Annotated in this window: 60 protein-coding genes and 1 tRNA gene (1 of these 61 cut by a window edge); 41 read left to right on the top strand and 20 right to left on the bottom strand. The window is 34.3% G+C overall.

The genetic code is table 11. The features are described 5' to 3' along the window. The 14 genes from B6A10_RS07035 to B6A10_RS06970 form a co-directional block, all read left to right on the top strand. On the top strand, positions 1-568 hold a 568-nt coding region (locus tag B6A10_RS07035; RefSeq protein WP_449404258.1), incomplete at its 5' end, for a sodium:solute symporter family transporter. Between the two features lie 169 nt (positions 569-737). Continuing rightward, entirely contained in the window at positions 738-4,790 is a 4,053-nt protein-coding gene (locus B6A10_RS07030) for a hybrid sensor histidine kinase/response regulator transcription factor (RefSeq protein ID WP_194431822.1), read from the top strand. A gap of 471 nt (positions 4,791-5,261) precedes the next feature. Further along, positions 5,262-6,659, top strand: coding sequence for a hypothetical protein (locus tag B6A10_RS07025; RefSeq protein WP_188220296.1), 1,398 nt, complete (start codon positions 5,262-5,264; stop codon positions 6,657-6,659). 43 nt (positions 6,660-6,702) lie between these two features. Then, positions 6,703-9,735, top strand: a complete 3,033-nt coding sequence (locus B6A10_RS07020) for a SusC/RagA family TonB-linked outer membrane protein (protein ID WP_188220295.1) — start codon at positions 6,703-6,705, stop codon at positions 9,733-9,735. Positions 9,736-9,745: 10 nt separating this feature from the next. Next, on the top strand, positions 9,746-11,350 hold the full coding sequence (locus B6A10_RS07015) for a RagB/SusD family nutrient uptake outer membrane protein (protein ID WP_188220294.1): 1,605 nt from the start codon (positions 9,746-9,748) through the stop codon (positions 11,348-11,350). Position 11,351: 1 nt separating this feature from the next. Continuing rightward, positions 11,352-12,992 carry a glycoside hydrolase gene (locus B6A10_RS07010; protein WP_188220293.1) on the top strand — a complete coding sequence of 547 codons (1,641 nt, stop codon included), beginning with the start codon at positions 11,352-11,354 and terminating at the stop codon, positions 12,990-12,992. Positions 12,993-13,166: 174 nt separating this feature from the next. After that, positions 13,167-15,602 (top strand): sugar-binding domain-containing protein, encoded by a 2,436-nt coding sequence (locus tag B6A10_RS07005; RefSeq protein WP_188220292.1) that lies wholly within the window; start codon positions 13,167-13,169, stop codon positions 15,600-15,602. A 140-nt stretch (positions 15,603-15,742) separates the two neighbouring features. Further along, the gene (locus tag B6A10_RS07000; protein ID WP_188220291.1) at positions 15,743-17,110 is read left to right on the top strand and encodes a glycoside hydrolase family 27 protein; all 1,368 of its coding nucleotides are present in this window, start codon (positions 15,743-15,745) and stop codon (positions 17,108-17,110) included. A 35-nt stretch (positions 17,111-17,145) separates the two neighbouring features. After that, positions 17,146-19,041 carry a family 43 glycosylhydrolase gene (locus tag B6A10_RS06995; RefSeq protein ID WP_188220298.1) on the top strand — a complete coding sequence of 632 codons (1,896 nt, stop codon included), beginning with the start codon at positions 17,146-17,148 and terminating at the stop codon, positions 19,039-19,041. Between the two features lie 155 nt (positions 19,042-19,196). Next, positions 19,197-20,759 carry a rhamnogalacturonidase gene (locus tag B6A10_RS06990; protein WP_188220290.1) on the top strand — a complete coding sequence of 521 codons (1,563 nt, stop codon included), beginning with the start codon at positions 19,197-19,199 and terminating at the stop codon, positions 20,757-20,759. 12 nt (positions 20,760-20,771) lie between these two features. Further along, a complete protein-coding gene (locus B6A10_RS06985; protein ID WP_188220289.1) occupies positions 20,772-22,148 on the top strand; it encodes a TolB-like translocation protein in 1,377 nt (458 codons plus the stop codon). Positions 22,149-22,257: 109 nt separating this feature from the next. After that, positions 22,258-23,289, top strand: coding sequence for a GntR family transcriptional regulator (locus B6A10_RS06980; protein WP_188220288.1), 1,032 nt, complete (start codon positions 22,258-22,260; stop codon positions 23,287-23,289). A gap of 110 nt (positions 23,290-23,399) precedes the next feature. Continuing rightward, on the top strand, positions 23,400-23,837 hold the full coding sequence (locus tag B6A10_RS06975; protein WP_055092588.1) for a CBS domain-containing protein: 438 nt from the start codon (positions 23,400-23,402) through the stop codon (positions 23,835-23,837). Between the two features lie 6 nt (positions 23,838-23,843). Beyond that, positions 23,844-24,029: a hypothetical protein gene (locus B6A10_RS06970; RefSeq protein WP_055092586.1), complete on the top strand. Its 186-nt coding sequence runs from the start codon at positions 23,844-23,846 to the stop codon at positions 24,027-24,029. Here the strand turns inward: B6A10_RS06970 and B6A10_RS06965 are convergent. Genes B6A10_RS06965 through B6A10_RS06935 form a run of 7 tightly spaced genes read right to left on the bottom strand, consistent with a single transcriptional unit; the run spans position 24,026 to position 30,978 of the window. After that, positions 24,026-25,027: an FAD:protein FMN transferase gene (locus B6A10_RS06965; protein ID WP_188220287.1), complete on the bottom strand. Its 1,002-nt coding sequence runs from the start codon at positions 25,025-25,027 to the stop codon at positions 24,026-24,028. The genes B6A10_RS06970 and B6A10_RS06965 overlap by 4 nt on opposite strands. 10 nt (positions 25,028-25,037) lie before the next feature. Beyond that, positions 25,038-26,303 (bottom strand): NADH:ubiquinone reductase (Na(+)-transporting) subunit F, encoded by a 1,266-nt coding sequence (gene nqrF, locus B6A10_RS06960; RefSeq protein ID WP_188220286.1) that lies wholly within the window; start codon positions 26,301-26,303, stop codon positions 25,038-25,040. An 11-nt stretch (positions 26,304-26,314) separates the two neighbouring features. Next, a complete protein-coding gene (gene nqrE / locus B6A10_RS06955) occupies positions 26,315-26,929 on the bottom strand; it encodes an NADH:ubiquinone reductase (Na(+)-transporting) subunit E (RefSeq protein WP_188220285.1) in 615 nt (204 codons plus the stop codon). Positions 26,930-26,962: 33 nt separating this feature from the next. Further along, positions 26,963-27,643, bottom strand: a complete 681-nt coding sequence (locus tag B6A10_RS06950; protein WP_188220284.1) for an NADH:ubiquinone reductase (Na(+)-transporting) subunit D — start codon at positions 27,641-27,643, stop codon at positions 26,963-26,965. A gap of 7 nt (positions 27,644-27,650) precedes the next feature. Further along, positions 27,651-28,388 carry an NADH:ubiquinone reductase (Na(+)-transporting) subunit C gene (gene nqrC, locus B6A10_RS06945; RefSeq protein WP_188220283.1) on the bottom strand — a complete coding sequence of 246 codons (738 nt, stop codon included), beginning with the start codon at positions 28,386-28,388 and terminating at the stop codon, positions 27,651-27,653. After that, positions 28,381-29,562, bottom strand: coding sequence for an NADH:ubiquinone reductase (Na(+)-transporting) subunit B (locus tag B6A10_RS06940; RefSeq protein WP_188220282.1), 1,182 nt, complete (start codon positions 29,560-29,562; stop codon positions 28,381-28,383). The genes nqrC and B6A10_RS06940 overlap by 8 nt, the downstream gene beginning before the upstream one ends. 60 nt (positions 29,563-29,622) lie before the next feature. Continuing rightward, positions 29,623-30,978: a Na(+)-translocating NADH-quinone reductase subunit A gene (locus B6A10_RS06935; protein ID WP_188220281.1), complete on the bottom strand. Its 1,356-nt coding sequence runs from the start codon at positions 30,976-30,978 to the stop codon at positions 29,623-29,625. A 475-nt stretch (positions 30,979-31,453) separates the two neighbouring features. On the opposite strand from B6A10_RS06935, the gene rhaT reads away from it, so the two are divergent. From rhaT to B6A10_RS06895, 8 genes are all read left to right on the top strand, one after another. Then, complete coding sequence (rhaT, locus tag B6A10_RS06930) at positions 31,454-32,503, top strand: L-rhamnose/proton symporter RhaT (RefSeq protein WP_188220280.1); 1,050 nt, start codon at positions 31,454-31,456, stop codon at positions 32,501-32,503. A 31-nt stretch (positions 32,504-32,534) separates the two neighbouring features. Further along, a complete protein-coding gene (locus B6A10_RS06925) occupies positions 32,535-34,670 on the top strand; it encodes a bifunctional aldolase/short-chain dehydrogenase (protein ID WP_188220279.1) in 2,136 nt (711 codons plus the stop codon). A 180-nt stretch (positions 34,671-34,850) separates the two neighbouring features. Next, complete coding sequence (gene rhaM / locus B6A10_RS06920; protein ID WP_055092569.1) at positions 34,851-35,165, top strand: L-rhamnose mutarotase; 315 nt, start codon at positions 34,851-34,853, stop codon at positions 35,163-35,165. A gap of 12 nt (positions 35,166-35,177) precedes the next feature. After that, the gene (locus tag B6A10_RS06915; protein ID WP_188220278.1) at positions 35,178-36,452 is read left to right on the top strand and encodes a TIM barrel protein; all 1,275 of its coding nucleotides are present in this window, start codon (positions 35,178-35,180) and stop codon (positions 36,450-36,452) included. Positions 36,453-36,465: 13 nt separating this feature from the next. Continuing rightward, positions 36,466-37,818: an FGGY-family carbohydrate kinase gene (locus tag B6A10_RS06910; RefSeq protein ID WP_188220277.1), complete on the top strand. Its 1,353-nt coding sequence runs from the start codon at positions 36,466-36,468 to the stop codon at positions 37,816-37,818. A 141-nt stretch (positions 37,819-37,959) separates the two neighbouring features. After that, entirely contained in the window at positions 37,960-38,694 is a 735-nt protein-coding gene (locus B6A10_RS06905; RefSeq protein WP_188220276.1) for a (Fe-S)-binding protein, read from the top strand. Beyond that, positions 38,691-40,082: a lactate utilization protein B gene (locus B6A10_RS06900; protein WP_188220275.1), complete on the top strand. Its 1,392-nt coding sequence runs from the start codon at positions 38,691-38,693 to the stop codon at positions 40,080-40,082. The genes B6A10_RS06905 and B6A10_RS06900 overlap by 4 nt, the downstream gene beginning before the upstream one ends. Next, positions 40,082-40,669: a LutC/YkgG family protein gene (locus B6A10_RS06895; RefSeq protein WP_188220274.1), complete on the top strand. Its 588-nt coding sequence runs from the start codon at positions 40,082-40,084 to the stop codon at positions 40,667-40,669. The genes B6A10_RS06900 and B6A10_RS06895 overlap by 1 nt, the downstream gene beginning before the upstream one ends. A 153-nt stretch (positions 40,670-40,822) precedes the next feature. Here B6A10_RS06895 and msrB read toward each other — a convergent pair whose 3' ends face one another. Both msrB and B6A10_RS06885 read right to left on the bottom strand, forming a co-directional pair. After that, a complete protein-coding gene (msrB, locus tag B6A10_RS06890; RefSeq protein WP_055092557.1) occupies positions 40,823-41,269 on the bottom strand; it encodes a peptide-methionine (R)-S-oxide reductase MsrB in 447 nt (148 codons plus the stop codon). Between the two features lie 6 nt (positions 41,270-41,275). Further along, a complete protein-coding gene (locus B6A10_RS06885) occupies positions 41,276-41,707 on the bottom strand; it encodes an META domain-containing protein (protein ID WP_188220273.1) in 432 nt (143 codons plus the stop codon). Positions 41,708-41,865: 158 nt separating this feature from the next. Between B6A10_RS06885 and B6A10_RS06880 the strand changes: the two genes are divergently transcribed. Continuing rightward, complete coding sequence (locus B6A10_RS06880) at positions 41,866-42,315, top strand: OsmC family protein (RefSeq protein ID WP_188220272.1); 450 nt, start codon at positions 41,866-41,868, stop codon at positions 42,313-42,315. A gap of 128 nt (positions 42,316-42,443) precedes the next feature. After that, entirely contained in the window at positions 42,444-44,735 is a 2,292-nt protein-coding gene (locus tag B6A10_RS06875; protein WP_188220271.1) for a type IA DNA topoisomerase, read from the top strand. Positions 44,736-44,813: 78 nt separating this feature from the next. On the opposite strand, the gene B6A10_RS06870 is transcribed toward B6A10_RS06875, so the two are convergent. From B6A10_RS06870 to B6A10_RS06845, 6 genes are all read right to left on the bottom strand, one after another. Next, positions 44,814-47,237 carry a TonB-dependent receptor gene (locus B6A10_RS06870; protein ID WP_188220270.1) on the bottom strand — a complete coding sequence of 808 codons (2,424 nt, stop codon included), beginning with the start codon at positions 47,235-47,237 and terminating at the stop codon, positions 44,814-44,816. A 965-nt stretch (positions 47,238-48,202) separates the two neighbouring features. Then, a complete protein-coding gene (locus B6A10_RS06865) occupies positions 48,203-49,006 on the bottom strand; it encodes an SDR family NAD(P)-dependent oxidoreductase (RefSeq protein WP_055092979.1) in 804 nt (267 codons plus the stop codon). Between the two features lie 35 nt (positions 49,007-49,041). After that, the gene (locus B6A10_RS06860; RefSeq protein WP_188220269.1) at positions 49,042-52,095 is read right to left on the bottom strand and encodes an efflux RND transporter permease subunit; all 3,054 of its coding nucleotides are present in this window, start codon (positions 52,093-52,095) and stop codon (positions 49,042-49,044) included. A gap of 7 nt (positions 52,096-52,102) precedes the next feature. After that, a complete protein-coding gene (locus B6A10_RS06855) occupies positions 52,103-53,146 on the bottom strand; it encodes an efflux RND transporter periplasmic adaptor subunit (RefSeq protein ID WP_188220268.1) in 1,044 nt (347 codons plus the stop codon). A gap of 12 nt (positions 53,147-53,158) precedes the next feature. Then, positions 53,159-54,499: a TolC family protein gene (locus B6A10_RS06850; RefSeq protein ID WP_188220267.1), complete on the bottom strand. Its 1,341-nt coding sequence runs from the start codon at positions 54,497-54,499 to the stop codon at positions 53,159-53,161. Between the two features lie 52 nt (positions 54,500-54,551). Beyond that, positions 54,552-55,169 carry a TetR/AcrR family transcriptional regulator gene (locus B6A10_RS06845; RefSeq protein WP_188220266.1) on the bottom strand — a complete coding sequence of 206 codons (618 nt, stop codon included), beginning with the start codon at positions 55,167-55,169 and terminating at the stop codon, positions 54,552-54,554. Between the two features lie 264 nt (positions 55,170-55,433). Here B6A10_RS06845 and B6A10_RS06840 point away from each other — a divergent pair, with 264 nt between their 5' ends. From B6A10_RS06840 to B6A10_RS06790, 11 genes are all read left to right on the top strand, one after another. Then, positions 55,434-56,189 (top strand): GDSL-type esterase/lipase family protein, encoded by a 756-nt coding sequence (locus B6A10_RS06840; protein WP_055092540.1) that lies wholly within the window; start codon positions 55,434-55,436, stop codon positions 56,187-56,189. A 288-nt stretch (positions 56,190-56,477) separates the two neighbouring features. After that, the gene (locus B6A10_RS06835; RefSeq protein ID WP_188220265.1) at positions 56,478-59,207 is read left to right on the top strand and encodes a substrate-binding domain-containing protein; all 2,730 of its coding nucleotides are present in this window, start codon (positions 56,478-56,480) and stop codon (positions 59,205-59,207) included. Between the two features lie 178 nt (positions 59,208-59,385). Next, positions 59,386-61,923: a GH32 C-terminal domain-containing protein gene (locus B6A10_RS06830; protein ID WP_188220264.1), complete on the top strand. Its 2,538-nt coding sequence runs from the start codon at positions 59,386-59,388 to the stop codon at positions 61,921-61,923. 532 nt (positions 61,924-62,455) lie between these two features. Continuing rightward, a complete protein-coding gene (locus B6A10_RS06825) occupies positions 62,456-63,775 on the top strand; it encodes a sugar porter family MFS transporter (RefSeq protein WP_188220263.1) in 1,320 nt (439 codons plus the stop codon). 49 nt (positions 63,776-63,824) lie between these two features. Next, positions 63,825-65,372: a glycoside hydrolase family 32 protein gene (locus B6A10_RS06820; RefSeq protein ID WP_238929369.1), complete on the top strand. Its 1,548-nt coding sequence runs from the start codon at positions 63,825-63,827 to the stop codon at positions 65,370-65,372. Positions 65,373-65,445: 73 nt separating this feature from the next. After that, entirely contained in the window at positions 65,446-68,541 is a 3,096-nt protein-coding gene (locus B6A10_RS06815; protein ID WP_188220261.1) for a SusC/RagA family TonB-linked outer membrane protein, read from the top strand. A 4-nt stretch (positions 68,542-68,545) separates the two neighbouring features. Then, the gene (locus B6A10_RS06810) at positions 68,546-70,246 is read left to right on the top strand and encodes a RagB/SusD family nutrient uptake outer membrane protein (protein WP_188220260.1); all 1,701 of its coding nucleotides are present in this window, start codon (positions 68,546-68,548) and stop codon (positions 70,244-70,246) included. A 46-nt stretch (positions 70,247-70,292) separates the two neighbouring features. Beyond that, positions 70,293-72,032 (top strand): DUF5018 domain-containing protein, encoded by a 1,740-nt coding sequence (locus B6A10_RS06805; RefSeq protein ID WP_188220259.1) that lies wholly within the window; start codon positions 70,293-70,295, stop codon positions 72,030-72,032. A gap of 10 nt (positions 72,033-72,042) precedes the next feature. Beyond that, positions 72,043-73,146, top strand: a complete 1,104-nt coding sequence (locus B6A10_RS06800) for a DUF4960 domain-containing protein (protein WP_188220258.1) — start codon at positions 72,043-72,045, stop codon at positions 73,144-73,146. Between the two features lie 59 nt (positions 73,147-73,205). Next, a complete protein-coding gene (locus tag B6A10_RS06795; protein ID WP_188220257.1) occupies positions 73,206-74,102 on the top strand; it encodes a carbohydrate kinase family protein in 897 nt (298 codons plus the stop codon). A gap of 31 nt (positions 74,103-74,133) precedes the next feature. Continuing rightward, on the top strand, positions 74,134-76,314 hold the full coding sequence (locus B6A10_RS06790; protein ID WP_188220256.1) for a GH32 C-terminal domain-containing protein: 2,181 nt from the start codon (positions 74,134-74,136) through the stop codon (positions 76,312-76,314). Positions 76,315-76,674: 360 nt separating this feature from the next. Here the strand turns inward: B6A10_RS06790 and B6A10_RS06785 are convergent. Continuing rightward, a tRNA-Arg gene (locus tag B6A10_RS06785) sits at positions 76,675-76,748 on the bottom strand. A 93-nt stretch (positions 76,749-76,841) separates the two neighbouring features. Between B6A10_RS06785 and B6A10_RS06780 the strand changes: the two genes are divergently transcribed. After that, positions 76,842-77,354 (top strand): adenine phosphoribosyltransferase, encoded by a 513-nt coding sequence (locus B6A10_RS06780; RefSeq protein ID WP_188220255.1) that lies wholly within the window; start codon positions 76,842-76,844, stop codon positions 77,352-77,354. On the opposite strand, the gene B6A10_RS06775 is transcribed toward B6A10_RS06780, so the two are convergent. The 3 genes from B6A10_RS06775 to B6A10_RS06765 form a co-directional block, all read right to left on the bottom strand. Beyond that, complete coding sequence (locus tag B6A10_RS06775) at positions 77,351-77,491, bottom strand: SsrA-binding protein (RefSeq protein ID WP_188220254.1); 141 nt, start codon at positions 77,489-77,491, stop codon at positions 77,351-77,353. The genes B6A10_RS06780 and B6A10_RS06775 overlap by 4 nt on opposite strands. Positions 77,492-77,562: 71 nt before the next feature. Continuing rightward, entirely contained in the window at positions 77,563-79,401 is a 1,839-nt protein-coding gene (locus B6A10_RS06770) for a M56 family metallopeptidase (protein WP_188220253.1), read from the bottom strand. 2 nt (positions 79,402-79,403) lie between these two features. After that, positions 79,404-79,763 carry a BlaI/MecI/CopY family transcriptional regulator gene (locus B6A10_RS06765; RefSeq protein WP_188220252.1) on the bottom strand — a complete coding sequence of 120 codons (360 nt, stop codon included), beginning with the start codon at positions 79,761-79,763 and terminating at the stop codon, positions 79,404-79,406. Between the two features lie 168 nt (positions 79,764-79,931). On the opposite strand from B6A10_RS06765, the gene B6A10_RS06760 reads away from it, so the two are divergent. The 5 genes from B6A10_RS06760 (at position 79,932) to B6A10_RS06740 (ending at position 83,599) form a co-directional block, all read left to right on the top strand. After that, on the top strand, positions 79,932-80,534 hold the full coding sequence (locus B6A10_RS06760; protein ID WP_188220251.1) for a DUF1684 domain-containing protein: 603 nt from the start codon (positions 79,932-79,934) through the stop codon (positions 80,532-80,534). Beyond that, positions 80,534-81,181, top strand: a complete 648-nt coding sequence (locus B6A10_RS06755) for a TatD family hydrolase (RefSeq protein WP_188220250.1) — start codon at positions 80,534-80,536, stop codon at positions 81,179-81,181. The genes B6A10_RS06760 and B6A10_RS06755 overlap by 1 nt, the downstream gene beginning before the upstream one ends. A gap of 42 nt (positions 81,182-81,223) precedes the next feature. Then, positions 81,224-81,943 carry a tRNA threonylcarbamoyladenosine dehydratase gene (locus B6A10_RS06750; RefSeq protein ID WP_055092489.1) on the top strand — a complete coding sequence of 240 codons (720 nt, stop codon included), beginning with the start codon at positions 81,224-81,226 and terminating at the stop codon, positions 81,941-81,943. An 85-nt stretch (positions 81,944-82,028) separates the two neighbouring features. Further along, positions 82,029-82,703: an HAD family hydrolase gene (locus tag B6A10_RS06745; RefSeq protein ID WP_055092487.1), complete on the top strand. Its 675-nt coding sequence runs from the start codon at positions 82,029-82,031 to the stop codon at positions 82,701-82,703. Between the two features lie 53 nt (positions 82,704-82,756). Further along, positions 82,757-83,599, top strand: a complete 843-nt coding sequence (locus tag B6A10_RS06740; protein ID WP_188220249.1) for a DUF2911 domain-containing protein — start codon at positions 82,757-82,759, stop codon at positions 83,597-83,599. A 60-nt stretch (positions 83,600-83,659) separates the two neighbouring features. Here B6A10_RS06740 and B6A10_RS06735 read toward each other — a convergent pair whose 3' ends face one another. Further along, positions 83,660-84,213, bottom strand: partial view of a sodium:solute symporter family transporter gene (locus B6A10_RS06735; RefSeq protein WP_188220248.1) — the 3' portion only. It continues 1,168 nt past the right edge of the window; the window shows 554 of its 1,722 coding nt (coding positions 1,169-1,722); its start codon lies beyond the right edge, outside the window; it ends in the stop codon at positions 83,660-83,662.

Here is an 84,213-nt window from a genome sequence, read left to right as displayed (position 1 = left end):
TTATACTTTAGATGTTCATAAAAAATACATTCAAAAAGGGGCTGGCGAAAGACAACAGGTAAACATTGGTCGTTTGGCTGTATTTGCTTCTATGGTTTTAGCGGTAATGTTTACTTGGAATGATGTTTTAGGAATTGGAGGAGTAGGAGGATTTACTTATATCCAAAAATATACCGGATTCATCAGCCCTGGAGTATTTGCGATGTTCTTCTTAGGTATGTTCTGGAAGAGAACTACAGGAACGGCTGCGATTGTGGGAGTATTAGCAGGATTCTTATTGTCAGTATTGTTTAATGAATATGCACCGGCAATGTTTGGAAACGAAACTTTATTATATACGGCTTATCCAAATGGAAAAGGGTTGTATGAAATTCCGTTCCACATTTGCATGGGATTGTCATTCTTCTTTACGATGTTATTGATGGTTGGAATCAGTTTTGCAGGACCAAAAGTAAATCCAAAAGCATTCGAATTGGATACTGAAATGTTCAAAGTGAAACCGCAAACTACCGTATTAATCATCATCACTTTATTGATTATTGCTGCTTTATACGTGAAGTTCTGGTAAAAATATTATAGAGAATAGAAATAAAAAAAGTGCGGAATCGATGATTTCGCACTTTTTTTATAGGTGATTATTTTGTCAAAAAAGCCGTGTTTTTTCTTGAAAAACAATGATTTTAATTATAAATTGGCAGGCTGTTTCGTTGCAGCAGCTTTAATCTAATCTTTAAATTTTGAAATATTTAGTCTTCTTATTACAGTTGTTTTTGTATCCGTTTGTTCTTTTTTCTCAGGAGCATTCGGTTAAATTTCTTGACGCATCGGATGGACTTTCTAATAATTCGATAACAACTATTTATCAGGACAAAGAAGGGTATATGTGGTTCGGGACTTATGATGGACTGAACCGATATGACGGCTATACTTTTAAGACTTTTAGAAATGAAATACGGAACCAAAATTCCTTATCGAATAATACGGTTTATTGTTTGGAAGGTGATGCAAATAGAAATATTTGGGTAGGAGGAAATAAAGGAGCAAGTGTTTATGATAAGTCGAAAGCTTTATTTTTTCAGGCAAAATTTCAAGAGAAGGAAAGTGTTGTTGTTTTAAAAAATGTTGTGCATCAGATAAAATCGGTTTCAAAAGGGCTGGTTTTATTGGCAACGCAAAATTCAGGTTTGCTTGCTTTTGAAGGAAATTCATTTGCCGGAAAAAAAGTGACAATTTCCAATTCCAAAAAGACAGTGGATTATGATGCTTTGGCAATAGAGAAAGATGCTAAGTCTAATCGGGTTTGGGTTTATGTTAGAAATTTGGGAATTTGCCAGTACCATTTTGATTCTAAAACATTGAAATTGATTGCGCCATTTCGTCTTGATTTGAAATGTATGGGAAGCGATGGGAAAGGGAATCTTTGGATTGGAACCGATGAAGGTTTGTTTTTATTTGATACGAAGACCAACTCGCTTTCAGATAATTATTTTTCTGCAAAATGTATTGTTACCGATATTTATCAGGATACGAATAGCCGATTATGGATTGCTACCGATGGCTGCGGACTTTATATTTTAGATAATCAAAGTCAAAAATTGATTCCGTATCAAAAAAATAATTCGCAATCAATAGTTAAAAGTAGTGCTGTTTGGAGTATTTATGAAGATCATTTAGGAAATCTTTGGTTTGGTACACTCCGCGGAGGAGTAAGTATGCTTAGTGCGGTTCCTAAGTATTTTGAAACGGTGAAGTATGTTTCAAAAGACAATAATCTGGCTCAAAATTTTATTTTATCGGCCTGTGAAGATGAAAATCGAAATTTATGGATTGGGACTGACGGAGCCGGATTGCGTTTTTGGAACCGAAAAAATAATACTTATCAGGTTTATACCAGCAATTCAGGTTCAGGCAATTATTTAACGAGTAATTTTATTACTTCTGTCATTCGCGATGTAAATAATGAAATTTGGGTATCAACCTGGTCGGGAGGTGTTAACCGAATTAATCCTAAAAATAATTCTATACAACATTTTTCCTGCTACAATCCTTACACCAAACAATTGGAAAAGAATATTTGGCTGGTGTATGAAGATTCCAAAAAGAATTTATGGGCGAGTGCGACGAATGAAGGTTGTTTGTATCTTTTTAACCGAAGTAAAAAAGCATTTGAACTTTACGATAAAAACATTTCTAATTTACAATGTTTAACCGAAACTGCCGATGGGAAACTTTGGGGCGGGAATTATACGGCTGTTTTTTGGATTGATAAAACGAGAAAAAAGTACGGAAAAATTACGGTTGGTTATCCAATACGCTTTATTCATGAGGATAAAAACAAACAGCTTTGGATAGCAACTCAGGAAGGAGGTTTGCTTTTGTTTAACAGAAAAAACAATACTTATAAGCGTTTTACCACAGCCGAAGGTTTGTCTTCTAATACGGTTTTGAGAATTCTGGAAGATAAAAACGGTAATTTGTGGATGAGTACTTATAATGGCTTGAGTTGTTTAAATACGAAGACGCAAACTTTTAGAAATTTTTCTAAAAATGACGGCTTACAAAGCAATCAGTTTAGTTTTAATGCGGCTTTAAAATTGGATTCGGGAGAATTTTTGTTTGGAGGAATAAACGGGTTTAATCTTTTCTATCCCGAAACGGTCAAAGAATTTGCTCCTAAAAGTAAAATTCTTCTTTCGGATTTAAGTGTCAACAACGAAGCTATTGAAACCAAACCCGAATTGATTTCGGAGCGGAATGAGGAACGTCAAATAAAAGAAATCCGATTACCTTATGATCAGACGACTTTATCTATCGAATTTGTTGCTTTAGATTATGCTAATGCCGATAAAGTTAATTATTCCTATTTTTTAGAAGGCTGGGATGACCAATGGAGTAATGTGGGGCAGCTTCGAAAAGCTAATTATCCGCATCTTTCGGAGGGAACTTATATTTTTAAAGTAAAAACATCCAATTTTCAGGATAAATCAGATGGTGCACAAAATCTGATTCGAATAATAGTTTTACCACCCTGGTACCGAAGCTGGTGGGCTTATCTTTTGTATTTGATAATTGGCGGAGCTATTATTTATAATTATATAAAGTACAGCAAATACAAGGAACGATTAAAATATAAAGTAAGAATTGCCGAATTAGAACGGGAAAAAGAAAAGGAAATAGCCGAGAAACAATCGTCGATGTTTACTTATATTTCTCATGAATTCAGAACGCCGCTTTCGCTTATTATTAATCCGTTAAAAAAAGAATTAAAAAAAGAATCTGCCGAAAATAATTCTAAAGCTGATTTACAGGTAGCTTATCGCAATGCCCGACGCTTGTTGAGTTTAGTTGATCAATTGTTATTGTTTAGAAAAGCCGAAAATGATGCTGATGTATTGCGTTTATCGGAAATAAACATGAACGATTTGTGCGAAGAAGTTTTTCAGTGTTTTGTAACTCAGGCTAAGGATAAGAAGATTTATTATTCGATTGAAAAACCGGAGTATCCTGTTTTTATTTTTGGAGATTATGAAAAAATTGAAATTTCATTGTTCAATTTGCTTTCTAACGCATTTAAATATACTCCGGAATCCGGGGCAATTAGTCTTAAGTTAACGGAAAGTGATAAAGAAGTTTTTGTAAAGATTTCCGATACAGGAACGGGAATAGCTTCTAAAAACCTTGAAACAATTTTTGAAAAATTCAAACAGTTAGAGGTTCGGGCTTCGGTAAGTACCGGTTTTGGAATCGGACTTTATATTGTAAAATATTTTGTGGATAAACACCAAGGAAGTGTTTCCTGCGAAAGTGAATTAGGAAAAGGAAGCCGTTTTACGGTACAATTTTTAAAAGGGCGGGAGCATTTTGAAGATTTACCTATTAGTTTGGTTGCACCTAAAATGAGTGAATTAGTCGAAGAACTTTTGGTGGATGAATTGGATAAAAAAGAGCAGCCGGCACTTGAAAATTTAGACAAAGAATTGAATAACGAAATATTGACTAGTAAAAAATCGGTTTTAATTATTGATGATAATGTTGAAATCCGGAACTATTTAGTGGCGTTATTTTCTGAATTTTATTTGGTTTATGAAGCCGAAAATGGTCAGGAAGGTTTGAAACTGACGAAAAAGTACATGCCGGATATTGTAATTTCGGATGTTGCGATGGAAATTATGGATGGTTTGGAATTATGTAAAAAGATAAAAGAAAACGAGCAGCTATCGCATATTCCGGTAATTCTGCTCACGGCTTCCAGCAATCCGGAAACCCATTTACAGGGAATTACCGATGGCGCTGATGATTATATTACTAAGCCATTTAATGATGAACTTCTGTTGGCACGGGTAAATACCTTATTGAAAAACAGAGGGAATTTAAGAAGTTATTTTCTGGATAGTATTACTTTGAAAGAAAACAGTCAAAAAGTACCGGTCGAATATCAGGAGTTTTTAAATAAATGTATTGCAATTATTGAGGCTAATATGGGAAACAAAGATTTTACAATTAAAACTTTTGCTTCCGAAATAGGAATGAGTCATAAGAGTTTGTATAGCAAAATTAAGATTATTTCAGGCGATACTTTGAATGCTTTTATTCGTTCTGTCCGATTGAGAAGAGCGGCTATGTTGCTACTTACAGAAAATATCAATATAACTCAGGTAGGAATTGAAGTAGGAATTGAAGATCAAAAATATTTCAGGCAACAATTTGTGAAACTCTTTGGAATGACTCCTTCGGCTTATGTCAAGAAATATAAAGATTCCTTTAATAAAGATTTGAATATTATAAAATAGTTATTCTTTAGTAAAAAATAAAGGAGTTAGTATTGTAATCCTAATCGTATTAATAATACGGTTAGGATTTTTTATATATAATTAAAAACAAATTGTTGTAAATTAAGTATAAAGTAAAAAAAGTAATGTTTTTTTGTTAAATAGTCTTTTTTGATGAATATATCCATGTGTTTTGCCAAATCCCCCTGTTTTTTATTCCATTTTACCCCCTTTAATTGGTGCCATTTAGTTATTTCTTTGCTAGGATGATAAATGAAATTTTAGAATTTAAGATTTCTGTTATGTTAAATTATCATAAAATAAAAACAAACTATAAGCACTAATTATTAACCAAAAACAAATCTGATTGCGTATGAAAAGTAAAGAAACTCCCTGAAATTTTGTACTACTTATTATAAAATGAAAGATGTAGAATTACTATTAAATCAAAAGGAAATTTCTCATTCGAAATTCCTCTAAAAACTAAAATATATGAATAAACTCTCGTATTTATTTTTGCTAACTTTTTTTGTTATGCTGTTCGCAGGATGTCAGGAAGATGAATCAAGTTATCCTTCGTCAGATGATCCTACGGTTGTGGTGGCGACTAATGAAATTTATGGAGCTCCCAACAGAAAATTTGAAATTAAAGCTGCTTTAGCAGATGATTTAGGGTTGAAAAATGTAAGAATTCAAATTCCTGAATTGGATTTGGATAAGATGATTAATTTTTCAACAGATCCTCTTTTAACCACTTATGATTTAAGTTACTTCTTTGAAGTTCCTTCAGACAGAGGTGTTTCGGAATCTTTTGTAATTAAATTAACCATCACTGATGTTTCCGGAAATAGCATTGAACAGGAAATTAATTTACGTTTGGATGGGGAGTTTAGTGCACCGGCAATTAGTATGATTACTCCTAAAGAAGGAGCTGTTATTTTGTTGTCATCCAGTAACCAATTACCGGTAAATTTTGTAGTGAATGATGATTCCGGAATTGATTATATACAGGTAAAATGTGAAGTTTTAGGCATTGATGAAATGGTTCAGTTAGAAGGCGCTCCTCAATCTTATACTTTTAATAAGACGTATACCTTGCCAATTACCGCTGCTGAGTACGTATTAACAATTACTGCAAAGGATAAATTTGCCATTCCAAATATGGGAACTTTAAACATTAATATTGTGGCTACTAATGAATATCCGGCCATTTATTTATGCGATCAGCCTAAGGGAACTAATTTAACAACGGATGCAGTAGGTGTTCCAATGTATTTCCATGAAAAATCAGGACAGGATTTTGAATTTAAATATTATGCTGATACCGACAACAAGGAAGTGTATTTCTTAGGTCAGGAAGCTGATTTTGCTCCACACTGTTTTGGATTAAATGCTTCAGGAGATTTAGTAGATGATGTGACTTCTTCACCGATTATTTTACCAACAAAAGGTTATTATAAAATAAAAGTAAACCCTAGTACTTTAGTTTATACGGTGACTAAATATACACCAACAAGCAAAGTTTGGGCAGATGTGGCAAATGGTTTATGGCATGATACAGAATCTTTGAGAAGACCTTTTGTGAGTGTTTGCGGAGGCGGAATTCAGGGAGCTACCTGGGATACTTGGGATGCGTGGGTTCAGACAAGCTTACATTTAGCAAATAATCCAAATAATCCATATCAATTAGTTGGAGAATATACATTGACAGGAACTATGGAAGCAACCTTTACTGGTCAATGGTGGAGTCCTTCCTGGAGATTAATTAAAAACGGAATCGCAACCATGTCGCCGGGAGAAAACGGAAATGCTAAATATCCGGCTGCCGCAGGAGTTTATAAAGTGATTTTGGATACTGAATTGGAAAGAGTGTTTATCACTAAAAAATAGTTTGTTATAAGCTAATAACAATTAATTAATAAAATATTTTAATATGAAATACAAATATATAGGCTTGTTAATAGCTGTGTTATGCAGTGTTACAACCTTTGCACAAATTACAGTAAAAGGAACTGTAAAAGACAAAGCAGCGGTTCCAATTCCGGGAGTAAATGTTTTTGTAAAAGGGACACAAACTTCTGCTTCAACGGATTTTGACGGTAAGTATTCGATAGTTGTACCTAATAAAGACGCACAAATTGAATTTTCTTTTATTGGATTTGCTTCGCAAACAATACCAGTAGGTCAAAAAACAACTATTGATGTTACTTTAAGTGAAGACAATCAAACCTTAGAAGAAGTGGTTGTGGTAGGTTATGCTACTGTAAAAAAGAAAGATGTTACCAGTTCGATTGCTTCTGTAAAAGGAAAAGAATTGCAAACGATGACAGTTGGTAACGTTACCGAATCATTACAGGGGAAAGTAGCAGGGGTTCAAATTACCGGAGCCGGAGGACCAGGAGCACAACCAAGAGTTTTGATTCGTGGAATTTCTACGGTTAACTTAAGTACTGATCCGCTTTATGTTGTTGACGGAATTCCGATGGGAACCAGTATTAATTTCCTAAGTAATAATGAAATTGAATCGATGGATGTACTTAAAGATGCTTCGGCGAGTGCTATTTATGGTTCTCGTGCGTCTAATGGGGTTATCCTGATTACTACTAAAAAAGGAAAAGCCGGTAAAACAAAATTTACGGTTGACATGAGTACGGGTTATCAAATTATGAATAAACCGTACAGTATGGCTAATGCTGAAAATTATGCCAATATTTTAAATACGGCTTATACTAATTCAGGTTATTCCGAGTATTTGCCTAATGCTGAACATTACAGAGGAAAAACTACTGATTGGTGGGGAGCAGGAATTGACAGAACTTCTTCGGTAACTAATGCTTCTATAGGTGTTTCAGGTGGTTCTGAAAAAAATACGTATGCTATAAGTTTGAACTATTATAATTCAGATTCTTTTTATGAAATTGGAGGATGGAAAAGATTGACTGCCAGAATTGCTAATGATTTTAAATTTACCGATAAATTCTCGGCAGGTGTAACCTTAAATCCACGTTATGAAACTTGGGGAGGACCAGGTAACTGGGCTGATTTTGTTAAGATTGACCCGATTACTCCAATTTATAAACCGGCTGATCAATTAAACGGAACTGAAAATGAATACAGTATTTACGCCCGTTCTCCTTCGTATGTATGGAATCCGGTTGCAGCTGTAAAAAGATATGATGATTATAGCGATTTGTACAATTTGAATTCGAATGCTTATTTGCAATACGAACCAGTAAAAGGATTAATTATCCGTACGCAGGGATCTATTGAGTTTGGAAATAAAATTCAAAATATATTCAGACCCGATTTTGTAATTGATGCGGCTCACGAAAAAGCTGAAATCAATAGTGTAGAAAGAAAAGCAACTACCAATGTGGATTGGACATGGCAATCTACTGCAACATATTCCAGAACATTTGCTGAAAAGCACAATGTAAGTTTGATGGGAGGTTTAACAATGGAAAATTATGACTCATCAGATGTTTGGGGTTATGGAGAAGGAGTGCCAAATAATTCTGATTTAATGAGAGAAGTAAGTGCTGCTACTAAAAATAGAAATAGCAGCGGAACATCTTGGTCTAGCTCTTTAATGTCATACATTTCACGTTTTTCGTATAATTATGATAGCAAATATTATTTAACAGCTTCCTTTAGACGTGACGGTTCTTCTAAGTTTATGGCTAATAATAAATGGGCTAATTTCCCGGCAGCGTCAGCATCTTGGAGAATTTCAAATGAAGATTTTATGGCTGATGCCAATTCAGTGGTAAATAATTTAACTTTCAGAGCGGGTTGGGGTAGAGTAGGGAATCAAAATTTACCAGCAGCAGTTTATCAGTCTAATATTGGACAAGGTTATTATGTTATCGATGGTAATGTGGTTGATACTTCTTATCCTTCCTCAATGGCTAATCAGGATATTCGTTGGGAAGTGGTAGAAGATGTAAACTTTGGTCTTGATTTTGGATTGTGGAAAAACAAAATTTCTGGTTCGTTAGAATATTACCAAAAAACGACAAAAGACATGTTGTTCTTAAAACAGTTTCCTACTTATAGTGGTTTCCCTGCTAATGCTACTATTTGGACAAATGTTGGTTCGATGCGTTCTAACGGAATCGATTTGCTTTTGTCATATAAAGATAAAAAAGGTGATTTCTCTTATGGTGCCGATTTAACGTTTACTACCGTAAATGTAAAAATGGTTTCTTTATCTACAGATGGAGAAAAACTTTACGGAGCCAGCAACAGAACTTTAACGGTTCAGGGAGAAGAGCCTGGTTATTTCTACGGATATGTAGCTGATGGTTTGTTCCAAAATCAAACGGAATTAAATGCTCATACGGATGAGCACGGGACTAAATTACAGCCTTATGCGCAATTGGGTGATATTCGTTTCAAAGATGTAAACGGTGATGGAAAATTAGATGATAAAGACCGTACAAAAATAGGGTCACCATGGGCGGATTATAATGTTGGTTTGAATTTGAATTTTGCTTACAAAAATTTTGATTTAGTGGCTAATTTCTATTCCAGTATTGGAAATGAATTGGTAAATCAAAATATTTCAGATCTATATAACGGAGCTAGTTTAACAAACAAAGTAAGCGGATTAGATCAAATGGCATGGCATGGAGAAGGAACTTCTAATTCTATTCCAAGACTTTCTAAAGATGATAATAATGAGAACTTTAGCAAATTCTCTTCTTTTTATGTAGAAGATGGTTCTTTCCTGCGCATGAAAAATCTTCAGCTAGGATATTCTCTGTATAACAAATTTGGATTTGATAAATTAAGAATTTCATTATCAGGTCAAAATTTATGGACATGGACCAAATATTCAGGTGTAGATCCGGAAGTTGGTGGAGGAGACACTAGTAAAGGTGATGGAGTAAAAGGATCCGGTTTTGGAGGATGGAATTATCCGGTACAACCTACTATCCTTATGGGACTTAATGTAGCATTTTAATTAAAGAATTATGAAAAAAATAATAGTATCAATACTAACTTTTGCTGCTGTTGCAGTTTCTTGTAGCGATTTTATTGAAAAAAACGAAAGAGGAAAACAAACCTTAGAGAATTATTTTCAAACGGCGCAGGAATGTGAAAATTACGTAAACGAATTAACACACCGATTGTTATTACCTAATGAATGGTGGGTATTAGTTGCACCCAGAATGACAAACGAAATGGCAACTGATGATGCCTGGATGGGAAATACAGGGCAAGACAACAGCTCTCACCGCCCAGCTTCTCAATATCTTATTACTCCCGATAATATGGGGAATTTAAACGGTATGTACACCGCTCATTATTACACGATTCAATCCTGTAATATTGGTTTGGCTAAAATGGAATTAGCTCCTATTAGTGAGTCTCAAAAAAATCAATATATAGGAGAATCTTTATTTGTTCGTGCCTATTGCTATTATGAGTTAGTTAATAATTACGGAGGTGTTCCATTGTATACTACGGTTCTGGGGACTAATGATTTAAAATTACCACGTAGTTCAGTTGCAGAAGTGTACGCTCAGGTTGAGGCAGATTTAAAAGCATCAGCTGAGAAATTAGAAACCATTGAAGTATTTAGAAATGGAAGAATTAATAAGTGGGCAGCTTATGCCTTACTGGCTCGTGTATCGTTGTTTCAGGAAAAATGGGCTGAAGCAAAACAATATGCTAACAAAGTAATCACTGAAGGACCCTATCAATTAGAACCAAATTTCTTAAACATTTGGGATGTTAACAACCATAATGGAGTGGAATCAATTCTAGAAGCCCAATCTTCAGGTGTTCAGGATAAAAATTTAGGAAGTATGATACCTACTTTTTCCGGAGCCAGAGGAGAGGATAAAAAGAATTTTCCAAGTAATGATGCTGCTGATGTTCTTGATGGTTGGGGATGGTGTATGCCAACGAGTGATTTAGAAAACGCTTATCTTTCAGAAGGAGATGTTATTCGTCGCAGAAGTACTATTACGAAATGGGGTGAAGCAGCTTACGGAGATGAGGTGTTGAATCCAACACATAAGTTCAGTTTGAATGATAATAAATCGGGACGTATCTGTCGTAAATATTATATTCCAATAGCTACACGTCGTTCTTTAGATAAGAAAGACGGACATTTACCATTAAACACCCCATTGATTCGTTTGGCCGAAATGTATTTGACAAGAGCCGAAGCAAATTATCATTTAAATGACGCTGATGGAGCAATGGCCGATATCAATGTGGTAAGAGCCCGAGTGGATTTAGATCCGGTAGAAGGAATGGCTGGGCCTAATCTTTTGAGAAAAATTTACAAAGAGCGTCGTTTAGAATTGGCTTTCGAAGGTTTGCGTTTGTTTGATATTCGAAGAGAAAAAGATCCGAGTACAGGAAAACCGGTTATCGAATCTTTGATGGGACCAAACGGAACTTTTGTACAATACAATTTGAATTCGACCGATCCTTATGAAACAACTAATACCAAAGAAGCTCAGGACAAAGGAATCAATTTTAATCCGGCCAAACACTTAGTATGGCCAATACCGCAATTAGAAGTCGATTTAAGCGGAGGAATAATTACCAATCCAAATTATTAATATGAATTTGATAAAAAAATATAAACTAAGCCTGTTGTTTTCAGGCTTATTTTCAATGAGTTCAGCATTCATTAGCTGTTCGTCGGATAACAATGAAACTTCAGAGCCAGTTGCTGAAACAATAAGAGAATTAAAAATTAATCTGGATGCAAATCTGCAAACAATGGAGAGTTTTGGAGCTTCTGATGCCTGGCAATGTAATAATATTGGGAAAAACTGGCCTTCGGATAAAAAGAACGCTATAGCCGATTTGTTGTTTAGCCAAGAAGTAGATGCCGATGGTAATCCTAAAGGAATTGGTTTGTCATTGTGGCGTTTTAACCTTGGTGCGGGAAGTACAGAACAAGGAGATGCCAGTGATATTACCGATGAGTGGAGACGTACAGAATGTTTTACTACTGATGGAGTAACTTACGATATGAGTAAGCAGGCAGGTCAGGTATGGTTTATGAAAGCTGCTAAAGAACGTGGCGTAGATAAATTATTGGCATTTACCAATAGTGCGCCGGTTTATTTAACTCAAAATGGAAAAGCGCATGCCAGCATTAACACTTTTTACAATCTAAAAGATGGTAAAATGCCTGAACTGGCTGATTTTTGGGTAAATGCAATTGATAAATTAAAATCAGTACATGATTTAACCATCGATTATGTGAGTCCGTTTAATGAGCCGCAATACGAATGGGATGGTTCAGGACAGGAAGGTTCTCCGGCATCAAATGCTAATATTTATAGTTTTGTAAATACCTTGGCTCCAAAATTACAAGCTAAAGGTTTGAGTTCACAAATTGTTGTGGGAGAAGCAGGTGCTTTCGAACCTTTGTATAAAACAGTAAGCGGAAAAGAAAATCGTTCGAATCAAATTGATTATTTTTTTGGAGTGAATTCGACTAAAAACATTGCAGGATTGACTAATGTTAAAAAGACAATTTCAGGGCACAGTTACTGGCAGGCATGGCCAATAAGTGAGTTGATTTCGTCAAGACAAGCTGTTGCAAATAGAGCCCAAAGCGTTCCAGGATTGAGTGTTTGGGCTTCTGAATATTCTATTCTTGAGAGTCCGGGGACAGCTGAATTACCAGGTGGAGCAGGACCGGGAAGGGATTTAGGAATGCAGACTGCTCTTTGGGTAGCCCGTATTATTAGTACCGATATTTCAATTGGAGGTGTAACTTCTTGGCAATGGTGGACAGCGGTAAGCCGTGGCGATTACAAAGACGGATTGGTTCATGTTGATGACGGAATCACAAAAGGAGCCGGAGATGCTAATTATTGCAAATATGATGGTTATGTTAGGGATTCTAAAATTCTTTGGGCTTTTGGAAATTTTTCTTTCTTTGTAAAACCGGGAATGCAAAGGGTTCAAATTCTAAATTTGGATAATTCGACAGCTATGACCGATGTTATGGTTACTGCTTATAAAGATGAAGCGACTAAAAAAATGGTAGTTGTTGCAGTTAATTTCGGAACTGCTGCAAGAACCTATAAGCTGAATCTTTCCGGCGGTACATTGGTAAATAATGCACTAACACCTTATGTTACTTCTGAATTGAAAAGTTTGGAAAAAGGAACAGATGTAGCTGCAGATAATTTTGAAATTCCGGCCAGAGCAGTAGTCACTTATGTAGGTGTTTATAAATAAGATTTGGTACTATAAAATTCAAAAAAGATAACTTTGGGTAATTTTATAGTACTTATTTTACCAATTTACCCCTCATAACTATTAAGGTTTAATCATTTCTTTGCTTTTTTAAGCTGTCTTTATAGAAATTCAGAATGATATAGGACCCTCTTACTTTATTAAAAAATATAATTTATGTTAACAACAAAAAAAATCTTTCTCTCATTTCTGGTTTGCTCTTGCACCTCTGCATTCAGTCAAATAGGATTTGGAGATTCTCAAAAAATTAATGATCAATGGAAATTTATTCTGCAAGACAATAAAGACTTTCAGGATAATTCTTTTAATGACAGCAAGTGGCAAACAGTTGCTGTTCCTCATGATTGGAGTATTAAAGGACAGTTGAGCCCAACTCTGGCAAGTGCAACAGGATTTTTACCGGGAGGCATTGCCTGGTACAGAAAAACTATGGTTGTGCCATCAGCTAAAAAAGGAGAGAAAGTGTTCTTGTATTTTGAAGGGGTGTACAATCGAAGTGAAGTTTTCGTTAACGGACATTCTTTAGGAAAACGTCCTAACGGATATATTTCTTTTGCTTATGACGCTACTCCTTATATTAAATATGGAGAAAAAAATACCATTGCTGTTCGTGTGGATCATAGTAAGAGTGCTGATTCCCGTTGGTACACTGGTTCCGGAATTTACAGAAATGTTTGGGTAGTGTATGCTAATCCGGTGCATATTGCACAATGGGGCGTGTATGCTTATCCGGAAGTGAATAAAAAAGGAGGAACTTTAAATGTTGAGGTTGAGGTTGAAAATGGTTCATCTGAAAAATCTAATTTGACCGTTGTTAACGAGTTAATTGCTAATGATGGAAAAACTGTAGCGAAAAGTTCTAATACTGTAGCAATTGCTGCTAATCAGTCAGGGAAAATTACTGCGAAAATAAAAGTGAATAATCCTAAGTTATGGGATTTGGAAAATCCTAATTTGTACCAATTGAAAACGACTGTTTTAAAAGACGGTAAAGTTATCGATCATTCTACAACTCAAACAGGTTTCCGTAATTTTACATTCGATGCTAATAAAGGATTTGCTTTAAATGGCAAATGGATGAAAATAAAAGGAGTTTGTTTGCACCACGATGCGGGAGTATTAGGTTCGGCAGTTCCACGCGAAGTTTTAGAAGGAAGATTGAAAACCTTAAAAGAAATTGGAGTAAATGCAGTGCGTACGAGTCATAATCCTCAGGCACCTGATTTTTATGAATTGTGTGACCAATTAGGATTGTTAGTTTTAAACGAAGCTTATGATGAATGGGAATTCCCAAAACGCAAATGGTTAGAAGGATGGAATCAGGGAACTCCTGGATTTGAAGGGTCGTTTGATATTTTTGCTGATTGGGCTGAGAAAGATTTGGAAGATTTTGTTCGTCGTGACCGAAATCACCTTTCTGTTTTTGCCTGGAGTATTGGTAACGAAGTAGATTATCCTAATGATCCGTATTCGCACCCTGTTTTAGCAGGAGGTGGAGATACAGGATTCTCGCAAGCGGCTTACGGAGGTTATAAAAAAGATGCTCCGGATGCGATGCGTTTGGGAGCTATCGCAAAACGTTTGGTTGCTGCGGTTAAAAAATACGACAAATCACGTCCTACAACGGCAGGTTTAGCCGGAGTGGCAATGTCTAATGAAACGGAATATCCGGGAGCTTTGGACATTACTGGATACAATTACACAGAAAGCAAATACCAATCGGATCACAAGAAATATCCTAAACGTGTCATTTTTGGAAGCGAAAACCGTCATGATTATGAGGCTTGGTTAGCGGTAAAAAATAACGAGCATATTTTTGGTCAATTCTTATGGACTGGTATCGATTATTTAGGAGAATCAGGAAGATGGCCGTCAAGAGGATTCTATTCAGGATTGGTTGATTTTGCCGGACAGATTAAGCCTAGAGGTTATTTCCGTCAGTCACTTTGGTCAGAGAAACCAATGATTTATATTGGAACTTATCTTTCTAATAACCCAAACAAAAAAGACCTTTCAATGGATGCATGGCCATTGTGGAATTACAACGAAGGTCAAAAAGTAAAAGTAGTTTGTTATACGAATGCTGCTAAAGCGCGTTTGGAATTAAACGGAAAAGTGGTTGGCGAAGTGAAAAACTATGATTCAGAAGTGGGAATTATTTCCTGGGATATTCCGTTTCAGTCCGGAAAACTGGAAGCAGTAGGATTGGATAAAAACAATAAAGAAGTGAGTCGTTATGCTATTACTTCTTCAAAACAACCTCAGGCTATTGTTGTAAAAACTGCCGATAAAGTGATTAATAAAGACAAAGGAGTTGCCGAAATCATGTTACAGTTAGTGGATGAGAACGGAGTTCCGGTAATGGTTTCTGATAACGAAATTACGTGTAAAATAATCAGTGGTACAGCAACTTTATTAGGATTGGAAGCCGGAAATAATTCGGATATGACCGATTATACCGATAATGCACAACGCGCTTTTAACGGACATATTTTAGCTTATATTCAGGCAAATGGAACAAATGAGCCTATCAAAGTTCAGTTTTCCAGTCCATGGCTAAAAACAGCGGAAGTTACAATCAACGTAAAATAAGTCGTCCGAAAAAGGATAAATAATTAGTGTTTCTTTATAAATTAAGCTGTTTGTTATTTTTTAGCAGACAGCTTAATTTTTATAATAAAAAAACTTCGTTATATTTGAAGTGTAATATTAACACATATAAAAACCAAAAAATGAAATTAAAGAATAAAATTGCTCTGACACTAGGAGTTGTTTTGGTATCGGTTGCTTCCAATGCCCAAAAAACAGCGTTCAAGAAGGACGAATTCAAACAATGGGCCCAAACTCCGCCAATGGGATGGAATAGCTGGGATTGTTACGGCTCAACGGTTGAAGAACATGAGGTGAAAGCCAATGCTGATTATATGGTCAAAAATTTAAAAAAATCAGGTTGGGAGTACATTGTGGTAGATATCAGATGGTTTGTGGAAAATGATAAGGCGGGAGGCTACAATCAGAAAGATCCACGTTATGTAATGGATCAATACGGGAGATATTTACCGGCATTGAACAGATTTCCTTCAGCAAAAGACGGACAGGGATTCAAGCCATTAGCGGATTATATTCATAGCAAAGGATTGAAATTTGGAATCCACATTATGCGCGGAATTCCTAAAAAAGCGGTGGAAGAAAAACTACCTATCAAAGGAGCAAACGGAATTACTGCCGATCAAATTTATACAACAGATTTGCAATGTACTTGGTTGAAAGACAATTATACTATTCTTGCCGATAAACCGGGAGCGCAGGAATATTATGATTCTTTATTCGAATTGTACGCACAATGGGGAATAGATTTTATCAAAATTGACGACTTATCGAGACCTTATCACGAAGCAGAAATCAATTTGATTAGAAAAGCAATCGACAAATGTGGTCGCAAAATAGTTTTGAGTACTTCACCTGGCGAAACGCCTATTTCGGCAGCTGCTCATGTAAGTTCTCATGCAAATATGTGGCGTATGGTTGACGACGTTTGGGATACCTGGCCACACATTACGCATTTAATGGATGTGGCTCAAAAATGGTATCCGTATATCGCTCCGGGAACTTGGCCTGATTGCGATATGATTCCGTTAGGAAGAATTTCGTTAAGAGGAGAACGTGGCGAAGACAGAATGTCTCGTTTAACAAAAGACGAGCAATATACTTTAATGACTTTCTTTACCATTTTCAAATCTCCGTTGTTTTTTGGTGGGGATATGCCAAGTAACGATGCTTTTACCTTATCGTTATTGACGAATGCTGAAGTTTTAAAAATGCACCGTGAAGGAACTAATGTAAAACAACTTTTTCAAAAAGACGGAAAAGTAGCTGTGACTTCTAAAAATCCAAAAGACGGAAGTATTTACTTAGCATTATTTAATATTTCAGACAATGCTTCAGAGAAAGTAGCAGTAAGTTTAGCTGATTTGGGGATTAAAAATGCTGAGGTTACAAATATGTGGACAGGCGAAAAATTAGGAGCGGTTAAAGGCGAAGTTGTTGTTAGCTTAAATGCACATGCTTCGGTTTTGTATAAATTAAAAAGTAAAAAATAGTGAAGAAAGTATGTTTTAGTCTCGCATTATTTTTAATGCTGTTTCAATTTTCGAAAGCTCAAAATAAAAGCGGAGTTCCGCCGGTACTTGCCGAAAAAGATTTGACAGCCTATTTGTTTGTGTATTTCACAGGGAATGCTGTCGAAGAAGAAGCAGTACGTTATGCCATAAGCGCCGATGGTTATCATTATTACCATTTGAATAATAACCAACCGGTAATTGAAAGTAAAATTATCAGTGAAACGGGTGGTGTTCGCGATCCGCATATTTTACGTGGCGCCGATGGCAAAACTTTTTACATGGTTTTGACCGATATGACTTCGTCAAAAGGATGGAGTAGTAACCGTGGTATGGTATTGTTAAAAAGTACCGATTTGGTAAATTGGCAAAGCAGTAAAATAAATTTTCAGAAAACATTTTCGGGAAATGAAAACTTGAAAAGAGTTTGGGCACCACAAACCATTTATGACGCCAAAGCGGGTAAATACATGATTTACTTTAGTTTGATGCATGAAGGTAGTCCGGACAAAATTTATTACGCTTACGCCAATAAAGATTTTACAGCTTTAGAAAGCGCTCCAAAATTATTGTTTGTTCCAAAATCAGGAAATGCCTGTATTGACGGAGATATTATCGAAAAAGACGGTGTTTACCATCTTTTTTATAAAACCGAAACCAATACACCGGGTATTAAAGTGGCAACAACTACCGATTTGACATCCGGAAACTGGACTGAAAACGATAATTATTTGCAAAAAACAAAAGAAGGAGTGGAAGGTTCCAGTGTTTTCAAACTGAATAATTCTGACGAGTACATTCTGATGTATGATGTTTATACTAAAGGAAAATATCAATTTACAAAAACCAAAGATTTAGAAAATTTCACCGTAATTGATAATGATATTTCAATGGATTTTCATCCGCGTCACGGAACGATTTTGCCAATTACCCGTACTGAATTAAAACGATTAATTGCTAAATGGGGCAAACCGGCAGCTTATCCTCAAATTAATAACAATCCGGTTTTAGAAGGTTATCATGCTGATCCTGAAGTTTTATATGCCGAAAAAACGGGGAAATATTATATTTATCCAACAACGGACGGATTTGATGGTTGGGGCGGTTATTATTTCAAAGCTTTTTCGTCTGATAATTTAGTCGATTGGAAAGCAGAAGGAACTATTTTAGATCTTAAGAAAGATGTCCCTTGGGCGGGAAGAAATGCCTGGGCGCCATGTATTGTGGAGAAAAAGATAAAAGGAAAGTACCAATATTTCTATTATTATACGGGAGCACAAAAAGTAGGAGTAGCAGTTTCGGATAATCCTACAGGTCCTTTTAAAGACAGTGGAAAACCAATTGTAGCCGGCAGACCGGAAGGCATAAAAGACGGTCAGGAAATTGATCCGGATGTTTTTACCGATCCTAAAACGGGTAAAAGTTATTTGTACTGGGGCAATATGTATATGGCTGTTGCCGAATTGAATCCGGACATGGTTTCGTTAAAACCTGGAACAACAAAAATTATCGAAGTAAATAATAGTTACCGAGAAGGAACTTATGTGATTTATAGAAACGGATTGTATTACTTTTTCTGGAGCGAAGATGATACCAGAAGTCCGAATTATAAAGTAAGATATGCCATTTCTAAATCGCCAGTTGGACCGCTTGAAATGCCAAAAGATAACATTGTTATTCAGGGAAATAAAGCAGAAGGAATTTATGCAACCGGACACAATTCGGTTATAAAAGTGCCTAAAAAAGACGAATGGTATATTGTGTATCATCGTTTTTCATACCCAACCGGAATCAATATGGGTGACGCAGCAGGTTTCCATCGTGAAGTTTGTATCGATAAACTGGAATTTAATGCTGACGGAACAATTAAACAAGTTGTTCCTACTCATGCAGGAATTAAAGCAGTTAAGTAATTTATTTAATTCATTTTAGTTAATGTTAAAACCGGTAAACAAAAGAGTTTACCGGTTTTTTTTATGTAAATAGTTTTTTAAACAGGATACTACAGGATGAAGTTTTTATTTTAAAATTGCAAATTGCTGCAACTGATTTAATAGATGTAAATAGTATGAAAAGAGACAGAGGCTTTGTTGGGTTTTATAATTATCACTTTTGTTGGTGTTTTTTATTGTTATTTTTAAACAGTCTTCAGGCGGCTCCGGATACGGTTTTTAATGTTAAAGTATTTGGGGCAAAAGGAGATAGTATAACTTTAGATACCGATGCTATTAATGCAACCATAAAAGCTGCCGTAAAAGCGGGTGGAGGTACTATTTATTTTCCTGCGGGAACCTACCTTAGTTATTCCATTCGGCTTCAAAGTCATATTGCAATTTATTTGGATCAGGGAGCTACTGTTTTAGCCGCAACGCCTTCTGAAAAAGTAGGTTATGATGCTCCGGAGGCTGCTAATAATGATACTTTTCAGGATTTTGGACACAGTCATTGGCACAACAGTTTGATTTGGGGAGAAAATCTGGAAGACATTTCTATTCTCGGTCCGGGAATAATTCATGGAAAAGGACTTTCGAGAGGAGGACCGTACCGGGCTCCGATTGGAAATAAAGCGATTGCTTTAAAGCTTTGTCGTAACGTAACCCTTAAAGATTTTACTATTTTATATGGCGGACATTTTGGAATATTGGCAACAGGAGTTGATAATTTGACAATTGATAATTTAAAAATTGATACAAATAGAGACGGAATTGATATTGATTGTTGTAAAAATGTTCGCGTATCCAATTGCAGTGTCAATTCGCCCTGGGATGATGGTATTTGTCTAAAAAGCTCCTTTGCTCTTGGCTATGCACGACCAACTGAAAATGTGACTATTACTAATTGTAGTGTAAGTGGTTTTGATCGCGGGACTTTTTATAATGGAACGTATCAGCGCAATGAAGCGAATTTGGTTCCCGATAAAGAAGGACCTACCGGTCGGATTAAATTTGGAACAGAATCAAACGGAGGTTTTAAAAATATTAGCATCAGCAATTGTGTTTTCGAATATTGCCGCGGATTAGCCCTTGAAACGGTTGATGGTGGTTTGTTAGAAGATGTAACTATTAGTAATATTACGATGCGTGATATTATAAATTCGCCAATTTTTTTACGTTTGGGAGGAAGAATGCGTGCTCCAGAAGGAACTCCGGTAGGCGTTTTGAGACGTATCAATATCAGTAATATTAATGTGTTTAATGCTGATTCCCGTTTTGCGACTTTAATTAGCGGTATTCCCGGACATGCGGTTGAAGATGTGCGTTTGAGTAATATCAGTATTTGGTATCGTCCGTTGGATGCTGAATCAAAAGAGAATATTCAACAAGAAGTTCCGGAATTCGAAAAAGAATATCCCGAACCACAAAAGTTTGGTGTGATTCCTGCTTATGGGGTTTTTATTCGTCATGCTAAAAGCATGGAATTGAATAATGTTAATCTTTATTTGTTAGGTAAAGAAACCCGTCCGGCATTAATTTTAGACGATGTAGAAGGAATAAAATTTAGAAATGTTACAGCAGCTAAAGGAAGCAATCCGACACTGATTGAGATGAAAAATGTGAGCAGGCTGTCAATAAAAGACAGTGAATCTTTAAAAGATATAGAGTTGAAACAGGTGAAAAATAAACAATTTTAAATAATTTAAAATATGAAACAGTTTGTTTTTGGTTTGGTTTTTAGTAGTTTTTTATTTTTTATTTCAAATGTAAATGCTCAGATTGGAAGGCGTTTTCCATCGGAAAAAAAAATAGTCAAAGATCCGGTAACTGGAACGATGCTCACGTTTCTTACCAGTACACCAATGGGCGATTCTAAGATTTATCAAACCCATAATCAATGGACTGCTGATGGAAAATGGCTTGTTTTTCGTTCTGACAGAGTAGCGCGTGAAGTGATGGCTGTTAATGAAAAAACGGGTGAAATAGTTCAGATTACCGAAGGAGGTTATGTAGGAATGCTAAATGTAGCCCGCAACAATATGAAACTGTTTTTTATGAGAAAAGCAGGGGATAGTATTTCAACAGAAATTAAGCAGGATAAATCCAGAAAATTTAAGTCATCATCCATGCAGATTGTAGAAGTTGATTTAGCCAAATTATTTGCAGATAGCGAGACCGGAAAACTTAAAAAAGCATCTTATTATCAACGTGTTTGCGGAACAACTAATTCCGAAATGGGTGCAGGTGGCGATTTAGCTTTGGATGGAGATGAAAACTGGGCTTATTTTAGAGTAGGAAAAGAATATGCAGCTAAATATTTGCCTTCAGGCACAAAATTGGAGGAGAATTTTGGTCCCAGAAGAATGGGAGCCGGACCTTCCGGTATTGCTGCGATGAATGTGCATACCGGAGAAGTGAAATATGTGGTTTCTGTACCGTTTCAGATAGGGCATATCCAAACGAATCCGTGGATGCCGGGCGAAATTATTTTTTGTTGGGAAACGGGAGGGAAATCTCCGCAACGTACCTGGACAGTTATGAGTGACGGAACGGGGCTTCGTCCCGTATATCCCGAATCAGATTACGAATGGGTAACGCATGAGGCCGTAATTAGTAAAGACGAAGTGGCTATGGCTATTATGGGACACCGAAAAATTCAGGGTTTTGATAGTACCGGTACAGCCGTAAGCGGAGCTAATCCGGGTCAGGAAACTGCCTGGGGACCTTCGGGCACCAGAGAAAAACCTACCGGATTAGCCATCGTTAATTTACGCACAAGAGAAATGAAAATTGCCGGTCAAACGGATTCCGGAAGTGGTTTATGGCATGTAAGTGGATCTCCTGACGGTCGCTGGGTAGTAGGTGATGATTTTTCGCGAAGTATTTATTTAATTGATAGGCATACAGATGAAATGAAATTACTTTCTACAGGACATAAAGCCACAGCCGCCGATCATCCGCATCCTACGATGAGTCCGGATGGCACTAAGATCGAAATTCAGTCGGCTATGTTAAGCGAAGATAATCGAAGTATGAATATCTGTATTATTCCTGTTCCGGAAGAATGGTTAAAAAGAAGCTATTGATAAATAAATTTACGGTATTTATGAGTTAAAGAACGTAATGACTAACTTTGTAAGTCGTTTTTTGTTTCGAAAGAAGCAGTGCAGATTTAATTCAAGTAGTTATTGATTCATGAAAAAACCTTCTAAAATAGCAAGTCTTACTATAGATGAATTTTCATCTACACCTAAATACCAACAGTTAGTAAACGCTATATTGAATGCCATTAAACAGGGAGTTTTGCAAAAAGGAGATGCGATGCCTTCTATTAACGAACTCAGTTTCCAATATGAAATTTCTAGAGTTACCATAGAAAAAGGTTATAATATTCTCCGTAAAATGGGAATTTTAGAAGCCTATCATGGTAAGGGGTATTTTATTGCTAATACCAATGTGTCTCAGGATATCAAAATATTTTTGATGTTTAATAAGCTCAGTGCGCACAAGAAATTAATTTATGATGCTTTTGTTGCAACTTTGGGAGATAAAGCTGCTATTGACTTTTATGTGTATAATAATGATTATGCTTTATTTAAAAAATTATTGCAGCAACAAAAAAACGAATACACCCATTATGTAATTATTCCTCACTTTATTGAAAAATCGGATGCTTACCGTAAATTAATAGACGAAATTCCTAAAGACAAACTAGTTTTGGTAGGAAAAAAACTCCGGGGGATTACAGGCGAATTTGCCGCAGTTTATGAAAATTTTGAACAGGATATTTACAATGCTTTGAGCGAAGCTCTGGAACCATTGAGTAAATACCATACCTTAAAACTTATTTTTCCGGTAAATAGTTATTTCCCAAAAGAAATTGTAAAAGGATTTGAGAATTTTTGCTACAACTATGCTTTCCATTTTAAGGTAATTAGTAACCTTGATGATGAGGTGGTAAAAGAAGGAGAGGTTTACATTAATTTGATGGAAGAGGATTTGGTAAAGGTTTTAGACAAAATTATCAGTCTGGATTTAACCGTAGGGAAGCAGGTAGGTTTGATTTCGTATAACGAAACGCCCTTAAAAAATTACATTATGAACGGACTTACCACCATTTCGACCGATTTTAAAATGATGGGAATGACAGCCGCTCATTTGGTTCTGGAAAATTCAAAAGCTCATATAGAAAACCCTTTTAAACTGATACTTAGAGGGTCTTTGTGAACTTTTTTTAAAATAGGTTCTATAAAACTATAATGGTATATAGTTCGTTATACTTTTTCTGATTTCGTTTTTTTTTGTTAAATTTATAAGATACTTAAAAAATATCTATCATGACAGTAAATCAAATATTAAAAGAGAAAGGAAGCGATGTTTATTCTATAGTTTCTACTATTACAGTATTTGAAGCTTTAAGAATAATGGGAGAGAAAAATGTAGGCGCTGTTTTAGTTATTGAAGATAATGTTCTAAAAGGAATTTTATCTGAAAGGGATTATGCCCGAAAAATTGCTCTGAAGAACAAATCTTCAAGAGATACCTTGGTGCATGAAATCATGGATGCCGATTTGATTACAGTAAAACCTACAGATAAATTAGATTATTGTATGGATTTGATTACCAATAAAAGAATTCGTCATTTGCCTGTTTTGGTGGATAATCAGGTAGTTGGAATCGTGTCAATCGGTGATGTGGTCAAAATGATTATGGAGAATCAAAAACATACTATTGATTATTTAGATTCCTATATCGCCGGAACAAAAGCTCAATAAATATTTATGATGACCATTGTAATATCAATTGTTGTTTTAGCCTTTGGAATTGCCGGAATTGCTATCAAATTGTTGGTTAAAAAAAACGGAAGTTTTTCAGGTACCTGCAGTAGTAATAATCCTTTAATTCAGGGAGAAGGTGGCGTATGCGGTATATGTGGCGCCAAACCAGAGGAAAAATGCAAATCTTAATGTATTTCCTGTAAAGATTTTTTTAATCCTTCTGAAATGTAGGTTTTCCAAATTCCTTTATCATTATAAATGAAGTACACTTCCAGTTTTAATTCTTTGTTTTTTTCTAAAAACACTTTTGATTGTTCTAATCCCATTACCATAAAAACAGTGGCATAAGCATCTGCAGTGATGCAGTCATTGGCTATTACTGTTGCACTCAGTAGATTTTGTCTGGCAGGATATCCTGTTTTAGGATTAATAATGTGAGAAAATTTTTGACCGTTTTCTTCATAAAATTTCCGATAATTTCCGGAAGTTGCCAATGCTTTATTATCTAGTATTATTATGGCTTTCAAAGGATTTTCAGCAGTAGGTTTTTCGTTGGGTGTATCAATACCTATTTTCCAGTTTTCATCCCCTTTTCTTCCTTTGGTTTTGAGTTCACCACCCAATTCTACCAAATAATTAGCAATCCCTTTGTTTTCCAGGTAATTAGCTAGTATGTCAACCGAGTATCCTTGTGCAATGGCGTTAAAATCAATTTGGATTTTTGGATTTTGTTTAATGATTTTATTGCCTTCCAGTTTCAACATTTTGTAGTTTACCAGTTGTACTAAACTGTCGATTTTACTCTTATCAATAGTTTTTTTTGGGGTAGCACCAAATCCCCAAAAATTAACCAATGGTGCAATGGTGATATCAAAATAACCATTTGTTTTCTCTGAAACTTCAATTGATTTTTTAAAAACTTCTGCAAAATAATTATCAATGCTAATGTTTTTATCATTGTCATTTATTTTAGAAATAATCGAATTCGGAATCCAGGTTGACATGGATAAATCGATGATTTTTAAAATTGAGTCAATATCTCTTTTATAATTCTTATTATCAGGAGCTATATAACTAATATGATAAGTTGTACCCTGAGCATTTCCTTCAATCTTGATTACTTCTTTATTAGTACAAGCAGTTAAAAGAAGAAAGAATGTAATAAGAAGGATTAGATTTTTTTTCATAGGCTTATTTTTATCCTCCAAAATCATCAAAAGCAATATTTTCAGGCGGTACCCCCAGTTCGTCAAGCATTTTAAAAACAGCAGCAGTCATCATTGGTGGTCCGCAAATGTAATATTCAACATCTTCGGGGGCTTCATGATTTTTTAAATAATTTTCGAATAAAACATTATGGATAAAACCGGTATATCCGGTCCAGTTGTCTTCCGGAAGTGGTTCAGAAAGGGCGATGTTATATTGAAAATTAGGGAACTCTTTTTCAATTTCCAGAAAATGATTGGTATAAAAAATTTCTTTGGAAGACCTTCCTCCATACCAAAAACTTACTTTTCTTTCTCTTTCTTTTTCGGTGTGAAAAAGATGAAAAAGATGGGAACGCAAAGGAGCCATTCCGGCGCCTCCACCTATATAAATCATTTCTTTTTTTGTGGGTTTGATATGAAAATCTCCAAAAGGTCCGGCTATGTTTACTTTGTCTCCCGGTTTTAATGAAAACACATAAGAAGAGCTAATTCCGGGGTTTACTTTCATAAAACCTCCTGCTCTTCGGTCAAGGGGAGGAGTTGCCAAGCGAATGTTGAGCATGATAATATTGCCTTCAGCCGGATGATTGGCCATGGAGTAGGCTCTGAAAAGAGGTGTTTTATTTATCATTTTTAAGTCCCAGATATTGAATTTATCATAATCTTCTTGAAATTGATTATCAATTTGGTGCAGGTCTTTTTTAAAATTAATTTCACAGACCGGCACATCTATTTGAATGTAAGAACCCGACTCAAAATCCAAAAATTCACCTTCGGGTAGTTTCACGACTAATTCCTTGATATAAGTAGCTACATTATTATTTGAAACCACTTCGCATTCCCATTTTTTAATCCCTATTACTTTATCCGGAATAATAATCTTCATGTCTTGTTTTACTTTGACCTGACACCCCAATCGCCAGTTGGATTGTTGCTCTTTTCGCGTAAAATATGGAGTTTCGGTAGGTAGAATTTGCCCGCCACCTGAAACAACCTGACATCTGCACATACCGCAGGTTCCCCCGCCACCACAGGCTGAGGGTAAAAATATTTTTTTATTGGATAAAGTTGCCAATAGCGAAGAACCAGCTTCACTTTCCAGTTCGTCTTTTCCGTTAATAGTTATTTTTACTTGTCCGGAAGGAGTTAGTTTTGACTTAGCATATAAAATGATATACACCAGCAGTGAGTTGAACAGCAGAAATATAATTACGCTGCAAATAATTGTGGTACTATTGATGTTTAATATGATCATTTTTTATCAATTTATAATGAAATCCCCATAAAACTCATAAAAGCAATTGCCATTAATCCTGTTAAGATAAAAGTGATGCCTAACCCCCGTAAAGGTGCGGGAACATTTGAATATCGCAGTTTCTCCCGAATAGCGGATAAAGCTACGATTGCCAAAAACCATCCTACACCCGAACCCAAACCAAAAACGCTGGCTTCTCCCAAAGTAGCGTATTCTCTTTCCTGCATAAATAAAGCACCACCCAAAATAGAACAGTTCACCGCAATTAAAGGCAAAAATATACCTAAAGAAGAGTAGAGTGCCGGAGCATATTTTTCGATAATCATTTCTACCAATTGTACTATAGAAGCAATGGTTGCGATGAACATAATGAAGCTTAAAAAACTAAGATCAATGGCTGCAAGGTCAGATGACAACCATTGCAAAGCGCCTGCTTTTAAAATGTATTTTTCTAATAAATAACAGGTTGGTACTGAAATAGATAAAACAAATGTTACTGCCAGTCCTAAGCCGATAGCGCTTTTTACAGTTTTTGAAATGGCCAGATAGGAACACATGCCCAGAAAATAGGCAAAAATCATGTTCTCAATAAAAATGGCTTTTATAAAAATATTTAGATGTTCCATAGTGCATTTTTTTTTATCATAACTGTAATCGGTCTATTTGGATTCTATTAACTTTTGATTTCGGCTGCGCTGAATCCAGATAATAATGCCCACAATGATTAATGCCATAGGCGGCATGATAATGAGGCTGTTATTAAAATAGCCCATTTTATACAAGGATTCAGGGATGATTTGAAATCCCATTAATGCTCCTGAACCTAATAGTTCTCTAACAATTGACACTATGACTAATATTATTCCGTAACCTAAGCCATTGCCAATTCCGTCCAAAAAGGAAGGCCAGGGTTTATTGGCCATTGCAAAAGCTTCTAATCTTCCCATAATGATACAGTTAGTAATAATAAGTCCAACAAAAACCGACAATTGTTTGCTTACATCAAACACAAAGGCTTTTAAAAATTGATCAACAATAATAACCATAGCAGCAACTACGGTAAGTTGAACAATAATCCGAATGCGGTTAGGAATGATATTTCGAATTAATGAAATAATAAGATTTGAAAAAGCACAAACGACCATTACAGCAAGAGCCATAACTATAGCCGGTTTCATTTTTACCGTAACAGCCAAGGCCGAACAAATTCCCAGTACTTGTACAGTAATTGGATTGTTGTCATTGAGCGGGTCATATAAAAGCCGTTTGTTTTTTGCGGAAAACAAAGGCTCTTTTGGAATTTTTTCTTTTGCAGGAGCTGCAGTTGTTTCTTTGCTCATCGTCTTTTTATTTAGGGTTAGTAAATGTTATGGTTTGATTTTTTTTAAAATAAGGGATGTAATTGCTTAGTGTTCTGTAAAACATTTCATTAACTCCGTTACTGGTAATAGTAGCGCCGGATACGGCATCTACACCGTGTAAATCTCCCTTTGGAGCTCCTCCTTTAATGGTTTTTACAGAAACAAAATTACCTGCTTCGTCAAAGATTTTTTTTCCAATAAATTGTTGTTGAAATTCAGTGGTTTCAATTTCCGCACCCAGTCCCGGAGTTTCGCCTTTGTGTCCAAAACTTACTCCGTAAATAGTATTCATATCACTTTCCAGAGAAATATAGCCCCAAATTGGTCCCCATAAACCTTTTCCTCTTACCGGGATTATATAAAAGTTTTTTCCGCCTTTGTTACAGATAAAGAGCGGAAATAATTGTTCATCTTTTTTAGCTGTTTTGGCTTTATCAAGTTCTTTTTTCAGGTCGATGTCAAAAGCTGTAATTTTTCCGGTTGCTTCTTCTCCTTTGTTGTTTAAAACAATTTGCTGGCTGATAGATTTTTCAAATTGGCGTTCTGTATCAGCAGTTTCCGTTATTATCGAAACGCTACTTAAAATGTTTTTCATTTTTTCTATTCTGCTGTTTTTTGACTGGTAGGGAGCAAGACTTATCGAAGTTACCGATAGCATAACGGCAACCACCACTACCATAATGGAGGAAAATAGAAACGTAGCTTTATTACTGTCCTTATTCATTTCGATTTTGTATTGGTTTTACTCTTTTTAGTCTTCGATTAATATTTGCAGCTACTACATAATGGTCGATTAAAGGAGCCATCACATTCATAAATAAAATAGCAAGCATCATTCCTTCAGGATAAGCAGGGTTAAAAACCCGAAACAATATGGCCAGCATTCCAATTAAAAAACCATAGATGTATTTTCCGGTATTCGTTTGTGCGGCACTTACAGGATCGGTTGCCATAAAAACAGCACCAAAGGCAAAACCTCCTAAAGTTAAATGATGCAAAGGAGTGATTTGCATTAGGGTATTTAACCCAAACAGATTAAAAATGAGTGCCATTAAAAATCCGCCAATAAATACTGAACTCATGATGCGCCAGCTGCCAATTCCTGTGTATAATAAAATAGCAGCTCCAATTAAACAGGCAAGGGTAGATGTTTCACCGACAGATCCCGGAATAATACCAATGAAAGATTCTGTTATATCAGGAATTTTGTTGGCATGACCTGCGGCAGCTTCTCCCAGAGCTGTGGCACCACTATAAGCATCCACCAAGGTTTGTCCTTTTTCGGTTTCAGTATTAATCCATACTTCATTTCCGGACATTTTGGTTGGATATGCAAAAAAAAGGAATGCTCTGGCTGTAAGTGCCGGATTTAAAATATTCATACCTGTTCCTCCAAATACTTCTTTCCCGATGATGACTGCAAAAATGGTTGCAACTGCCAGCATCCACAAGGGGACATCAACAGGCATTGTGAGTGGAATTAACATTCCGGTGACTAAAAAGCCTTCATTAATGGTGTGTTTTCTAATAATAGCAAATATAAATTCGGTGGTTAAACCGGCTCCATAAGAAACAATAATAAGCGGTAGCACTTTACTGAGACCAAAGATGAAATTGTCAGTCATCGTATTATTTGAAATACCTAAAGCCTGATAATGCTGGTAGCCTACATTCCACATTCCGAATAATAAACAAGGGACAAGACAAAGAACGACTAAAATCATGGTGCGTTTCAAGTCGATAGCATCTCTTACATGTGTTCCTTTGCTTTTGGTTGTATGATTAGGAACAAACAGAAAGGTTTCAAAGGCATCAAATGCCGGATACAATCGTTCCAGTTTTCCGCCTTTTTCAAAATTAGGTTTAAGGTTGTCCAGTAATTTTCGTAGTGGTTTCAAATTCAATAATTTTAAAGGATGAACAAAAAGCAGCTATTTGACGGGAAATGCCAGCGTGAATTAACCAAACTCTTTACGCATCATTGCAAGTCCCTGCCGAATAATTTCCTGTGATTTTATTTTTGAGGTACATACCAATTCGCATAAAGCAAAATCTTCTTCAACTACTTCATAAATTCCCAGTTTTTCCATCATGTCTATATCTTCAATCAAAATTGATTTTAAGAGTTGGACCGGATAAATATCCATAGGGAAAACTTTTTCATATTGTCCTGTCATAACAAATGGACGCTCTTCACCATGAGTATTGGTTGTAAGTAGGTGTTTTTTATCAGGTGTTAACCAGGAAAAAAAGGTTCGGGAAATACTAAATTTATTAAATCCGGGTGCCAGCCAGCCCATAAATTCAAAATGATTTCCTTCGGGAATAACGGTTATTTGCGAATCATAAAAACCCAAATAGCCATTATCGGGTATTTGATAGCCGGATAAAACCGAACCGCTGATAATTCTGTTTTCTCCATTTTTTAAACCGGCATCATTAATAAGGTTTTTTATGGCTGTGCCTATAGGTATCGAATAATACTTCGGATTTTTAATTTGTGAACCTGTAACCGCTATGGTTCTGTGTGCGTCAAATATTCCGTCATTAAACAATTTACCGATGATTATTACATCCTGTGGATTGATATACCATACAATATCTCCTTTATTTATGGGGTCAATATGATGAATTTGAGTTCCAATATTTCCGGCAGGATGCGGTCCTGCAATTTTGTTGATTTGTACATTTTGTGCCTGAATAAAGGTTGTGCTAATAGTTGCATTGGCTTTGATATTCAAATGTATTTTTCCGGAGGTTAATTTATTAAGTGCATCCAGTCCGGTTTGAAAATTGATTTTCTGATTTGCGAGTATAAAATCATAATCAGGAGCCAGAGGATTGGTATCGAATGCTGATATAAATATAGATTTTGGAACGTCGGTAGGATTAGCGATAATTCCGTAAGGACGCTGACGAATGAAAGGCCAAATTCCACTTAGCAATAATTTTTCGATAATTGCATCTTTGTTTAACAGATTAGGATTTGATTTTTCAAATTGAAGGTACTTGATAGTCCGGTCAGCCAGTATTCGGATTTCTGTAATTGCTCTTTTGTTGCCACGTCGAATTTCTATGACTTCCCCGCTTACCGGTGAACTGATTTGAACTTTTTCATTGTTTTTGTCATAAAATAAAGGGCTTCCGGAGAGAAGTGTTTCGCCTTCTTTCACGAGAAGTTTGGGGCTGAGACTTATAAAATCATCCGGCTTTATGGCAAATGTTTCAGGAATAGGTATCATTACCACATTCTTAGTAGCTTCACCCATTAATTGAAGATTCAATCCCTGTTTTATTTTAATATATTCACTCATAAATTCACTTTTTTAATGGTATTATTTATGGTTTTTAGTATTTGAAAAAAAGATTTTCAGATACTTCGATAAGTATATTTTTTATGCTGTTTACAAAAAACAGGAAAAGAATTGACTTCTAATTTAATGATTTTCAGTTTGAAAAACAATAGGATGTGAAGGTTTTGTTGAAAATTTCATTACAAAACTGTTTAGAAAGTGATTGTTGTTGTCGTTTGTGTGTTGAGGGTTTTGATCCGTTGTATAATTTTTTTATGAAGTAGATGCTTCTGGTTTTGGTTGGATTTGGTCTGAAAGATTAACTTTTTTTAAATTTTATTCTAATGAATTTCTAACAAATATTGCAAAATCTGTCATAAATGTTTAAAATCTTCATAAAATTTGTTAATACAAGGACTGTACAGGACAGTTATCAATTTCCTTTTATTTTATTTTACATTATCTATTAATTAACCTTAAAACTTAAACATTATTTATGGAATCAATTCTTGGTATTCTTTTTCACTCAATTGGAGGTTTTTCTTCCGGAAGTTTTTATATGCCTTTTAAAAAGGTCAAAGGTTGGGCTTGGGAAAGCTACTGGATTATAGGAGGATTTTTTTCATGGTTAATTGTACCGCCAATCGCAGCTTATTTAACTATTCCGGGTTTTGCCGACATTATCAGTAATACAGATTCATCAATCAAAACGGTTACCTATACTATGGGATTGATTTGGGGAATTGGAGGATTGACTTACGGATTAGGAGTTCGTTATTTAGGAATGTCTTTAGGAAATTCCATAACTTTAGGTTTTTGCTCGGCTTTCGGGGCGTTAGTTCCTTCTATTTATTATAATTTTTATCCAACAGAAGGCAAAGTTTCTTTTACCGACATGTTACATAATACGGGAGGCCAAATGGTTTTGTTTGGAGTTTTGGTTTGCATAATAGGTATTGCTTTTTTAGGAAAAGCAGGGATGCTTAAAGAAAAAGATTTTGCAGTAGGTCATGAAGATAAGGATAAAGACTTTAACTTAGTAAAAGGTCTTATCATCGCAATTATTTCTGGTATTTTAAGTTCTTTCTTCAATTTCGGAATTGAAGCAGGGAAACCAATGGCTGATGAAGCTGTTGCTCAGGGTTTTAATCCTTTGTTTCAAAATAATGTGACTTATATCGTGATACTTTGGGGTGGATTGACCATCAATTTTATATGGTGTATGTACTTAAACTTTAAAAATAAAACATTTGGAGATTACACGAATAAAAATACTCCTATTGCTAAAAATGTTTTATTTTCTGGTATTGCCGGAACTATGTGGTTTTTACAATTTTTCTTCTACGGAATGGGAGAAAGTAAGTTAGGAAACGGAGCAAGTTCTTGGATTTTACACATGTCAACTATTATTTTGACCGCTAATTTCTGGGGATTTTATTTAAAAGAATGGAAAGGAGTTTCTGATAAAACATATAAAGTTTTCTTTTTCGGAATTGCTTTGATGTTTTTATCAATCGTTTTGGTTGGTTTTGGAAACTCAATTTAATAATAGAATAACATTTAAAATTATATAAACAATGTCAAATACAAATTCAATGACTTTTAAACACGTAAGTTACCTTTGGGATGATGCTAAGGCTGCTGAATTAGCAGGGGACGAAGTAGCACTATTTATTTATCGCTCTAATTTATTAGGAGCAGATTTGAGATTAACGAACTATGGGGGAGGAAACACATCTGTAAAAATTACCGATAAAGATCCATTAACTGGAGCTGCTACTGAGGTAATGTGGATTAAAGGTTCTGGTGGTGACATTGGAACATTAACAAAATCAGGTTGTGCTGCGCTTTACTTAGAAAGATTACGCAACTTAGAAAATGTGTACAGAGGAATCGAATTCGAAGATGAAATGGTAGAATTATTCAACCACTGTATCTTTGATTTAGCGTCTAAAGCGCCTTCTATCGATACGCCATTACACGGTTTCTTACCATTTGCTCATATTGATCACTTACACCCGGATGCTGCTATTGCAATTGCTGCTGCAAAAGACGGTGCAAAAATCACGGAAGAATTATTCAACGGTGAAATTGGATGGGTTGGATGGCAACGTCCAGGTTTCGACTTAGGGCTTCAATTGAGAGCTTGTTTAGAAGAAGCTGAGAAAAACGGAAAAAAATTACGTGGAATCATGTTAGGTTCTCACGGTTTATTTACTTGGGGAGATACAGCTTACGAAAGTTATGTAAACACTCTTGAAGTAATTGAAAAATGTGCTGAATATTTAGAGTCTAACTACGGAAAAACTCGTCCTGTTTTTGGAGGTCAAAAAATCGAAAGTTTAGATGCTGAAGCACGTAAAGTTCAGGCTGCAAAAGTAGCTCCAATCTTGAGAGGTTTCTGTTCTTCAGAACGTAAAATGATTGGTCACTACACTGATGACGCCAGAGTTTTAGAATTCATCAACTCAAATGATTTAGAGAAATTAGCTCCTCTTGGAACTTCTTGCCCGGATCACTTCTTGAGAACTAAAATCAGTCCTCTTGTAATTGAATTAGCTCCAAACGAAGATTTATCAGATGTTGATGCCATCAAAGCGAAGTTAACTCCTGCTTTTGAAGCTTACCGTCAAATGTACTCTGATTATTACGATGCTTGTAAAAAATCAAACTCACCAGCAATGCGTGATCCAAACCCGGTTGTTATTTTATACCCAGGTGTAGGTATGTTTACTTTTGCAAAAGATAAAACAATGGCTCGTTTGGCTTCTGAATATTATATCAATGCAGTTAACGTAATGAAAGGTGCTGAAGCAGTTTCTGAATATACTTCATTACCTCACCAGGAAGCTTTTGATATCGAGTATTGGTTATTAGAAGAAGCTAAATTACAACGTATGCCAAAACCAAAAGCATTATCTGGAAGAGTTGCTTTAATTACTGGTTCTGCCGGTGGTATTGGTAAGGCTATCGCTAAGAAATTTGCTGAAGAAGGTGCTTGTGTAGTTATCAATGATATTAACGAAGAGCGTTTACAAGGAGCAACTGCTGATTTTACTAAAACTTTCGGTAGAGATGCAGTTTCAAGTACTTTATTGAACGTAACGGATGATGCTAGTACGGCTTTAGCTTTAGATGCGGCTTGTTTAGCTTTTGGAGGTGTTGATATTGTAGTAAATAATGCTGGTATTAGTATTTCCAAATCAATTGCTGAGCACTCATTAGAGGAGTGGGACAGATTATACGATATCTTGGTAAAAGGACAATTTATTGTTTCTAAGGCTGGAATCGAAGTAATGCGTAAGCAAGGTTTTGGTGGAGATATCGTAAACATCGTTTCTAAAAATGCTGTTGTTGCTGGACCAAACAATCCTGGTTATGGATCTGCTAAAGCGGCTCAGGCTCACTTGACTCGTTTGATGGCTGCTGAATTAGGAGCTGATAAAATCCGTGTGAATACTGTAAATCCTGATGCTGTAATCTCTGATTCAAACATTTGGTCAGGTGGATGGGCTGAAGGACGTGCTAAAGCTTACGGAATTACTGTAGCTGAATTGCCAGCTTACTACGCTAAGCGTACTTTATTAAACGAGATTATATTGCCAGACGATATCGCTAATGCATGTTATGCTTTCGTTGGAGGTTTGTTAAGCAAATCTACAGGAAACGCCTTAAATGTTGATGGTGGTGTTGCTATGGGCTTTTATAGATAATTTTAGATGTTAGTTTTTAGATTGATTGATCTAACGTCCGATTCGTTTCGGGCGTTAGATTTTTCTTAATCTTTAAACAACATCTTTGTTTTTTTTATCTCTTTTTAAAAAAGTTTTTCTTTATAAAACCACTTGGCGGCAGTCGTTTTTAATGTTTGCTGCTTAAAATCACCATAATTTATGAAAAAAGTTGCTTTTAAAATGCAATTACATCAGGGTCAGGTGCAGGAGTACCAAAAAAGACATGATGAATTGTGGCCTGAATTAGCCGATTTGTTAAAGAGCGTTGGAGTAGAAGATTACTCTATTTTTTTTGACGAAGATACACATGCCCTTTTTGGTGTTTTGAAAACCGAAGATCCAAGTCGTTTAGACGAGCTTCCGAAACATCCGGTGATGCAAAAATGGTGGCAATTTATGGGAGACATTATGGATGCTAATCCGGACAATTCACCGGTGAGTGTTTCACTTAAAGAAGTTTTTTATTTACCTTAAAATTATATTATCATGATATTAGATTCTAATAAAATTGCTGCTCACAATGAGGAGCTTTATTCAGCTCATAAAAATAAATTAGTTTTCACAGCTTCTGAAATTGCTGAAAGTGAAAGCATCATTAAAAAATTAATCGATTTCCAAATTGCTATTCCATCTTGGGCTTTAGGAACCGGAGGAACTCGTTTTGGACGTTTCCCTGGTGGTGGAGAGCCTCGTTCTTTAGAAGAAAAAATCGAAGATGTAGGTTTGCTACACGCTTTGAACAATGCTTCAGGAGCTATTTCATTACACATTCCATGGGATATCCCAACTGATCGTAATGCTATCAAAGCTTTAGCAGCGCAACATGGTTTGAAATTTGACGCAGTAAACTCTAATACTTTCCAAGATCAGGCGGACAGCGCTTATTCTTATAAGTTTGGTTCTTTACAAAATGTAAACAAAGCTATCCGTAAACAAGCGGTGCAACACAATATTGATGTAATCCAACAAGGTGTTGAGTTAGGTTCTGACTCATTAACAGTTTGGTTAGCAGATGGATCTTGCTTCCCTGGACAATTAAACTTCCGTAAAGCTTATGAAAATACTTTAGAAAGCTTACAGGAAATTTATGAGGCTATGCCATCTAACTGGAAATTATTCTTAGAGTACAAATGTGCTGAGCCTAATTTCTATTCCACTACAGTAGCTGATTGGGGACAATCTTATTCTTATGTGAAAAAATTAGGAGACAGAGCTAAAACTTTAGTTGATTTAGGTCACCACCTTCCAAATGCTAATATTGAGCAAATCGTTTCTCTATTATTGATGGAAGATAAATTAGGAGGTTTCCACTTTAACGATTCTAAATATGGTGATGACGATTTAACTGCTGGTTCCTTAAAACCATACCAATTATTCTTGATTTTCAATGAATTAGTAGAAGGAATGGATGCCAGAGGAATGAACCATGCAACTGATTTAGGTTGGATGATTGATGCTTCTCATAACGTAAAAGATCCAATGGAAGATTTATTACAATCAGTTGAGGCTATTATGATTGCTTATGCTCAGGCGCTTTCTGTGGACAGAAAAGCATTAGAAATTGCTCAAAACGAAAATGACGTTGTTAAAGCTCAGGAAATTTTACAAAATGCATTCCGTACTGATGTTCGTGCATTAGTTGCTGAAGCTCGTTTACGTGCCGGTGCTGCACTTAATCCGGTTGCTTTATTCCGTCAGTTAGGAGTACGTGAAAACTTAATTGGAACAAGAGGATTAAAAACTGTAGCAACAGGATTATAAAAAACAACATTAAATGAATGCAGTAGCCATTTTCGACATTGGAAAAACCAATAAAAAAGCTTTTTTATTCAATGAAAGCTATCAGATTGTTTGGGAAAATTCGGTGAATCTTCCGGAAACAGTTGATGAAGATGGATTTCCGTGCGAAGATATTGTAGCGCTTAAGGATTGGTTTTTGTCTTGTTGGGAACAGATGAAATCGCAAACGCAATACAATTTAAAAGCAGTAAATTTCAGTACTTACGGAGCTAGTTTTGTGTATGTGGATGAAAAAGGAAATCCTTTGACGCCTTTGTACAATTACTTAAAGCCGTATCCTGAAAAGCTTAAAAATAAATTTTATTCTAAATACAAAGGAGAAGAAGTTTTCGCAGTGAAAACAGCTTCTCCGGTTTTAGGAAGTTTGAATTCCGGGATGCAAATTTACCGATTGAAAAAAGAACAACCGGAAATTTTTGATAAAGTAAAATATTGTTTGCATTTACCGCAATACATGAGTTTTCTTTTGACACAACAAGGTTTTACGGATATTACCAGCATTGGTTGTCATACAAATCTGTGGAATTTCAATAAAATGAAATACCACAAGTGGATTAAGAAGCAAAACATTACCGATAAGTTGGCTCCAATTCATAGTTCTGAAGAGGCTATTACGCTGGAAGACGGAACGGCAGTTGGAATTGGCTTACACGACAGTTCTTCAGCTTTGATTCCTTATATAATCAATTTTGAAGATCCTTTTGTGTTGCTTTCTACAGGAACATGGGTAATTACCATGAATCCGTTCAATAGCAAAAAGCTGACCTTTGAGGAATTGCAAAATGACTGTTTGTGTTTCTTGCATTATAAAGGTAAACCGGTGAAAGCTTCGCGTTTGTTTGCCGGAAATGAGCACGAAATTCAGTCCTTAAAATTGGCTAAACATTTTGATGTTGCTGTAGATAGTTACAAGCACGTTCTTTACGATAAAGATATTATTAATAAATTGCGTGTTAATTTCAAGCAGTACACAAAAGGAGATAGTAAAATTTTGAAAGATTGTCCTTTTAACAAGCGTGATTTATCAGAATTTGAAAACTACGATGAAGCGTATCACCAATTGATGTTAGATTTAATTGCTCAGCAAATTGTTTCGACTAACCTGGTGATTCACAATAGTCCGGTAAAGAAAATTTTTGTAGACGGAGGTTTTAGTAAAAATTCGATTTACATGAATCTGCTGGCCGAAGCCTATCCATCAATGGAAGTGTATGCCGCCTCCATGGCGCAGGCAAGTTCACTAGGAGCAGCTCTGGCTATTCATAAGAATTGGAACACAAAACCAATTCAGAATGATTTAATTGATTTAAAATTTTACAAACATTAATAAAAAGTTGCCTATCATCATTCCAAAAAGAATAGCGATAGGCATTTTTTTTAATAAAACTGCTATTGAATTTAGAATTTCAAAAGTAGATGCAGTACTTTTGATTTTTGTTGATTAAATAGAAAATATAAATATTTACATATGAAAGTTGGACTTTTTATACCTTGCTACGTGGATCAGTTTTATCCGCAGGTAGGTATTGCAACCTTAGAATTATTACAAAAATTGGGATGTGAAGTGAGTTTTCCAATGGATCAAACCTGCTGTGGTCAGCCAATGGCTAATAGCGGTTATGCTCATTTAACAGGAGGATGCGATAGTAATTTTGTAGCTAATTTTTCGGAATTTGATTATATCGTTTGTCCTTCCGGAAGTTGTACCATGCATGTGAAGGAACACCTTCATTCTAAAGAGAATGAAGCTGCTGCTACACATATCAGAAAAAATGTGTATGAACTGACAGAATTTCTAACAGATGTATTAAAAGTTGAATCTATAGAAGGACATTTTCCGCACCGCGTGGGAATGCACCAAAGTTGCCACGGACAAAGAGGATTAAAATTGTCGCAAATGAGCGAATTAAATGCAGCTCCTTTCTCTAAACCGGAACAATTATTAAGTAAGATAAACGGTTTGGATTTGGTTTCCTTAACCAGAAAAGATGAATGCTGTGGTTTTGGTGGTACTTTTTGCGTTACCGAAGAAGCGGTTTCTGTAAAAATGGGACAAGACCGAATTAAAGACCACGAATCGCATCAGGTAGAATATATCACCGGTTTTGATATGTCTTGTTTAATGCACTTAGAAGGAATTTTAAAAAGGCAAAAAAGCAATATTAAAGTCATTCACATTGCAGAAATATTAAACTCAAAATGAAAGAAAATACAATAGATCATAGTCATGCAGCGTCTAAATTTAATAAAGACGTTGAACGTGTAAACTGGCATGATGAAACACTTTGGTTTGTTCGTTCCAAAAGAGATAAAGCAGCACATAATATTCCGGAATGGGAAACATTGCGTGAGACAGCGTCTAATATCAAATTCAATGTGCTTTCAAACATGCATCACTATTTGCAGGAATTTGAAGCAAAAGCAAAAGAAAACGGAATTATTGTTCATTGGGCTGCTGATGGAGACGAACACAATAAAATAGTACATTCTATTATCGCGAAGCATGGGGTTACCCAAATGGTAAAATCCAAATCCATGCTTACCGAAGAATGTCATTTGAATGAATATTTAGCCGATAATGGAATTGAAGTTATTGATTCCGATTTAGGGGAATTTATTGTTCAACTAAGAAAAGAACCGCCAAGTCATATCGTATTGCCTGCTATTCACCTTAAAAAAGAAGATGTAAGTAATACTTTTAACGAGCATCTTGGTACTGAAAAAGGAAATAACGATCCACAATATTTAACCGAAGCTGCCCGAAAAGAATTAAGAGATACTTTCTTAACCAGAAAAGTAGCTTTAACCGGGGTAAATTTTGCAGTAGCAGAAACAGGTGAATTTGTGGTTTGTACTAATGAGGGAAATGCCGATATGGGCGCGCACCTAGCCGATGTACATATTGCCTGTATGGGATTTGAAAAATTAGTTCCCGAGCGCAAACATTTAGGTGTTTTCTTGAGACTTTTAGCAAGAAGTGCTACCGGACAGCCTATTACTACTTTTTCAAGTCACTTTAAAAAACCAAGAGAAGGGCAGGAAATGCACATTGTCATTGTCGACAATGGCAGAAGTACTCAATTAGGACGTGAAGAATTTAGAAATTCGCTAAAATGTATCCGTTGTGGGGCTTGTATGAATACCTGTCCGGTTTACAGAAGAAGTGGTGGACACAGTTATCATAATGCGGTTGCCGGACCAATCGGTTCTATTTTGGCACCCAATTTAGACATGAAAAAGAATGCCGATTTGCCTTTTGCAAGTACGCTTTGTGGTTCTTGTTCGAATGTGTGTCCGGTAAAAATTGATATTCACGATCAATTGTACAAATGGCGTCAGGTTTTGGTGAAAGAAGGTTATACGCCTACTTCCAAAACCGTTGCTATGAAAGGAATGTCGGCAGTTTTAGCAAACCCAACGGTTTTTAAAATTGCAGGAAAAGCAGGTCGATTTGTTGTTAAAAACATGCCTTTTATGGTAAATAACAGCATGAATGCCTGGTACAAACAAAGAGAAATGCCGGCAGCTCCAGAAGAATCATTTAGAGAATGGTATGCTAAAAAGCAAAAAGAAGCTAAAGACAAGAAATAATGAGCAGTAGAGATAGTATTTTAAATAAGATAAAAAACAATCAGCCCACAGAGGAAAATCAATTGCCTAATCTGAGTGTTTTGGGATTGGAAAAATTTGACGTTATTGAAACCTATAAAACGGTTTTAAAAGGCATTGGAGGCTTTTGTGAAGAAGTAAATAATATTGAAGAGGTTAAAGCCTATATAGCTACTCATTATCCTACTGCTAAAAGAAAAATAACAACATTACCTGAATTAGCTGATATTGCTGAAACGGATTGGACTACTGTTGATCCGCATACTTTGGAAGATGTTGATTTAAATATTGTAAAAGCGCATTTTGGAGTTGCTGAAAATTCAGCTCTTTGGGTAACAGATGCCATTTTGGGACAAAGAGTTTCTACTTTTATTACGCAATATTTGGCTATTATCGTTAATAAAAAAGATATTTTACCTACGATGCAACAGGCTTATGAGCGTATAGGTAATTTAGATTATGGTTTTGGTACTTTTATTGCCGGACCTTCTAAAACTGCCGATATCGAACAATCATTAGTACTGGGAGCGCACGGAGCAAGAGGATTAACGGTGTTTTTGATGGGTTAATTTTTTATTAAACCATTAAGAAATTAAGGTGATTTAAGTTTAGTCTAAATTTATTTCAGAAATATAAAAGCCGACACGTTTTGGAACTGTCGGCTTTGTTTTTATATGAAAATTTTAGTTCTTAATTTTCTAAATTCCTTAATGGTTAAAATTTTAGTCTTTTATTTTTTCCAAAGAAACAGCATTGATGCAGTAACGTAAACCACTTGGAGGTGGTCCATCAGGAAAAACATGTCCTAAATGCGCATCACAAATATTGCACAAACATTCAATGCGAATCATTCCGTAGCTCGTATCTTTGTGGTAAGCCACATTTTCAATTTCAATCGGTTGAGTAAATGAAGGCCAGCCTGTGCCGCTTTGAAACTTAGTAGTCGCATCAAAAAGAGGTGTTTTACAACATTTGCAGGCATATTTTCCGGCTTCAAATAAATTGCACATTTCAGAACTGTGCGCTCTTTCGGTACCATGTTGGCGTGTTACATAGAATTCCTCCGGAGTCAATTCTGCCTCCCATTCTTTTGCTGTTTTTTCTACCCTTTTTGGAGGCGTTGGATTGCCATGAGTGGCAAATTTGATAAGGTCGTTCCAGTTTAGCATAGCGAATTATTTTAAATAGACAGCTACAAATTTAGCCATCGGAGCCATTCGGGCTTTATTTAACTGTAAAGTATCGTTTTTTACAGTGTAATTATCGGCAGTTTCTAAAACTTTTATAAAAGCTTCTTCCACAGTTGGTTTAATACAAGCCATTCGGGTCATTGCAATATTGTATATGGCAATTCGATTCGTCTCAGGAGTTAATTCATAAGTGCCGGAAAAAGAATTACAGCCACTGTTTCCAACGATTCTGCTGTCTTTTGCTTTTAAAATAAAATGAGGTTCTTTTAAATAATTTTCAGAAGTGACTTTCTGACCTCTGATTTCGATTAATTTCCAGTATTTTTCCTGAAGTTGATTTGATGTAGTTAATTTTTTACTGGAACTACAAGAAAACAATAGGATTGATAATATACCCAAACCGATATAATTTTTCATGTTCATTTTTTTAGATAATTTGAGAAAAAAATTTAGAGCTATTGCAAATATAAAGAAGGAGTTGCACTTTCCCTGTTTATAAATTCCTAATTTTTCAGAAGAAGAGCAATTGTTTCCGGCTGTATATTATTTGGCTATATTTGTTTTTTCAAGAAATTATGGCATTTAAACATTTATTTAAAGCAAAATTAAATTGGATTTCAAGTCCAAAAAAATATAGTAAAACACATACAATTGCGATTGAAGGCAAAGAAATTTTGGATGTTTCGGCGGCAAAAGTTTTCAAAGGTGATCCTGCTTTACACAATCCGGAAGATTTGTTATTGAGTGCTGTGGTTTCCTGTCACATGATGTCTTATCTCTATGTTTGCAGCCAAAACGGAATTGAGGTGGTTTCTTATCAGGATAATGCCGAAGCTGATTTAGAGGTTTCTCATACTGGTTCCGGACGATTTACAGCCATTCGATTGTATCCTAAAGTTGTAATCAGACAAATAGATAAAATGGAGGAAGCTTTGAATTTACACGTCAAAGCAAACGAACTTTGTTTTATTGCCAATTCCTGTAATTTTCCCATTTTCCATTTCCCAAGTTGTGAAGTAATATAAGTTTTTGAAAAGAAACAGTTTACTGCAAAATAAATTTGTTAATCAATTATAGTTTATAACTCTTGACAAATTAGTTTTAGTGCCAATTTCAAAATTCCTAATTTGCAGCCTCAAAATGATAGGATAAAATGAAGGTTTGTATTGCCGAAAAACCAAGTGTAGCAAGAGAAATAGCCGCTGTTTTAGGGGCTAATACGAAGCGTGATGGCTATTTTGAAGGCAATGGTTATATTGTAACCTATACTTTTGGACATTTGTGTACCTTAAAAGAACCCAATGATTACAGGCCGTATTGGAAAAGTTGGGATTTAAATAATCTTCCGATGCTTCCCGAAAAATTTGAAACCAAAGTGGTTCAGAATTCCGGAATTCAAAAGCAGTTTAATATTGTAAAAAGTTTGTTTGACAAAGCCGAATTGGTTATCAACTGCGGGGATGCCGGGCAGGAGGGAGAACTCATTCAGCGATGGGTAATGAATGAAGCTAATTACAAAGGCGAAGTAAAACGCTTGTGGATTTCCTCGTTGACAACCGAAGCAATTAAAGAAGGTTTTGAGAATTTGAAACCGTCAACCAACTATGATAATTTGTATTATGCCGGTTTTTCAAGAGCTATCGGCGATTGGTTGTTAGGGATGAATGCGACGCGTTTGTACACCGTAAAACATGGCGGTTACAAACAGGTTTTATCAATCGGAAGAGTACAAACGCCAACTTTAGCAATGGTTGTCGAGCGTTTTAAAGAAATTGAAAATTTTGTCCCACAGCCTTATTGGGAGTTGCAAACATTGTATCGGGATACGCTTTTTAGTTATGAAGAAGGGCGCTTTTTTAATAAAGAAGAGGGAGAATCTTTAGCTAATAAAGTAAAAGAAAGTGATTTTGAAATCATTTCGGTTGAAAAAAAGAAAGGAAACGAATTTGCACCAAAATTATTCGATTTGACGGGGTTGCAGGTGTATTGCAATACTAAATTCGGATTTTCGGCAGAGGAGACGCTGAAAATGGCGCAAAGTTTATACGAACAAAAAGTAATTACCTATCCCAGAGTAGATACGACTTTTTTGCCCAATGATATTTATCCAAAAGTACCGGGAATTCTTCAAAAACTGAATAATTACGCTACTTTGACGGAAGCTGTTTTAGCTAAGAAAATAAAGAAATCCACAAAGGTTTTTAATGATAAAAAAGTAACCGATCACCATGCGATTATTCCAACCGGTGTTGAAATTAATTTACCATATAATCAGCAACAGGTTTATGATATAATTGTCAAACGCTTCATAACCGTTTTTTATGATGATTGTTTGGTAGCCAATACAACCGTTCTTGGAAAAGCAGCCGATGTAATTTTTAAAACTACCGGAAAAGTGGTTTTGGAAAAAGGCTGGCGGGTAGTTTTTGAGGAGTCGAATTCCAAAGAAAAAGAACCCGATTTATTGCCTGATTTTGCTGAAGGAGAAAAAGGACCACACCAACCTTCTTTTTTGCAAAAAGAAACTAAAGCGCCCAATCAGTTTACAGAAGCTTCGTTGTTACGAGCAATGGAAACCGCCGGCAAACAGGTAGAAGATGAAGATTTACGCGAATTGATGAAAGAAAACGGTATTGGTCGTCCGTCAACCCGGGCGAATATTATAGAAACACTTTTTAAAAGACAGTATATCGTTAGAAACAAAAAACAGGTTTTGCCAACGCCAACGGGAATTCAGTTGATTGATACGATACAAAATGATTTACTAAAATCGGCTGAGTTGACCGGAACCTGGGAGAAACTTTTGAAGGATATTGAAAAAGGTACGTATTCTGCCGCTGCTTTTATCAATAATATGAAACGAATGGTAGATACTTTGGTGTATGAAGTACGTATGGAAACCACACATGCCAATATTTCACATGCCGGAAGTGTTCAAAAACAAGAAGCTGTTGTTGAAAAAAAGAAGTCGGACGGAATTACTGCTGAGATTTGTCCGAAATGTAAAAACGCAACATTAGTCAAAGGGAAGTCGGCTTTTGGTTGCAGAAATCATAAATCGGGTTGTGATTTTGTACTGCCTTTTGTTTTTGCAGAGAAAAAAATATCCGAGAATCAGTATTTGCGTTTGCTGCAAAAAGGTTCCACAGTGAATTTAAAAGATTTTAAAACCGAAGCAGGAGTGATAGAAGGTTTACTTCGATTGGATGACGATTTTAAACTTAAATTAGAACCTAAAAAAACAGTTAAAAAAGAAACTCCGGATAGTTTAACCTGTCCAAAATGTCAAAAAGGGACTATTATCAAAGGAAATACGGCTTACGGCTGTAGTGATTATAAATCGGGTTGTGGTTTTAAAGTGACTTTTGAGGTTGTCAGAGAAAAATTAAAAGATCAAAAACCAAGTAAAGAATTAGTTTACGCTATTTTAAAAGATAGTTTTTAAGTCAGTTGCTAATTTGAAAAAATAAAAAGCTTGCAAACACAATGTCTACAAGCTTTTTTGATTTTTAAAGCAATACTTTTAGAATTTATAAGTAACACCTACACGAACATTTCTCGGTGCTTCCGTTTGCCAGTAATAGGCATTTAAATAGGAATAATAGGAACCGCTGTAAAGATATTCGTTAAGAATGTTAAACATGTTAGCTGTGAATTTCAATTTTCCGGTTTCGTATGATAATCCACCGTCCATTTTGAAATAATTTGGTAATTTTTCTAAGCCAGTACTCCAGGTATCTGTTTGACGACCGGCAAGAAAAGTTCCACCGACAGAAGCGCCTAAGCCTTTTAATTTTCCGTTTGAAACAGTATAGTTTAACCAGGAATTAGCAGTATGTTTAGAATAACCCGGAACAATAGTTCCTACTTTGATACTTTCTACATTCGATTTATTCACTACAGATTCCGTGAAAGCATAATTAGCTATAATGTTCAATCCTTCCAGAATTTTACCTCTGATATCGATTTCAAAACCTCTGGCTCTTTTTTCACCTAAAACGATGCTGTAATTTTGTCCGGCGGTATTTTCAGGATCGGCTGTTAATTCGTTTTTCTTTAAAATGCTGTAGGCAGATAAGGTAGTACTCCACGAGCCGTTAAACCAGTCTTTTTTAATACCAATTTCGACATTATTTCCGGTAAGTGGTTTTACAGCATCTCCATTTTTAATAATTCCCGATTGTGGCGTAAAAGCCTGATCGTATAAACCATATATTGCAGTGCTTGGCGTAAGCGAAATACTCAATCCGGCACGAGGAGTAATGTGGCTGTCTTCGATAGTTTGTCCCCAATTAGTCTGACTTAACCAGGTGTATCTGGCTGCTAAGGTCAGTCTTATTTTGTTTTCATAAAAACCAAGTTCATCCTGAATATATCCCGCAGCATATTCGGAGTTCATTATACCTCCGGCTCTTTCTTTAAGCGGTTTGCTTCGGTCAAAATTAGGTAAACCGTTAGCAGGAGTACCATAATCCGGATTGCTTACATTAAAAGGATCTTCAAAAGTATCTAAATCATGCGATTGTCCCCAATCGGCCATGTAATCTTTGCTTCCTAAATCAATTCCTCCTAAAACTTTGTGAGAAACATTTCCTGTATTGAATTTTCCGTTAAGGAATAGTTGTCCTAAATACATATTACTTTCGGCGTCCCAAATTCCAACATTTCTAATGATTTCTCCTGAATCCAATACTTGGGTATCGGGAATGTTATCATCATTGGTATCAATACTATATGGGCCTACTGCTGATGGCCAGGAACTGTATCCTTGTTGTAAATACTTGAAATAAGAAGTTTGCGCAGTAAGTTTCCAATTTGGGTTAAAATTATGTTCGAATAGTAAGTAAGCACTATGATCGTTAATTTTAGTATCCGGTAAGCCGGGTTGTGTCATCGTGAAATCAATTGGCATAGTACCATAACCATCATTAGTTGGACCAAAAATGTAATAGGAACCTACTTCAGTCATATTAGCTCTTTGGTAATTGTATTCGGCAGTAATTTTAGTTTTATCATCTAACTGATAAGAAATCACAGGAGCAATTACGTAACGGTCGTTGTGTTCAAAATGGCGGTGCGAACCTTTGTTTTGAGCCATCGCATTAAAACGGTACAATAGTTTTCCTTTTTTGTCTAGTTTTCCGTCCAAATCGATACTGGCTCTGTAAAAATCAAAGCTTCCGCCCATAATACTGGCTTCGCCTTTGGTGATTCCTGTTGGTTTTTTTGTTACCACATTATAAAGTCCCGCCGGATCGCCACTGGAAAGCATAAAACCTGCCGGTCCTTTTACAAATTCAATGTGATCTACAAAACTCATGTCTTCCGTAAGTGGTCCCCAGAAAGAAGAAACTACATTAAAACCGTTGCGGAAAGCCTGTATTTGTGAACCTCTCATCGTGATATTGGCATACAAATCGCCCCAGTGTTCCAGGCGTACTGCGCCACTTACGTTGCGGATAACGCCATCGCTCATGCTGGTAATTTGTTGGTCTTTTAGTGTTTGACCGCTAATAATTTGTACGTTTTGCGGAATTTCCAATACCGGAGTATTTAAACGCAACGATAGGGAAGGATTGTTTTGTTTGTATTTGTTTTTCTTGATTATCACTTCGTTCAATTCTTCTTTATTTTCAGAAAGTTTGAAGTTTTTTGTAATCGTTTGATTCGCTTGTATGCTTATGGATTCGGTAATTGCCTGAATTCCTATTCCGTTAATGCTTATAATATAATTTCCGGGTTTTATATTTTTTATTTCATATTGACCACTGAAATTCGTCGTGGTGTTGTATCGGGTATTTTTTAAGGCAATTGCGATACTTTCAGCAGGAGCGTTATCGCTTAATGTGATTTTTCCGGTTATTTTACCAAAATTCTGACCCATCATATTGAGAGAGACTAAAAAGAAGAGTGCAGAAATTAATTTGTGCGGGTAGATCATTTTCATTTTTGCAATGTTATTTAGAATTATTCTACAAAAGTATATTCTAAAAATTGTTTAAACAAAATTTATTTTAAATTATTCTAAATAAAAATAAAATATTTTATGTAACTGTTTTTAAATCTGTGTTTTATGATTTTGAAAAAATAGATGATTACGGGAACTCATCATTCCGGATACTAGAACAGAAAATATAAAGGTTTGTTGAATTAAAAAATGATTCAATTATGAAATAACGGATTCTTAAAAAAAAGAAAAATTGGGAAGTATTACGGTAAAAAAAAAAACCTTAAACTACTGATAAACAGTGTGTTTAAGGGTTTTATTAGTGGTCTCTACGATACAATTTTCAAGCCATTTTATGCAGGATTTAAAGAAATTAGCCTGTTTCTGAAATAAACACGTAAGATAATTTTTAAAATTTGATAAAAACTGGTTTAAAGTCTTGTTGAGGTAATAATGTTAAAAATTAAAAATTATTTCCAAATGGACTGTGGCTTTGTTTCAAGTGGAGTCGGTGGGATTACAATCGAACACCTTATACTTGTATTAATTTTCTTGGATAACTTAGGGAAATAGTTTGTAAAGGTTTATAATTGTTGAGAATTTTGTTTTTTTTTATGTTGTTTTTGTATTTCTTTTTTAATGCTAATTACGAGTTTTTATATTTAATTATTAAGTATATGGTTTTTTGAAATGGAAATTGTTTCGTAAAAAATGTCTTAAGGTTTTCGATAATCGAACACCTGATTTAAATTTAAACAAAAAATAATGAGGTCGTAAAATCCATTATTTTCTAATTATACAGTTTATGGTATAGTACCTTTTTTGTGTCTAAATTTCCGTAAATTGTAATGGAAAGCCCATAAATATTGAGTTTACAGGCTTTTTTGTTGAGTTGAGGAGATTGCCATCGGATCCCTTAGCTTTTGTATGTATTTGGTTAAAAGTGATATATAATGATTAAAATTTTATTTTGATTTGTTTATTCCCTTTAAAACAACACTTTCAAAAACATTATAGGCAAATCGTTGCAAAGTAAGAATCATTGAAGTTCCTTTTCCAACAGGATAACTGAATTTCGGATTGTTGGAATCAATGCTTTTTATGATGGTATCCACAACGGCTGTTGGTTCAGGAGCTTTATTAAATTCCTCGTTATAATAAGATTGCACTTTTTGTCTAAACCTATCATAATCTTTAATAGTTCCGTGAGTCGAAATGGAATTGTTAATCAAATTCGTTTTATGAAACATCGGCTCCACCATACTAATTTTGATATTAAACTGATTTAATTCAAATCTTAAAGATTTAAAATAGCCTTCCAAAGCATGCTTGGATGCGGAATAGTAACTTAAGTTTGGATGTCCTATTAAACCTAAAAATGAACTGACATTAATGATCTTTCCTTGTCTTTGATTTCTCATTTTTGGCAATATTGCATTCGTAAGTTTTACGGTACCCCAGAAGTTGGTTTCAAATTGTTTTAACCCAACATGAATTGGAGTTTCTTCTGCAAGTCCTGTTATGAAATAACCCGCATTATTTACTAAAATATCTAACTTTTCTATTTGCGAAAAAAGTTCTTTTGTAAAAGAAGTAATAGAATCATCATTACTGATATCTAGTGGTAATAGCTTAAAAGGAACTGTGCTTTGTAGTTTTTCCGGATTACGACCAGTACCAATTACATTGTAGCCTTGTTCGTGTAATTTGTTTGCTAATTTCAAGCCAAAGCCTGATGTTGCACCTGTTATTAAAATTGTTTTTTTCATTTTGATATTTTTTAATACATACATTTTAAAATTTCTTAATCTATTTCCTCAAGTTTAGGAGGCATCAGTTTATACATTACGGGTGTTACAATCCTTGCAAGAATGGTAGAGCTTATCAACCCACCAATCAATACAATCGCCAATGGAGATATTTGAGGATTGGGGTTTACAGCCAGCGGAATCAAACCACAAATTGCAGTAACGGATGTTAGAACTACCGGAAGAAAACGGGTTTCACCGGCGATAGCAATCGCTTCATCAATGGATTTTCCTTCCTGTCTTAATTGGTTTGTAAAATCAACTAAGAGCAGAGAGTTTTTTACCTGAATTCCAGACAATCCAATGAAACCTATGATAGCAACCAACGACATTGGGTTTCCTGAAGCTATTAAGAACAGTACACCTCCTAAAACACCCAATGGAATGATAGACATGACGATGATGATACCTTTAAACGTTTTAAATTGCAGCAACAAAACGGCTATAAATAAAAAGGTGCTCAATATAATCACCGACAGAAAATTACCTCCTAACGCATCCCCTTCTGATTCTTTTTCTCCGGATAGTTTATAATAGTAGCCTTTTGGCATTTTAAGTTTATCCAATTGTGGTATAATATCCACTAGCAGGTCATTGGCTAAATAACCTTCTTTTGTCATGGCACTAACTTTTGAAAAAGGCGATTTGTTAAAATGGTTAATTGCCGTAGGTGCTGTTTCAAAAGATACTGTTGCAATTTGATTGAGTGCAATTGGTGTTCCCTGAACATTATTTACATATAAATTTTTCAGTGCATCAAGATTGGAAAATTTATCTCTTGGCAAAGTGATAGTCACATTTCTGGCATCACCTCGATTATCTATATAATCTCCAACGGTTAAACCGGCAACGGCAAGACGAATGACTTTATCGACCTCACTTGTTAGTACGCCCAAAGTTCTTGCCTTTTCTTTATTAATTTTTATTTTGACATCTGTTTTATAGGTATTCAACTCGTTGTTGATATAAACCGTTCCTTCCTGATTTCGTAAAATAGTTTCTACCTGAGCAGATAGCTTGCGTAAAACTTCCTGGTCTTCGCCAAATAAACGCACCACAATATTGGCTTCCAATGGTGTTCCTTGCTCAAAATCTTTTACCTCCACTTTAGCATAAGGCATTGTTTTGAATTTTTCACGCAATTCTTCAATCAGAATGGTTTTGTCTGAAGGTTTTGCTTCCTCTTCCAATTGAACGAAAATTTGAGCAAAATCAGATTTTCTGTCCTGTGGATGCACGTTGTAGTAAATTTGCGGATTTCCGTGTCCAACATTTGAAGTAAAATATACAATTTCCTTATGTTTTTTTAATTCGGATTCTACGATTTTTGTTACCCTGTCGCTTTCTGAAATATTGGCTTGAAGCGGCATTTTTATATTGATTAGAAACATCGGCTTTTCAGAATTAGGAAATAATTTAAATCCGGCTACAGAAAACAATCCAAAAGCAATAACACTTAAAAATATAGAAATGGTAATCGTAGTTTTTGGAAACTTCAATGCTTTAGGCATAATGTTTTTATATGTATTTGTAAGGAATTTTTGTAAATACTGAAGAAATATATTTCCTCCTTCATGGTCGTGTGTTTTTAAGAAACGACTTCCTAAAAATGGAACCAAGGTCAAAGCCACAATCATGGAAGCTAATACACTTGTGATTACCGCCATAGGTAAACTTCTGATGAATTCACCAGCCATATCAGGAAGAAAAGCCAATGGAATAAAAGCTATAACCAAAGTTGCCGTAGTACCTACAACTGCAATACCTATTTGCTTTGTACCCTTTAAAACAGCATCCATTTTTGAATGCCCTTCTCGAAGCCAACGCTCAATATTTTCAACAACAACAATACTATCATCAACCAGTAATCCTAAAGCAACAACCAACCCTACAATACTTAATTGATTTAATGAATATCCTAAAGCATTCATCGCGATTAATCCTAAACCTAAAGATAAAGGAATGGAAATCATAACTATACCAGATGCTCTTAATCCTAACGGTAATAATGTAACAATAACCAAAATAATAGCTAATCCAAAATCAAAACCTAAATGCCCCAAACGCTTTGATACCATATCGGCTTGGTCAAAGTTTTTTATTAGTTTAATGTTTGCTGGCAACTCTTTAGCGAATGCATCAACAATTGGTAAATATTCTTTTTGAACATCACTAATATTTACATTGTCTTTCATTCCGGCAGTTACTAAAACGCATCGGTGTCCATTAATTCTTGTAATGTGATAGGGCACTTCAGATTTGTAATTCACATCAGCTATATCTTTCATATAGATGATTTTTCCATTGGCATTGTAAATAACCGTATTAGCAACATCTTCCGCATTTTTGAATTTACCGCTCGTTTTTACGTTGAAAACTTTGCTCCCCAGATCGATGCTTCCACCGGGAATGTCGGCAGCTTCACTTTGTAAACTTCCCATCACTATATTTAATGGAATTTTTAATTGTGCCAATTTTTCTAAATTCAAATCCACACGGATTTCCTGTTCCGGAATACCACTGTATTTTACATCTTTAAGATTGGTTATCTTTTCAATTTTTGCTTTTAGTTTATCAGCTTCATCTCGTAGTTTTTTGTCAGATGCATTTTCAGAAACCAAAGCTACCTGCAGAACTTTTACATCTGAAGACGAAATTTTTTCCGTTTTGATTTGATAAATATCTTTTGGCAGTTCACTACTTTTAAGAGCATTCATTTCAGTAGAGATTTCCTGATATTTGTTATCAACATCAACTCCATATTTGAATTTTACCTGAAAAGCAGCCACACCGTCTTCTACAGTCGTTAATATTTTTTCGATATTTTCTAAGCCATAAATCTTATTTTCAATAGGTTTTACAACCTGTTCTTCCATATCTTTTGGACTTGTTCCTGGATAAATAACTGTAATTAAATATTGTGGAGGATGCGTACTAGGGTCTTCAGCTCTTGGCATCGTGAATAAAGTAAGAACTCCTACCACAGCGACTAAAAGAGCGAGAATCAGTGTAAACTGATAATTCTTAACTGAAAAATTTGTTATTTTCATGATGTTGTTATTTAATTATTTTGATAGTCGATTGTTCGTTTAGATAGGCACTATTAGAAATTACTACCTGGTCTGTTTTTTGAAGACCATCTTTTATAAAAACCTGATTATTGTCAAATTTGAAAATCGTAATGGGTTGACGTTTCACTTTGTTGTTTTCCACTACAAAAACAAAGGCTTTGTTACCATCAGCTTCAATAAGTGAATTATAAGGGATAGCCATAAAATCATCAGCTTTATCGGTTTGTATTTCTGCTTTTCCAAACATTCCTACAGCTGGTTTTCGATTTTTCATATTCAGTTTTAGTTCAACTTGAAATGACCCGAGCGCAGCATCAGCCGCTTGCGATTTTCTAAAAATACTAGCTTCAAATTCTTCATCAGGAAATCCATCAAGTGTTACTTTTGCTTTTTGTCCTATTTTTACTGAAGCCCATTCTTTATCAGTCAAGCCTACTTTCAACAAATAATTGTTGTTTTGTTTGGTTTCATTGATTGCCAATATTGGGGATCCAGGACCAACTACTTCACCTTCATTTGCTATTTTATGGGCTACAAATCCATCGGTAGTAGCATATATTTTGGAGTAACGGGAATTAAATGCTACTGCTTCTTTTTGCTTTTTAGCAATGTCTAAACCTGTCTTTGTGTTTTGAAGTTGTTCCAAAGTATAAACACTGTCTTTATACAAATTAACAGCACGTGTATAGTCACGTTCGTATTTTTTGACATTCAAATCTGCTTGATTTAAGCCTGCACTTATCTCAGTGTTATTTAAGCTCGCTAAAAGTTGTCCTTTTTTGAAAAACTGACCTTCTTCTACATAAATACGACTCACCACACCACCGATTTTAAAACCGTAATTAGCTTGGTTTTCTGTGGTTACTAATCCCGAAGCACTTATATTGTTGGCAAATGCTAATGATTCAACTGTTGCTGTTTTTACTGAAATAATATCAGTTGATTCAAATGGATTGTTTTCCTTTTTCTCATCATTACATGCATAAAAAAGAGGAAGGGCTAAAAGGGAAATAATTATTATTTTTTTCATGATAATTGATTTTTAATTTTTAAATGTGAATGATGCATTGGCTCTTTCTAACTCCGCAAATGCAATCCAAGTGTTATATAATGAGAGATTGGTATTTAATTGTGCATTTACCCACTGATTTTGAGCATCCAAAAGTTCAATGTAGATAGCCTGACCTTCTTTGTATAATTTAGTTACATCTTCATTGTATTTTTTTGCAGATTCTTTTTGATCATTATCAGCATAAAATTGCTCTAAAGCTGATTTCAAATTATTTTGTGTGACCTGAAACTGAAGTTGTAATTGTTGCTTTACATTGTCTATTTGTGAATTTATTTTTTTATTGTCTTCTTCAACCTGTTTGAGTTTATATTTGTTTTTATTTCCTGAAAAAATATTCCATTCTAAACCTAAGCCAGCAAAATAATAACGTGAATCCTTGTTCATTTCAAAATCAAAATCCTGTACTCCAAAATCTGCAAAACCGCTTAATGTTGGAAACCAGTGTGATTTTGTAAGTTTGCTAACGTTATGGTTTAATTCTTTTACTTGCTCCAGTTTTTTTAATTCTTCTCTGTTCTCTGTTTTTCCCTCGACCAATGCATTTGGTATGTTTTCATTGATTTCATCAACCATTATTTCCGTATCGAGTTTTTGATTGAGTAGGAAATTAAAATAGGCTCTGGCATTATTACTTACATGTTTAGCAGTTTCCAAATTTGCTGTAATGCGGATAACTTCATTATCACTACGCAAAACAGCTGTACGATTAATTTTGTCGTTTTTGAATAAGGAATGATTTACTCTTTGATTTTCTTTAACTAAAGCCAAAGCATCTTCGTAAATTTTAATTCCTTCTAACGATTGTAAATATTTGTAATAGGCAATTTTTATATCCTTAACCAATTCTCGCTGGTAGATTTCCAATTCTATTTTTTGTAATGTTGTTTGTTGGCTTTTAATCCTTTTGTTATAAATGATTTCAAAATTTAACAAAGGCATTGTCGTGTGAATTTTCGCATCATAAAAATTATCCGGATTAATTAGTACAGATTGGTTCTCTAACATTGGAAACGCATTTGAATTTGTAATTTGATTTAAAGTATTATATACCGGATTTAACATATCACCTACAGGAATATCAATCGTTCTTCCGCCTTCGCCTTTGGTATATGTTCCATTTAATGAAAGGCTAGGGTAGAATAACGAACGTGCTTCTTTTAAAGCATACATACTTTTGTTTATGTCAAAATTATGTTGCTTGATTACCTCATTGTTTTTTAATCCGGTTTCAATATAACCGTCTAGTTTACTCTGTGAATATCCCAGATATCCACAAATGACCAATAGCAGTGTTAGTGTTTTATTTTTCATTTTATACATTGTTTATTAATTGAACTATGTTCATTTTTTTGATCAAAAAAAATTACAGTTTTTCTATTATTTTTAAAAACTCATTGTAACCATCATATAAAATGGTATCAGGATTATTGAATTTTACTCCTTTAGTTCTTTGACGTATTTCTAAACAGCACATACCGTGTACTAAACTCCAAATCATAAAAGTTAATGGTTCTAATGTATGTCCTTTAAAATGTTCTTTTTGCATACATTGATGAACAGTTTCTTTTAAAGCACCAAAGGTTGTTGTACCTTCATTCCAATCTTCATTATCGCAGTTTGTCAGAAATTCAATAGGTGCTTTAAGGTTGAACATTAAATCATACATTTCCTGATTTTCCAATGCAAATTTGATGTAGATAAATCCCATTTTTCGGAGTCGTTCCATTGGATCTTCAATACTAAAAAGCTCTTTAAAATAACCTCCTAATTCCTGAAATCCGATAGAATGCAAATCATGTAAAATGGCATTTTTATCTTTAAAGTAAACATAAACAGTACCAACACTATAGTCAATTTCGTCTGCAATGTTTCTTATAGTTGTTTGCTCAATTCCTTTTTCTATAAAAAGTTTTTTTGCTCCTTTCAGAATAAGCATTTTTAACGCTTCTTTTTCTCTTGCTTTTCTGTCTGCTACACTCATAAGTAATAATTTCTTCTGCAAAGATATGTTTTATTTTTGAACAATGTTCATTTTTTAAAATTATTTTTTAAGTAATTGATTTTCATATCGAAATAGTTTTAATTTGGAGAATAGAAAAAACAAGAATTATATAAGAAAACATTCGTAATTTGGCTTTTTTACAGCTATTGACTCTCTTATTAAGAAAGTAGTTTGAAAATAGAACAGGACTTTTGGTCATTCTAAAAAATTACTATTTTGTTAAAATAGAATAAATTGAAAATCATGAAAAAAATATTTTTACCCTTATTTTTTATTGCATTAAGCAACGGTATTTTTGGACAATCTTTGTCGCTTCCCACAGAAAGTTTGGAAAAATTATATCCAAATCAAAAAATCGTAAGCCGTTATCATAACGACTGGACACAAAAATATTATCCAAAGCGTATTCAGGAGTTTAAAAAGGAGTCGCTGGAATTTGGAGAAATTGTTTTTATAGGAAATAGCATTACAGAAGGAGGGAAAGATTGGAGTGCGAAATTTGGAATAAATCATATCCGCAATCGCGGAATTGCCGGAGATCTTACCGATGGTGTATTGCAGCGTTTGGACGAAATTATTTATTTCAAACCCAAAGCCGTATTTATCCTTATTGGAATTAATGACCTCTTCAATCTTCATCACAATGAAGACAATCGTTCTTTGAAATATGATAAAATTGTTCCCTCTACCGGATATGTAGCCAAAAACATATTAAAGATTGCTAAAAAAATTCATCGTAAATCACCTGCTACAAAAATTTATGTGCGTACACTTTTGCCCAGTCGAAGAGAATATGTGAAAAAAGATATTGTTGAGGTAAACAAAATCATTAAAAAAAATGAGACTAAAGCTTATTACGAAGTTATTGATTTATATGCGCAATTTGTAGATACTAATGGAGAATTGATTAAGGAATTAACTAAAGACGGTGTGCATTTAAATGATGAAGGGTATGAGAAATGGATTAATTTTGAGAAATCAATAATTGAAGGATTGTGAGAAAAACAGAATGTATTTCTTAAAATTTGACAGCTGTTTTTTTGAATCGTTTGTGATTTCAATTAAAGATCTTATTAAAAACAAAAAACAGCATTCCTTACTAATTTAACCTAACAGACTGATGATATTCTTTTGAAGCTAATTTATATTTTTTATTGATTATGTAACATAACTAAAAGAATTGTATCATTATTAAAATACAATAAGTAACTTTAAAGGAATAATAAATATAAATTTGAAAATTCATTTTTAGTTCAAGAATAACTTTTAATTCAGCTTTAAATTAGTATGCTAACAAAAAGTAAACTATTACTCTTATTAGGTTTTATATTATTATTCTACTCCTGCAGTCATTATTCAGAAGATAAAGGGAAAATTTCTATTGGTTTTTCACAAAGTATTTCTGAAGACGATACTTGGAGAAAATCCATGGATAACACTATGAGGGTTGAAGCTTCTCTTCATCCGGAAGTTGACTTAACGATATACAATGCCAACAATAGCACTAAAAACCAAATTAGTGATATTGAAAAAATGATTAATAATCACTTAGATGTTATTATTGTTGCTCCCTATGGTTCTGATTCGATTGTTCCGGTATTAGAGAAAGCAAATCAAAAAGGGATTCCTGTAATTATAGTGGATAGAAAAGTAAACACTTCCAATTTCACCGCTTTTTTAGGAGCTGATAATGTTGAAGTAGGTCGAATAGCCGGAAAGTATATTGTTTCTATGTCTAAAGCCAGAGGAAATATTCTCGAAATTAAGGCTACAACAGATATTTCTCCGGGTGTGGAAAGAAGTTTAGGATTTAAACAAATTATAAATCAGTATCCTAATATCAGAAAAACCAGTATCACTGCTGAAAATTTAGCTTCTTTAAATGATAAGTTTAGTAATGTTTTAGATAGTTTACCCAATTTAGAATACGTTTTTGCATTTAATGATATTATTGCTCTTCAGGCATGGGAAGTAGCAAAACAAAAGGGGAAAGAAAAGAGTATCAAATTTATTGGAATTGACGGTCTTAACGGTCCGGATGGAGGTATTCAGGCTGTAAAAGAAGGTAAGTTAAAAGCAACTATTTTATATCCTACAGGAGGAAGTGAGGCCATTAGGTTAGCTATCAAAATTGCCAATAAGCAGGCTATTCCTAAAAATAACAAATTGGCAACGGTATTAATTGACTCATTAAATGCAGATATAATGAGCAACCAATTTGATAAGATAACGGAACAGCAAACCAATATAGAAACACAGTTAAATGTGATTGATAGTCAGGAAAAAAAATATATAACGCTCTATAATTTAATGAAATTATTAGGCTTTTTCTCTGTAATCATTTTTTGTTTAGCAATTTTTAGTACCTATTCAATTATTTCTATCAGAAAAAAGAAAAGACAATTAGAGATTACCAATAAAAAAATTCATAATCAAAGGAATCAAATTGAAAAATTTGCTGAAAAACTAAAAATCAGTAACGAAGGAAAAATTAATTTTTTCACAGGAATCTCTCATGAATTTAAAACACCGCTTACTTTAATTTTAAGTTGTGTAGAGTCTTTGAAAGAAGAATTTAAAACAAAAAACACGGATGTAAAAAGAGATTTAGACATCATGCATAATAATTCCATGCGATTATTACGCTTGATTAATCAATTGTTAGATTTTAGAAAAATTGAAAATAAAAAATTCAATATCAAAGTTTCTAAAACCAATCTAATGTTGTTTTCAAAGAATATTTTCAAAGAGTTTGAAAGAGAAGCCAGAAAAAGAAGAATCAATTATACGATTACAACAAATGATGAAAACATTGAAGTTTATCTGGATAAAAACTTAATGGACAAAGTATATTATAATTTGTTGTCCAATAGTTTTAAATTCACTCCCGATGGAGGAAATATTGAAATTATTATTCATAAAAACTTTGAAAAAAATACAGTCGAAATTAAGTTTAAAGATTCCGGGATAGGCATTCCTGAAAGTGAAATTAAAGAGATTTTTAATCCGTTTTTTAAAGGTTCCAATAATTATAAGAATGGTTCAGGTATAGGTTTAAATTTGTCTAAAAGTTTTATTGACTTGCATAATGGAACGATTGAAGTTAAATCGAATGTGGGAACCGAATTCATAGTTACTTTACCCTTAGGGACAGAACACCTGAACAAGAAACAAATTATTGATAATTATGAAGAAGATAATTTAAATGATAATTATGTTTTTGAAGAAGAGACAGAAGCTCAGGAAATAACCCAAGAATTATCAGAGAAGAAAAATACAATCTTAGTTATTGAGGACAATGTTGATCTTTTAGAATTCATTAGTTCTAAATTGAGTGTTGATTATAAGGTAATTAAATCTGATGGTTATAACGCTATTGAAAAAGCATTAGAAGTGATGCCTGATATTATTTTGTGTGATTTGAATTTGCCGGAAAAAAGTGGGTTTGAAATTTGTCAAACTTTAAAAATGAATGTGCTTACCTCTCATATTCCCACTATTATTTTAACCGCCTCCGATGATCAGGATACTTATATTAAATCTCTGGAGGCAGGAGCTGATTTGTTTTTAACCAAGCCTTTTAATCTTAAAGTTTTAAGAGAATCAATCAAAGGGTTGCTTTATAACAGAGAGAAATTACGCTATTATTATACTAATAATATTGACGAAATTGAGGTAGGTACTCTAGGTGTAATTGAGAAAGAGTTTTTAAATAAAATTAATATTTTGTTAGAGAAGAATCTTGATAATTCGACTTTTTCAGTGGAAGAGTTAGCAAGCTGTTTGAATATTTCAAGAGTTCAGCTGTATAGAAAAGTAAAAGCTGTTTTAGGAATAGGGATAAGTGATTATATCATCAATTTCAGACTTGAAAAATCTAAGGAATTATTAAAAACTACTTCATTAAATATTTCAGAAATAGCTTATTCCTGTGGTTTTGCTTCACCAAATTATTTTTCAACTTCTTTTAAAAATAAATATGCGGTAAGTCCTAAAGATTTTAGGAACGAAAAATAATAAGAATTTGATGTAACAAAATTATAAAGTATTCATTTTTCTTTTAGTTAAGTGTGGTATTGTTTTTATAAGTTACTGTAAATTAAATAATTATAATTTATTTTTTAAATTATAAACTCAGTAACAATACTTAAATAGGCAGATAGACTTCTTCATTATTTTTATTAAAAAAAATGATATGAAAAAGTATATTTTGGTTGTTACAACGGCTGCTTTAATTTTTAGTTGTAAATCGAAAAGAGACACAACCACAGATCCTCCTGTAACTCCCCCTGTAAATTCTACCAGCGAGTTACTCTTATTTAAATTTAATGAAAGTACAGGACAAACGCTTTCTGAAAGTAAAACTAATACCTCGTTTAGTATTAATGGACCGTCTGGTTCAGCCGAACGGATTAACGGTTTAGAAGGCAAAGCATTGCGAACTAACGGTTATTACGGATGGGCTACAGGAAAAGTAAATGTAACTTTTCCAAGCAATAAGGTTTGTATTAGCGGATGGGTAGCTCCGGCTGCATTTCCGGTTCAAAGAAAAGATTTAGATCAATTATCGGATAATACCAATGCTTCCATATTTTCCAATGTTAATCCATACAGTAATTCCGGGGCTGCTTTAGGAATTGATCAGTGGGGAAGGATAATTGGGCAATTTAAAGTAGGTACAGAAGTTATTCAAATTGTTTCCAATCAGCAAGTTCCTCTTAAAAAGTGGAGTTTTATTGCATTAAATATAAATTCATTGTCAGGAACAGCTTCTCTTTATCTTAATGGAAGTAAAATTAAAACGTTGACGTATGCGTTTGGTAATTTATTATGGGATAAAAACGCAACGGTTTACATAGGCAAAGAATCTAAAACTAAAACGGTTGCCGGTTTTGATACTAATGGACTGACAGGAGCTATTGATCAGGTAGCTTTATGGAATAAAGATTTGACAGATACTGAAATTTTAAATGAATATAATAAAATGACGCTTTCAGATCCGGATTTAAGAATTCCGCTTGCCGAGCGTTATGCGAATGATAATCACCGACCTAAATATCATTTGGTGCCTTCAGCAGCCTGGACAAATGAATCGCATGGATTAATGTATGTGGGGGGAAAATACCATATTTTTAGCCAACGTAATTATAATGGTCCTTATTTAGAACACATCAACTGGGGGCATTATGTAAGTAGCGATATGGTTTCCTGGGAAGAAAAAACGCAAGTTTTATGGCCACAACCAGGATTTGATGAAGTAGGGGTTTGGTCTGGACATGCTGTGGTTAAAAATGGTACTCCTTATATTTTTTATACAGGTGTAAACAAAGCAAGAGCAGCAATAGGATTAGCAACTTCAAATGCACCTTATGACAGCTGGACAAAAAATGGGAATCCAATTATTGCAGGCGTACCAACAACTATTGCCAATGCAGATTTTAGAGATCCTTTTGTTTTTCAAAATAATTTAGATTGGTACATGATGGTAGGAACCGGTTTAAGAAACGGAACAGCCAGAGGCGGATTGTTTTTATACAAATCTCTTTCTGATGATTTTAAACAATGGACACAACAAGGAACCATGATGGAAGGAAATCCAACTGTAGATGGAACGGGAGATTTTTGGGAAATGCCGGTTTATTATAATTTTGGTTCCAAATCAGTTTTGTTAGTGAATAAGTTACCGGAGGCAAATGCCTTGTATTGGACAGGAACATTTGATGGTTCTAAATTTATCAAAGACAATCCGGTACCTCAAAAATTAGAAGTTATAAATCATTTATTATCACCTTCCATTTGTCCTGATGCCAATGGCAAATTAACTGCCATTGGAATCATTCCGGATCATGTTTCATCCGAAAAAAACAAGCAACAAGGTTGGGCGCATGTGTTTAGTTTACCCAGAGTTTGGACTTTAGTTAATGGTAAAATTGTACAAGTGCCTCATCCTAACGTACTAAGTCTAAGAGGAACTTCCAAAAATTTCACTAATGTTTCTTTTAATCAAAGTAGTTCAAACGTCTTAAATGGTGCCAGCGGAACCCAATATGAAATTGTAGCAACAATCGATCCGGGGACAGCTACTAAAGTAGGTTTTTCGTTGATGTCTAATTTGAGTATTAATGAACAAACACTTGTTTATTATGATATGACTACCAAAAGTTTTGTTGTGGACAGAAGTAAATCTTCGATTTTGAACGATGTGCCTAAATCGATTCAAAGTTCAAATTATGAATTACCTGCAGGGGATATCAGGTGGAGAATTTTTGTAGATGCATCCGTAATAGAGGTGTTTGTAAATGAGGAATTAGCTTTTGCAACACGCTCTTTTCCTTCTGAAGGCAGTAATCAAATTGATTTATATGCTCAGGGAGGAACAGCAGTGGCTAAAGATTTAAAAATTTACAATATTCAAGGCGGAGGCACGGTATCAGTGGCTAAGTTTGATGATGCCAAGGAAGATATTCTGCATCCGGTAGTTTATCCTAATCCCTCTTCGAGTGATTTTAATTTTAAATTCAATACTGTTCAAAAAGATTTATATGTTGCGGCATATATATTTGATATTAATGGGTTTCCAATAAGAAAAATAGAAAAGCTGCTTAGCTCAGAAAATGATATTGTGAAATGGGATGGGATTACGGATAATGGAATGAAAGCCAGAGAAGGAGTTTATTTGATAAAAGGTTTTGTAGGAAACAAACTCTTCGATGCAAAAATTATTATCAATTAAAGTGTTTTGTTTTACGGTTAGAAACAGTTTTTTTAAAATTTTTAGTGTTTAATAACAGTTAAGTGTTTAGTAGAAGCGGATTATACAGGGTATAATCCGCTTTTTTTTGCAAATAAATTATTAATATATTTTTAGTGAAGCGCTTATTCATTTAAGCAAAGATTAAAGTTTTTTTTGATTTGAAATTAGGTCAAAACACGGTGAAATTATAGTTTTTTATAGTCGAAATAAAATGGTTTTGAGTGGAATTAGTCAGTAATTGTGTAAATATTTAAGTTTAAAAAAATAAAATCTTTAATTTTTATTAGAATAAATTATGGATATTGTTTTTAATTATTTTTTTATTGTTCGAATACTATATTTTTTGGTATCAAAATTAGAATTTTTATTTTTTAATTTTATTTTTTATTGGGTTAAGGTGTTGTAAACAAAGGGTTTGTGTTTTTGGAAACAAAAATGGAGAAATATGCAACAAATCAAAAATGCTTCCTGAGGTTTGATTTGGATATTTGGATAATTAAAATATCTGAATATGAATAAGAAAATATTTAAGTGGTCTATTATTGCATCCTTCGCAGGATTTTTATTTGGTTTTGATACCGTAGTTATATCGGGAGCAGATAAAACATTACAAGAGTTGTGGCATTCGAGTGATTTTTTTCATGGTTCTGTAGTAATGGCAATGGCATTATGGGGTACTGTTATAGGTGCTATTTTTGGGGGAATCCCAACGAATCAATTGGGTAGAAAGAAAACGCTGCTAATTATAGGAATTTTGTTTTCAATTTCTGCAGCAGGAACAGCATTGGCAAATAATCCATTTGTGTTTGCCTTTTTTAGATTTATCGGAGGATTGGGTATTGGAGTTTCAACAATTGCAGCACCAGCATACATTTCTGAAATTTCTCCGGCTAAGGATAGAGGAACTTTAGTGGGTTTATATCAATTTAATATTGTACTGGGAATTCTTTGTGCATTTTTATCTAATTATTTGTTGAGTGATGTAGGAGTTAATGCCTGGAGATGGATGCTGGGAGTTCAGGTTTTTCCATCGGTTTTATATTCGGTAATGGCATTTACAATTCCGGAAAGTCCAAGATGGCTGTTTACTAAAGATAAGGCAGATGAAGCCCGAATTATATTTGACAAAATTGGTTCTAAAGAAGATGTTCAGTCTATTATGGACGAATTGCAAAAGAATAGTTCTAATAGCGCTTCGCATGAAAATATTTTTATCAAAAAATACCGCTTCCAATTGATTTTGGTTTTTTTGATTGCCGCTTTTAATCAATTGTCAGGGATTAATGCCTTTTTATATTATGCACCCAGAATTTTTGAAGAAGCAGGATTAGGCGCAAAAACCGCCTTACTAAGCAGTATCGGTATTGGTTTTATAAATTTACTATTTACTCTTATCGGTGTCTATCTGATAGACAGATTGGGAAGAAAAAAACTTATGTTTTTTGGTTCGATAGGTTATATTTTCTCTCTTTCCATGGTAGCTGCTTCATTTTATTTAGGATGGACAGGAATGGCGGTACCCATTTTCCTTTTTGTTTTTATTGCAGCGCATGCCATTGGTCAGGGAGCAGTTATCTGGGTATTTATTTCTGAAATTTTCCCTAATCATTTAAGAGCTTCCGGACAATCTTTTGGTAGTTCCGTTCATTGGGTTTTAGCAGCAATTATTCCTTCTATGGTACCTATTCTTTTTACCAATTTCGGGGTAGGAAATGTGTTTCTGTTTTTTGCCATAATGATGGTGTTTCAATTGCTATTTGTGCTTTTTATGATGCCGGAAACTAAAGGGATCTCTTTAGAAGAAGTTAGTGAAGTGCTGGTTAACAAATAAAAGGATTAACATGAATACGAAAGAGTTTTTTAAGAAAATTTATTGCCTTATGTTTTCAATTGCTATGTTAAGTTGTAATACTGCGCAACTAAAAAAGGATTTGATACTTTCAAATGAGGAATTATATCGGCCTAATTTCCATTTTACTCCTAAAAGTGGATGGATGAACGACCCAAACGGTATGTTTTTTTACAAAGGATTATACCATTTATTTTATCAGTATTACCCGGATGATACCGTATGGGGTCCTATGCATTGGGGGCATGCAACAAGTAAAGACATGATAACCTGGAATGAGCAAAAAATAGCATTATATCCGGATGCTAAAGGTTATATATTTTCAGGTAGTGCTGTAGTTGATCGTAATAATACTTCGGGATTAGGCAGTTTGCAAAATCCTCCAATTGTAGCGATGTACACCAATCATGATGCTCAGAGCGAAAAAGATGGAAATATGGATTATCAAACGCAGGCAATTGCCTATTCGTTGGACGAAGGAATGACCTGGACAAAATACAGTAAAAATCCGGTAATTAAGAACCCAAATCTTAAACATTTCAGAGATCCAAAGATGATTTGGGATGAAATTCATAAGCAATGGATTGTAGTTATTGCGGCTGATATTGAAACTAAAATTTATCGTTCTTCTAATCTAATTGATTGGGAATTTGCTTCTGCTTTCGGAAAGGATTTAGGAGTTCATGGGGCACCTTGGGAATGTCCAGATTTTTTTCCGATAAAAGTAGAAGGAACTGATGAATTAAAATGGGTATTGCTACAAAGTATTAATCCCGGAGGACCTAATGGAGGATCTGCAACTCAATATTTTGTAGGTGATTTTGACGGTAAAACTTTTTCTGTTGACAATAGTTTTCTAAATGATTTGAAAGAGTTTCAGGCTTTGTGGATAGATTATGGAAAAGATAATTATGCCGGTGTAACCTGGTCCAATATTCCGGATAAAGATGGTCGAAAATTATTCATCGGCTGGATGAGTAATTGGCAATATGCCAGTAAAGTTCCAACTAAAGCATGGAGGAGTGCCATGACAATTCCAAGAGAGTTGAAGCTTATCAAAAATGAAGGTCATTACAGAATAGTTTCTTTGCCGGTAAAAGAATTGGATAAGTATATTTCTAAAACACTTCAAAAAGATAAGATTGTTGTAAATGAAAATCAGATTATTGTAGATAATTCTACTGTGGATATGTCTAAACTGGATATTAGTTTTACAGTTACGGATATTAAAGCGAATGGTAATTATGATTTCGTTCTTTCTAATAATCAGAATAATGCACTGCATTTTGGAATTAATAAAAAAGAAAATAGCTTCTATATTGACAGAAAAAAAGTCAGTCAGCATTCCTTTTCCGATGACTTTGCAAAGAAAATTTCTACGGCACCCATAACTACTGATTTCTCTTCCATTCAAGTGAGATTAATTATTGATAAAACCTCCATTGAAATATTTTACGATAATGGAACAACAGTAATGACTGAAATATTTTTTCCGGATTTTCCAATGGAATCGCTTTCGGTTGTTAAAACAAATTCAATTTTTGAACTAAACAATGTAATCATAAACCAATTTAAGTAATGAATAAAAACAAGCAAACTAAAAACAACTAAAAAGCAAATCAAATTAACTAAAAACCAAAACAATTAAAAGTATGAAAATCAGGTATTTTAAAACCAAGAAAAGTATAATCACTTTGTGTTTATTTTTCTTTGGGCTTCTTGTTTCAGCGCAACAATCCCAAATAAGCGGGACGGTTTTAGCTGATGATGGTCAACCTTTACCCGGAGCAACTGTTCTTGTAAAGGAAACATCCAAAAGTGTGGTGACTGACTTTGATGGGAAGTTTCAAATAAAAGCCAATGAAGGACAGACACTTGTTGTCTCTTTTATTGGATTTACTGACAATAAAATTGTTATTAGCTCTAAAAAAAGTTATACAATAACTTTAAAATCTACTTCAAATGATCTTAATGAAGTGGTAGTTACAGGATATTCAAAAGAAAAGAAGAAAGACATCACAGGTGCGGTTTCTATTGTTGCTGTAGCCGATTTAGATAAGGTAGCAACACCTAATGTGATTAGTAAATTACAATCCAGAGTTCCAGGTTTAACATTTACATCCTCCGGAGTTCCCGGTGGAAATGATACCCAAATATCGATTAGAGGTCTTACTTCGGTATTTGGTGGAACAGGACCATTATGGGTTATTGATGGAGTTCAAACGAATTCGCCGGCAGGGTTAAATCCAAATGATATAGAAAGTATTCAGGTTTTGAAAGATGCTGCTTCAGCCGGTATTTATGGTACCGAAGCTGCCAAAGGAGTTATTATTGTAACTACTAAACAAGCCAAAGCCGGTGTACAAAAAATAACTCTTGATAGCCGTTTTACCATTAATAAAATAAGAGATAACTTCAATGTGTTAAGTGCTCAGGAATGGTTGGACGTTAGATATAAAGCGCAGGGAAATGTGCCGGTTGCAGCAGGAAATTTTGCTTATTCACCGGGAAATCCGCTTCCTGAATTTTTAGATGATAATCAAAATTTAAGATTATCAAATACCAATTGGGTTGATGTAATTTCGAGAAATTCTATTTCTACAACTACTGATTTTGGGTATTCGTTTGCTAATAATAAATGGAAAATATTTACTGGTTTAGGATATGCCAAAGATGATGGTGTAATTAGATACACTTATTATGAAAGAGCTAATTTCAGATTAAATTCAAGTGTTAAATTGTTTAAAGACAAATTGACTATTGGTGAAAACTTAACGGTTGTAAATTTTCAGGAAGTGAAAGGGAATTCGATGGAAGATGCATTATTGCAAAATCCTTTAATTCCTGTTTACGGTGAAGATGGAACCTGGGGTGGACCTACTGGTAGCGGTTTACAGGATAAATGGAATCCGTTGGCTATTTTGTATATTAATAAAGATAATGTACAAAAAACATGGAGATCTTTTGGTAATGTGTATGCGGATTTGAATATAGTGAATGGTTTAACTTTTAGTTCAAAATTAAACTTCGATATCAACAGATACAAGTATGATGAACATACAGCAGCTTTCAATCAAAACGGAAGTATTTTAGGAAATAGAGTATTGATAGGAGGAGAGGAGTTTGCTAGATATGCCAGAAATAGAAATAATTCGGATACATTTATTTTGACCAATTTGATAAATTATTCTGCAAAATTTGGGGAACATTCTCTAAATGCCTTTGTAGGTCATGAAGTTTACAAAAAAGATCAGGAAAACGACTATAATCGTCTTCAGGTTCCATATGGGACTAAAGTAGATTTTGAAAATTACAAGCAATACGACATTATTGCCGACTCTAGTATTCTGGATGCCTATGGTATAGGTCCCGATAGCAGAAGAGAATCAATGTTTGCAAAAGTTAATTATGATTTTGCAAGTAAATATTATATGTCAGCCAGTGTTCGTCGAGATGGTTCTTCGCGTTTTGGTAAAAATAATCGTTATGCTGTTTTCCCAACTGCTTCTGCCGGTTGGACATTAAGCAATGAAAAGTTCTTAGAAAATTCATCGTTTATTGATAATATGAAATTAAGAGCTTCTTGGGGAGGAAATGGTAATGCCGATATTTTAGAGTATGCCCAATATTCTATTTTTAATAATGCACTGGAAAATAGTAATTATGATTTGAATGGAAGTGGTAGCGGACCTATTAGTACAGGTGTTTCGGCAAATCAGGTTGGTAATCCAAATCTGAAATGGGAGCAATCTTATCAAACAAACCTAGGTTTGGATTTAGATCTTTTTAATAAGCGACTCAATTTTGTAGTTGACGTCTATGAAAAGAAAACTTCTGATTTGTTATTGCAAATAGTACAGCCTAGTGTTTTAGGTGAAGCCGGAAAAACTTTATTCTTCAATGCCGGTGATATGACGAACCGCGGAATTGATATGGTGTTAGGCTACAATTCAAAATCTCAAAATGATTTTAAATACGGTGCTACAGTAACATTTTCCAGATATAAAAACAAAATCACAAGATTAAATAATTCGGATAATTTTATTTTAAATGGTATTTCATACACAGGAATTGGTCATCCTATCGGTTCTTATTATGGCTATGTTGCTGATGGAATTTTTAGAACTCCGGAAGAAGTGGCGGTACATGCTGAGCAAACAGGAAAGGCGCTTGGTAACATCAGATATAGAGATTTAAATGGTGATGGGGTAATCAATCAGGATGACAGAACTATTATTGGAAATCCACATCCAGATTTTACTTATGGGATAAATTTATCAGCCAGTTACAAACAATGGGATTTGAATTTATTCTTTGATGGTGTTCAAGGAAATGATATGTACAATGCCCAGAGAGAGATGTTAGATTTTGCCTACTTCGGATTTAATCATGGTAAGAATACTCTTGATGCGTGGTCACCGGAGAATGCTAATTCAAATATTCCAGCATTAAGTACGACAGATACCAATGATCAAAAAAGAGCATCAACCTATTTCATTGAAGACGGTTCTTTTTTCCGATTGAAGAATATCAATCTAGCTTATAATTTCAATCAAACAAAAATAAAATCGATTGGATTATCCTCTGCGAAAGTTTATTTACAGGCAGAAAATATTTTTACAATTACCCCATTCTCTGGATTTGATTATGAAGTGCCTGGATTGAGCAGAACAGGTATTGGTATTGCTGGTATGGGAGTTTATCCGCATACTAAAACATTCAGTTTTGGATTTAACTTACAATTTTAAGAAGATGAAAAAAATAAAAATTTATATAGCAATTGTCGGGCTTTCACTTGGTGTAGGCTCCTGTCAGGCAGATTTTTTAGATGTAGCTCCGGAAAATGTTATTTCCGAGAATAATCTAGACCTAGAACAATTAGTTGTAAGTGCTTATAGTACTTTAGATTACCGATTTAATACAGGGGAATTTAGAGATAACTGGCCATTTGACCATGCTCCTTCAAACTGGTGTTTTTCTGATATTAGAAGCGGAGATTCTTATAAAGGAGGAGGAGGTGTAGGGGATAATCCTGGAGGAGGAATGCACGGCCTTGAAATCCAGCAGGTATTTTCTTCTTCCGAAAATGTGTATAACCTTTGGAGAGCACTTTATTTTTCAATAAACAGAGTAAATAGTGCTATTATAGCATTAAAAAACAATTCTGATTTTGAAAATAAAGACCTAAGAATTGCCGAAATGAAAGTGTTGCGAGCTCACTTTTATTTTGAGTTAATGAAAAATTTCGGCTCATTTGCTTATATCGATGAAAATACGCCAATCGATAAAGTTACTAGTGTCGAAAATTCGTTTGATACTGCATTTTTGTGGGGAAAAATTGAGAAAGATTTAACAGATGCAATTCCGGTATTACCACCTACACAAACGGAGTTAGGTCGTGTAAATAAATTGGTTGCTTATGCTTTTTTAGCAAAAGCCAATTTGTTTCAAAAAAAATGGGATCAGGTAATTATAAATGCTGACAAGGTTATCGAAGGGCCTTATAGTTTAGTGAGTGATTTAGAAAAATTATATTCCTTTCCAGGCTATGGTAATCCGGAAAATGTATTTGCAATTCAATATTCTGTTAATGACGGATCAGAATTTGGAAATTTAAATTTTGGAGATTTAATTAATTCTCCTGATTCTCCATCAGATGACCCTAATCATCCTTACTTAAACGGAGACGATTTTGATAAACCAACTCAAAATATCGTAAATGCGTTCAAAGTGGATAATGTGGGTTTACCATTATTAGATTCATATAATAATTCAGATTTAGCTCCTACAGATGTAACAACTGCAGTAGATCCTAGACTAGATCATTCTATAGGTCGCCCTGGAATCACTTGGAAAAAATGGCAAGGGATGCCACAACAAACCAATTGGAGCAGAGACCCAGCTACCTATGGCTTATATCTAAGAAAGAAAAACCAGATAGATCCTTACTCTGATTTGAGAGCTTCCGGAGGTTTCCCTTGGGCAAAAGGAGCTTTAGATTGGCCAATAATAAAAATAAGTGATGTAATGCTATGGAAAGCCGAAGCTTCAATTGAATTGAATGATATTGAAACAGGAATGACGATTATCAATCAAATTCGAAACAGAGCTAAGAATGCACCATATGTATATGATTTTAATAATCATGCCAATAATGCGGCAAATTATTCCATTGGTTTATATCCTACCACAGGAATATCTAAAGCCTATGCTACTAAAGCTTTGCGAATGGAAAGAAGATTAGAGCTTCATAATGAGGGACATCATTTTTATGATTTAGTACGATGGGGCATAGCTTCAAGCTGGATAAATGATTATATGCTTAAGGAAAGTGCTAAACGCAAATATTATAGTGGAGCGTCGTTTACAGAAGGCAGAGATGAATACCTGCCAATTCCACAAATCGAGATAGATGCCTCTGGTGGTGTGTATAAACAAAGAACAGGCTATTAAAAACCACATTAATAAATTATTTGTTATTAAACTAAAAGAAAATAATATGAAAAATATATCCAAAATGATTAAAATGATTCCTTTATTGTTTTTGGGAATTGCATGTGTCTTGTTTACGACTGTTAGTTGTGAAGACAATATTAAATTCAATGATAATATTCCTGATTATACCTATTCCATAATCAGAGATTTTAAAGTTAACGGTCAATCTGCCAATATAAGTCATACCAATGCAGTTATTACTTTTACGCTGCCAGCAGGAACAGATTTAACTGCAGTGCCTGTTGAAATGAGTTTGCCTGATGGTGCAACTGTGGAACCTGCATCTGGAAGTGTAGTTGATTTTTCTGGAGGGCCGGTGATATTTACAATTACAAATAATGGTATTTCCAGAGAATATACAGCAAATGTGGCTGCTTATGGAGATCCAAAAATGTTGTCATTCTCCATTGGAACAAATGTAGGTGTTATCGATGAAGACAAAGGAACTATTGATGTGACTGTAGGTAGTACTGAAGATATTAAAAAATTAGTACCTAGTTACATTATTCCAAGAGGAACGACATCTACACCTCAATCAGGTATAGCTCAGGATTTTACCAATCCGGTTAAATACACAATTGTTTCTAATGATGGATTTACAGGGAAAAGTTATTATGTGAAAGTAAAACAATTACCAGCTCCATTTGTTACAAGTTTTAAAACAGGAACAGATATTTGCAGTGTTACCGGAATTGTAGATAATGATGCATCAACTATTATTATGGATTTCCCTTCCGGATCAAATTTATCAACGATAACACCGATTATTACAGTTACAGAGGGATCGACAATTTCTCCTAATACAGCTGTGGTTCAAAACTTCGCTAACGGACCAATAAATTATACGGTTACAAACGTTGAGGGATTAACTAAAACTTATGCAGTTACGGCTAGAATTATCAACTCAACAAAAAAGATTGCCTTTATTAGTGGTGCCAGTTGTGTTGAAAGTATCAGCGAACCAGATACTAAGGCAGCGGCATTATGGTTGAAACAAAATTATGCCGAAGACTTTGTATATATACAAGCTAGTAATTTGACTGCGCAATCTTTGGCTAGTACTAAAGTCGTGTTATTGTATTGGGATAATGTAGGAACTCAAAATATGCCAGACACTCCATCAGGAATAACTTCAGCTCAGATTAACATTATCAATGATTACTATAAAGCAGGTGGAGGATTAATTGTAGAAGGTTTCGGAATCAACCTTTTGGATGAAATTGGTCGTATTAAAATAGGAAGTACTGTTTTTGTCAATAATGGAGGAAATACAGGAGTTGTAGGTGGACAAAATCTGGATGCCTGGGGATTAAGAGGTACATATTCTGCACCTTCACCAAGTGCTTCTGCCAACCATCCTTTATTAGTCGGTTTAACTAAAGGGACGACAGATTATTATCCAATGAACAATGCTAAATATAAAGAAGATAGAAATTTTGGAATTGATTTTGGGCCTTATGATAGTGCATTTACAAAATCGCAATGTTCAGAAGACAGAGCTTTAGAATTTGAAGCTGCTACAAACAGTGTTTTGATAAGATGGTATGAGTGGTTAGATGCCAGAGGATGTGGAATCGGTTTGGCGGAGTTCAAGCCACAAGGAGTTTACCAAGGAACCATGATTGTTAATACAGGAGGTTGGTTAGAATGGAGTATGGCTGATAATAATGGAGCAGTGAATGATTTCCAAAGTAATATTTATCGTTTACATAAAAATGCAATTGAATATTTATTAAGTAAATAATAGACTAATTATGAAAAAAATATTTATAAAATCATTAATGATTGTAACCCTGTTTCTAGGGTTGCAATCATGTGATGAACGAGAAAATTATACAGATGGACCTAAGGTTTTAGATATTGTTTCTGCAGTGCAACTTAATGGTAAAGATGCAGAAGTAAATCATCTAAAGGGAAGTATTACAGTAAGTTTAGCTGGTGATACCGATTTAAGTAATGTGGCATTTGATGCTGTTTTTCCAAATGGAGTGACCGTTATGCCTGAAACAGGTACAACTCTGGATTTGTCAAGTCCTGTAGATTTAGCTGTTAGTAATGGAGTTACGACAAGACATTATTTGATTTCAGCTAAATTATTACCGTCAAAAATTGCATTTTTAGGGGATGGAGCAACTCTTAATGATATTTCAGATGATGATGTTAAAGAGGCTGGACTTTGGACACAACAAGTTTATGGTGATAAATTTATATATCTCCCATATAATCAGTTGACTGAAGGATCATTGGATGGCGTTAATGTATTGTTTTATATGTATGATAACGTAGGTTCTACTGCGCAACCTGCCGCTCTTTTGGAACATCTTAATGTGATTTCTAAATTCTTTGTTCAGGGAGGTAAAATTGTTGCTGGAGGGCATGGTACTGGTCTTGTTGAAGAATTAGGTAGAGATACTTCGGGGCTTCGAAATATTTTGGGCTCAGGTACAGGAGGAGCAAATCCGGATACTTGGGGTGTAGGTTTTGCAAATTCAGAATTAGGGAATATTATCTCTCAAGGTTGTCAATTTTATGCAAATAGAATGGTTTATGTTATTAATTCAGGTTATAAAGAAGACCATAATGCACTTTGGAATTTAGGTTCTTTGGATGATCCAAAATTTGTAAGTTTTACAAACCTTTATGATGCTGAGGTAATTGGAGCATGGGATTGGGCCGTTGACGGACAAGGATTTGGAGGAATTGTATATTGGAAACCTAGTGGTAGATTTATGGGACATATTATCGCATTAGGAATTGGTGGAATGGAATGGCACATGAATGATAATAGAGTAAATCCGTATGCAAATAATGTAAGAACGATTTACAAAAATTCAATTGATTATTTAGGCTCTAAATAGTAGTTTGGTTAACTAGTGGTTTTATTGGGCAGGGTTTACCTGCCCTTTAATTTAAAATTATGGAAAAAAGATATAAATTAAGTGTAGTTTGTTTTGGGGAAATTTTGTGGGATGTTTTTCCAACACATAAAAAAATTGGAGGGGCTCCTTTAAATGTTGCTTTAAGGATGAGATCTTTAGGGGTTAATTCTTCTATTATCAGTAAAATTGGGAATGATGAAAACGGTAAAGAAATAGTTCAATATATTCAGAATCATAATATTAGTTCTGAATTAATTCAGGAAGATTCAGAGTATAAAACAGGTGTTGTTCACGTAATGATTAATGAAAAAGGGAATGCTTCTTATGATATCCATTATCCATCGGCTTGGGATAAAATCGCGATTAATGAAAAAATGTTACAGCAGGTTAGTGCGGCTGATGCTTTTGTTTTTGGTAGTTTAATTTGCAGAGATGAAATTTCAAGAGCGAGTTTGTTTGCTCTTTTAGATAAGGCAAAATATAAAATTTTAGATGCAAATTTAAGAGCGCCATATTACATAACTGATGTGTTAATTGAATTAATGAATAAAGCCGATTTTATTAAGTTAAATGATGAAGAGTTATTTGAAATAAGTAAAAAAATGGATTCTCCTTATAATTCTTTTGAACAGAATATTAAGTTCATAGCTGAAAAAACCAATACAGCTCAAATTTGTGTAACTAAAGGGGCTTTTGGAGCGGTTCTCTTTTGCAATGGGAAATTTTATTATAATAGTGGTTATTTTGTAAATGTTGTGGATACGGTAGGAGCAGGAGATTCTTTTTTGGCAACATTAATTATCCGTTTACTCAGAGGGAAATCTCCTCAAAAATCGTTGAATTATGCCTGCGCAATTGGTGCTTTAGTAGCGGCCAGCGAAGGAGCAAATCCTAAAATATCTGAAAAAGAGATTAAGAAATTCATGATGATTTAATGTTTTGTTTTCAAAATTAAACCTGACAAAAATGATAAGAATAGTAACTGTTTTGTTAATTCAAATTTTGCTTGTTTCCTGTACTAAAGAATCAAAACCTCTTTACCAATGGTCTTTTAATACTAATAAACTAAAATCAACCATTGAAAAAAATACAAAAACGGTTTATAAAATCCATAGTAATTTTGAGACTCCGGAATTTGTAAATGGGATTGAAGGTTCCGGTTTACGTTTTGATGGTTATTCAACAGCTGTTACTGGAAATCTTCCACAGCCTTTAAATACCCCCAGCACAATCAGCGCATGGGTAGCTTTAGAAACCTATCCCAACGACGTTGCCAGTTTTTTTTCACTTATAGAAGAAAATAATAATCAAAATTGGATTTCAGCTGGATTAAATCAATTTGGTAAAGCAGTAATAACTGTATTCATTAAAGGAAATGAAAAACATTATTTTTCAAAACAAATTTTTCCAAAATTTAAGTGGTTCAATGTATCTATGACTATAAATGAGGATAAGCTGCAATTGTTTATGAATGGGGTTAATTGTCTAAATGTTTTAGTAAGTGATTTGAATAGTCAGACAAGATTTAAAGAATTGACAGTTGGAGCCAATCCAAAAGAAAAATATTTAGATAATGTTTATCCTTTAACCCATATTAACGGTATTATAGATGAGGTTAAAATATGGAATACATCTTTAGAAGCTAACTATTTTAAAGACTTTGAAATTGCTGATAGAACGAATGAGAAAGTGGTATTAGCAATTCCTAAGTCCCGATTTAGAAAGGATTTCAATCGTCCAAAATACCATTTACTCCCCGCAGCAAATTGGACAAATGAAACACATGGTTTGGTATATTACAAAGGCAAATACCATATTTTTAATCAAAAGAATGGTGCAAATGTATTTTTAGGTCAAATAAATTGGGGACATTTTAGCAGTCCGGATTTAGTACAGTGGACCGAGCACAAACCAGCCTTATCTCCTGAGGAAGCTTATGATCAAATTGGTATTTGGTCAGGACATGTTGTTAAAGATGACCAAGGAATCCCGTTGATTGTTTATACAGGTGGAAATGAAAAAGTAAACGGAATGTGTCTTGCTTTTCCGGAGGATGATAATTTAATCAATTGGAAAAAGTTTAAAGGAAATCCGGTTGTAAAAGGACCACCAAAACAATACAGCCGTACCGATTTAAGGGATCCCTATATTTGGAAAGAAAAACAGTACTGGTACATGACAGTAGGTTATGGGATAGTGGAAAATGGAGTTCAAAAAGGGGCTTTACTATTATATAAATCAACAGATTTAAAAAAATGGACGTATTTACATCTTTTGTTTAAAGGGAATCCAAAAGTTGACGATTCAGGTATTTTTTGGGAAATGCCTGTTTTTTGGAAAATGAAAGATAAATGTGTATTGGCAGTTAATCCTACACCGCATGACGGTAAACCGGCAATAAATTTATATTGGACTGGTGATTTTGTAAACGAAAAATTTGTTCCTGATACTAAGTTACCTAAAAAGTTAGAAGTAATAAACCGGTTACTTTCCCCTTCAGTTGCTTTCGATAAAGATAGTAATACCACTGCAATTGCAATTATTCCGGATTTAATTCCAAGTGAATTGCATTTACAACACGGTTGGGCGCATTTGTATAGTATTCCTAGAATTTGGAATTTGAAAAATGGTGAAATTTACCAAACACCACATCCGGCCTTAATTAAATTGAGGGATTCTTTAAAAACCTTTGAAAAAGTAAGTGTTAATGAGTCTGCTAATTTTAAAATTGGTAGAGGTCATCAAGTTGAAATAATTGCTGAAATTTTACCAAAACAATCAAGTAAATTTGGATTCTATATTGGTAAAAATCAAAAAAATGGAGAAGCAACAAAATTATGTTTTGATTTAAAAAAGAATCAATTAGTAATAGATCAATCTAAATCAAGTCAAACTGAATTAGTTCCTAAAAGAATTGAAACAGGAGAAATGAATCTTAAAAATAGTAAAAGGATAAAGATCCATTTGTTTATTGATGGTTCAGTGATTGAAGGATTTATCAATGATAAAGAAGCCTTTACAACGAGAATTTTTCCGAAATATTTTAATAGTAATGAAGTTGAGTTTTTTTCAGAGAATGAATCAATCGTAATAAATAAATTGAATTTTTGGCATCTAAAAGCAAGTAATAATTTGACTGATTTTTAAAGTGGTGGTTGCAGAATTAATCCGTTGAATTTAAACACTCTATGATTTTAAACTGATCGTTTTTTGAGTAAAAAAGAGAATTTTACTTAAAAACAGAGATTCAGTAAATGATAAGATTTCGTATTGTTGGGATGAAAAACAAGGTGATGTTTATGTAAAATTAGTAGATATAGGGTTGAATTATCAAATAGGAATTGAGTTAGTAAAATAGAATTCTTCTATGGGTGAATGGTTTGAATCCTGTTGTGTCACCCTGGCAGGACTTCCAAATTACTTGATTTCGTATGTTTAAACTTATAAAAAAGAAGAGGAAGTTATAAAAAAAAGCTCATTTCAAAAGAAATGAGCTTTTTATTTTTGTGACCTCGACAGGATTCAAACCTGTAACCTTCTGAGCCGTAATCAGATGCGCTATTCAGTTGCGCCACGAGGCCGTTTGCAGTTGCTTTGTAAAGCGTGATTGCGGGTGCAAATATAGGGATAAATGTGTAACTTGCAAGCATAAATTTCAATAAATACTAAAAAAAATGAGCTTAGAAAATTATATTCGTGATATTCAGGACTTTCCAAAAGAAGGAATTTTGTTTAAAGATATTACGCCGCTGTTAAATAATGCCGAAGCAACTCAGGAATGTCTTCAAATTTTGGTAAAATCATTAAACGGACACCAAATTAATAAGGTGGTAGGAGCGGAAAGCAGAGGTTTTTTATTCGGAATGTTGTTAGCGCAGGAATTAAATGCCGGTTTTGTTCCAGTGCGAAAGCCCAAAAAACTGCCTTATGAAACGGTTTCGGTAACTTATGATTTAGAATATGGCACAGATACTTTAGAAATCCATAAAGACGCTATCCAAAAAGGAGATAAGGTTTTAATTCACGATGATGTGCTGGCAACTGGAGGAACAGCCAAGGCGGTTTGCGAATTGGTTGAAAAATTAGGAGGCGAAATTGTGCAATTGAATTTCCTGATGGAACTGAAATTCCTGAACGGCAGGGAAAAATTGAATGGTTATGATATTTTTGCTGTACTCACGTATTAGTCCACTGCTCTTGAAGTTACATAATAGCGGTACGCAATAATGGCCAATTGCCATTTCTTGGCTTTCGCCAAATCCAATCCCTGTTTTGTAAAACTGGGTAATAGCAGCTTGTTGATTTTGGCTAAAATTTTGAACATATATTTTCTTTTAAAGATACAAAAAAGACGGTTTCGTGATGAACCGTCCTTTTTTATGAAAATGCAGAAATTTAGTTGTGTTGGTTATAATATTCATTAGTTTTAACTTCAATTAAAAAACCATACAAAGCTTTTTCTCCGTAAGATTCATAATATTTTTTATTCTCAGGCCATCTGCTATTAATGTCTTTTTTGATTACCTGTTTAATGTCATTAGGACTTAGTTTTTCTAAAGTTTGATAATCGCTATGTTTTCCATCAATTACAATAACTGCTTTTTTGTAATCAATTTGTTGGTCGTTTATAATTCTGTTTATAGAATTGCTTAGACTAGCGTATCCTGTAGCATGTCCAGAAGTACTTCCTAAAGTAATTTTTTCAGAATAAAATTTGAAAGGTTCAATGGGTTTTCTACTAGTTGTAAAGTATCCATTGTTACCATTTGCAATATTTTTGTATTTACTTTCTATATTTATAATTTCCCCATTATTGTTTCTTTTTATATTAAAAAAACTTAAATCAATATTGTATAAGTTTTTTATTTGGTTGCATTTTTCTTTAATTTCTTCGTCAGTAGTGTTTTTTGTAATAATAAAATCAATTTTATTAATTTGAGGTTCTGATTCTTTATTTTTGATTTCTTCTTGTTTTAATTTGTTGCTGTTTTTAGTAGTTATCCTAATCGTATTTTCAAAAGTATTAACGTCAACTTTGTCAACAGTGCTTTGATCTAATTTATTAAAATCTTCGTTGGTGGATTTTATGCCATCGATGTAAATGGTTTTATCGGTTATTTTTACAGGTTTTGATAGATGTTTAGTAGTAACCAGAATTGTTTTTTTACCCGAAATTGTAGCTACATCAACTTTTTCAATATCATCAGGATTCAATTTATCCATTTCTTCCTGTGTTGATTTTTCTCCATTGATGATTATTTCTTTGTTTTCAGATAAAGTTTTTAAATCCTTTTCAAGTTGAAATGATTTTAAATCAACTGAATCTGATTTGTTTTCTTTTACTTGTTTTGGAGTTTCTTTCTCCTGTGCCACAACTTCAATTTGGAATAAAAAAATAAAAGCAATAAGTGCTGGGAATACTGTAATGTACTTCCAGGAATTCCATTTGTTGGATTGGTTTTTGTTCAACATAATAATTCTTTTTTTGATTAAGGATTGGTAGAAATGATTGGTAATGGCTACACAATTGTCTTGTGTGGTTATTTTTAAAAGAGTTAATTGGTAAGCTTTTTTGTCGGCTATGTTTTTAGACGCTTCACTATCAGCTATGAATTCCAGATTTTGTACCATTGCTTTTTTATACAACCAAATCAAGGGATTGAACCAAAAAGTAGTACAAAATAGTCGTGCTACTAATACATCTACACTGTGATATTGACTGCTGTGTACTTTTTCGTGTTCTAAAATGTTCGTTAGTTCCGTTTCGCTGTATAGAGATGAATTATAAACAATAGTTTTAAAAAATGAAAAAGGAGCGATGTTTTCGGTTACCTCAATTAATTTAAAATTATCCTGAAGTGTACTTTTTTTGTTTTTTAAAACTTTGGATAAACTATAAAAATCAAAGAGGAGTTTGAGTAGAAAAATTATAGTTCCAATAAGATAAATGTATGTCGCTATCAAATACCAATTGATTTGCGATTCCTGATTAGTTGTTGAAGTTGTAACAGGAACATTAGACCAGTCGATTGCTGTGGTTGGTTCTAAAGGTTCTACCCAAATTATTTTAGTGATAAAATAAAGTGGCAGTAGTGCTGAAGTTAATAACCCTGAAAGTAAAAACCATCTGTTTGCACTAAAGAAAGTTTCTTTGCGTAACAAAAACATATAGCTCAGGTAAAATAATCCAATTAGACCACTTGTTTTGACGAAGTATAAGAATAGATTTTCCATGGCTATTCGTTTTTTTCAATCATCGCTAAAATTTCCCGTAATTCATCGGCAGATATTTTTTCTTCTTTGGCAAAAAAGCTAACCATATTCTTATAGGAATTATTAAAATAAGTTTCGATAGCAGTGTTCATAAACTTTTTGCGATAGTCTTCCATTTTCACAATAGGGTAGTACTGATGTGTTTTGCCAAAAGCATTATAGGACACATATCCTTTTTCTTCCAGATTTCTAATAATGGTCGAAAGTGTGTTGTAATGCGGTTTGTCGTCTTTAATTTCTGCCATGACTTCTTTTACAAATGCTTTTTCCAGCTTCCATAAAATTTGCATGATTTCTTCTTCTTTGTTGGTTAATTTATCCATAGCTGTTTAATTTGAATACAATTATATAACTATATTTTTAGTTTAACAACTATTTTTATAGTTATTTAACTAGGTTTTTAGTTTTTAGGTTGTGATATATTTAATTTTATCTGTTTCAGACTTTGTCGCTTTCTAACTTTTAAGCTATTTTTGCATAAAATTTTGAAGATGAGGTATATTCTGTTGTTTACTGTTTGGTTGCAAAGTATTTTTGGTTTTTCTCAGGAGAAATTCAATTGGACGGCTGCTAAAAAGTACCAACAGGAATTGAATAAAGAATATGCTGATTCTAAAACCAGTCCGCTGGAAGCAAAAGATTTAGTAACTTTTAAAACCTTGGATTTTTATCCAGTCAGCGAAAAATATTTTGTGATTGCCAAATTAGTTCGTACTCCAAAAGAAAAAGCTTTTAAAATGGCAACATCAACCGACAGACAGCCGCTTTTTAAAAAATACGGAGAAGTACATTTTGAAATGGATGGAAAAAAATGCAAACTCAATGTCTATCAGGATGTGGAGTTTTCTAAAAATCCAAAATATAAAAATGATTTGTTTTTGCCTTTTTTCGATGAAACTTCCGGAAAGGAAAGTTACATAGGCGGGAAATATATTGATTTAAAAATTCCAAAAGGCAATACAATTGCGATTGATTTTAATACTTCCTATAATCCGTATTGCGCTTACAGTCATCGTTATTCCTGTCCGAGAGTTCCTTTGGAAAACGATTTGAAAGTGGCTATTCGCGCCGGTGTTAAAAAATTTCATGACTAATGCAGTATTTCAATTTACATACGCATCAATTTACAAATGATGCTGAAATTTTGGAATTGGTAAACCAATATCCGCAGGAATTTGATGCAGCAATTTCAAATTATTCTATTGGAATTCATCCTTTATTTATTGATGAAAACCGATTGGAAAGTGATTTTCAAATTTTGGAACAAAAAATAAGTTCTCCAGCTTGTTTGGCTATTGGCGAATGTGGTTTGGACAAACGCAGCGAAACGGCATTTGAAACTCAATTGAAAGTTTTAGAAAGACAATTACTTTTGGCAGAAAAATTCCAAAAACCGGTGGTGATTCATTGCGTGTTGGCTTTTCAGGAATTGGTTGAAATAAAAAACCGTTTGAAAATTACCACACCAATAATTATTCATGGATTTTCTAAGAAAGAACAGTTGGCGAAACAACTTCTAAGTAACGGGTTTTACCTTTCCTTTGGGAAAAATCTATTGCGAAATCCGGAATTAGAAAATGTTTTTGTCAATATTCCGGAGAATCGTTTTTTTCTGGAAACTGATATGGTCGAAGAAGGAATCCGGGAAGTTTATGCTTTGGCGGCAAAATATAAAAAGATTTCAATAGAGGATTTGCAGCAGCTAATTACTGAAAATGTGAAAACTGTTTTTAAAAAATAATAAAATAGCAAATAAACAAATTACCAAATAAAAGAATTTATTATGGCAGAGTGGACTGAAAGAGCCGAACTTTTATTCAAAAAAGAAGGATTAAATAAATTGCAAAATGCAAAAGTAATGGTTGTAGGATTGGGAGGAGTAGGATCTTTTGCAGCCGAATTTTTAGCCCGCGCCGGAGTGGGAAACATGATTATTGTGGATGGAGACGTTGTGGATATTACCAATATTAACCGACAATTGCCGGCTTTGCATTCTACGGTGGGTGAACCCAAAGTAACTATCGTAGGCGACCGTTTAATGGATATTAATCCGGAATTAAATTTAACCCGAGTAAAAGAATTTCTTTCTCCGGAACGCGCTTTCGAATTGGTTTCAGAAGATATGGATTATGTTTTGGACTGCATCGACAGTATTACACCAAAATTGAATTTGATTGTGGGATGTAAAAAGAAAAAGGTAAAAATAATTTCCAATATGGGAGCCGGTGGAAAAATGCAGGCCGGAAAGGTAACCGTGAAAGATATTAGTAAAACTGATGTTTGTCCGCTGGCAAAAGTGGTGCGTAAGCGTTTGCGTAAAATGGGGGTAAAAAAAGGAGTGAAAGCTGTTTTCTCTATGGAAAAACCGGATGAAACCAGTGTGAAAATGACCGACGGAACAAACTTTAAAAAATCGTTTTACGGAACAAACAGTTATATGCCGGCTTTATTTGGCTTACATGCGGCTGAAACGGTTATTCGAGATCTTTTGAAGAAGGAATAATTTGAAAAGAGGAAAGAGGTGAATTAATGATCTTCTTTACTGTTTAAAACTGTCAACAGACAACTAAAAACTAAAAACTAAAACAATGATACAAACTGTAATTTTTGACATGGACGGCGTAATCGTAGATACTGAACCGGTTCACCGTTATGCCTATTACAAACAATTTAAAGAATTAAATATCGAAGTAAGTGAAGAATTATACACTTCGTTTACTGGAAATTCAACCCGAAATATTTTTCAAAAGTTAAAAGATATTTTTCAACTGGAACAGGATGTTGAAGATTTGATTCTAAGAAAACGCAGTATTTTTAACGATGCTTTTGATACCAAAGAAGATTTGGAACTATTAGCAGGTGTTAGAAATCTTATCGAAGATTTACATCAAAATGGAGTGCAGATGATTTTAGCTTCTTCGGCTTCTAAAGTAACTATCGAACGTATTTTCAATCGCTTTAATCTGCATCAATATTTTACGCATAAGGTAAGTGGTGAAGATTTTCCAAAATCTAAACCACATCCGGCAATTTTTGAACATGCAGCGAGTTTATCGATTGCTCCAAAAGAAAATTGTATCATTATTGAAGATAGTACTAATGGAATTGTTGCGGGAAAAGCGGCAGGAATTTTGTGTATAGGATACAATAGTGAGCATTCTAAGAATCAGGATTTATCATTGGCAGATTTTGTAGTGAATCATTTTAATGAATTAAATTATGCCGTTGTGAGTGAAATGGATTCTAAATTATGCAATAATTAACAGCTGTACCGTTATAGAAATTGTACATTTGAATATTAAAAAATTACAGAATTATGAAAAAAGTATTGTTGATAGTTTTCCTAATTGTTTTGAATCTGGGTGCTGAGGCTCAGGTAAGAATTCCAGAAATGAGTCCAAAAACCGTTGTAAAACAGGTAGTAGGATTAACTGATGTTGAAATTGTCTATTCCAGACCATCAGCCAGAGGAAGGTCGGTTTTGGGAAATTTAGTGCCTTTTGGACAATTATGGCGAACAGGTGCTAATGAAAACTCGATAATTTCTTTTAGTGATGATGTTGTAATTAATGGAAAAACACTGAAAAAAGGAAAATATGCTTTGTACAGCATTCCAAATGTGCAAACTTGGGATGTACTTTTTTATACTGCCACCGACAATTGGGGAACTCCTAAAGAATTTGATGAGTCTAAAGTGGCTTTGAAAGTTTCAGTGAATGAAGAGGCTTTGACCAAACCGGTAGAGACTTTTACATTAGCTATTAATAATTTGACGACTAATTCGGCTACTTTGGATATTTCCTGGGAGAACTCCTATGTTTCCTTAAAATTTGAAGTGCCAACTAATAAATTAGCCATTGCCAGTATCGATAAAACTTTGGCAGGGCCAACACCAGAGCAATTTTATACAGCAGCACAATATTATTATCAGTCTAACGGAGATATTGCTAAAGGAAGAAGTTATATTGATAAAGCAGTAGAAATGTCTAAAAATGTTCCGTTTTATTATTTAAGACTAAAATCCTTAATTCAGGCGAAACAAGGCGATAAAAAAGGAGCTATTGAAACTGCTAAATGGTCTATATCCGCTTCAGAAGCTGCCGGAAATAAAGAATATGTGGAAATGAATAAAGCCAGTATTGAAGAGTGGAGCAGATAGTTTTTTCAGATTCAGAAATAAAAAAATCCCATTTGCAGAGTTTGTAAATGGGATTTTTTGTTAAGCGATATTTTCTGTCTTTTTAAAAATTGTTGACTGTAATAATGTTGAAAGTACAATTACCATCATAGCTCCAATGAAGTTTAGCCATAAATAGCCTAGTTTTTCTTCACCGCTTGGATAGATGAAAATGGCAAAATAGTAAATGATAAAGATGGTTAATTGGGTGATAAAAGCACCGTAGAATATAGCTTTGGCTTTGACAAATTTGATATAAAAACCAACCAGAAAAATCCCTAAAACGGTTCCGTAAAAGACAGATCCTACGATATTTACTAATTGAATCAGGTTTTCAAACAGCGTACCAACACAGGCGAAGAGAATGGCTACGACTCCCCAGAAAAAGGTAAAAAATTTCGTAGCATTCAAATAATGTGTTTCGGTTTTGTCTTCTTTTACATTACGTTTGTAAATGTCAATCGCAGTGGTTGAAGCTAAAGCATTCAGTCCGGAAGCGGTAGAAGACATTGCTGCCGAAATGATAACAGCGAGCAATAAACCAATTAAACCTTTAGGTAAATAATGCAGGATAAAATGAAAGAAAACATAATCTT

Origin of the sequence: Flavobacterium pokkalii (assembly GCF_014596575.1) — a bacterium.
In the GTDB taxonomy this organism is placed as follows: Bacteria; Bacteroidota; Bacteroidia; order Flavobacteriales; family Flavobacteriaceae; genus Flavobacterium; species Flavobacterium pokkalii.
The sequence above is the reverse complement of the archived record's forward strand: the minus strand, read 5'-3'. Positions and strand labels throughout refer to the sequence as shown.

Bases quoted from the DNA above. Each gene is read 5' to 3' on its own strand.
- B6A10_RS07025 (WP_188220296.1), top strand. From the start codon at position 5,262: ATGAATAAACTCTCGTATTTATTTTTGCTAACTTTTTTTGTTATGCTG.
- B6A10_RS07020 (WP_188220295.1), top strand. From the start codon at position 6,703: ATGAAATACAAATATATAGGCTTGTTAATAGCTGTGTTATGCAGTGTT.
- B6A10_RS07015 (WP_188220294.1), top strand. From the start codon at position 9,746: ATGAAAAAAATAATAGTATCAATACTAACTTTTGCTGCTGTTGCAGTT.
- B6A10_RS07010 (WP_188220293.1), top strand. From the start codon at position 11,352: ATGAATTTGATAAAAAAATATAAACTAAGCCTGTTGTTTTCAGGCTTA.
- B6A10_RS07005 (WP_188220292.1), top strand. From the start codon at position 13,167: ATGTTAACAACAAAAAAAATCTTTCTCTCATTTCTGGTTTGCTCTTGC.
- B6A10_RS07000 (WP_188220291.1), top strand. From the start codon at position 15,743: ATGAAATTAAAGAATAAAATTGCTCTGACACTAGGAGTTGTTTTGGTA.
- B6A10_RS06995 (WP_188220298.1), top strand. From the start codon at position 17,146: ATGCTGTTTCAATTTTCGAAAGCTCAAAATAAAAGCGGAGTTCCGCCG.
- B6A10_RS06990 (WP_188220290.1), top strand. From the start codon at position 19,197: ATGAAAAGAGACAGAGGCTTTGTTGGGTTTTATAATTATCACTTTTGT.
- B6A10_RS06985 (WP_188220289.1), top strand. From the start codon at position 20,772: ATGAAACAGTTTGTTTTTGGTTTGGTTTTTAGTAGTTTTTTATTTTTT.
- B6A10_RS06980 (WP_188220288.1), top strand. From the start codon at position 22,258: ATGAAAAAACCTTCTAAAATAGCAAGTCTTACTATAGATGAATTTTCA.
- B6A10_RS06975 (WP_055092588.1), top strand. From the start codon at position 23,400: ATGACAGTAAATCAAATATTAAAAGAGAAAGGAAGCGATGTTTATTCT.
- B6A10_RS06970 (WP_055092586.1), top strand. From the start codon at position 23,844: ATGATGACCATTGTAATATCAATTGTTGTTTTAGCCTTTGGAATTGCC.
- B6A10_RS06965 (WP_188220287.1), bottom strand. From the start codon at position 25,027: ATGAAAAAAAATCTAATCCTTCTTATTACATTCTTTCTTCTTTTAACT.
- nqrF (WP_188220286.1), bottom strand. From the start codon at position 26,303: ATGATCATATTAAACATCAATAGTACCACAATTATTTGCAGCGTAATT.
- nqrE (WP_188220285.1), bottom strand. From the start codon at position 26,929: ATGGAACATCTAAATATTTTTATAAAAGCCATTTTTATTGAGAACATG.
- B6A10_RS06950 (WP_188220284.1), bottom strand. From the start codon at position 27,643: ATGAGCAAAGAAACAACTGCAGCTCCTGCAAAAGAAAAAATTCCAAAA.
- nqrC (WP_188220283.1), bottom strand. From the start codon at position 28,388: ATGAATAAGGACAGTAATAAAGCTACGTTTCTATTTTCCTCCATTATG.
- B6A10_RS06935 (WP_188220281.1), bottom strand. From the start codon at position 30,978: ATGAGTGAATATATTAAAATAAAACAGGGATTGAATCTTCAATTAATG.
- rhaT (WP_188220280.1), top strand. From the start codon at position 31,454: ATGGAATCAATTCTTGGTATTCTTTTTCACTCAATTGGAGGTTTTTCT.
- B6A10_RS06925 (WP_188220279.1), top strand. From the start codon at position 32,535: ATGTCAAATACAAATTCAATGACTTTTAAACACGTAAGTTACCTTTGG.
- rhaM (WP_055092569.1), top strand. From the start codon at position 34,851: ATGAAAAAAGTTGCTTTTAAAATGCAATTACATCAGGGTCAGGTGCAG.
- B6A10_RS06915 (WP_188220278.1), top strand. From the start codon at position 35,178: ATGATATTAGATTCTAATAAAATTGCTGCTCACAATGAGGAGCTTTAT.
- B6A10_RS06910 (WP_188220277.1), top strand. From the start codon at position 36,466: ATGAATGCAGTAGCCATTTTCGACATTGGAAAAACCAATAAAAAAGCT.
- B6A10_RS06905 (WP_188220276.1), top strand. From the start codon at position 37,960: ATGAAAGTTGGACTTTTTATACCTTGCTACGTGGATCAGTTTTATCCG.
- B6A10_RS06900 (WP_188220275.1), top strand. From the start codon at position 38,691: ATGAAAGAAAATACAATAGATCATAGTCATGCAGCGTCTAAATTTAAT.
- B6A10_RS06895 (WP_188220274.1), top strand. From the start codon at position 40,082: ATGAGCAGTAGAGATAGTATTTTAAATAAGATAAAAAACAATCAGCCC.
- msrB (WP_055092557.1), bottom strand. From the start codon at position 41,269: ATGCTAAACTGGAACGACCTTATCAAATTTGCCACTCATGGCAATCCA.
- B6A10_RS06885 (WP_188220273.1), bottom strand. From the start codon at position 41,707: ATGAAAAATTATATCGGTTTGGGTATATTATCAATCCTATTGTTTTCT.
- B6A10_RS06880 (WP_188220272.1), top strand. From the start codon at position 41,866: ATGGCATTTAAACATTTATTTAAAGCAAAATTAAATTGGATTTCAAGT.
- B6A10_RS06875 (WP_188220271.1), top strand. From the start codon at position 42,444: ATGAAGGTTTGTATTGCCGAAAAACCAAGTGTAGCAAGAGAAATAGCC.
- B6A10_RS06870 (WP_188220270.1), bottom strand. From the start codon at position 47,237: ATGAAAATGATCTACCCGCACAAATTAATTTCTGCACTCTTCTTTTTA.
- B6A10_RS06865 (WP_055092979.1), bottom strand. From the start codon at position 49,006: ATGAAAAAAACAATTTTAATAACAGGTGCAACATCAGGCTTTGGCTTG.
- B6A10_RS06860 (WP_188220269.1), bottom strand. From the start codon at position 52,095: ATGAAAATAACAAATTTTTCAGTTAAGAATTATCAGTTTACACTGATT.
- B6A10_RS06855 (WP_188220268.1), bottom strand. From the start codon at position 53,146: ATGAAAAAAATAATAATTATTTCCCTTTTAGCCCTTCCTCTTTTTTAT.
- B6A10_RS06850 (WP_188220267.1), bottom strand. From the start codon at position 54,499: ATGAAAAATAAAACACTAACACTGCTATTGGTCATTTGTGGATATCTG.
- B6A10_RS06845 (WP_188220266.1), bottom strand. From the start codon at position 55,169: ATGAGTGTAGCAGACAGAAAAGCAAGAGAAAAAGAAGCGTTAAAAATG.
- B6A10_RS06840 (WP_055092540.1), top strand. From the start codon at position 55,434: ATGAAAAAAATATTTTTACCCTTATTTTTTATTGCATTAAGCAACGGT.
- B6A10_RS06835 (WP_188220265.1), top strand. From the start codon at position 56,478: ATGCTAACAAAAAGTAAACTATTACTCTTATTAGGTTTTATATTATTA.
- B6A10_RS06830 (WP_188220264.1), top strand. From the start codon at position 59,386: ATGAAAAAGTATATTTTGGTTGTTACAACGGCTGCTTTAATTTTTAGT.
- B6A10_RS06825 (WP_188220263.1), top strand. From the start codon at position 62,456: ATGAATAAGAAAATATTTAAGTGGTCTATTATTGCATCCTTCGCAGGA.
- B6A10_RS06820 (WP_238929369.1), top strand. From the start codon at position 63,825: ATGTTTTCAATTGCTATGTTAAGTTGTAATACTGCGCAACTAAAAAAG.
- B6A10_RS06815 (WP_188220261.1), top strand. From the start codon at position 65,446: ATGAAAATCAGGTATTTTAAAACCAAGAAAAGTATAATCACTTTGTGT.
- B6A10_RS06810 (WP_188220260.1), top strand. From the start codon at position 68,546: ATGAAAAAAATAAAAATTTATATAGCAATTGTCGGGCTTTCACTTGGT.
- B6A10_RS06805 (WP_188220259.1), top strand. From the start codon at position 70,293: ATGAAAAATATATCCAAAATGATTAAAATGATTCCTTTATTGTTTTTG.
- B6A10_RS06800 (WP_188220258.1), top strand. From the start codon at position 72,043: ATGAAAAAAATATTTATAAAATCATTAATGATTGTAACCCTGTTTCTA.
- B6A10_RS06795 (WP_188220257.1), top strand. From the start codon at position 73,206: ATGGAAAAAAGATATAAATTAAGTGTAGTTTGTTTTGGGGAAATTTTG.
- B6A10_RS06790 (WP_188220256.1), top strand. From the start codon at position 74,134: ATGATAAGAATAGTAACTGTTTTGTTAATTCAAATTTTGCTTGTTTCC.
- B6A10_RS06780 (WP_188220255.1), top strand. From the start codon at position 76,842: ATGAGCTTAGAAAATTATATTCGTGATATTCAGGACTTTCCAAAAGAA.
- B6A10_RS06775 (WP_188220254.1), bottom strand. From the start codon at position 77,491: ATGTTCAAAATTTTAGCCAAAATCAACAAGCTGCTATTACCCAGTTTT.
- B6A10_RS06770 (WP_188220253.1), bottom strand. From the start codon at position 79,401: ATGGAAAATCTATTCTTATACTTCGTCAAAACAAGTGGTCTAATTGGA.
- B6A10_RS06765 (WP_188220252.1), bottom strand. From the start codon at position 79,763: ATGGATAAATTAACCAACAAAGAAGAAGAAATCATGCAAATTTTATGG.
- B6A10_RS06760 (WP_188220251.1), top strand. From the start codon at position 79,932: ATGAGGTATATTCTGTTGTTTACTGTTTGGTTGCAAAGTATTTTTGGT.
- B6A10_RS06755 (WP_188220250.1), top strand. From the start codon at position 80,534: ATGCAGTATTTCAATTTACATACGCATCAATTTACAAATGATGCTGAA.
- B6A10_RS06750 (WP_055092489.1), top strand. From the start codon at position 81,224: ATGGCAGAGTGGACTGAAAGAGCCGAACTTTTATTCAAAAAAGAAGGA.
- B6A10_RS06745 (WP_055092487.1), top strand. From the start codon at position 82,029: ATGATACAAACTGTAATTTTTGACATGGACGGCGTAATCGTAGATACT.
- B6A10_RS06740 (WP_188220249.1), top strand. From the start codon at position 82,757: ATGAAAAAAGTATTGTTGATAGTTTTCCTAATTGTTTTGAATCTGGGT.